This window comes from Psychrobacter sp. 219-2-C, from assembly GCF_049560815.1.
GTDB lineage: Bacteria > Pseudomonadota > Gammaproteobacteria > Pseudomonadales > Moraxellaceae > Psychrobacter > Psychrobacter faecalis.
In genome coordinates this window covers 2710274-2825616 of the sequence record NZ_CP186933.1, presented here as the reverse complement: position 1 = coordinate 2825616, position 115343 = coordinate 2710274, and the positions used below count along the sequence as shown (strand labels likewise).

At 43.6% G+C, this 115343-nt stretch carries 90 protein-coding genes, 5 tRNA genes, 1 other RNA gene and 1 pseudogene (2 of these 97 running past the window's edge); 45 read left to right on the top strand and 52 right to left on the bottom strand.

Going from position 1 to position 115343, the window contains the following annotated elements; genetic code table 11:
* The 5 genes from ACPEGP_RS11640 to ACPEGP_RS11620 form a co-directional block, all read left to right on the top strand.
* Positions 1 to 1482, top strand: the 3' portion of a protein-coding gene (locus tag ACPEGP_RS11640; protein WP_423813516.1) for a DUF294 nucleotidyltransferase-like domain-containing protein. 621 nt of this gene lie to the left of the window's left edge; 1482 of the gene's 2103 nt are visible here — the last part of the coding sequence; its start codon lies beyond the left edge, outside the window; the stop codon is at positions 1480 to 1482.
* A 58-nt stretch (positions 1483 to 1540) separates the two neighbouring features.
* Positions 1541 to 2152: a 3'-5' exonuclease gene (locus tag ACPEGP_RS11635; RefSeq protein WP_423813515.1), complete on the top strand. Its 612-nt coding sequence runs from the start codon at positions 1541 to 1543 to the stop codon at positions 2150 to 2152.
* A 65-nt stretch (positions 2153 to 2217) separates the two neighbouring features.
* Positions 2218 to 4275, top strand: coding sequence for a D-alanyl-D-alanine carboxypeptidase/D-alanyl-D-alanine-endopeptidase (locus tag ACPEGP_RS11630; protein WP_423813514.1), 2058 nt, complete (start codon positions 2218 to 2220; stop codon positions 4273 to 4275).
* Between the two features lie 99 nt (positions 4276 to 4374).
* Positions 4375 to 4899 (top strand): ABZJ_00895 family protein, encoded by a 525-nt coding sequence (locus ACPEGP_RS11625; protein ID WP_423813513.1) that lies wholly within the window; start codon positions 4375 to 4377, stop codon positions 4897 to 4899.
* Positions 4900 to 5067: 168 nt separating this feature from the next.
* Positions 5068 to 5628 (top strand): DUF421 domain-containing protein, encoded by a 561-nt coding sequence (locus ACPEGP_RS11620; protein WP_423813512.1) that lies wholly within the window; start codon positions 5068 to 5070, stop codon positions 5626 to 5628.
* Between the two features lie 166 nt (positions 5629 to 5794).
* Here ACPEGP_RS11620 and ACPEGP_RS11615 read toward each other — a convergent pair whose 3' ends face one another.
* Positions 5795 to 6241: a DUF2147 domain-containing protein gene (locus tag ACPEGP_RS11615; RefSeq protein WP_144296396.1), complete on the bottom strand. Its 447-nt coding sequence runs from the start codon at positions 6239 to 6241 to the stop codon at positions 5795 to 5797.
* A gap of 238 nt (positions 6242 to 6479) precedes the next feature.
* Here ACPEGP_RS11615 and rlmH point away from each other — a divergent pair, with 238 nt between their 5' ends.
* Complete coding sequence (rlmH, locus tag ACPEGP_RS11610) at positions 6480 to 6965, top strand: 23S rRNA (pseudouridine(1915)-N(3))-methyltransferase RlmH (protein ID WP_423813511.1); 486 nt, start codon at positions 6480 to 6482, stop codon at positions 6963 to 6965.
* Positions 6966 to 7081: 116 nt separating this feature from the next.
* Complete coding sequence (locus ACPEGP_RS11605) at positions 7082 to 8002, top strand: DODA-type extradiol aromatic ring-opening family dioxygenase (protein WP_423813510.1); 921 nt, start codon at positions 7082 to 7084, stop codon at positions 8000 to 8002.
* A 92-nt stretch (positions 8003 to 8094) separates the two neighbouring features.
* On the opposite strand, the gene ACPEGP_RS11600 is transcribed toward ACPEGP_RS11605, so the two are convergent.
* Together ACPEGP_RS11600 and ACPEGP_RS11595 are read right to left on the bottom strand one after the other, a co-directional pair.
* On the bottom strand, positions 8095 to 9588 hold the full coding sequence (locus ACPEGP_RS11600) for an amidase (protein ID WP_198328673.1): 1494 nt from the start codon (positions 9586 to 9588) through the stop codon (positions 8095 to 8097).
* A gap of 211 nt (positions 9589 to 9799) precedes the next feature.
* Entirely contained in the window at positions 9800 to 13099 is a 3300-nt protein-coding gene (locus ACPEGP_RS11595; protein WP_423813509.1) for a DNA translocase FtsK, read from the bottom strand.
* A 582-nt stretch (positions 13100 to 13681) separates the two neighbouring features.
* Between ACPEGP_RS11595 and trxB the strand changes: the two genes are divergently transcribed.
* The 3 genes from trxB (at position 13682) to ACPEGP_RS11580 (ending at position 16084) form a co-directional block, all read left to right on the top strand.
* The gene (gene trxB, locus ACPEGP_RS11590) at positions 13682 to 14704 is read left to right on the top strand and encodes a thioredoxin-disulfide reductase (RefSeq protein WP_144298152.1); all 1023 of its coding nucleotides are present in this window, start codon (positions 13682 to 13684) and stop codon (positions 14702 to 14704) included.
* Entirely contained in the window at positions 14705 to 15541 is an 837-nt protein-coding gene (gene aat / locus ACPEGP_RS11585; RefSeq protein ID WP_423813508.1) for a leucyl/phenylalanyl-tRNA--protein transferase, read from the top strand.
* Positions 15542 to 15646: 105 nt separating this feature from the next.
* A complete protein-coding gene (locus ACPEGP_RS11580) occupies positions 15647 to 16084 on the top strand; it encodes a MerR family transcriptional regulator (protein WP_423813507.1) in 438 nt (145 codons plus the stop codon).
* A gap of 27 nt (positions 16085 to 16111) precedes the next feature.
* Here the strand turns inward: ACPEGP_RS11580 and rimI are convergent, their stop codons facing one another.
* The 11 genes from rimI to ACPEGP_RS11525 all read right to left on the bottom strand — a co-directional run bounded on the left by rimI (position 16112) and on the right by ACPEGP_RS11525 (position 25127).
* Positions 16112 to 16597 carry a ribosomal protein S18-alanine N-acetyltransferase gene (rimI, locus tag ACPEGP_RS11575; protein WP_423813506.1) on the bottom strand — a complete coding sequence of 162 codons (486 nt, stop codon included), beginning with the start codon at positions 16595 to 16597 and terminating at the stop codon, positions 16112 to 16114.
* A 291-nt stretch (positions 16598 to 16888) separates the two neighbouring features.
* Entirely contained in the window at positions 16889 to 17416 is a 528-nt protein-coding gene (locus ACPEGP_RS11570; RefSeq protein WP_068404024.1) for a peroxiredoxin, read from the bottom strand.
* A 279-nt stretch (positions 17417 to 17695) separates the two neighbouring features.
* The gene (tuf, locus tag ACPEGP_RS11565; protein ID WP_068404023.1) at positions 17696 to 18886 is read right to left on the bottom strand and encodes an elongation factor Tu; all 1191 of its coding nucleotides are present in this window, start codon (positions 18884 to 18886) and stop codon (positions 17696 to 17698) included.
* 453 nt (positions 18887 to 19339) lie between these two features.
* Positions 19340 to 19414, bottom strand: a tRNA-Thr gene (locus ACPEGP_RS11560).
* A 112-nt stretch (positions 19415 to 19526) separates the two neighbouring features.
* Positions 19527 to 19600: transfer RNA gene (locus ACPEGP_RS11555), tRNA-Gly, on the bottom strand.
* An 85-nt stretch (positions 19601 to 19685) separates the two neighbouring features.
* A tRNA-Tyr gene (locus ACPEGP_RS11550) sits at positions 19686 to 19769 on the bottom strand.
* A gap of 64 nt (positions 19770 to 19833) precedes the next feature.
* A tRNA-Thr gene (locus ACPEGP_RS11545) sits at positions 19834 to 19909 on the bottom strand.
* Between the two features lie 305 nt (positions 19910 to 20214).
* Entirely contained in the window at positions 20215 to 21258 is a 1044-nt protein-coding gene (locus tag ACPEGP_RS11540) for an FHA domain-containing protein (RefSeq protein ID WP_423813505.1), read from the bottom strand.
* 113 nt (positions 21259 to 21371) lie between these two features.
* The gene (locus ACPEGP_RS11535) at positions 21372 to 22226 is read right to left on the bottom strand and encodes an RsiV family protein (RefSeq protein WP_423813504.1); all 855 of its coding nucleotides are present in this window, start codon (positions 22224 to 22226) and stop codon (positions 21372 to 21374) included.
* A 199-nt stretch (positions 22227 to 22425) separates the two neighbouring features.
* Positions 22426 to 24021, bottom strand: a complete 1596-nt coding sequence (locus tag ACPEGP_RS11530; RefSeq protein WP_144298043.1) for a peptide chain release factor 3 — start codon at positions 24019 to 24021, stop codon at positions 22426 to 22428.
* Positions 24022 to 24209: 188 nt separating this feature from the next.
* Positions 24210 to 25127: a hypothetical protein gene (locus ACPEGP_RS11525; RefSeq protein ID WP_423813503.1), complete on the bottom strand. Its 918-nt coding sequence runs from the start codon at positions 25125 to 25127 to the stop codon at positions 24210 to 24212.
* Between the two features lie 304 nt (positions 25128 to 25431).
* Between ACPEGP_RS11525 and ACPEGP_RS11520 the strand changes: the two genes are divergently transcribed.
* The 4 genes from ACPEGP_RS11520 (at position 25432) to ACPEGP_RS11505 (ending at position 30400) form a co-directional block, all read left to right on the top strand.
* A complete protein-coding gene (locus ACPEGP_RS11520) occupies positions 25432 to 25845 on the top strand; it encodes an organic hydroperoxide resistance protein (protein WP_144298045.1) in 414 nt (137 codons plus the stop codon).
* 245 nt (positions 25846 to 26090) lie between these two features.
* Positions 26091 to 29057, top strand: coding sequence for a DNA polymerase I (gene polA, locus ACPEGP_RS11515; protein WP_423813502.1), 2967 nt, complete (start codon positions 26091 to 26093; stop codon positions 29055 to 29057).
* A 290-nt stretch (positions 29058 to 29347) separates the two neighbouring features.
* A complete protein-coding gene (locus ACPEGP_RS11510) occupies positions 29348 to 29812 on the top strand; it encodes a hypothetical protein (RefSeq protein WP_225211629.1) in 465 nt (154 codons plus the stop codon).
* Between the two features lie 246 nt (positions 29813 to 30058).
* Positions 30059 to 30400, top strand: a complete 342-nt coding sequence (locus ACPEGP_RS11505; protein ID WP_068404012.1) for a hypothetical protein — start codon at positions 30059 to 30061, stop codon at positions 30398 to 30400.
* 84 nt (positions 30401 to 30484) lie between these two features.
* On the opposite strand, the gene hemH is transcribed toward ACPEGP_RS11505, so the two are convergent.
* Positions 30485 to 31504 carry a ferrochelatase gene (gene hemH / locus ACPEGP_RS11500; protein WP_423813501.1) on the bottom strand — a complete coding sequence of 340 codons (1020 nt, stop codon included), beginning with the start codon at positions 31502 to 31504 and terminating at the stop codon, positions 30485 to 30487.
* A 554-nt stretch (positions 31505 to 32058) separates the two neighbouring features.
* Here hemH and metX point away from each other — a divergent pair.
* From metX to ACPEGP_RS11480, 4 genes and pseudogenes are all read left to right on the top strand, one after another.
* Positions 32059 to 33378: pseudogene (metX, locus tag ACPEGP_RS11495) on the top strand (homoserine O-acetyltransferase MetX); the annotation flags it as partial.
* A gap of 26 nt (positions 33379 to 33404) precedes the next feature.
* Positions 33405 to 34022, top strand: coding sequence for a methionine biosynthesis protein MetW (metW, locus tag ACPEGP_RS11490; protein ID WP_286797699.1), 618 nt, complete (start codon positions 33405 to 33407; stop codon positions 34020 to 34022).
* Positions 34023 to 34444: 422 nt separating this feature from the next.
* On the top strand, positions 34445 to 35026 hold the full coding sequence (locus ACPEGP_RS11485) for a tetratricopeptide repeat protein (RefSeq protein WP_068404007.1): 582 nt from the start codon (positions 34445 to 34447) through the stop codon (positions 35024 to 35026).
* Between the two features lie 246 nt (positions 35027 to 35272).
* The gene (locus ACPEGP_RS11480) at positions 35273 to 36328 is read left to right on the top strand and encodes a rhodanese-related sulfurtransferase (protein WP_423813500.1); all 1056 of its coding nucleotides are present in this window, start codon (positions 35273 to 35275) and stop codon (positions 36326 to 36328) included.
* A 108-nt stretch (positions 36329 to 36436) separates the two neighbouring features.
* Here ACPEGP_RS11480 and ACPEGP_RS11475 read toward each other — a convergent pair whose 3' ends face one another.
* Positions 36437 to 36970 (bottom strand): DUF488 family protein, encoded by a 534-nt coding sequence (locus ACPEGP_RS11475; protein WP_423813499.1) that lies wholly within the window; start codon positions 36968 to 36970, stop codon positions 36437 to 36439.
* Positions 36971 to 37319: 349 nt separating this feature from the next.
* Positions 37320 to 38546: a phosphoglycerate dehydrogenase gene (gene serA, locus ACPEGP_RS11470; protein WP_423813498.1), complete on the bottom strand. Its 1227-nt coding sequence runs from the start codon at positions 38544 to 38546 to the stop codon at positions 37320 to 37322.
* A 394-nt stretch (positions 38547 to 38940) separates the two neighbouring features.
* Here serA and ACPEGP_RS11465 point away from each other — a divergent pair, with 394 nt between their 5' ends.
* Positions 38941 to 40410: an FAD-binding oxidoreductase gene (locus ACPEGP_RS11465; protein WP_423813497.1), complete on the top strand. Its 1470-nt coding sequence runs from the start codon at positions 38941 to 38943 to the stop codon at positions 40408 to 40410.
* A gap of 105 nt (positions 40411 to 40515) precedes the next feature.
* Here the strand turns inward: ACPEGP_RS11465 and ACPEGP_RS11460 are convergent, their stop codons facing one another.
* Positions 40516 to 41145: a BLUF domain-containing protein gene (locus tag ACPEGP_RS11460; RefSeq protein WP_423813496.1), complete on the bottom strand. Its 630-nt coding sequence runs from the start codon at positions 41143 to 41145 to the stop codon at positions 40516 to 40518.
* 696 nt (positions 41146 to 41841) lie between these two features.
* Here ACPEGP_RS11460 and ACPEGP_RS11455 point away from each other — a divergent pair.
* The 5 genes from ACPEGP_RS11455 to ACPEGP_RS11435 all read left to right on the top strand — a co-directional run bounded on the left by ACPEGP_RS11455 (position 41842) and on the right by ACPEGP_RS11435 (position 49031).
* Positions 41842 to 43479: a carbon-nitrogen hydrolase family protein gene (locus tag ACPEGP_RS11455; RefSeq protein WP_068403999.1), complete on the top strand. Its 1638-nt coding sequence runs from the start codon at positions 41842 to 41844 to the stop codon at positions 43477 to 43479.
* 117 nt (positions 43480 to 43596) lie between these two features.
* Complete coding sequence (locus ACPEGP_RS11450; protein WP_423813495.1) at positions 43597 to 44160, top strand: redoxin domain-containing protein; 564 nt, start codon at positions 43597 to 43599, stop codon at positions 44158 to 44160.
* 591 nt (positions 44161 to 44751) lie between these two features.
* Complete coding sequence (gene ileS / locus ACPEGP_RS11445; protein WP_423813494.1) at positions 44752 to 47610, top strand: isoleucine--tRNA ligase; 2859 nt, start codon at positions 44752 to 44754, stop codon at positions 47608 to 47610.
* A complete protein-coding gene (gene lspA, locus ACPEGP_RS11440; protein WP_423813493.1) occupies positions 47603 to 48220 on the top strand; it encodes a signal peptidase II in 618 nt (205 codons plus the stop codon). The genes ileS and lspA overlap by 8 nt, the downstream gene beginning before the upstream one ends.
* A 169-nt stretch (positions 48221 to 48389) precedes the next feature.
* Positions 48390 to 49031 (top strand): O-acetyl-ADP-ribose deacetylase, encoded by a 642-nt coding sequence (locus tag ACPEGP_RS11435; RefSeq protein WP_423813492.1) that lies wholly within the window; start codon positions 48390 to 48392, stop codon positions 49029 to 49031.
* 32 nt (positions 49032 to 49063) lie between these two features.
* On the opposite strand, the gene ACPEGP_RS11430 is transcribed toward ACPEGP_RS11435, so the two are convergent.
* Entirely contained in the window at positions 49064 to 49735 is a 672-nt protein-coding gene (locus tag ACPEGP_RS11430) for a DUF1294 domain-containing protein (RefSeq protein WP_423813491.1), read from the bottom strand.
* A gap of 155 nt (positions 49736 to 49890) precedes the next feature.
* Between ACPEGP_RS11430 and ACPEGP_RS11425 the strand changes: the two genes are divergently transcribed.
* Positions 49891 to 50388: an FKBP-type peptidyl-prolyl cis-trans isomerase gene (locus ACPEGP_RS11425; protein WP_201590513.1), complete on the top strand. Its 498-nt coding sequence runs from the start codon at positions 49891 to 49893 to the stop codon at positions 50386 to 50388.
* Between the two features lie 56 nt (positions 50389 to 50444).
* Positions 50445 to 51485: an aldo/keto reductase gene (locus ACPEGP_RS11420; protein ID WP_423813490.1), complete on the top strand. Its 1041-nt coding sequence runs from the start codon at positions 50445 to 50447 to the stop codon at positions 51483 to 51485.
* A gap of 168 nt (positions 51486 to 51653) precedes the next feature.
* On the opposite strand, the gene ACPEGP_RS11415 is transcribed toward ACPEGP_RS11420, so the two are convergent.
* Positions 51654 to 52457 carry a lysophospholipid acyltransferase family protein gene (locus ACPEGP_RS11415; protein ID WP_423813489.1) on the bottom strand — a complete coding sequence of 268 codons (804 nt, stop codon included), beginning with the start codon at positions 52455 to 52457 and terminating at the stop codon, positions 51654 to 51656.
* Positions 52458 to 52843: 386 nt separating this feature from the next.
* Here ACPEGP_RS11415 and hflX point away from each other — a divergent pair, with 386 nt between their 5' ends.
* From hflX to ACPEGP_RS11395, 4 genes are all read left to right on the top strand, one after another.
* Positions 52844 to 54283, top strand: coding sequence for a ribosome rescue GTPase HflX (gene hflX / locus ACPEGP_RS11410; protein ID WP_423813488.1), 1440 nt, complete (start codon positions 52844 to 52846; stop codon positions 54281 to 54283).
* A 430-nt stretch (positions 54284 to 54713) separates the two neighbouring features.
* Positions 54714 to 55166, top strand: coding sequence for a CidA/LrgA family protein (locus ACPEGP_RS11405; RefSeq protein ID WP_423813487.1), 453 nt, complete (start codon positions 54714 to 54716; stop codon positions 55164 to 55166).
* A 23-nt stretch (positions 55167 to 55189) separates the two neighbouring features.
* Positions 55190 to 55879, top strand: a complete 690-nt coding sequence (locus tag ACPEGP_RS11400; RefSeq protein ID WP_068403983.1) for an LrgB family protein — start codon at positions 55190 to 55192, stop codon at positions 55877 to 55879.
* Positions 55880 to 56321: 442 nt separating this feature from the next.
* Positions 56322 to 57134, top strand: coding sequence for a lytic transglycosylase domain-containing protein (locus ACPEGP_RS11395; protein WP_144297564.1), 813 nt, complete (start codon positions 56322 to 56324; stop codon positions 57132 to 57134).
* A 169-nt stretch (positions 57135 to 57303) separates the two neighbouring features.
* Here ACPEGP_RS11395 and tsf read toward each other — a convergent pair whose 3' ends face one another.
* From tsf to ACPEGP_RS11360, 7 genes are all read right to left on the bottom strand, one after another.
* Positions 57304 to 58185, bottom strand: coding sequence for a translation elongation factor Ts (gene tsf, locus ACPEGP_RS11390; RefSeq protein ID WP_144297563.1), 882 nt, complete (start codon positions 58183 to 58185; stop codon positions 57304 to 57306).
* A 245-nt stretch (positions 58186 to 58430) separates the two neighbouring features.
* A complete protein-coding gene (gene rpsB / locus ACPEGP_RS11385; protein ID WP_423813486.1) occupies positions 58431 to 59234 on the bottom strand; it encodes a 30S ribosomal protein S2 in 804 nt (267 codons plus the stop codon).
* 388 nt (positions 59235 to 59622) lie between these two features.
* Positions 59623 to 60072 (bottom strand): chemotaxis protein CheX, encoded by a 450-nt coding sequence (locus ACPEGP_RS11380; protein ID WP_423813485.1) that lies wholly within the window; start codon positions 60070 to 60072, stop codon positions 59623 to 59625.
* Between the two features lie 41 nt (positions 60073 to 60113).
* Positions 60114 to 60563: a chemotaxis protein CheX gene (locus ACPEGP_RS11375; RefSeq protein ID WP_423813484.1), complete on the bottom strand. Its 450-nt coding sequence runs from the start codon at positions 60561 to 60563 to the stop codon at positions 60114 to 60116.
* Positions 60564 to 60677: 114 nt separating this feature from the next.
* Positions 60678 to 61040, bottom strand: a complete 363-nt coding sequence (locus ACPEGP_RS11370) for a response regulator (protein WP_201610307.1) — start codon at positions 61038 to 61040, stop codon at positions 60678 to 60680.
* A 19-nt stretch (positions 61041 to 61059) separates the two neighbouring features.
* The gene (locus ACPEGP_RS11365) at positions 61060 to 63267 is read right to left on the bottom strand and encodes an ATP-binding protein (protein ID WP_423813483.1); all 2208 of its coding nucleotides are present in this window, start codon (positions 63265 to 63267) and stop codon (positions 61060 to 61062) included.
* 73 nt (positions 63268 to 63340) lie between these two features.
* Positions 63341 to 64228, bottom strand: a complete 888-nt coding sequence (locus ACPEGP_RS11360) for a substrate-binding periplasmic protein (protein ID WP_423813482.1) — start codon at positions 64226 to 64228, stop codon at positions 63341 to 63343.
* A gap of 463 nt (positions 64229 to 64691) precedes the next feature.
* Here ACPEGP_RS11360 and ACPEGP_RS11355 point away from each other — a divergent pair, with 463 nt between their 5' ends.
* The gene (locus ACPEGP_RS11355) at positions 64692 to 65573 is read left to right on the top strand and encodes an IS982 family transposase (protein ID WP_423813481.1); all 882 of its coding nucleotides are present in this window, start codon (positions 64692 to 64694) and stop codon (positions 65571 to 65573) included.
* Positions 65574 to 65642: 69 nt separating this feature from the next.
* On the opposite strand, the gene ACPEGP_RS11350 is transcribed toward ACPEGP_RS11355, so the two are convergent.
* The 3 genes from ACPEGP_RS11350 to ACPEGP_RS11340 form a co-directional block, all read right to left on the bottom strand.
* Positions 65643 to 66902 carry a multidrug effflux MFS transporter gene (locus tag ACPEGP_RS11350; RefSeq protein ID WP_288726224.1) on the bottom strand — a complete coding sequence of 420 codons (1260 nt, stop codon included), beginning with the start codon at positions 66900 to 66902 and terminating at the stop codon, positions 65643 to 65645.
* Positions 66903 to 67163: 261 nt separating this feature from the next.
* Positions 67164 to 67976 (bottom strand): crotonase/enoyl-CoA hydratase family protein, encoded by an 813-nt coding sequence (locus ACPEGP_RS11345; protein WP_286797680.1) that lies wholly within the window; start codon positions 67974 to 67976, stop codon positions 67164 to 67166.
* 138 nt (positions 67977 to 68114) lie between these two features.
* On the bottom strand, positions 68115 to 71618 hold the full coding sequence (locus tag ACPEGP_RS11340; protein ID WP_423813480.1) for an ATP-binding protein: 3504 nt from the start codon (positions 71616 to 71618) through the stop codon (positions 68115 to 68117).
* A gap of 470 nt (positions 71619 to 72088) precedes the next feature.
* On the opposite strand from ACPEGP_RS11340, the gene cysM reads away from it, so the two are divergent.
* The 6 genes from cysM (at position 72089) to ACPEGP_RS11310 (ending at position 80360) form a co-directional block, all read left to right on the top strand.
* Positions 72089 to 73057 (top strand): cysteine synthase CysM, encoded by a 969-nt coding sequence (cysM, locus tag ACPEGP_RS11335; RefSeq protein WP_286797677.1) that lies wholly within the window; start codon positions 72089 to 72091, stop codon positions 73055 to 73057.
* Positions 73058 to 73081: 24 nt separating this feature from the next.
* Complete coding sequence (locus ACPEGP_RS11330) at positions 73082 to 73900, top strand: 3'-5' exonuclease (RefSeq protein WP_288726222.1); 819 nt, start codon at positions 73082 to 73084, stop codon at positions 73898 to 73900.
* A gap of 86 nt (positions 73901 to 73986) precedes the next feature.
* Complete coding sequence (rlmD, locus tag ACPEGP_RS11325; protein ID WP_423813479.1) at positions 73987 to 75528, top strand: 23S rRNA (uracil(1939)-C(5))-methyltransferase RlmD; 1542 nt, start codon at positions 73987 to 73989, stop codon at positions 75526 to 75528.
* Between the two features lie 469 nt (positions 75529 to 75997).
* Positions 75998 to 78550: a RelA/SpoT family protein gene (locus ACPEGP_RS11320; protein WP_198328495.1), complete on the top strand. Its 2553-nt coding sequence runs from the start codon at positions 75998 to 76000 to the stop codon at positions 78548 to 78550.
* Positions 78551 to 78614: 64 nt separating this feature from the next.
* Positions 78615 to 79550 carry a bifunctional DNA-formamidopyrimidine glycosylase/DNA-(apurinic or apyrimidinic site) lyase gene (gene mutM / locus ACPEGP_RS11315; protein WP_423813478.1) on the top strand — a complete coding sequence of 312 codons (936 nt, stop codon included), beginning with the start codon at positions 78615 to 78617 and terminating at the stop codon, positions 79548 to 79550.
* A gap of 369 nt (positions 79551 to 79919) precedes the next feature.
* A complete protein-coding gene (locus ACPEGP_RS11310; protein ID WP_288726218.1) occupies positions 79920 to 80360 on the top strand; it encodes a hypothetical protein in 441 nt (146 codons plus the stop codon).
* Positions 80361 to 80448: 88 nt separating this feature from the next.
* On the opposite strand, the gene mscL is transcribed toward ACPEGP_RS11310, so the two are convergent.
* From mscL to ACPEGP_RS11295, 3 genes are all read right to left on the bottom strand, one after another.
* A complete protein-coding gene (mscL, locus tag ACPEGP_RS11305) occupies positions 80449 to 80892 on the bottom strand; it encodes a large conductance mechanosensitive channel protein MscL (protein ID WP_144297554.1) in 444 nt (147 codons plus the stop codon).
* A gap of 278 nt (positions 80893 to 81170) precedes the next feature.
* Positions 81171 to 83018, bottom strand: coding sequence for a translational GTPase TypA (typA, locus tag ACPEGP_RS11300; protein ID WP_068403956.1), 1848 nt, complete (start codon positions 83016 to 83018; stop codon positions 81171 to 81173).
* Positions 83019 to 83368: 350 nt separating this feature from the next.
* Positions 83369 to 84568: an OmpA family protein gene (locus ACPEGP_RS11295; protein ID WP_423813477.1), complete on the bottom strand. Its 1200-nt coding sequence runs from the start codon at positions 84566 to 84568 to the stop codon at positions 83369 to 83371.
* A 543-nt stretch (positions 84569 to 85111) separates the two neighbouring features.
* Here ACPEGP_RS11295 and ACPEGP_RS11290 point away from each other — a divergent pair.
* Positions 85112 to 85699 carry a pilus assembly FimT family protein gene (locus ACPEGP_RS11290; protein WP_423813476.1) on the top strand — a complete coding sequence of 196 codons (588 nt, stop codon included), beginning with the start codon at positions 85112 to 85114 and terminating at the stop codon, positions 85697 to 85699.
* A gap of 19 nt (positions 85700 to 85718) precedes the next feature.
* Here ACPEGP_RS11290 and ACPEGP_RS11285 read toward each other — a convergent pair whose 3' ends face one another.
* The 13 genes from ACPEGP_RS11285 to coaD all read right to left on the bottom strand — a co-directional run bounded on the left by ACPEGP_RS11285 (position 85719) and on the right by coaD (position 97024).
* Positions 85719 to 86516 carry a pyridoxine 5'-phosphate synthase gene (locus ACPEGP_RS11285; RefSeq protein WP_423813475.1) on the bottom strand — a complete coding sequence of 266 codons (798 nt, stop codon included), beginning with the start codon at positions 86514 to 86516 and terminating at the stop codon, positions 85719 to 85721.
* 75 nt (positions 86517 to 86591) lie between these two features.
* Positions 86592 to 87368 (bottom strand): DNA repair protein RecO, encoded by a 777-nt coding sequence (recO, locus tag ACPEGP_RS11280; RefSeq protein ID WP_288726212.1) that lies wholly within the window; start codon positions 87366 to 87368, stop codon positions 86592 to 86594.
* Between the two features lie 74 nt (positions 87369 to 87442).
* A complete protein-coding gene (gene era, locus ACPEGP_RS11275) occupies positions 87443 to 88519 on the bottom strand; it encodes a GTPase Era (RefSeq protein WP_423814282.1) in 1077 nt (358 codons plus the stop codon).
* Positions 88520 to 88789: 270 nt separating this feature from the next.
* Positions 88790 to 89587, bottom strand: coding sequence for a ribonuclease III (gene rnc, locus ACPEGP_RS11270; protein ID WP_068405869.1), 798 nt, complete (start codon positions 89585 to 89587; stop codon positions 88790 to 88792).
* A gap of 150 nt (positions 89588 to 89737) precedes the next feature.
* Positions 89738 to 90133 (bottom strand): DUF4845 domain-containing protein, encoded by a 396-nt coding sequence (locus tag ACPEGP_RS11265; RefSeq protein ID WP_191691159.1) that lies wholly within the window; start codon positions 90131 to 90133, stop codon positions 89738 to 89740.
* Between the two features lie 169 nt (positions 90134 to 90302).
* The gene (lepB, locus tag ACPEGP_RS11260) at positions 90303 to 91205 is read right to left on the bottom strand and encodes a signal peptidase I (protein WP_423813474.1); all 903 of its coding nucleotides are present in this window, start codon (positions 91203 to 91205) and stop codon (positions 90303 to 90305) included.
* A gap of 102 nt (positions 91206 to 91307) precedes the next feature.
* Positions 91308 to 93107, bottom strand: coding sequence for a translation elongation factor 4 (gene lepA / locus ACPEGP_RS11255; protein ID WP_068405877.1), 1800 nt, complete (start codon positions 93105 to 93107; stop codon positions 91308 to 91310).
* A gap of 308 nt (positions 93108 to 93415) precedes the next feature.
* Positions 93416 to 93492, bottom strand: a tRNA-Met gene (locus ACPEGP_RS11250).
* 138 nt (positions 93493 to 93630) lie between these two features.
* Positions 93631 to 93997, bottom strand: an RNA gene (gene rnpB, locus ACPEGP_RS11245) — RNase P RNA component class A.
* 89 nt (positions 93998 to 94086) lie between these two features.
* Positions 94087 to 94806: a dethiobiotin synthase gene (gene bioD, locus ACPEGP_RS11240; protein ID WP_423813473.1), complete on the bottom strand. Its 720-nt coding sequence runs from the start codon at positions 94804 to 94806 to the stop codon at positions 94087 to 94089.
* A complete protein-coding gene (gene bioA, locus ACPEGP_RS11235; RefSeq protein ID WP_423813472.1) occupies positions 94803 to 96140 on the bottom strand; it encodes an adenosylmethionine--8-amino-7-oxononanoate transaminase in 1338 nt (445 codons plus the stop codon). The genes bioD and bioA overlap by 4 nt, the downstream gene beginning before the upstream one ends.
* Before the next feature lie 3 nt (positions 96141 to 96143).
* On the bottom strand, positions 96144 to 96392 hold the full coding sequence (locus ACPEGP_RS11230) for a YfhL family 4Fe-4S dicluster ferredoxin (RefSeq protein ID WP_191691164.1): 249 nt from the start codon (positions 96390 to 96392) through the stop codon (positions 96144 to 96146).
* Between the two features lie 122 nt (positions 96393 to 96514).
* Positions 96515 to 97024 carry a pantetheine-phosphate adenylyltransferase gene (gene coaD, locus ACPEGP_RS11225; protein ID WP_201590451.1) on the bottom strand — a complete coding sequence of 170 codons (510 nt, stop codon included), beginning with the start codon at positions 97022 to 97024 and terminating at the stop codon, positions 96515 to 96517.
* A 248-nt stretch (positions 97025 to 97272) separates the two neighbouring features.
* Between coaD and smpB the strand changes: the two genes are divergently transcribed.
* On the top strand, positions 97273 to 97749 hold the full coding sequence (smpB, locus tag ACPEGP_RS11220; protein ID WP_068405891.1) for an SsrA-binding protein SmpB: 477 nt from the start codon (positions 97273 to 97275) through the stop codon (positions 97747 to 97749).
* Positions 97750 to 97866: 117 nt separating this feature from the next.
* Here the strand turns inward: smpB and rarD are convergent, their stop codons facing one another.
* Positions 97867 to 98889, bottom strand: a complete 1023-nt coding sequence (gene rarD, locus ACPEGP_RS11215) for an EamA family transporter RarD (RefSeq protein WP_423813471.1) — start codon at positions 98887 to 98889, stop codon at positions 97867 to 97869.
* A 273-nt stretch (positions 98890 to 99162) separates the two neighbouring features.
* Here rarD and ACPEGP_RS11210 point away from each other — a divergent pair, with 273 nt between their 5' ends.
* From ACPEGP_RS11210 to ACPEGP_RS11190, 5 genes are all read left to right on the top strand, one after another.
* Entirely contained in the window at positions 99163 to 99630 is a 468-nt protein-coding gene (locus ACPEGP_RS11210; RefSeq protein ID WP_289051376.1) for an Lrp/AsnC family transcriptional regulator, read from the top strand.
* Between the two features lie 137 nt (positions 99631 to 99767).
* A complete protein-coding gene (locus ACPEGP_RS11205) occupies positions 99768 to 100529 on the top strand; it encodes a hypothetical protein (RefSeq protein ID WP_288727933.1) in 762 nt (253 codons plus the stop codon).
* Positions 100530 to 100758: 229 nt separating this feature from the next.
* Complete coding sequence (locus ACPEGP_RS11200; protein WP_423813469.1) at positions 100759 to 103227, top strand: YgiQ family radical SAM protein; 2469 nt, start codon at positions 100759 to 100761, stop codon at positions 103225 to 103227.
* A 492-nt stretch (positions 103228 to 103719) separates the two neighbouring features.
* Positions 103720 to 104133, top strand: coding sequence for a hypothetical protein (locus ACPEGP_RS11195; protein WP_423813468.1), 414 nt, complete (start codon positions 103720 to 103722; stop codon positions 104131 to 104133).
* A gap of 233 nt (positions 104134 to 104366) precedes the next feature.
* The gene (locus ACPEGP_RS11190; protein WP_191691504.1) at positions 104367 to 104900 is read left to right on the top strand and encodes a hypothetical protein; all 534 of its coding nucleotides are present in this window, start codon (positions 104367 to 104369) and stop codon (positions 104898 to 104900) included.
* Positions 104901 to 105083: 183 nt separating this feature from the next.
* Here ACPEGP_RS11190 and ACPEGP_RS11185 read toward each other — a convergent pair whose 3' ends face one another.
* The 4 genes from ACPEGP_RS11185 to ACPEGP_RS11170 all read right to left on the bottom strand — a co-directional run bounded on the left by ACPEGP_RS11185 (position 105084) and on the right by ACPEGP_RS11170 (position 113375).
* The gene (locus ACPEGP_RS11185) at positions 105084 to 105599 is read right to left on the bottom strand and encodes a hypothetical protein (protein ID WP_423813467.1); all 516 of its coding nucleotides are present in this window, start codon (positions 105597 to 105599) and stop codon (positions 105084 to 105086) included.
* Positions 105600 to 105849: 250 nt separating this feature from the next.
* Complete coding sequence (gene ligA / locus ACPEGP_RS11180; RefSeq protein WP_423813466.1) at positions 105850 to 107946, bottom strand: NAD-dependent DNA ligase LigA; 2097 nt, start codon at positions 107944 to 107946, stop codon at positions 105850 to 105852.
* Positions 107947 to 108211: 265 nt separating this feature from the next.
* Positions 108212 to 109225, bottom strand: a complete 1014-nt coding sequence (locus ACPEGP_RS11175; protein ID WP_288726402.1) for a cell division protein ZipA C-terminal FtsZ-binding domain-containing protein — start codon at positions 109223 to 109225, stop codon at positions 108212 to 108214.
* Positions 109226 to 109451: 226 nt separating this feature from the next.
* Entirely contained in the window at positions 109452 to 113375 is a 3924-nt protein-coding gene (locus ACPEGP_RS11170; RefSeq protein WP_423813465.1) for an AAA family ATPase, read from the bottom strand.
* Positions 113376 to 113514: 139 nt separating this feature from the next.
* On the opposite strand from ACPEGP_RS11170, the gene ACPEGP_RS11165 reads away from it, so the two are divergent.
* On the top strand, positions 113515 to 113829 hold the full coding sequence (locus tag ACPEGP_RS11165) for a DUF4298 domain-containing protein (protein WP_423813464.1): 315 nt from the start codon (positions 113515 to 113517) through the stop codon (positions 113827 to 113829).
* A 19-nt stretch (positions 113830 to 113848) separates the two neighbouring features.
* Here the strand turns inward: ACPEGP_RS11165 and ACPEGP_RS11160 are convergent, their stop codons facing one another.
* Positions 113849 to 115343, bottom strand: partial view of a hypothetical protein gene (locus ACPEGP_RS11160; RefSeq protein ID WP_423813463.1) — the 3' portion only. Its footprint extends 41 nt past the window's final position; the window shows 1495 of its 1536 coding nt (coding positions 42–1536); its start codon lies beyond the right edge, outside the window — the gene reads right to left on this strand; its stop codon occupies positions 113849 to 113851.

Sequence of the window (115343 nt, the reverse complement as noted above, 5' to 3'; positions counted from 1 at the left end):
GCCACCAGCAGCCTATATGAGGCGGCGCATATCATGACTAAAGCTGGGCTTAAGCATGTATTGGTGCGACCGGTCGACCAATTAAATCCTGCTCAAGCGCAAATATTAAATAGTGATTTAAAAACGGATTTAGACCGAAATTTAGGCAATAACCTAGATAGCAGCTTAGTTACTGATAGCGCCAATACGCAAACTTCCAATAACTATTCTGGTCGTACGTTAGGTATTTTAACCGATACCGATATCTGCCGCGCAGTGAGCGACCAGCAAAACCCTGCAACAACGCATTGCCAGCGCTATGCAAGTTTCAATCTGCGTACCATTGATGCGGACGACGAGATTGGCGATGCGCTATTGACCATGACGCGCTACCGTATCCATAGGCTGCCAGTGATTGATGCCAACGGCGAGGTTGCAGGCGTACTCGGACAAAGTGATATGCTCGCTCATATTGGTCATCATTCGCAGCTGATTAGTCTGCAGATTGAACAGGCAAAAGACTTGCCGAGCTTAGCTACCGCGGTTGAGCTTATCGGGCGCTATATTCGCGCACAGCACCAAAACGGTATCAAAATCGGTAATGTCAGCCGTATGGTACAAACCCTTAACGCGCAAGTTTTTACCAAACTATGGCAACTTATCGTACCTGATGAAGTGATGAAAAATACTTGCGTCATCGTCATGGGCTCAGAGGGTCGCGGCGAGCAAATCATGCGTACAGACCAAGACAATGCGCTGATTATTCGTGATGGTTACAGCCATCCTGACTTAGCTCAGTTCGCTGAAACCTTTAACCATCATTTAGCAACCTTGGGTTATCCACTTTGCGATGGCAATATCATGATGACCAATCCGCTGTGGCGGCAGCCGCTCAAACAGTTCAAAGCGCAGATTAGCTTATGGTTTAGAAATACCGACCCGATACATAGTATTTATTTGTCGGCCATATTTGATGGCGAATATGTCTGCGGCGATGAATCGCTACTGACGAGTGTGCGCGAACATTTAAAAACTGCCCATCGCCAGTCAGATTTGATGTTTGTCCGTCAGTTCGCTCGTGCCGCTTTACAGTTTGGTGATGTCGGACAATGGTGGCAAAAGTTTGTGCCGCTCCTTGGCGGTAAAAAAAGCGCCTACGATATCGATCTTAAAAAAGCTGGTATTTTTCCGCTGGTGCATGGCATTCGTACTTTAGCCTTAGAAAACGATATTTTTGATGCGCCGAGTAGTAAAGGGCGCCTTAAAGCCTTGGTGCAAGTGCGCGCCTTAAACCAACAGCGCGCTGACACTTTGCTTGAAGCATTAGAGTTTTTTATGGCGCAGCGTTTGTCAGTGGCGCTATCAACAGATGATAAGCATGCGCGGCAAGTTGATCCGACCACTTTATCGGCACTCGAGCGAGACTTATTAAATGAGTGCTTGGCCGTGGTCAAAAGCTTTAAGGGTCAATTAAGTCGCCATTATCAGCTAGAGTTTAATTAAAATAAATAAGTCAGTTGATAAGAACGCTGCGCGCAAAAATAAAGGGGAGCAAAATAAGATGCGTTGGCTAAAACAGTTATCGTCTCATTGGCAAAAAAACCATTTGCAGCGCCCTGAGCTGGCATCGATGTTTAATACACCTTTGGCTGATAAATGGGTCGCGATTGACTGTGAGATGACAGGACTCAATCCAAAAAAGCATCACCTGCTATCTATCGCTGCCATTCATATCAACGGCGATAGCATTGATACGGGTAACGGTCTGCATTTGGTTTGTCGGCCGCCAGTGATGCCTGATCGTGATACCATTGTGATTCATGGGCTGCGTACTGCCGATGTTGAGCATGGTATGAGCTACGATGAAATGCTGGCTTTAGTACTGCCTTTTATAGACAATCGACCGCTAGTTGGGTTTTGCCCGCAGATAGACACAGGGTTTTTGAACCCTTTGGTCAAGCGCTATATGGGCACCACGCTACCGAATAAGGTCATTGATATACGGCAATTATACAGTCGGCGGATGGGCGATCGTACGCAGGGTATTCCCAATCAATCACAGCATTTGACCAATATTTTAGCGCATTATGAGATCCCAGAGATTGGCACGCACGATGCTTATAACGACGCCATCATGACAGCCATGGCATTTTTGCACCTACGCCAACGCTGATACTACGTGAAAATAGCAACTCATGTTACCATAGGCTGTTTTTGCCACCTGATAATAGACCGCTCATGCTACTCACTTCTAAAACTGATCACCGCCCTACCGCCTTTGCTAAATTAGCGCCTTTTTCTAAGCAACCATATACGCTACATAAGCCTGCTCACTACCTAGCATCGCTGACCTTATTGGCGAGTGTTTTGCTAACGCCGCTATGTGCGCAAGCGGCTTTGCCAGAAGCGATTCAGACAGCGCTTACGCGCGCAAACTTAAGCGCGACCGATATTAGTATTATCATCACCCCAGTCGGTGATAAAACTGCGAGCCGCTTGCCTGCGCCCATTCAGGTAATTGATAGTCCTAAAGCCGCTAATCTGCCAGAATCGTTAACTACTGGCAATGACACTGCTGAACCTGAAAGCATCCAAAAACAAACGACTCAAAATAATAATACTAATGCTAAAGAAATAACGGTACATCAAAGCGCCTTAGTGACGATTGAAAAACAGACGATTAAGCAACATGCAAGACAGCTGCATGCTTATACCGATGACCCTTATACCTATCAAAGTATAGAGAGCGTGCCACCGCTACTGCCCGATGACGCTTTAAAACCCGCTAAAAGTAGTAATGAAAATGAAAGCAGCAAAAACAATAACGACAAATCGACTGCTCATAATCCCGCTATCAAAATTTCGTTTTCACCGCTATTAAGCCATCAAGCCGATATTGCGCGCACGCCTGCCAGCACCATGAAACTGGTGCCAAGTTTTATCGCCTTAGATACGTTGGGCGCTGACTTCGTTTGGCATACCCGCGTTTATCATACGGGTATTATTATTGGCGATAAGCTGTATGGCGATTTGATTATTCAAGGCAGTGGCGACCCAAAAATGACCCACGAACGCTTACAGCAACTGCTTTATAAAGTGCAAACGGCTGGCATCCGCCATATCAACGGCAATATTATCGTCGATAGTAGTGTCTTTAAAAACGTCACCAAAGACCCTGCCGCCTTTGACAACTCGCCGCTACGTCCTTATAACGCCAGCCCCGATGGTTTTTTGGTCAATTTTAGCAGCATCGGTATTAAAAGCTATCCGCTAGACAATACGCGCGCGCAGCTAACCTACACACCGCAATTGGCAAATTATCAAATGCCAAGCATGATAAATATGCGCTCGGCTGCTTGCGGGCAAGCGCGCTATAGTATTGCGCCGCAGTGGCAACCGGCACAATTAACGCTTAATAGCAATTTGCCAGACAGCTGCGGCGAACATGCTTTTTATGTTGCCTATCCTGATGCCAAAGATTTTGCCGCCCGCGTCATTGCAGCTAAATGGCAAACGCTTGGCAATACCTTAAGCGGCAAAGTCATCGCGCAAGAAACGCCTTATCGTGCCAATAACCCTGCCAATAAACAGACAAAATCGCCACATGGTTTGGCAGCTATTGCCATGTCGCCCTTGCCCATTGTCAGCTATCCTTCTTTAAACCTTACTCAGCAGATTTATGATATCAACCACTTCTCTAATAACGTGATGACCGAACAAGTAGCGCTTTCTATCGGCGCTTATAAAACAGATGTGAATAAAAACGACACGCATCAAGAAAGCGTTAATAAGCAAGGCACTGATACCGATAAAACAATTAACAATCAAGCAACCAGCTTATATCAATTTGGTCAGCCAACCGCGACCGACTATCCGCAAGCGCTGCAATCAATCAATCAGTGGTGGCAAACCAATTTAACTACTACGCCGCCGCATCTGACCAATGGCTCAGGACTCTGCCGCGATTGCAGCATCAGTGCCGCCAACTTAAGCGAGCTGTTGACCTACGCATACAACCAACCAAGCTTTGATGCTTATGTGAGCTCGCTAGGCATTGCTGGCGTCAGTGGCACCATCAGCGCCCATAGTGACCGTTTACCCAAGTCGCAAGCCATCGGTCGCGCTTGGATAAAAACGGGTACCTTAAATAATGTCACCTCGATGGCAGGCTATGTCAAAGGTTTGTCTGGGCAAGACTATGTGGTAGTCGGACTGATTAATACCGATCATGCGCTTAATGCCTATACTGCCCGTACCGTATTAGATAGCATGTTAGATTGGACAGCACAGCATTGACAATATCGACCACACTGATAGAAAGCATTAATAAAAATCAGCGTTCATGCTTAATATGTTTTAACACTCTATGCTTTACCCTTTATAAAGGTTATTTTTATGGCACGCAAACCAATGCAGCTTAGCAAGCGTCTTAGTCCAGCAAAAGATGGTCAAACAGCGGGCAATACTTCTAGCAACCTAAACGTAATGCCGCCTAAAATGGCGCCATATATCGGATTCTTTGCGGTGGGTTATGTTTTGGCCAGCGCCATATTTATGATGGTGCAAACCAAATTTGCCCTAAACTCACAGCTGGTCACTGTCGTATCCATCATCGTCGGCGCTTATATCGCGGTGCATAAATTTATTAAGCATCAACAGCGCGCGCTAGATAAAAAGGAAATCAATCGCTTGATGTTTGGCGGCGTTGCGGTGGTTTGGCTACTTACCATAGTTTATTTCTTAGGTATCTGGTTTTTCTTATTTGATGCCGTAAGCCGTGAGGTATTAACCGAGATGGCTATACAGCGACCGCTACCGCTGCTTTCGGCATTGGTGATGATATTGGTGCTGAGCTTAGTCAGCGCGCGTCTTAGTATCTTGTTGATCAACCGTCTTCTTAATCCTAAGCATAGCCGCTAATCGTCAAGCGCTTTGAGCGCTCGCCATTATTGAGTACCTATAGAGACAAGCCAATACAAATTTTTTGCCCTATTAATGATAAAATTCCGTTACGCTGTTTGTAGCCAAACCATATTTGCTAGCGACAAAACAGCGGACAGTATTTTATGATTAATAGGAGTCCAAAAGATGGACATGTTGCTTTTTGACAATATAGAAAAACTTGGGCGCATTATCTTAACAGCGGTCATGGTTTATGCGTTAATTGTGTTAATTACCAAAGTATCTGGCAAACGCTCAACCTCGCAGCTTAATAACTTCGACTGGATTGTGACGGTGGTGATTGGCTCTTTGAGCGCCAGTACGATTTTACTCGAAGAAATCCCGTTTATCGAAGGCAGCGCCGCTATTGTGACCTTGTATTGTTTACAGTTTTTAGTGACTAAATATGCTTCTGTCTCAGCCAGTTTTAGTCATCTTATTTTATCGGAGCCGCGGATTGTTTTTTATCAAGGGCAATTCTTACCAGATGCCATGCGTAACGAACGCCTTACGCGTCAAGAGCTAGAAAGCGCGATGCGTTCTGGAGGGATGCATCGTTTTGATGATATCGAAGCGATTGTTTTTGAGTCAGATGCGACATTGACGATTATTCCAAAACCTACGCTCTCGGATAGTAAAAACGACGAGCAACAGAGTGATGACGGCGTATCAGAAACCATCAAGCCGCTAATGTCAAATGATGACTAGGAAAGATGCTCTAAGCGCTTTAAGGTGATAGCGTTTTAAAATAAAAGCATTGAGTTAAAATCTAAAATTTAAAACATGAAAAAAGGACAGCACATATCAATCTGCTATCCTTTTTGTTTTACAAGCTTGCTTTATAAATTTGCTTTTATAAGAGCACTGGCAAAAATTACTTAATGCGCTGCCACGTTTGTGAGCGACCAAAGACAGGTGTACCGACATAACCGCGCAGTTTTAAGCTTTGGCCATTATCACTCAAGGTTAGCTTACCAGAGTAAGTTTTTCCTGATTCAGGGTCGACCAGCTTACCGTCACTCCACTGGTTATTACCATCGGCCTTTAAGCCTGACAATATTTGTAGGCCTTCAACCGGTTTGTTTTTTAAGCTGCCAGGGCATTTGGTACAAAGCGCGTCTGCCTTTTCTTTATTCAATACTTTGATGATTTTTCCTGAAACTTTACCACCGCTTTCGGTCAATTGAATAACGGCTTTTTTCTCGCCAGTTTTATCATCAATGGTTTGCCACTGCGTGCCGTTTAAAGAAGCAGCAAACACAGAGGTTGAGAGTAGCGCACCTGCGCTAAGTGCTAATAGGCTTGATATAGTACGGTTCATGAACGACTCCTTTCGTTTAAAAAATGTTGCAAACTATCTTATGCTCTATCAAAAAGACGGTACAGGGTTGCTTACGCTTTCTTTACCATTCAACGATAAGACTATTTAAAAAAGAACAACTGTTGGTCAAATGCTAGTAAAGCATAAAAAAATACTTTGTAAAAGGTCTGTTTGTTACAATACCTTAAGCGCAGAATCTTTTTGTTACATTTAACCCATTATAAAAGTGGTCTATATTATGAAAGTAAGAATATTGAGTGTTGGAAATAAAATGCCCAAATGGGTACAAACCGGTTTTGATGAATATTTTAAGCGTATCCAGCCCATGCTTAATACTGAAATCGTAGAAATTGCCGCCGCTAAACGCGCCAAAAACCCCTCAGACGCCAATTTGGCGCAGTACCGTGAGCAAGAAGGTCAAGCGATATTGGCCGCTCATGCGGCTGGACGCGAGCAATTATGGGTGCTCGACGTAAAAGGTAAAATGCTCTCAACCGAACAGCTGGCTGAAAAACTGGCTGATGGCATGCAGCAAGGCGATGATATTGCGTTGGTCATTGGCGGCGCTGACGGCGTATCGCCAGAGGTATTGGCAAAAGCAGATGTGAAATGGTCGTTATCGGCGCTGACGCTGCCGCATCCTTTAGTGCGCGTGGTATTAATGGAACAGCTGTATCGCGCCATGAGTATCAATCACAACCATCCTTATCATCGCGGTAATTAAAACCTTTATAAAAACAGTCATTTGCTATAAAAATCAACTATGCCCTATCAAAAATAATGGCGACGCGTCATGGTAAAACGGATTGAAATATAGGCGCGCGCCCTAATAAATGCACCATGAAACATCCTAAACCTGCGACACCTAAAGCCATGACCGCTGCCTCGCAACATAAGAGCGAGCGTCAAAATACAACAACATCCAAGCCCGCGCCCATTACCTCAGCGGCTGCTTGGACAGGCACGCCTGCGCTAGCAAGTGCTATAACGCCATCAAAACAGGCTAAACTGCCCGCATTATTTATTTCGCATGGCGCTCCGACACTCGCCATCGAACAATCGGCAACCACCAGTGCGCTGGCACGTATCGGTCAAAACTTGCCCAAACCGCGCGCCATCATCATTATGTCAGCGCACTGGCAGTCGGCTAAGCTTGAAATCAGCAGCAATCCGCGACCAAAGACGTGGCATGATTTTTCTGGCTTTGCGCCCGAACTCTATGAGTTGCAGTATCCAGCAGTCGGCCAGGCAGCGCTTGCGGAGACATTGGCGCAGCAGCTAACGGCGCGTGGTATTACCTGCCGTGTAAACCCTTTACGCGTCAGTGACCACGGGGTTTGGGCGCCGCTTTTACACCTGTATCCTGAGGCTGATATACCCATCGTGCAAATATCCTTGCCACGCCATTATGACAGCATCGCTTGCTATCAGTTGGGCGCGCAGTTGGCGCAATTGCGCGCCGAGCAAATCCTTTTGATTGGCTCGGGCAATATCACCCACAATTTACAGGCATTACGTTGGCAAGCTGAAAGTATCGATGAGACCGCCAAAGACTTTAAAGTTTGGCTATTGCAGCAACTAAAAACGGATATTCCAAGCGCTTTAGATTGGCAGCAATATCCTAATTATCAAAATGTACATCCAAGCGATGAGCACCTATTGCCATTATTTTTTGCTTTAGGTGCCGGTCAACGCGTCTCTGTGGTGCATCAAAGCATGGCGCATCACAGTTTGGGTATGGATATTTATCGCTTTGATTAGTGCTTCGTTTGCATTAAACTTTTAATCAAAGCGTTTTTGCTAATCTCTACTTTTTAATATAGAAGTTATCAAAACTCTTTCATCATATAAAACTATTTCTCAAAAGCCGGTTTGGTAAACATGCCAGCACGCTCCATCTCGCCTGCGATACTAAATAGCGTCGTTTCATCATTCATGCGCCCGATCAGCTGCATCCCAATCGGCAGACCTTTTTTACTCATACCAACAGGTAACGACATTGCTGGTAAGCCGGTGACATTACCCAAGATAGTAAAGCCCATTTTACCAAGTACTGGGGCGCTGAGCTTTTCAATCATACCTGAGCTAAAAGCAAATCTGCCCATGTTAATGCCTTTATTGAGCAGGCCTGCGCTGCGCATCAGTGTTTCATCCATACGGCTTGGCGGTAGTACGCCATGCTTGACCGCAGGCGTTGGAACGGTCGGGCATAAAATCATATCGTAGGTCTCAAGCAGCAAACCTGTTTGGTATTGGCTATCGTGCCAGCCATGCTTAGCGTGGGCTAAATTAACGGCGGATAATGAGCGCCCAAGCATCGCCATATTATAAGTCTGCGGCTCAAGGTTTTGGATATGCTGCGCGCCGTAACAACGCTCGATATTATCAATGGTAAAAGCGGTATGGGCACAGACCACCACTAAAAAATCATGCCAAAATTGCTCAATATTAATATTTGGCTCAGCTGGGACCACACGATGACCCATGGCTTCTAGTTGCTTCGCGGTTTTTTCTAATACAGCAAGTACTTCTTTATCGACCTCAGTATTGGAAACCAATGGCTGTTGATGCAGGGCAATGGTTAATTGCCTTGGCGCGCGCATGGCGGCTTGCAAAAACGTGCCGTCGGGCGGTGCAATGACGTAAGGCGCGCCGATTTCTGCGCCGCTAGTCGCATCAAGCATCGCCGCGCTATCACGCACACTTCGCGTAATTACATGGTCAGCGACCGCCCCTTCCCAGCCCTCGCCAATTTTTGGGCCCATAGGGTTACGGCCTCGACTAGGTTTAAAGCCAAACGCGCCGCACCATGCCGCCGGAAAGCGTATCGAACCACCGCCGTCACCTGCGCCTGCCATTGGCACGATACCACTTGATACCGCTGCGGCACTACCGCCCGATGAACCACCAGAGCTATAGCCTTTTTTAAAGGGATTGTGTGTGACGCCATGAGCTTTGGGCTCAGTAGTGATAATCAAACCAAATTCTGGCGTATTGGTTTTGCCAAAGGTATTGACGCCAGTGGCTCTCATACGCTTAACGATTTCGCTGTCGCTTTCTGATACGATATTGACGCTGCGACTGCCCATGGTAATTGGCTCATCGGCAAAATGAAACGACAGGTCTTTGAGCAGATAAGGGACGCCGTTAAAGACGCCTGTTGGCAAGCCTTTTTCTGCAGCAGCATAAGCACGCTCATCAAAGCGGTGGATAATGGCGTTTAATTTAGGATTGAGCGCATTGGCTTGATTCACGGCGGCATCTAACAATTCTTTGGCACTGACTTCCCCTGCATTCACCAGCGCTGCCAACGCTAATGCATCGTACTGGGTATATTCTTTAAACATAACTGACCGTCCTTGGAGAGTGACAGATTTATACTTTTTTAAATTGATGCTTATTTTTTTATAAACACTCACCAGTTTAGTATAAAAAATGACGATTTATAATCGATATACAAACTCATTGGTCATTCAGACGATGACAGTATTCTTTTCCCATAAAAAAAGACGAGCCACGTTCGTTACTCGTCTTTTTTTATGGGAAATCTATTAATTTTTACATCAACAGCTCGCGCTTACCACTTTTGCCCATAGAGCTGACCAAGCCAGCCTCTTCCATCGAGTCAACGATACGCGCCGCGCGGTTATAGCCGATGCTAAATTTCCGCTGGATACTAGATGCTGATACTTTACGCGTTTCCATTATAAAAGCCACGGCATCATTATATAAATCGTCATCTTCGCCAGAGGCATTTGCGGCACTACCGCCGCCACTGGGACTCGATAGCTCAAAGTTGCCGGCCATATTATCAATATAATCGGGCGCGCCACGTTCACGCCACGCATCACAAACACGGTTGACTTCTTCGTCGCTGACATAAGCACCATGGACGCGGTCGGGCTCAATTTGCCCAGGCCCTAAGAACAGCATATCACCGTTACCAAGCATGTCTTCTGCGCCGCCGCTATCCAAAATCGTCCGCGAATCTACTTTTGAGTTTACTCGGAGCGCGGCACGCACCGGAATATTGGCTTTAATCAAACCCGTGATAACGTCAACTGACGGACGCTGAGTGGCAAGCATTAAATGAATGCCAGCCGCGCGTGATTTTTGTGCCAATCGCGTAATAAGTTCTTCGGCTTGCTTACCGACCTGCATAATCATATCGGCAAACTCATCGGCGACAATAACAATCATCGGTAAGGTTTTAAGCTTTGGCGCTTGGCTAATACTGACGCTGTCATTGGGACGCCATAAGGGGTCAAGCATTGGATTCCCAGATTTTTCGGCGGCGATGACTTTTTTATTAAACTCGTTAAGTTTACGCACTTTTAATAAACTCATCAGCTGATAACGGCGCTCCATCTCTGCCACGCACCATGACAAGGCGCTGGCCGCTTCGGTCATATCAGTGACGACAGGTGTGAGAAGATGCGGAATATCATTATAGTTGGCAAGCTCGAGCTGCTTTGGATCAATCAAAATCATACGCAGCTCATTTGGCGTATATTTGAGTAGCATAGAGAGTAGCATCGAGTTGACCAATACCGATTTACCAGAGCCTGTGGTACCCGCAACGAGCATATGCGGCGCGCGCGCAAGGTCGGTGATAATCGGCTTACCGCCGATATCTTTACCCATCGCCATACTAATTTGCGCCTTGGGGTCTTTAAATTTTTCCGTATTTAGTAGCTCAATCAAACGCACCATTTCGCGCTTTTTATTGGGCACCTCGATACCGATATACGGCTTACCCGGAATGACCTCGACCACCCGCAACGACGCCATCGATAACGAACGTGCCAAATCGCGTGAAATACCCGTCACCTTGCTGGCTTTAACGCCAGGCGCAAGCTCTACTTCAAAGCGCGTCACCACAGGGCCTGGAATAGCATTGACCACGTTTGCTTTGACGTTAAATTCTTGCAGCTTAATCTCTAACAACTCTGACAATTGCTCGAGCTCAGCGATGGTATAGCTTGGCTTACGGTTAGGGTCTGGCTTATCTAAAATCGACAACTCTGGAATCGGTGTCAGGCTACTACGATAAGCGGCTGTTTGCATCGAGCGTGATTTTTGACTAAAAGCGGCATCATCACTAATATGCGGCATCACCGGCAGATTAGTGTCGTCAGCTCGGCTGTCATCTTCTGGCACCATGTCAGTAATATGATTACTGCTATCACCCTCTGGCACCGCAAAGCTTACGGTCGGTTTAGCGGCCGCCGGAGCAATATTGGTCACCGAAGTACCAGTGTCCACCGTTGGTGCTAATTTTGGATTGGCAGGCGGGATATTGGTCGGCGTCATGTCAGTCATTTCGCTGACTTCATCTACTTTATCGATTTCATCACTTAGCGCAGCGTTATCTGTTTGCCAGTCTTTCGTCACTTCATGTTGAGTTGACAGCACCTCATGTTGAGTTAAAGGCTCAGAGTTATCGGTAAACTCAGAGTCTTCGATAGACCAAGCTTCAGAGAAGTCATCCATCGAATCATCAATGTCATTACCGATTAAATCCTCTGCTACTTTTTGCTCCTTGGCGAAAGAGGTCTGCATTACTGGCGCTTCAATGACGGTTTGTTTCTGTTCTACCTTAGACGCTACTGGCACTGCGGCGTGTTCTGCTAACCACGCATCTGCTAAGTTATTAACTTCTAAGCTATCAACTCCTAAATCAACGCTTTCTGTCATTTCATCTTCATCAGCAATATCATTAATGTCATCAAAAGCAACAGACGTAGCAGCAGAATCGTAACCAAACGTCTCTTGCTCAGCCATTGCTTCACGCGCCAACAAGTCCTCAACCGTATCAGCATCGTTCCAAGCAAAACTTGGTTCAACTTTACGTGCAGGAGCGGTAATAGAATTTACAGTAGCTGTTTTTATAGTAGCTGTTGACGCTTGCGGCTGATGAACGGGATTAAAACTGCTTGCATTAGCTGAAGCCGTTTGTAATTGCTCATCTTGCGCTGCGCTATTCGTTGCCGTTTGTGCTACTGCTGCCGCCGCTGACATAGATGCTTTAACGCTAGCACTGAGACCCGACGTCGCTAAGAAATCTTTTAATACGTTGTTAAAGCGCCCACTTTTATCGGCGGTTTGAGCATGATTTGCAGGGTCAGTAGCTGGCAAATCCAGTGGTAACTGCTCAAATGCTTGCGCCGCTTTTTCATCGCTCACACTTTGATCATTTTGCTGTTGCTCAGACGCTGTTGGTGCAGTTTGTCTATTTGCGCGCTTACTCTCATTCCCTTGAGCCGCATTGTCTTGAACCGCAGTATCACGCCATGACCACGTCTTAATTTTCTGATAAATCGCTAACCAATGAATATTAAAAGCAAAAGTAGCAGTAATCACCACAAATACCGTCAAAAATATTACACTACCCCACTGCGATAACAGCTGTGCCAAACGTGCTTGCAGCTCAAGCCCAATAATACCGCCAGCAACGCCTTTAAGCCCTGATGTCATCGGGTCTGCCACTTGCTGTACCAGCGCTACCAATTGCGCAAATAAGGCGCTGGCACTTAACAGCAAAAATACATAAGCCACGACACGTAATAACCAAAACGTTGGTTTATTATCCCACCAAATCAGTACCGACTCATAAACCAAGAACGCCAGCAACCACCAAGCACCAAACCCAAAGAAGCTATAGAGCAAATCTGATAGCCAAGCGCCCATCTCGCCGCCCATGTTATTCACGGTCGTCATGTCACTGCTGATATGCGACCAGCTCGGATCGTTACCCGTATACGTCATCAAAATGACGAACAAATAAACCGCCAGTATTAACCCAAGCAGGGTAAATATGCCCTTTTTTAAATACTCAATAAGTGGTGCTGATATCACGTAAGATCTGCCTTGTTGTCAATACTCGTTGCTAATGCTCGTTAGTGCTCGTTAATAAGATAAATGCTTGTGGCTTATGATTGAAACCAATCATGTGAAATAATTTTTTGCTCTTAAGAGGCAATGTATAAAAGCAGTGTATAAGTCATCGTCTAACTTGCTGCGTTATTCACTGGCTACTACACTTGCATAACTTCTTATAATAACAAATACATAGGCGTAGTGGCGACAGTGTTATCAAGAAAGCGCAGAAGAAAATCAATTATTAAGCCGATGAGCAAAAAATGCAGTCATTAACCGAACATTCGCCACACCTTTCAGTAATAAACCAGTGTGCAATAAAAAAGTATGCTTTCATTTTAAGAGCAGTTTTTAAGCGCTTCGTGCTTTGATTCTAATGATACCCATATTCATTTTAGCAAACTTGCACTTTTTGCCCTCAGCCCTTATGTTATTATCACACAGCAATAAGAAAAACCATATTCATCGCGATTTTAGCGACTATTTTTTATAACATTTATCATTTGTACCACGTATTTTAATTTTTATATTTCTTATTTAGATAGCAAGCAAGGAAATTTTATGGCAACTGATATCACGGCTCCGCGCCACGAAAAACTCATTATTTTAGGCTCAGGCCCTGCCGGTTACGCCGCTGCCGTTTATGCAGCACGCGCCAACCTAAAGCCTGTTATGGTCACGGGCTTAGAGGTTGGCGGGCAGCTAACCACGACTACTGAAGTCGATAACTGGCCAGGCGATGCCCATGATTTGACCGGTCCTGCGCTTATGGATCGTATGAAAGCCCATGCCGAGCGCTTTGGTACCGAACTGGTCTACGACCATATCAATGAAGTCAATTTGAATGAGCGTCCTTTTACGCTAATCGGTAATAACGGTAGCTATACTTGTGATGCCTTGATTATCTCAACGGGTGCTTCTGCGCAGTATTTAGGCTTAGAGTCAGAAAACAAATTCCGTGGCCTTGGCGTATCAGCTTGTGCCACCTGCGATGGTTTCTTTTATAAAAACCAAAAAGTAGCAGTTATTGGTGGTGGTAATACCGCCGTTGAAGAGGCTTTATACTTATCAAACATCGCCTCTGAAGTGACGCTAGTCCATCGCCGCGACAGCTTGCGCTCTGAGAAAATCCTACAAGATAAGCTGTTTGAAAAGGTTAAAAACGGTAACATCAAAATCGAATGGAACCATAAAGTTCGCGAAGTCGTCGGCGATGATATGGGTGTCAATGGGTTGGTCATCGAATCGATGCTTGATGGCAGCACCAAGCAATTAGACGTATTTGGCATGTTTGTCGCCATTGGTCATAAGCCAAATACAGACTTGTTCAAAGGCCAGTTAGAAATGAAAGATGGCTACTTAATCGTTAATAGCGGTCTAAATGGCAATGCCACCCAAACCAGTATCGAGGGCGTATTTGCCGCGGGTGACGTCGCCGACCACGTTTATCGTCAAGCCATTACTTCGGCGGGTACTGGCTGTATGGCAGCGCTTGATGCCGAAAAATATTTGGACGCTATGGGTGAGACAGTCGCTCGTGACCACACTTATGCTTCCACATTGACTGAAGATAAAGAAGCATAAATGAGCGATTTTGCTAAAGATAACGACCGCATTGATATTAATGCGGCTGCTATAGCGCCTGAAAACTTTCGTCAATACATAAAAAGTCTTGGGCGTTATAATTTTCCCGATCCTGCGATGGTGGACCCTGATGGCATCGGTATCGTTGCTGTCGGTGGAGATTTATCACCGGAAACGCTAATTTCAGCTTATGCGCAAGGATTATTTCCATGGTTTAATGAAGATGACCCTATCGCTTGGTGGTGCCCTGAGCCGCGCTGCGTCATGGTGCCAACGGATTATAAGCCGAGTAAATCACTACGTAAACAAGCGGGTCGCGAACGTTGGCAGTTGACCCTCAATCAAGCGTTCGATGATGTTATCCATGCTTGTAGCTTACCGCGTAGCGATGGTTTCAATGCCGCGCTACCCGAGGGTGAACATACTTGGATTCATAGTGAAATGATTGACGCCTATACTGAGCTACACGCGCAAGGCTTTGCGCATAGCATTGAGGTTTGGGATGATAAACAGCATCTAATTGGCGGTTTATATGGCTTAAAAATAGGCGGTATTTATTTTGGCGAATCGATGTTTCATGTTGCTTCAAATGCTTCAAAACTCGCTTTTTGGGGCTTAATGCGTTTATGTGAGCAAAGCCATGTCGAATTGGTAGACTGTCAGCTACCAAACGACCATTTATTAAGTTTGGGAGCTGAAATCTTGCCACGCGCTAAATTTTTGCTAGAGCTAGATACTTTAATTGGCAGCCGTTCAGTCAAATGGCAAAAGGACTCTCATCAATCTTTAGCGGTCTCACTTCTCGATAAACCTCAGCCTTGGCAATTGAAAGTATAAAGTAAACTTAAATAAATCTATTTATAGTTAAACATAGTAACGAATAATGCTTGCTATCATTTTTTACACAATTAGTAATTTAGGTATTTTACTTACGAGGTCAGCATGGCACCCGACACAGCGTTTTTATTGATTGGCACACTAGCGGCGCAGGCCAATACCACCAAAGATACCATTCGTCATTACGACCAATTGGGGTTACTAAAATCTCGCAAACGCCAAGCAGGCTCCCGGCTTTATACCGAATTTCATCCCGAATGCGTCGAGCGTATCGAGCTCATCAAAAGTGCTCAAGCCATTGGTTTTACATTAACTGAAATCAAAGACAGCTTAAATGATTATTACGATGGTCAACTTGATATTGATTTGCAGCTAAGCCTTACGGAGCAGAAATTGGCGCAAGTTAAAAAACAGCAAACGACAATTAATCTGATGATAGAAATGTTGGCTGAACGCATCGAGGTGCTTGAACGCATGAAAACCGATAAAAACTATCTCTCTAATATCGAGATATGCAAAAAGAAAATACAGCCGCAAGCATAATTTAACTATTCTCTAAACAACCCATTGTTAATCGTAAAATCGCTGCATAATCAAGGCATCGATAGCGGGCCGATGCGGCAGTTGATAATAACTCTTTCGCTTATGAATGACGACAAAACCTTGCCGCTCATATAAAGCAAGCGCTGGTGCATTATCTGCGCGCACTTCTAATAATAAGCTCTCTACCTTATTATTTATTAACTCATTATTTAATGTAGCAAAAAGCTGCGAGGCAATACCTTGACGCTGATAATCAGGATGGGTGCCGATACGTAATATCTCTGCTTGCTCAAAAACCACTTGATATAAACAATAACCAACGATCTTATAGCCTGCTTCCTCTTCTGGTTTATACACTATCATTATATGCGTACTATCTTGCGCGAGCATCTCAGTCAATGTCTGCTCAGTCCATGCGTCGTGCGGCTGTACGAGCGTTTCAATATTTGCGACTGCTTGAAGCGCTTGTTGTCGCTCTGAGGTATTGGTTGCTAATTTCTTTATAATAAACACCGCTTTTCCTTTTATTTTTCTTATGCCTTAACGGCTATGTTAGCGTAATTTTTAAACTTATTCATAAATGGCATTCTATATATGTCATAAATACATACCTAAGCTGCCTATATTCAAAGATATCTTAGACGTTTATTTTAATATTACCAAAATTTTGTAGAAAACATAAAAAAACTGCTTAGCCCTTATACTTAAGGATTAAGCAGTTCGACAGTATTTGAGCTTCAGCATTCAAGTATTTATCGACGCCCGATGATACCAGTCGAACGTCAATGCACTTAAGAATTGTGATTAAGCATTACTTTTCAAATATTCTAACATGGTATCTGCATCTGATACTTCAAATGGATCTGTTGGACAATTGTCATCAAAACCCGCTTCTTTAAACACTTTTTTGATTTCTTTGTTATCGACATACATCGAATACCGCCATGAGCGCATACCAAAGCCAAGATTGCTCTTATCAACCAGCATGCCCATTTTACGAGTGAACTCACCATTGCCGTCAGGAAGCAAGAAAACGTTTTCACGGTTTTGCTTCAGGCCCCATTGGTACATGACAAAGGCATCATTGACAGAAATGCAAACGATTTCGTCTACGCCTAATGCCTTAAATTCATCGTAAAGCGCTTCATAACGAGGTAAATGGCTGGTCGAACACGTTGGCGTAAAGGCACCTGGGAGTGAGAAAACCACCACTTTTTTATTGGCAAATAACTCATCTGTGGTTAGGTCATACCATTTGAATGGGTTGTCTCCGCCGATAGATTCATCACGAACACGAGTTTTGAAAGTCACATCAGGTACATGGGTAATCATTATTTACTCCAATTTAGGTTATTGTGTTTTTATTTTTAAAATGCTACCGCTATATAATAAAGGTTATAGTTATCTATAAGCAAATCTTTAATCTACTATATATAAATCAGTCCTTATAATTTATAGCTTTGGAATTTATTTTTTCAAATTAGAGAAAAATCCTATTATTTAACCCCTTATCCGCATTCATACCCCATAAAAAAAGCCACCCTTTATCAGGATGGCTTTTTTCTTACTGCTTAACGCTTAGATAACTGTATAGCGTTAGGGTTTTGATGCTTAGCTAAGAACGTTAGCAACAACACCAGCGCCTACGGTACGGCCGCCTTCACGAATTGCGAAGCGAAGACCTTTGTCCATAGCGATTGGGTGGATAAGCTCTACGCCCATCTCAACGTTGTCACCAGGCATAACCATTTCAGTACCGTCTTGTAATTGGATTGCGCCAGTTACGTCAGTGGTACGGAAGTAGAACTGTGGACGATAGCCGTTTAGGAATGGTGTGTGACGACCACCCTCTTCTTTTGACAGTACGTATACTTCGGCGTCAAATTTAGTATGAGGGGTGATTGAACCTGGCTTGGCTAGTACTTGGCCACGTTGTACGTCTTCACGCTTAGTACCACGTAGTAGTACGCCACAGTTTTCGCCTGCACGACCTTCGTCTAGCAGTTTACGGAACATCTCTACGCCAGTACAGGTGGTTTTTTGGGTGTCACGGATACCGACGATTTCGATTTCGTCACCAACACGTACGATACCTGATTCAACACGACCGGTTACTACGGTACCACGGCCTGAGATTGAGAATACGTCTTCGATTGGCATTAGGAATGCTTTGTCAACGTCACGCTCTGGCTCTGGGATGTAGGTGTCTAGGATGCCTAGTAGTTCTACAACGGCTGGTTGGCCGTATTGACCTTCGTCGCCTTTAAGGGCTTGGGTGGCACTCCCTTTGACGATTGGGGTGTCGTCGCCTGGGAAGTCGTAGTCGTTAAGAAGTTCACGAACTTCCATTTCTACTAGCTCAAGCAATTCTTCGTCGTCAACAAGGTCACATTTGTTCATGAAGACGATGATGTACGGTACGCCAACCTGACGTGATAGCAGGATGTGCTCACGGGTTTGTGGCATAGGGCCGTCAGTTGCTGATACGACTAGGATTGCGCCGTCCATTTGGGCTGCACCGGTGATCATGTTTTTAACATAGTCGGCGTGACCTGGGCAATCAACGTGGGCGTAGTGACGGGTTGGGGTGTCATATTCTACGTGTGAGGTGTTGATGGTGATGCCACGTGCTTTTTCTTCTGGTGCGCTATCAATAGCGGCGTAGTCTTTGGCTTCGCCACCAGAGGTGATTGCGGCTACGGTTGCGATAGCGGCGGTTAATGTTGTTTTACCGTGGTCAACGTGTCCGATGGTACCGACGTTGACGTGTGGCTTGCTGCGTTCAAACTTGGCCTTTGCCATGGGTATTTCCTCTTTATTGATGAATCTTTAACAATCAAAGATCGGTAAATAGCTGTTTGACGGCTCATGATGCGTAATAACCATCAAACCGTTGACGCTATGGTTTAGCTACTAAAATGAATGTATTCAAGATGCTTACTAGCTTAATCACATGTTTATATATGGGCATTATACTTGTTTTTCAATCGCTTGCATATTGTGCTAGTTGCTAGCGCGCATTGACAAAACAGCTTTTTATAGATATTGCTAAAAATTAGATTTATAAACCTACTGACAGCACTAAAAGGCAACACCTTAGTGTCACCTTTAAATGATTAATTGCCACACTCTATTTATAATTTTCAATATTTTATAATTCGATATTGCTACAATATTTTGTAATATACATTGTCTTGTCGAAATGTGATGCTTTATCAAAATAGTAAAGCATATAGACAAGGCTTGAACAATAAATGGAGCTCATATTGAGAATTGAACTCAAGACCTCTCCCTTACCAAGGGAGTGCTCTACCGCTGAGCTATATGAGCATGCTTTTAAAAACTACAGTAGCCAACCTATGGGTTGTACTAAAAAAAATATCACGATACAGCTAATAACCGACTGTCGTGATGTTTGATAGTTGCTGCGAAGGTGCATATATGGAGCGGGTGGCGGGAATCGAACCCGCGTCATTAGCTTGGAAGGCTAAGGTGTTACCATTATACCACACCCGCATTTACTCTTATATTATTTGACTCTAATTAAGAGTCGTACAAGATAAAGAGTATGCTTGGCGCTAGGACATACTTAAAACAAATATGGTGGTGGGAGAAGGATTCGAACCTTCGAAGCTTTCGCGACAGATTTACAGTCTGTTGGGTTTGACCGCTCCCCAATCCCACCTAGATTGCTTGATATAAATCACTTCAATTGAAAGTAAATTCATAAAAAGCGACTTTGAAAGAGATGGTGCCGACTGCCGGGATCGAACTGGCGACCTACTGATTACAAGTCAGTTGCTCTACCAACTGAGCTAAGTCGGCTTGTTCTCTCAAAGTGGTGGCTATTCTATCAAATATTTTTCTAGACGCAAGCCCTTTTTCATTTTTTTTAGCTTTATTTTCATAAAAGCTGTCAAACACTTGATTGTATTGCTATTTTTCCTGATATGAAATTGCAGCTTTTTTCGAAGCTAAATTAACGAGACATCATTTAAAGCATAAACTGCCCGTCTTTATTGCATGGTTTTATAAAAACTGCATAGTTTTTTATGAAATCCATCATCTTTATAAGCGGGCAGCTGCTTTATTTCTTTAAGAATGCCGTTTAGTTTATAAAGATAGAACTCTTACATACTGCCTTTATTAAACAACCATAGCGCGAGGCCAATGATTAAAATAGCAATAAATACCCAGATAAACCAGCCACCACTCGGTCTTTTCTCAGCTTGTCCCGCATTAGCAGGATTATTAAGCGCTTGATCCATGGCATTATTACCTGATGTACCAAGGTCGCGCGGCTGACCCAAATTGGCCGTGCCCGAAAACTGGGCGGTAGCGGCTTGCTTAGCACGTAGGACATCGGGATCCGCCTCTTCTTGCAAGGTGGTCGTCGTGGTCTTATCATGCGCTGCCGCATCGGTATCATATTGAGCCTGACGAACGGCGCTCGCTGCTGGTTCTTCTACAACCGGTGCGCTAGTTGTAGGCGAAGTTGATGGCTCGCTAGTATCAGCTGCGGATAATACTTCATCAATTCCGGTCTCTTTGTTTACTGCTTCTGTGTTTACTGTTTCTTTAATTGTTGGCTCTTTAACTGTTGCTTCTTGAACAATGGGCTCATCAACCCTAGCTTCTTTAATAACTGGCTCTTCGACAACAGTCTTTTTAACATCAGCTTCTTTATCTGCTGCTTCGCTAACGATTGGCGCTACAACGGCAGGTTCGGCCGCGGCTGGTATCGATTCAGTAGACGTATCACTGTTTGCGCTTAATACTGGCTCATTCGACACAACTGGAGCAGCTTGTTCATTATCCAAGGTCGCAGCAACAGGCGCAATTACCTGAAAGTCAAAACTTGCAAAGCCTAGCGTATCATTGGCATTAAGGCGCTGAGATTTGTTGCCCTCAATCCGCTGCTCATTGATAAAAGTGCCGTTCGATGACTCTAAGTCCTTAACGTATAGCTCACCATTTAATACGCTCAAGACCGCGTGATTGCGCGACACTTGCTTGCTACCGAGCACCACGTCATTATCGCTACCGCGTCCAACAGACAGGCTGTCACTGACGCTCAAGGTCAGATCGCCTAAAGCTTCGGTCAGGGCATTAAGTTGCCAAGTTGCACCCTCTGTCGTCACAGGTGTATGTGCAGTTTCTGTATGGTTTGTCATGTTATCACTCCTTATTTTTATAAAATATTCAATGGCTATTTTTATCTAATAACTTTCTATAAATGGCTGTTCTTATACAATTATCTTCATACTGGCTAAAATTATTGTTGACATTATTTAGCTATAAAGCGAGGTTTTATAATACCGCCAAGCTTGTTGTAAGGAATACTCAGTACGGGCATACCGTATGCGTAGGGGCCAATAGCATAATGCTGATAACGAATATCGATCCCTTTATCAGTCAAGGTTACGTTCTCACTTAAGGTAAATGGCCAGTTTTTCTCATAGCTTGCCGCATCTTCATCGACCGTTTTTACCCAATCTTTATAAGCATCGTAAGCAAGCGCTTTAAATTTTGATTTTTTGTTAGGCTGTAGCATATCTGCTAACTGAATTTGTTTCTCAGTTTTTTGGTCAAATATCAAATACTCGCTATATGGCATGCCATGAGCGCCACCAGTGAAGACATAAGAGTTTATTTCAAACAGCTCAAAATCATTCACATGACCCAAGTATTCAGGCGTCACCATTAAGTTATAGACGAAAATGCTGTCTTGCGGTAAGTCGGCAAACTGCGCGCTAACAAAACCGTCGATGGCAGCTTTGACCTCGGCTGGGCTACTTTTCTTGGTGATGGGCGCGGACTCCGTTGGCTTACTATTGACCACTAAATTATCAATACGCGCATTGGCAAGCTTATTTATCCAAGCATGATTGGTCTTAAGGTACTTCACTTCAATATCTGGGCAATTATCACGCGCCGTACATTTTTCCTGTATTTTTTTAGGCAATTCATATTCTAAATATTCGCTATGACTAATCAAGCTACCCGCCTGCGCTGATAGGCTTAAAGCCCCAAGTAATAAGCCACTACTTAGCAACGTAACCAGACGTCCCACGCTGTGCTGAGATGGAAATCGTTTAGTAAATCTTGAGTTATTGTTATGAATGTCAGTTGTAGATTTCATATAGACTCTTTCACTTACAAATAAGGTTTATTGATATTCTACCGTAACTATTACGCCGTATTGTAGGCGCACTGTTTGTGTTTTTGAGTACTTAATGTTGAGGCGGGCACTTATATTTGACTGCGACAAAATTTTTCGTAATAAAAAAGACACGATAGCGTGTCTTTTAAAGGTAAGAATAAGAATTCATAAGCTAATTTTAATGCTCGCGCGTATTGCTAAAAGTAATCTCAGGATAGCGGTCTTGCATCAGCTGCAAGTTCACCCGAGATGGCGCAAGATAGGTCAAATAGCCACCACCATCTATTGATAATTGGTCATGGGCTTTTTTCTTAAACTTCGCCAGCGCCACTTCATCATCACAATGAATCCAGCGTACGGTCGCAATCGATACCGGCTCAAAGATACACTGAACTTTGTATTCTTCTTTTAGACGGTGGGCGACCACTTCAAACTGTAGGACACCGACCGCGCCCAAGATTAAATCGTTATTAATCTGCGGCATAAAGACCTGCGTTGCGCCCTCTTCGCTCAATTGCTGCAAACCTTTTTGCAGCGCTTTTGATTTAAGCGGGTCTTTTAGCACCACACGGCGGAACAATTCAGGAGCAAAGTGCGGAATACCAGTAAAGTTTAATTCTTCGCCTTCGGTAAAGCTGTCGCCAATCGAAATGGTTCCGTGGTTATGTAAGCCAATGATATCACCCGGGTAGGCTTCTTCTAGCGCTTCACGGTCACCTGCTAAAAACGTTAAAGCATCGGCAATACGCACGTCTTTACCCAAGCGCACGTGCTTCATTTTCATGCCTTTTTCATATTTACCAGAGCACACGCGCAAAAAAGCAATGCGGTCACGGTGACGCGGATCCATATTGGCCTGAATCTTAAATACAAAACCGCTAAATTCGGTTTCGGTTGCGGCGACTTCGCGCTCATTGGTCGGATGCGATTTTGGCGGCGGTGCATATTTAATCAAGGTATCAAGTACCATGTTGACGCCAAAGTTACCCAGTGCCGTCCCGAACAATACAGGCGTCATCTCACCTTTTAAAAACGCCTCGACTTCAAAGTCTTCGAGTGCCATTTGTACCAGCTCAAGCGATTCTTCAAAAGAATCAAACATCAGCTTGCCCAAGCGCTCACGGATATCAGGATAATCGTAGCCTTCGCGCGTTTCAGAGACTGTCATCTCACCGCCATGACCCTTTTCATATAGGTAAGTTTTGTTTTCGGTTAGATGATAAACACCAACGAAATCTTGCCCCATACCAATCGGCCACGTGACCGGAATACATTTAATCTTTAATACTGCTTCGATTTCGCTGAGTAGCTCAAGCGGCTCACGAATCTGACGGTCAAGTTTATTGACAAATGAGATGATGGGCGTATCACGCATCCGGCAAACTTCCATCAGCTTGATGGTCCGCTCTTCGACACCTTTTGCGCCATCGACCATCATTAGCGCACTGTCTACCGCGGTCAGAGTACGATACGTATCTTCACTAAAGTCGGCGTGACCCGGGGTGTCTAGCAGGTTGACCATATGGTCTTTATAAGGAAACTGCATGACCGAGGTGGTGATAGAGATACCACGCTCCTGCTCCATACTCATCCAATCAGATGTCGCATGACGGTCAGTTTTGCGGCCTTTTACTTCACCAACCACCTGAATCGCCTGCCCCCATAGCAGTAACTTTTCGGTCATGGTGGTCTTACCCGCATCGGGATGCGAGATAATGGCAAAGGTGCGGCGTTTGGCGACTTCTTTGCTTAATTTCTTTGGATCTACGCTCATAATTTCGGCTTCAACGGTTGTGTGATTTAGAAATCACGCTAAACAAATAAGATAAATAATGGGCGTATTGTAGCGGATTTAGCGTTTGGTTGCAGAATTAGCGCATAAAAAACACTTTCTATTAACTAAGTAGAGAGTGCGGATATTTTTAAATTTCAAAAACCTTTAAGCGTTAGGCGCTCTTAGCTTTAGTAATAACGCTTGATTTCTCGTTCTAAAAAGTCAGCGGCGACATCATTGACAATCGTGCAATCGACCACACCGCGAAAGCTGTTGGTATTTGGATTGCTGTTGCCTTCGGCGATATAATCCGCTTCATAAATATCTTTACTATATTCAACCCCATTGTACTGATAAGCCGGTTGGTCTTTATACTCAAAAAACATCACTTGCGCCGCTTTTTGCTTATTATTGATACCAACGCCAAACCTTGAGGTACTATAATCTCTATCATCATTAAAACGTGCTTCGGCTGCTTCAATCCATTTATCAAGCGACGAGTATCCTGTTTTGTCTCTTTCGTTAAAGGCTAAAAATGCGCGCTCGCTGCTGACAACGGGAATATAGCAAACCGAGCCTGCTGGAAACGCTAAATTGGTTGGCAGCTTAGAATAGTGATTTAAGGCTGTCATAATGCCGCGACTATTGCTTAGCGGAACGCCTGCACGGTAATCATCGGCTTTCACATCTGATAAATCTAAGGTTTTATAAGTGGTTTGATAATTGAACTTGTTATTGCTGTTTTTTTCATAAATAGGCCGTTTGACCGTGCGCCCACTGACTTCAATATTTTTGTGTTCCAATCGTCCTTCGAACTTATCGGCTAGTACCGTTTTGTCTAAAGTATTTAAACTTTGATTACTGTAGTTATTGACAAGATTTCTGGTTTTAATCTCATAATCACCGGTACGGTAGGTTTCGTCGATGCGCGCAATCGCAGTCGCATTGGCTTTACTGTCATAGCTATCGGCAAATCTGTTCAGCGTTATATTATTGCTACTGCCTACGCCAAAAAACACGTCCTCTTCTTCGCAGCCGCTGAGCGCAAGTGCCACTAGAGAGACGATACTTGGTAATAAAATCCATTTATTTAGCGAGGCATTCATTAAACAATGTCCTTATGATTAGACGCTTTTTAGCTAATTTGGTTACTGTAATATGTTAGTAAAATACTTTTTGTGATTAGTTTACATTAATAGTATCGTTATTTACATATCAAAATCCTACTATTGTGGTTTTAGAAAACTCTGATTAGACATTTTAGCAAGTTACCATTTCTAAACTTGCGCGATACGTTCAGCGTTACCCACTGTGCTAATCTAAGGAGTTACTATGTAAAATCGCCTTTTAAGGAAGGTCACATAGTAGATAGATCATTTAATTATAAAAATCAACAACAAAGGATATGTTATGAAAACATTGTATTCTACACAAGCTACCGTTACTGGCGGCCGTACTGGTAATGCGAGTCTAAAAGATAGTGATTTGACCATTAACATGGTTGCACCGGGTTCTGGTAAAGACGGTAACAACCCAGAGCAGTTATTTGCTATGGGTTATGCTGCTTGTTTTGATGGCGCACTGGCAGCGGTCAAAGGCGAAGAAAAAGCAAAATTTGACTCGACTACCGAAGTATCAGTAGATTTAATGAAAGGCGAAGGTTTGGACTTTAAATTGGCAGCAAAAATCCATGTAATCGGTGAAAATACAGAACTATCGGCCGACGAATTTCAAAAACTGGTCGAAAAAGCCAATAAAGTCTGCCCATATTCAAAAGCCACCCATGGCAATATCGATAGTGAAGTGACGTCAGAAGTAAAATAACTCTTAGAAAAAATATTAATTAGTCAGAAGAAAACTGATAAAAGAACTCAGCTGGTCTGGGTTCTTTTTTATTGGCTGGTATTTAGGTTCTTAACTGCTAGTTTTTTACCAACCATTTATTAGTTCGCCATCCATTCGGCAAGAAGGTATTTTATCGTTATAATGAAGCTATCTTTTCATCCAATTCTTTATTCAATATCTGTTTTTACCCAATACTTGCTGCCCAATTTGATAAGTGACTTTCTATGACCGACAACGATCACAACTCGCACTCGCCCATTAATCCCAATACGCTACCAAACTTTGTCACCATGCCAAATGTAGCGACCATGGATACTAGCCATGTCAATAAAGAGCAGCCGCCTTTTATTTTAGTCGACGGTTCTTATTATTTATTTCGCACCTATCATGCCTTGCCAAAGACCATGCAAAACTCTCAAGGGCTGGTCACCAACGCCATACGTGGGACGTTAAATGCGTTATTAAAACTGATGCGCCGTTATCATCCAACCCATATGGCGGTTTGTTTTGATACCAAATCACCGACTTTTCGTCATGCCATGTCAGAAGAATATAAAGCCAATCGACCAAAAATGGATGTGGAGCTTGCCGAGCAGATTCCTTATATTCATAGTTTGGTGGTGGCGCTAGGGATTCCACTATTGCGTATCGAAGGCGCGGAAGCAGACGATATTATTGGCACTCTAGCCCATCGCGCCGTTGCCGAAGGTCATCATGTGGTTATCTCGACCGGTGATAAAGATATGATGCAGCTGATTAATGACTGCGTGATACTAGAAGACAGCTTTACCGGTAAAGTCACTGATAGCGCAGGCGTGGTCGAAAAATTTGGCATTAATCCTAATCAAATGATTGACTTTTTAACGCTGATGGGCGACTCCTCTGATGGTATCAAAGGCGTACCCGGTATCGGTAAAAAAACCGCCAAAGACTTGCTTAACGAATACGGCAACATTGATAACATGCTCAAAAACGTCGCCAATATCAAAGGACGCGCTGGCAAAAATCTGGTCGAATATGCCGACGACATTCCCTTTAATGCGCAATTAGCAACCATCGTCACTGATTTAGAAATTGGTCAAGATTGGCGAGATTTAAAAATCAATACCGACCCGTGCGCTCATATCGATGAGCTACGCGCGCTCTATAGCGAGCTTGAATTTAAAAATGAGCTGGCATCACTCGACCATCCCAATCATCCAGCCAATGCTAATGAGAATGGCGCACAAAGCGTTGCCGACAGTCAAGCAGATGCCGAATCGCAAGCACAAATCGCCAAATCGCTACAATCAAGTATTATCGATAATATCAAAGACAGTAAAACTCATGATAAAGCGTGGCACACGGTTTTAGATGAACCTGCTTTTGATAGCTTGGTTACATTATTAGAATCTGCACCGCATTTTGTCATTGATACCGAAACCACCAGCGTTTATTGGCGTCAGGCTGAATTGGTTGGCTTGTCTTTTGCGGTAAAAGCTCACGAAGCTTATTATGTGCCATTAACTCATAGTCTAGAAGGCGATGAGCTGACTACCAAACAGCTTGACCGCAATATGGTTTTGACGCGCTTAAAACCCATCTTAGAAAATCCAAACATTGGTAAAATCGGTCAACATTTAAAATATGATGCCCATATTCTTAGCTTTTATGATATCGATCTATTAGGCAGTATTCATGCCAAACCTAATAACTGGGCGATGGATACCATGCTTGCCAGCTATGTGATTAACGCAGCCGCTACTCGCCACGGTATGGATGATTTGGCGCGCCATTATTTGCATACGCAGACCATTAGCTTCGAAGATGTCGCTGGTAAAGGCGCAAAGCAAGTAAGTTTTGACCAAGTTGCCATTGATTTGGCCAGCGATTATGCCTGTGAAGATGCCGACATTACCTATCAGCTGTTTGAGTTATTTAGCGAAAAACTGGCGGCAGATGAAAACAATGCCAAGCTGCTACACGAGTTAGAGATTCCAACGGCTGAGATACTCTGCCAAATGGAAGCAAATGGCATTTTAATCAAGCGCCCGTTTTTAAACGAGCTATCCAAACGTTTCGACGAAGAAATCATTGCGCTAGAAAAACGCGCGTATGAAGTCGCTGGCGAAGAGTTTAATCTTGGCTCACCAAAGCAGCTTGGTGAGATGCTGTTTGAAAAGCTTGGCGTGCCGGGTGGTAAAAAAACCAAGTCAGGTCAGTACTCAACTGGAGAAGCGGTATTATCAAAGATTAACCACCCGTTGGTAGAAATTGTCCTTGAATATCGCGGCTTATCAAAGCTTAAAAGCACCTATACCGATGCACTCGATAATGTCGCAGATAGCGAGACTGACCGCGTGCATACCAGCTACCATCAAGCATTGACCAGCACTGGACGCTTATCTTCAACCGATCCTAACTTACAAAACATTCCTATTCGTACCGCGACCGGTCGTCTGATTCGCCAAGCGTTTATTGCCCCAGAAGGTCGAGTGATTTTAGCCGCGGATTACTCACAAATTGAGCTACGTCTGATGGCGCATTTTTCAGGCGATGTCAATTTAACGCGCGCCTTTAACGAAGGCTTAGATATTCACACGGCAACCGCTGCTGAAGTATTGGGCAAAGCCGTTGAAGCGGTCAGCGCCACTGAGCGCCGCAATGCTAAAGCCATTAACTTTGGTCTACTCTACGGCATGAGTGCCTTTGGACTGGCCAAGCAGCTACAGATGAGCCGCGGCGAGGCGCAAGATTATATCGATATGTACTTTGAGCGTTATCCAAGTGTGAAAGACTATATGATTAATACCCGTGCCAGCGCTTATGAAAAAGGTTATGTTGAGACAATATTAGGCCGTAAGCTTTATACGCCTGATATCAATCATAGCAATCGTATGGTCAAGCAAGGCGCTGAACGGGCGGCGATTAACGCCCCACTGCAAGGCTCAGCGGCTGATTTAATCAAGCTTGCGATGATAGCGGTCGATAAAGTCTTGCCAAAAGAGCACGCAAAAATGCTGCTGCAAGTCCATGATGAACTGGTGTTCGAAGTCGATAGCGATAAGGTCGATAGTATTCGTCAGCTGATTACCGACGCTATGCAGGATGTCCTGACCACAACGGCTGTTGCAAAAGGCTGGAATGTGGACTTTGCCGTACCGTTATTGGTTGAAACCGATATTGGTAGCAATTGGGACGAAGCGCATTAATGACTGAAATAAAAGAAAAGTTTAAACGATAGCGTTTATAAATGCTAATAGCCGTAAGCTTTCCTTCGCAGTATAATAAGTCTACGTCAGATGGTTTTTTACCGCTTGGTTTTTACCTGTTAATGTTTTAAATATTGGTGTTTACGCGGTAATTTACGATATAAAGTGAGCCTTCGCGCTCACTTTTTTATTTTTAAAGCTAGGAGCGTTCCATTTTACATTCAGATAGCATCATCGAACTACCAGGTATCATTATGTTATTCGCCTGCATATTCCGCTGTGCTCAATATATGAAACAAAGTCAGCTCAAACTGGGTCAATATTTTTGGTTGGCATCCGTATTAGTATTTTTTGCTGTGATACGTCGTGAATTAAACTACGTGCCTGAACTCTTTATTCCCAGTAATTTTTCATTTTTGAACCATTCTTATGATTGGTGGGAAGACGCTGTACTATTAACGGTCTATCTACTCATTGTGGGTTTTTTGACCTATAGCTGGCGTTATCTATGGGCTGTATTAAAAAAGGTACCACTATCCCTATATCTCACTGTAGTTGCACTGGCATTGTTAGAGTATATGGGTGAAAACGCCATCCTAATCCCTGAAAGCATCGGAGAAATGGTCGAAGAAATTGCAGAAACCAGTGTTTATGCGATTGCCTTGATTTACTTGTGGCGGTTTAAACTTGGCGATTTTGAAAATTATTTTTTACATCAACCAAATCAACACCAACCTTGCAATGCCAATTACTAGGTTAATTGTTCTAAGTTAACTGTCTAAAATAGTTTTTAGAAAAATAATTAACGCTAAAACTTTTTTATGGCTGCCTACTTAACTCGTACTGGCAGCCGCTTTTTATCTATCCTTACATTTTTTGCACATCCTGTGACACCTCACTACTATTAGTTGCAATTATAACGCGGCAAACTGATAAGCATAATTTTGATAATTATAAACAACCCGTTTAATCGTAATTATAACTATAATGAGGACATAACCATGGACAATTCAAAAACCCCATTACCAGAAGAGATGGATCATATCGAAGGCGATAGCAGCATTGATGATAATGAAGACGGTAGCCAAGAGATTGATTTAAACAATCCTATGCTGCACACCTTTGATGACGACGATGTCATCGATAATAGCGCAGGATTTAATAATTCTGAAGTCGGTACGGACGCCACCCAAGGACTGACACCGATACATCGCCAAAATATCGATGAAGCTCGGATTGATGAGGTGTTGGTCGAAGACAATCTAGACGATAAAGATTATCCCGATATTGTCGATATCGCAGACAGAGATGCGGCTAAAGTTTCTAATGATGACAATTTTTAGACATTACACCTGAATAAAACAGCAAATAATTTAGAAAAAAATACCGAACATTATGTCCGGTATTTTTTTGATTTAAGAAAACTATTAAACCCAGCCATCGAGTGTATCAGCCCAGCCTTTAACCAACGGCAAACTCAATGCTTCAAGCAAATCAATATGCGCCTCATCTAGGTTTAATGCTGGAATATAATGATACTCTTGCCCGCCTGCATTTAAGAAATTATCACGGTTTTCGATTGCCAATTCTTCCAATGTTTCTAAGCAATCAGCAGAGAATGCCGGACTAATCACTTGTACCGAACGTACCCCAGACTTACCCCAATCTTCTAATACCACATCGGTATACGGCTTGACCCATTCTTGCTTACCAAAGCGCGACTGAAAGCTGATAATCCACTCGTCATCTTGTAGACCAAGTTCGTGCGCCACTTGCGCGGCAGTACATTTACAACGTTTTGGGTACGGATCGCCTTTATCGGCATAAGGCTGCGGAATCCCGTGAAAACTAAACATCAGCTTTTCAGGCTTGCCATGCTCGGCTTGAAAGCGGCGAATCGAGTTAGCCAATGCTTGAATATACAGCGGATGCGCAAAGTAGTCTTTGACAATGCTATAGTTTGGCAAGTTGCGTTGCTTGAGCGTCCATTTGGTCAAGGCATCATAGACGGCACCGCCAGACGAGGCAGAATACTGCGGAAATAACGGCAAGATAACAAAATGGTCAACGCCCTCGCTTTTTAGTGTATCCATCACGTCAGGCAAACCCGGATTGCCATAGCTCATCGCTGCATGTACAGAAACGCGAAATGGCGCCACGCTATTTGCCAAGCGCGGCTCGAGCAGCTCAACTTGTCTGTTTAATATTTTGCGAATGGGCGAATCGCCTTCCCAAATACTGGCATAGGCTTTTGCTACACGTTTTGGGCGACTTGGTAGGACAAACAGATTTAAAATAATCGCCCACAAGAATTGAGGGATTTCAATCACACGCGGGTCGGACAAAAACTGTTTTAGATAACGACGGACGGCGGGCGCGGTCGGCTCATCTGGCGTACCTAGGTTGACTAATAAGACGGCAATACGGGGCGGCAATTGAGGTTTCATAAGGGCATTATCTATTCTTGAATTATGTTATTGTGAAGTTATAGGCTTTGATCAGCTAAAAGGAATTTCAAAACTCATATATTTTAGCCATTTATTTAGCAATAGTACTATTAAGCCTTAATTAATCACCCTTGGCAATTATCAAAATATACTAAGCAGACGATAGTCAATCACATACCAAATTATGGTTAAATAAAAAGGCTGATACTTATCATCAGTGTAGCATTTTATCTACCAAAAACGCAGGGCAAAACGCTTGCGGTTTAGGATTGCTAGAACACTAATAAGTTAGCAACTGATACTTTGCCTGAAAGACTGCCTATCAAGGTTGTACTCCTAGGCGCATCGCCATACAATAGACAAGCTTATAACAAGAAAGTAGTTGGACCTATTATTGTCGCGATTCTAGGTTTGTTTTATTTATAACCGTTTTTTATCCATGACCATTGTTTTATCCATAACTGTAACTGTTGTTTTGTGAGGTAGCTTTGAGCGCACGTTCTGATAGTACCAGTGAGCATTCCACCAACCATTCTGCTAATGCGACCGATTCTATCGATTCGGTAGGCTCAGTTGGCCTCGTCACGCCGCAGACTTTTCATTTCGCTGAGCCATTGACCTTAGAATGCAATCGCACCCTACCCTCATTCGATTTAATCTTTGAAACTTATGGCACGCTCAATAGCGACAAATCAAACGCCATTTTGATTTGTCATGCCTTATCAGGTAGCCATCATGCGGCAGGCTTCCATAGTGACGACGATAAAAAAGCAGGCTGGTGGGACAATATGATTGGCCCTAATAAAGCCATCGATACCAATCAGTTTTTTGTGGTTTGCGTCAATAATATCGGCAGCTGCTTTGGCTCTACCGGTCCAACGACTATCAATCCAGATAGTCTAAGCGATGAAGGTGAAGCGCAGGTTTATGGCCCTGACTTCCCCCTTGTCACCATTAAAGATTGGGTAAAAACCCAAGCCATGCTCTCAGACCGCTTGGGTATTGAGGTTTGGCATGCCATTGTCGGTGGCTCAATGGGCGGCATGCAAGCCATGCAATGGTCGGTCGATTATCCAGAACGCTTAAAACGCTGCGTGGTCATAGCCAGTACGCCAAAGCTTTCTGCGCAAAACATTGCCTTTAATGAAGTCGCGCGCCAGTCGATATTATCCGACCCTGATTTTAAAGACGGGCGTTACTTACAGGCGGGTACTTATCCTCGGCGCGGGCTTATTCTTGCACGCATGGTCGGTCATATCACCTACTTAACCGATGATGCGATGAAAGCGAAATTTGGCCGTGATTTAAAATCTGGCAAGTTTATGTATGGCTATGATGTCGAGTTTCAAGTCGAGAGCTATTTGCGCTATCAAGGCGAACGCTTTAGCGAAAACTTCGATGCCAATACTTATTTGCTCATGACCAAAGCGTTAGATTATTTTGACCCGACGCGTGATTATCCTTCAGCAGCAGACTCATCAATACAATCCTCGGCAGAGCTAGAAACCTCCCTCGCCGCCGCAGTAAAAGCCGATTCTACCGAAAATGAGCTTGATAAAACGCTAAATAATAGCGCCACTATTGATAATACTGACAACGCTGATAACGTCAATGTAGTCAATGCAAAAGAGCTGAACGCGCTAAAAGCTGCCTTTGCTCATACGCAGTGTCAGTATTTGGTGGTGTCATTTACCACCGACTGGCGTTTTGCGCCCGAGCGCTCACAAGAGATTGTCGATGCGCTGATGGCAACAGGCAAACCAGTCAGCTATATCAATGTCGACGCCCCGCACGGTCATGATTCGTTTTTATTCGATATTCCACGTTATATGGGTGCAGTTAAAGGCTTTTTGACCGCGCCATTTATTGCTAATCGCTTGAAAGCCAAAGGAGCACGCTCATGAGAATGGATCATCAATTGGCTGAGCGTTGGATAGCGCCGCACTCGCATGTGCTGGATTTAGGCTGCGGTAATGGCGAGCTGCTCGCGCATTTACAGCAAAATCTAGGCGTCACCGGTTACGGACTTGAGATTGACGAAGATAAAATCAATGAAGCCATCACTAGAGGCTTATCTATCGTCGAGCAAGATCTCAATGATGGCTTAAGTCGTTTTGCCGATAATAGCTTCGATACCGTGGTTATGGCGCGCGCCCTGCAAGCGGTAAAAGCGCCTGATATATTGCTGCTCGATATGCTACGCGTTGCCCGTGAAGCCGTGATTACCTTTCCTAACTTTGCCCATTGGCAAAACCGCCTGCATTTAGGCTTAAAGGGTCTGATGCCAGTTTCAGAAGCCCTGCCTTATGAGTGGTATAACACTCCAAACATTCACTTGTGTACTTTTAAAGACTTTGAACAGCTGTGCGCGCAGCATGATATTCATATCATTAATCGCTTTGCGGTCAGTGATTCTGAAAAAGGGCATACACCGCTGATGACCGCATTAATTAGGCAAGCGCCCAATCTGCTCGCAGACGTCGCTATTTATCGGGTCACCAAACAAAAACCTGCTTAATAGTGAGGTTTATACGCTTATTATTAACGAAAATTTAAGTAAAAAGGTAATAATGTTAACCTTAATAGAATGTTAATTTATTCTTACGCTTAAGTAACTCTATGATTTTATTGAGGACCGCGAGGTATAAGTAGGCATTAAATCGTGTAATTAGTATTTGAGTTTCGTAAGTTTGGGTGTTAAGCTAGCGAAATAGTGTCAGTCATACCCCATATACGACCGTTTATCGGATTTTTTAACCGTCTATCGGCTCTATTTGAGGCAAGACCCACTAAATATATAAATGTTATTGCTAATGATTAGGTAAGAAGGTAGCGCAAAATTTCACCTAATTGTTATCGCCGCCTAACTGTCTCAAGCGAGACCATTTTAGCGGTGCAACTTTTTCTTTTGCTTATTAACTGCCTAATTTTGGAGCTGCTATGAAATTATTAAAAGCTGCGTTGTTTACTGCCTTGTTTTCTTGTGCGGGCCTTGCCAACGCTGAGTTAATATCAAACGTGCCACTTGATACCTCACGTTTCGAGCTAATGCCTATCAGTGAGCTGTCTGCCAGCGCTGCCCAAGGTAATAACCACGCCCAGTTTTACTTAGCCAAGCGTTTGCAAAAAGGTGAAGGCGTCGCCCAAAACACCCAGCAAGCTATCCAGTGGTATACCAAGGCCGCTCAGCAAGGCGTTGCCCCTGCTCAGTTGAATCTTGCCATCATGTACTTGCGCGGTGAAGGCGTTCAACCTAACTTGCAACAAGCGCGTCTATGGTTAGAAAAAGCCGCGATGCGTGGCGATAACCGTGCCAGCTATACGCTTGCCCTGCTCGATGAAAAGCAAAAAAATCTGGTCGATGCTTATAAATGGTATGACTTAGCTGCTCGTGATGGCATGCTGGATGAAAAAGTCCGCAATAAAGCACGCGGTAAAATCGGTCAATTGGCATTGAACTTATCAAGTGCTGATATCGCTAGCGCGCGTAGCAAAGCCGATACTTGGTTCCAAAGTAAGTAAACTCTAATTTAGACTTTACACAGTAAATATAAAAAAGCTCAGTATCATACTGGGCTTTTTTATTTGCCATTTTTATGATCTATCATATTTCGATGAAATTATAGAAGGATAAAACCTCCAAAACCTTTTTAAAATTTGTTAAACTACGCCCGCATTAGTCAATTCCACAATTGCGCTAGTGTTATAGCTAATCTACATACTTAAACCAATGCACTAGGTTTGCGACCTAGCCAGCAGGAGAAACACATGAGTACCTCACAAACGACTGACGTACAAGCGTCAACCCACGCCACCGAATACGATAGCGTCATCAACAATATCGTGGTTGCCGCCCTTTATAAGTTCACCCGCTTTGCCGATTTTGAGCAATATCGTGAACCAATCTTAAACACCATGCTAGAGAATGACGTCAAAGGCACGTTATTAATCGCCAGCGAAGGTATTAACGGCACGATTTCTGGTAACCGCCAAGGTATTGATAACGTCTTAGATTATTTGCGCAGTATCGAAGCCATCGGCAGCTTTACTTTTAAAGAGTCGTATACCGATGCCCAGCCTTTTTATCGCACTAAAGTGAAGCTAAAAAAAGAAATCGTCACTATGGGCGTGGAGAATATCGACCCATTACAATCGGTTGGTCGCTACGTAAAGCCAAGCGAATGGAATGCGCTTATCTCAGACCCTGACGTTATTTTGATTGATACCCGTAACGATTACGAAGTACAAATCGGTACTTTTCAAAACGCGGTCAATCCAAATACTGAAACTTTCCGTGAGTTTCCAGAGTATGTGGCAAAAGAACTTGACCCAGCGAAACATAAAAAAGTCGCTATGTTCTGTACTGGCGGCATCCGCTGTGAGAAATCGACAGCATTTATGCGCGAGCAAGGCTTTGAAGAGGTGTATCATTTAGAAGGCGGTATCTTAAAATATTTAGAAGAAATTCCAGCCAGCGAGTCCATGTGGCAAGGTGATTGCTTCGTCTTTGATAACCGCGTGTCGGTCAATCATAACCTAGAAAAAGGCAACTATGAGCAATGTTTTGCTTGCCGCATGCCAATTACTCAAGATGATATGCAAAGCGCCGCCTATGTCAAAGGCGAATCGTGCCCGCATTGTATCGATAAAGCAACCGAAGAGCAAAAAGCGCGTTTTCGTGAGCGCGAGCATCAAATGCAGCTGGCGAAAAAACGTGGTGAGGCGCATATCGGTAGCGATGTGATCGATGTGATTGAAAAGCGCAAAGCAGCTAAGATTGAAGCTCGCCGTCAAGCGGAAGCCGCCAATAAAGCCAAAGCTTAATAAGATAAAACAACCAAAGCTTAACGGCATTAAGGTTTATTAAATAAGGCTTGTTAAATAAGAGTTATAAAAAAAGAGACCAACAGCGTCTCTTTTTTTGACCCTTTTTTATACCGCTGGATAAATTACTTGGTCTTGACTATTTAGCTCAGCCCCAGGTGTTGGCTTAGCAGGATCTAAGCGGCCAACGCCCATAATATGCTCTACCCTATAGCCTCTAAGCAGTAAATAATCGGTAATGATACGCCGATGGCAACGCCACCATACTGCTTCAGAACACATAAGGGTAAGGCGCTGTTTTTTCCCGAGTTGAATGAGTTGATCGAGGGCGGCTTGAAAAGTATCACTTAACGCATAATCCGCGTAGTTATGAAAAGCTTGCACACGCCACAGATCATTGATATTTTCATCAACTTGCTTTTGTTTCGGGCGTCGCCCGCCAAGGTCGGCGCAGTGCTGATAACTGATGCCAACTTGACTGAGCGCTTTTGGAAAAGTATCGATATTAAAAACAGGGTTGCTGCGAGAACGCGGAAAGCTGCGCACATCAACGAGCAGTTCGATATCGGCTGCTTGAAGCATCTCAGTCAGCTCATCAAGGCTACGGGTCGAATGTCCAATCGTATAAAATGTGGTGGTCATGGGTTAAGCCGTTATAAAGTTGTCGTTTTAATATTTATTGTTGTCGTCTTATTTTGCATGGTCTTGTTTTGAATGGTTCAGTGGTTTTTCTCATTTAATATTAACCAGCCTCAACCTGCTCACTCATTAGGACTTTTGTAGGACAATCGTGGGCAAAGGTCGCTAACGCAGCAAAATCAAGCAAAGCAAACTAAAAAACTCTACATCTCTATATCTCTACTACTTATAACGATACCCAACATAAAAAAATAGCAGACAACCACCAAGGTCATCTGCTATTTCATTTAACTTACTTTAAGACGTTAAACGTATCTTTATACCGTCAGTCTGAAACGTTATGAATAATCTATTAAAATAAGATACGTACGCGAATGGTTTCTTCAACGTCTTTTAGTTGATCGAGCGCGGCTGTTGAATCGTTATAATCAACATCCATCACCAGATAACCCACATCACCTTCCGTCATTAAGCTCTGCGCTAAAATGTTGATATGCGCTTCGGCAAACAGACGGTTAATCTGTGATAGTACGCCTGGAACGTTTCTATGTATATGTAGCAAACGATGCGAGCCTTCTTTAAACGGCACAGAAACTTCGGGGAAGTTCACAGCGGTTGCAGTATCACCTTGGTCAGAGTAACGAACAAACTTATCGGCAACTTCAAGACCGATATTTGCTTGGGCTTCTTGGGTTGAACCACCGATATGCGGCGTCAAGATAACGTTGTCAAATTTACGCAGTGGTGACTCAAACTCTTCATCTGCTGATTTTGGCTCTTTTGGAAACACGTCAATCGCTGCGCCCAAGATTTTACCAGACTCAAGAACTGCTGCCAAATCATCAATCTCAACACAGGTACCGCGAGCGGCGTTGATAAAGTAGCTGCCATCTTTCATATGGGCAAACTGCTCAGCTTTCATCATATAGCGCGTGCTTGGAACATCAGGCACATGCAAGGTAACGATATCAGCGGTTGATAATAACTCTTCTAAGCTACCAACTTGGACGGCGTTACCGAGTGGCAATTTGGTCACGACATCATGATAGATGACTTTCATGCCAAAGCTTTCAGCCAATACCGACAATTGCGAGCCAATCGAGCCGTAACCGACGATACCGATCGTCTTACCACGTACTTCATGGGAGTTGGTCGCAGATTTGCCCCAACCACCGCGATGGACAGTGGCATTTTTTTCAGGGATACCGCGATATAGCATGATGGCTTCGGCAAGCACCAACTCAGCGACCGAACGAGTATTCGAATATGGGGCGTTAAAGACAGGAATACCCAAATCACGAGCGGCGTCCAAGTCGACTTGGTTGGTACCGATACAAAAACAGCCAATACCGATCAGCTTGTGGGCGTGCTCAAGGACTTCACGCGTCAGCTGCGTGCGCGAGCGGATACCGATGAAGTGAGCATCTTTAATCTTTTCGATCAGCTCATCTTGATCTAGGGCGTGACTGATATTCTCGATGTTATGGTAACCAGCCCCTTCCAATACTTTTAACGCATTGTCATGTAGACCTTCAAGCAATAAAAACCGGATCTTGTCTTTTTGTAGTGATAACGCCATGTGAGAACTGTCCTATAATTGTCTTATAAAAATCATCAGTGGGATAAGTCTGATGGATGAAACGAAAACAGTCTGGATATCTTACACAAAATTTGGCAGCGATGTTAGCAGATTAGATGAATTATTGCTTATCAAGCCTGAAAACTTTTTATGCTATAGTGAATCATGGTATATAAAACTTATAACCAAACCTTATTAAACTGTTTTTAACGATTTAGGCGAGACAGATAGGCGTATGACAGCATCTCTATCTATCATTGCGCTACGCGCTCGCTTATACTTATCTAAACCTACTTATTTATATAAACACAGTTAGCACCGCTGGGTTATATCCATTTAGCGATATAATAATCCCTTTTATGCATAGCGCTTGCGTTTCTACCGAGATTTGAACATGACTTCTTTAGCTAGCCAAAGCAATATTACCGCTCAAAATGATTCTCAAACCACTACCAGCCATACTGCTGCTGTCCAAAGCATCTTAAGCAGCTTGCTTGATGTCCATCAGTTTGACCCCAGCCAAATCAAAACCGATAGCGAGAGCTTAGAGCACTGGGGCAAAGACTGGACCAAACATTTCGCGCCTGCTGCTGCCGCTATAGTCTTTCCAAAGACCACCGAGCAAGTACAAGCGATTGTCCTCCTTGCCAATGAGCACAACGTGGTTTTAACCCCAAGTGGCGGTCGTACCGGTCTGTCTGCTGGAGCGGTAGCCGCCAATGGTGAGATTGTCGTCAGTATGGATAAGATGAATCATATTGGACAGTTTTATCCTGCTGACCGTATGGTTGAGATTGAAGCCGGCGTGGTCACTGAGCAGCTGCAACAGTTTGCCGAATCAAAAGATTTATACTATCCCGTCGACTTTGCTTCAGCAGGTTCCAGTCAAATAGGTGGCAATATTGGCACCAATGCTGGTGGTATTAAAGTGATTCGCTATGGCATGACCCGTCAATGGATTATGGGGCTGACTGTGGTTACTGGTAAAGGTGATATCTTGCAATTGAACCGCGGTATGGTAAAAAACGCCACCGGTTATGATTTACGCCAATTATTTATCGGTAGCGAAGGTACGCTTGGTCTAGTCACTCATGCACAAATCAAGCTTGAGCGTCAGCCACAAGACTTAAACGTCATGGTCTTAGGCATGGACAACTTTAATGATGTCATGAATGTGCTATCTGCCTTTCAAGCGAAAATTGATTTGACGGCGTTTGAGTTCTTTGACGATGTGGCGATTGATAAGCTGATGGTGCACGGCCAAGTGCAAGAGCCATTTGAGTCGCGTACCAAGTTTTATACCCTGCTAGAGTTTGAGGCGCCGTATGAGCCGATCATGGACAAAGCCATGGCAATATTCGAGGAGTGCATGGAACAAGGTTGGGTCGTCGATGGGGTGATGAGTCAGAGTCTAGCGCAAGCAGAAGAGCTGTGGAAGCTGCGCGAGTATATTTCTGAAACCATCTCTGTATTTACCCCTTATAAGAACGATGTTTCGGTATTAATCAGTTACGTACCTGAATTTATCGCTGAGATTGATCACATCGTCAGCAGCAACTACCCTGACTTTGAGGTCTGTTGGTTCGGTCATATCGGTGATGGTAACTTGCATCTGAATATCTTAAAGCCTGCAAACATGAGCAAAGATGATTTCTTTAGCGAGTGTCAAATCGTCAATAAATACGTGTTTGAAACGGTACAAAAATACGGCGGTTCGGTCTCTGCAGAACATGGCGTTGGTATGACTAAAAAACCCTATCTGAATTATAGCCGTAGCGAGACTGAGATTGAGTACTTACGCGCAGTGAAAAAAGTATTTGACCCCAATAATATTATGAACCGTGGTAAGATTTTCGATATGTAATTGCTTCAATTTATTATTATCACGATAAGTTTGATGACATCAAAAAGACGCTAAACATTAAGTCTAGCGTCTTTTTTATATTATTGTTTATCACAATAGCAAAGCTTATAAATATAACAGTACCAAACCAACGATTAATAGCACACTTAAAAACCCTTGCACGACTAAAAACGCTTGATGCGGGGCGGCGATGTGGCGCACCATATTGCCAAGCGCGTTATAGGTAATGCCGGCTGCTTTGATATGTGGCGGGGTGTCAAAGGTTTTGATAATTTGCAAAAACTGTTCGGTACGCTCAGCTGACCAGCCGTGCGGCGCAAAGGGTAGATATGGCGACAATTGCGCTGCCTGTTTTTTGGTGGCAGGCGACCAAAGCCAACGCTCCAAAAACAGCAAACGCATGCGCCAGTCTGAAAAATCACGCTGCGTAATCACTTGTAATACGAGCACTTGCACGTCTTTATGGCGCTTATCGGCAAAAATGCGCTGCGTCAACGCCGCCACTTTGGCTTTTTCACCTTCCATACATTGCAAAAAATGCCCATTGCCATAACATAACGTCCCTGTGATGCCGTGCTGCTCGTTATAATCACGCGCATGAGCTTCTACCTCATCAAATATTGCTGCATTTAACCGTGAAGCAAGCGTCAAGCTGCTGACATACACCAACTGTATCAATGCAGTATCTGCTATTTCATCTAATTTGCTAAAGGCATTAGCATGAGTTAGGGGCATAATAAAAATCCTAAAAGGTCACCATTGAAGGCAACCGAAAAAATACGCCATCTAAAATGACGTGTAAAAAAACAAGAATATTACGGATAGTAAAGATGGCGCTTCACGAAAACTGAGTAATAAAATATGGTAATAAGACCTAGTAATAAAATCGGGCAACAAAAACCTAGCAAATAATTACGCCGCTTGTCTGTGATTGTTTATGGGAGTTGCTATCATAACCAGCGCAAAGAGAAACGTGATAATAAGCGTCATTTGTGCCATAAAGGGCTAAAAATTAAGTTACCTGCAGAAAGTATTTAAAATAAAGACAAAAGACGGTGGAAGAATGAGCACTTGTAAACTTGCTAAATCGCCTTATTAAAACAAATAATGACAAAGGCAGGATTTATTATTTTTGCGTATAACTCATTGTAAATCCAAAGATAAATGATTGTAACGTTTAAATAAGCCTATTGATATGCTTTTATCGACATTGTGATCTAAAAAGTCGTAGAAAAATCTGGGCGCTGGCGTTTACTTTTAGCAATTGCATCTATGCGAAAACGCCTTTTACGTGCTTTTCTTACGATTTTTAATAGCCATTTTTTTATAAAAATCCTATTTATAGCTGCCCTTTCTAGCAAGATTTTTAGCACAAAAATATTAATATCGATTTATTAAGACCGATTTACAGAGACGACAGACAGGAACATTATGAGCAAAATTGAAAAACTAGACGACTTTCACCTAACGATTGCTGAAATTAAGAAAAAAGACTACCCGCAGCTTAAAGCCTTGATGGATCGCGTTTATGTCAACTTGGGCGGTGCATGGTCAAAAAACACCATTCATGCTTTGATTGATGCCTTTCCCGAAGGGCAGATTGCGCTATTTGACCACGATGAGCTGATTGGCATCGTGCTCTCTATGCGCGTCGATTATAACAAGTTCTCTAACCCGCATACTTATGATGATTTAATTGGTCATAAAGAAATTATTAGAGACAACCCTGAAGGCGACGCGATTTATGGGCTTGATGCATTAATCGACCCTGAGTATCGTGGGTATCGTTTGGGGCGTAGGCTTTATGATGCGCGTAAAGAGCTGTGCCGTCAGTTAAACTTCCGCGCTATTTTAGCTGGTGGTCGTATTCCCAATTATCATAATCATCAAGATTTGACCCCTGGCGAATATATTGAGGCTGTAGAAGCGCGTGAGATTCATGACCCAGCGCTGTCGTTCCAGTTATCAAATGGCTTTATTGTGAAACGTATTTTGACCGCGTATTTGCCAGATGATGCGCAGTCAAAAGGCTTTGCCACGCTACTTGAATGGGCGAATATTTATTATGAGCCGCAAGATTATAAGCCAAATACCCGTAAATCTGAGGTGCGTATCGGCGGTATTCAATGGCAAATGCGTGAGGTGGAGTCACCTGAAGAGCTGCTGCAACAAGTTGAGTTCTTCGTCGATATCATGGCCGACTACAACTCTGACTTTGCTTGTTTGCCAGAATTCTTTAACGCGCCCTTAATGGGACTGTGTGAATCGACCGATCAAAACGTTGCGATTCGCTTTTTGGCCGGTTATACCGAATGGTTTAAAAACGAGATTTCGCATCTAGCAGTCAGTTATAACGTCAACGTCATTACCGGCTCTATGCCGTTTTTGGACGACGATGATACTTTATATAACGTCAGTTATTTGTGCCGCCGTGACGGTACGGTCGAAGAGCAGCGCAAAATCCACATTACTCCGCATGAGCGTAGCGCGTGGGTGATTGAAGGTGGCGATGAGGTCAAAGTATTTGACACCGATGCTGGTCGTATCGGTATCTTGGTTTGCTATGATATTGAGTTCCCAGAGCTTGCGCGTTTGATGGCACTTGATGACATGGATATTTTGTTTGTCCCATTTTGGACAGATACCCAAAACGGCTACCTGCGCGTACGTCACTGTGCGCAAGCGCGGGCGATTGAAAACGAATGTTATGTGATGATTTGCGGCTCGGTTGGTAACTTGCCGCAGGTTGAAAGCTTGGACATTCAATATGCGCAGTCGTCTATTTTCTCGCCATCAGATTTTGCGTTCCCGCACGATGCGATTATGGCAGAAACAACGGCCAATACTGAGATGGTATTTTTCTCTGACGTGAACTTAGACAAGCTTATTCACGTTCGTAATGAAGGCTCGGTACATAATTTACTTGACCGCCGCGATGATTTGTTTAGCTTGAAGTGGAAAAGAAAAGCCAAAGTGCCAGCGAGTAAATTATCAGATGCTGAGCGCCGTGAAAACTCTGGTAGCGTGCTTATCGGTGACCCATTGCAAGACCGCGCGAAAAAACCTTAAGCGCTTATATTAAAAGACAAGCATTAAAAATAACAATCTAGAAATTACAATAAGACGGCTGACCATTCAGCCGTTTATTTTTATCTATTAACATTTAAGCGCAAAAAAGCAGCCATTATGACCACTGATTCTAATCTTAATATTACAAAAACCCCTGAGATATCAAAAAAAACACCCAAGCAAAAGCTATTGTCGGTTGCTAAAAGCTTGCTTATATACGGCTTAGCATTTGCGATCATTTATATGGCAATTAACTGGTGGCGCCAACCGGTCATGCCAGCCAATCCGCAATTGCAATTGACCGACTATCAAGGTCAAAGCGTTGATTTGGCAGCCATGAGTCGGGATAAGCCAACGTTGGTTTACTTTTGGGGAACGTGGTGTCCGGTTTGTCGGGTGACCTCGCCGACGATAGATAAGCTTGCCGCAGCGAATAATTATCCTGTGGTAACGATTGCGATTAAATCCGGTTCTGACCAAGAGTTGCATAGCTACCTTGCCGAGCACAATTACCGCTTTACCACTATTAATGACCAAGAAGGTGAGATATTTGCTGATTGGCAAGGCCAAGTAACGCCGTCTTATGTGGTTTTGAAAAATGGCGAGATGACGCAAGGCTTGACCGGTATTCAGCCGCTTTGGTCACTCAAATTGCGTTTATGGTTATCAGAAGTTTTTTAACCCGTGGTCAACGGTATAAAATCTAACAAATAGACGATTAAACGTACCAGACCTATGGTTTAATAGATGGCGCATTACTGCTAATCAATCATTGCTTTTGGCTAAAAATAGGACGATACCGGCCAGCTCTTTTTACCCTACCCATTTTGTCATATAATAGCTGCCGTTACCCTATTCCCTTTTCTAAGTATTCTGCTAAAAATATTTTTTGTTGCAATCGTCTGATTAGTATTTATGATGGACGTGTCCATTTACAATCAAGTGATAAGCAACTTATTTTGTGCCATGTTTCTTAAGCAAATTTTTTTAAGTAATAAGTAAAAGACTAGGGCGTGTCCTCATTTTAAAAATGGTGTTAAAAATGAGATAAATTGCCGTCAAACGAGGAAAATAGCGCAAATAATATCGAGATATTAATCAGCTATTTGACGATGTTTGACAAAATTTAGCCATTTTTAGCCCATTTAGATACAAGCGCTTGAATTGAGGACACGCCCTAGCATCGATTATCAAAGATTTGACCCCATATATCTTTAATCTTACGCCTAAATTTAAACGCTATTTCTAACCACCATTGATAAGACGCCTTCTATGACTAATAAAAGTAACGACACCCCAAGCCACGATTACAAAGACACCCTAAACCTTGCGGATACGCCCTTTGCGATGCGTGCCAACCTTGCTAAACGTGAGCCAGACTGGCTGGCGGCTTGGGAAGCAGACGACGTGTACGGCAAAATTCGTCAGGCGCGGGCGGGCGCGACCAAATACATTTTGCACGACGGCCCTCCATACGCCAACGGTCAGATTCATTTGGGTCATGCGGTCAATAAAGTATTAAAAGACATTATCGTCAAATCAAAAACCTTGTCGGGTTTTGATGCGCCTTATGTGCCGGGTTGGGATTGTCACGGTCTGCCTATCGAGCAAAAGGTCGAAGCCAAAGTTGGTAAAGTCGGTCAAAAAGTCTCGGCAACTGAATTCCGTGGTCTATGCCGCGAGTATGCAAGTACCCAGATTGAGCTACAAAAGGCAGACTTTAAACGTCTGGGCGTGTTTGGTGATTGGGACAATCCTTATTTGACAATGAACTTCCATCAAGAAGCTAATATCGTACGCGCGCTTGCTAAAATTTATGACAACGGCCACGTCACCCGCGGCATGAAGCCAGTCAACTGGTGCTTGGATTGTAGCTCTGCGCTAGCAGAAGCTGAAGTGGAATACCAAGATAAAGTCTCAGACGCTATTTATGTGAGCTTTGATGTGCTTGATACCGACAAGGTTGCAGCATTAAGCGGCATTGAAGGTAATATCGCCGCGATTATCTGGACGACGACCCCTTGGACGTTACCAGCAAACCAAGCCATCTCAGTACACCCTGAGCATGACTACAGCGTGGTCGCGACTGCCAAAGGTAACTTCTTATTAGCCACTGACTTGGTTGAAAGCGCATTAAGCGAGTTTAAACTGACTAACGATGGCATCTTAGCTACCGTTTCAGGACGTGAGCTTGAAGGCCTGCGCGCCCAGCATCCATTGATTGCGGATCGTCAAGTGCCGCTTATCCTAGGTGAACACGTAACCACGGATAGCGGTACTGGCCTCGTCCATACCGCACCGGGGCATGGTCTTGACGATTATATCGTTGGCCTGAAATATAACTTGCCGGTTGAAAACCCAGTCAGTGGAACGGGCGTTTATCTAGACAGCGCGGCGGTATTTGCAGGTGAGCATATCTATAAAGCCAATCCGCAAATCATCGCAGCACTGCATGATAACGGCCATTTAATCAACCATACCAAAATCGAGCACAGCTATCCGCATTGCTGGCGTCATAAGTCGCCGATTATTTTCCGCGCCACGCCGCAGTGGTTTATCAGTATGGAAACCAAAGGCTTACGTGAGCGTGCGCTTGCTGATATTCCTTCTGTCAATTGGACGCCAGCTTGGGGTCAAAACCGCATTGAAGCGATGATGACCGGTCGCCCAGATTGGTGTATCTCACGCCAGCGTACGTGGGGCGTGCCGATTACCTTTTTTACTCATAAAGAAACCGGCGAACTGCATCCAAATACGCTAGAGCTGATGGAAGTGGCGGCGCAAAAAATCGCTGCAGGCGGCGTTGAAGCTTGGTTTGATGCCAGCTGTGAAGACTTTTTAGGGGCGGAAGCGGCAGACTATGATAAAGCAACTGATACGCTAGACGTTTGGTTTGACTCAGGAACGACGCATTTTGCCGTCCTTGAGCAGCGCGATGAATTAACTAATCCTGCCGATATGTATCTCGAAGGTTCGGATCAGCATCGCGGTTGGTTCCAGACCTCATTGCTTACATCTGAGGCAATGTACCAGCGTCCACCGTTTAAACAAGTATTGACCCATGGTTTTGTCGTTGATGAAAATGGTCGCAAGATGAGTAAATCACTTGGCAACATCATCACGCCGCAAGACGAGATCAATAAAACCGGCGCCGATATGCTGCGTTTGTGGATTGCCTCGAGCGACTATCGTTATGAGATGAGCGCGGGTAAAACGGTGTTTAAAGGCGCCATCGACATGTATCGCCGTATCCGTAATACCTTACGCTTCTTGCTGGCCAATACCGACGACTTTAATCCTGCGACCAACAGCGTTGATATTAATGAGCTGGTCAGCCTTGATAAATTTATTATTGAGCGTGCGCAAACGGTACAAGCGCAAATCATCAGTGCTTATGATGCGATGGACTTTCACCAAGTCACCCAGCATATCACCGCGTTTTGCTCGCAAGACTTGGGTAGCTTTTATCTCGATATTATCAAAGACCGTCAGTACACCACCCAAACTGATGGACAGCCGCGTCGCTCTGCGCAAACGGCAATTTATCATATCGCCCATGCCTTGATTCGCTGGATTACGCCGATTTTGTCATTCACCGCCCAAGAAGCGTGGGAAGTATTGCAAGGTAAAAACAGCACTGACGCAGGCTACGTATTTACCGAAGCATGGTATGAGTTCCCAGCATTTGAGCTTAGCGCCATCAGTAGCGACGACTGGCAACGTATCATGCAAGCAAAAGATAGCGTTAATAAACATATCGAAACCGCGCGCGGTGAGAAAATTATCAATGCCAACCTCTCGGCTGGCGTAGATTTATATGCTGACGGTGCGATGTATGAAAGCTTAGCCAAGCTTGGCGAAGAGCTACGTTTTGTCCTGATTACCAGTAGCGCAACGTTAAAACCAATGAGCGCCGCGCCTGCTGATAAAGCTAACGCAAAAGCCGATAGCAATGAAAATGAAGACGCATCGGGTGATTTAGTGGTTAACGTCAGCGCTGCGACGGGCACAAAATGCGTACGCTGCTGGCATATCCGTGATGATATCGGTACAGACGCGACGCATCCTGAACTATGCGCGCGCTGCGTGACCAACGTCGCAGGCGACGGCGAGGTGCGCCATTATGCCTAACTCACCTGAAAATAAGCAGCCGCAGGTTGAGGTCGATAACTCGCCTACGCCTGCGCATGCGACTACGGGTAGCTCAACCACGCCTAAAGGTCGTCTGAAGAAGACGCCAAAAATGGTCGCTAATGGCAGTCGCGCCTTTATATGGTACTTGCTGGCGCTTGCTGTGCTTATCATTGACCAGTGGACGAAATGGTTGGCTGAAACCAATCTAAACTTCCTCAAGCCCATACCTGTAATTGAGCCGTTTTTAAATTGGACGCTTGCTTATAATTATGGCGCGGCGTTTAGCTTCTTGGCAGACCAAGCAGGTTGGCAAAAATGGTTTTTTGCCGGACTGGCACTCTTAATGTCACTGTTTTTAATCGGCTATTTGATTAAAGCACCGCGTAAAGCCAAGCTATTATCTTTTGGTTTGGCTCTGGTACTTGGCGGCGCTCTGGGCAACTTGATTGACCGCTTGCTCCATGGTCACGTGATTGACTTTATTCACGTGCATTACGCCGACGTTTGGCATTATCCCATCTTTAATATTGCCGATATTGGTATTTGTATTGGTGTGGCGCTGATTGTGATTGATATGCTGTTTTTAGAAAAGAAACGTGATGCTTAAATGATATAAATACAATGACTTTGCAAATAGGCTACCACTTAGATAGCCTATTTTTTTGCGCCTTTATTAAGATTTAGCGTACTAAAGCTTAGCGATAACGTAAGCCCTATAGTCGATTTTCGATAAAAACGCTAAAGTATATTAAGTTCAATATAAAAAGGGTGCTGCCATGTCTGATAATCAAAGGTCTAATAATCATATAAAACCTATCGCTCAAAAGCAACTCTCAGTTTTTGATGACACGAATGCTAAAAACAATAGTGGTAGAAATAATAATGGTCATAGCGTGGCTTTATCGGTGTTACAAGCTGATATTACCACCTTAAAAGTTGATGCTATTGTCAATGCCGCCAATTCAAGCTTACTTGGTGGCGGCGGCGTTGATGGCGCAATTCATCGGGCAGCTGGACATGAGTTATTGGCGTATTGTCGTACCTTGAATGGTTGTCAGACAGGTGATGCTAAAATCAGTCCAGCGTTTAAGCTACCCTGTCAGTATGTGATTCATACAGTCGGCCCTGTTTGGCATGGTGGCAATCGTCACGAGCCAGAGCTACTTGCCAGCTGTTATCAAAACTCACTGGACTTAGCAGTTCAAAATAATCTAAGCAGCATTGCTTTTCCGTCTATCAGTACCGGCGTATATGGCTATCCAATCGACAAAGCAGCACAAATTGCTGTGGGTACGGTGCAAGATTATCTACAGAATAGCTTAAGCGAAACGTCTGAGCTTTCAATTCGCGAAGTGATTTTTTGCTGCTTTTCAGCCAGCGATGCAGCGGTTTATAAGAGCATATTAGAGCACAGTTAAGGGTAAAACGCGCTTCAGAGTAAAAAACACGCTTATAGCAATGCTTTTAAAGCGTCTAGACCACCACCCGCTAGTATAAATAACAACCCTGCCAAATTAATAATGACGGTCAAATAATAAACGATACGAAATTCCGGCTTTTGTGACTTATGACGTAAATAGGTTTGTGCGATCAGCGCCCCAACCCAACCGCCAAGCGTACTTAACAGATGCAGCGTTGACTCAGGCGTACGCCAGTCGCCATTTTGGGCAGCGGCTTTGTCTTTGGCATACATGCCATAGGTAATGACGCCTAAGATCACGTACCAAGCAATCACTAGCCAGCTTAGCTTATTCATGACCGCCAATAAAATTACAACCCCATAAAAACCAATACCAAGGAACAAGCGTTTCTTTTGCCCTGCTTCAAATTCTGCTTGGGCGCTGCGTTTGTGGTTTCGCTGACGGATTTTCTGATTCTTTTGCGCCATTTTTTGTTGTACAAAGCTGAGTTCTTGCACGTCCTTTGCTTGCAGGCGTCCCTGATTGTCTTGCCCTACTGTAAAAACCACTTGCTCGCCAACCTCAGGGCGACGCTGGGCTCTAAACGCGCTAATATGAAAAAATACCGACTCGCCCGCCGCGGTTTCGATAAAACCAAAACCTTTATCGTCTTGCCATTTTTTGATATGGCCTTGTTGTTTATGTGCCATCGGTTTTGCCATAAATACGTCGCTCTCTCTTAGATTCATCAAATATATTACACTATTTGCGTTACACTATTTAGGCTTACATCTTTTATGAGATGACTTATCATTTCTGACATTATTTTTATCCACATTTTTAATTATTTTATAACTCGCGATAGGTGGCTTTTATTATGACCGACTCCCAATTTATCACTCCCAACGAAGACATTCGCATCACCCACGGCAGCCTTGTGAAGCTGCATTTTGAAGTATCGCTCGAAAACGGTACGGTGATTGATTCAACCTTTAACCGCGACGAGCCAGTGACGCTGACCGTTGGCGATGAGAGCTTTTTACCGGGTTTTGAGCAAGTGCTGATGAACCTACGCGCTGGCGATACACGCACCGCCCACCTTGAGCCTGAGCAAGCATTTGGTGAGTGGAACCCTGATAACATCCAGCATTTTAGCCGCACCCAATTTGCCTTAGTCGCTGACAATCCTGAAATCGGAATGTTGGTCGAGTTTGAAGATAAAGGCAAAAACACCCTGCCCGGTACCATTAGCGCCATTGATGACGACGAAGTCGAAGTCGACTTTAACCATCCGCTTGCTGGTCAATCGGTACTGTTTAAAGTAAAAATATTCCAAGTCACCCCGCCGGGCGTCACAGGTATCAAGCTGATGTAGTATAAAAAACGGCTTTAGAATAAAACCTTATTGAGAATAAAAACAGGGATAAACAGATGCAATATCAAACACTGCCGCAACTGAATGAAAAAGTCTCAAAAATCTGCTTAGGGACGATGACCTGGGGGCAGCAGAATAGCGAAAGCGACGCGCATGCCCAGATGGACATGGCGCTTAGTGCAGGCGTGAATTTTTGGGATACCGCCGAGATGTATCCGTCGCCGCCTGATAAAGACAAGCAAGGCGATACCGAACGCTTTATGGGCACGTGGTTTAATAAAACCAAACAGCGCGACAAGGTCATTCTTGCTAGCAAAATGTCACCGATGGATTTTTTACGCGATGGTCAGACGCGTTATACCGCTGCGCAAATCAGTAGTGCTATCGATGGCAATCTTGAGCGTTTGCAAACCGATTATATTGATATTTATCAGTTGCATTGGCCTGAACGTCAAGCGAACTTTTTTAGCCAGCGCGGTTATAGTGAAGAGATGGCAGCGCAGTCGCTGGATGATTTGACGCCTTTTTTAGAAACCATACAGGCATTAAATGACGAGATCAAAAAAGGTCGTATTCGTGCTTATGGCTTATCAAACGATACCGCTTGGGGGCTGATGCGTTATCTGTGGGAAGCGGATAAAAATGGTTTAATCGCGCCTATCACGGTGCAAAATCCTTATAGTTTGCTCAATCGCCTATATGAAGTTGGCATGGCAGAGATTGCCCATCGTGAAAATGTCGGTCTACTTGCTTACTCGCCGCTCGGCTTTGGGGTTTTATCTGGCAAATACCTTGACGGTAAACGTCCTACTGGCGCGCGCCTGACGATGTATGACCGCTTTGCTCGTTATACCAATGACGAAGCAAAAGCCGCCACCGCCCAATACGCCAAAATCGCTGCCGATGCCGGCTTGGATATGGCGCAAATGGCATTGGCCTTTGTCAATTCGCGCGCGTTTGTCACTAGTAATATCGTTGGCGCAACCACCACTGAGCAGCTGCAATCAAATATCGATAGTATCAATGTCACCTTAAGCGCAGATGTGCTAAAAGCGATTGAAGCGGTACATACCCAGCACCCTAATCCGTCGCCGTAATTTTCCAACATGAGATTCTGATATTGCTCAGCTTTTAATAAGCCGACGTTCAAATATTTGTTTAACAAAAAAAGGCGCCAATCATTAGTATTGATGACTAAGATTGGCGCCTTTTTTATGACTACTTTTCTATTAAAGCAGCTCTATTTTAAACAGTTCTGTACTTGCTTAAGGTTTATTAGCAGCTTTCGTTAAAACCCGCGAATGCAGTTCAGCCAAGCCTTCTTGCATATGCGCTTGTAACAAATCGGTTAGCTGACTTTTGCTCAACCCTTTAGGATCTATCGGCTCAAGCGGTAAGACAAAAGCCGTCACATCTTTACTATCGAGCACCTTTTTTAGGCTATCTTTCATCGTCATTTTGCCATAATAAGGCAGCGCCTCACTTAACGTGCCATCTTTATTGACATATGCAATCACTAGCGGGCGTACTGGGACGTCAGCATCTATCGCCGCTTGCAGCAAAGTGCCGTGGATACGTTTGATTTTTTTACCATCGGTGGTGGTCGCTTCTGGGAAAAAGATAACCGAAAAACCTTTGGTTAAAAAATTGGCAATTTGAGTAGCAACCGTGCCCGCATCACCGGAACCGCGCTCAATAAACACCGTCCCTGCGGCATGAGCGAGCTTACCAAAGATTGGCCAATCGCCAATTTCTGCCTTTGATAGGAAAAAAGCCGGACTTAGCGTCCCCACTACCGGAATATCCATCCACGATACATGATTGGATACCCATAGACCGTGATGCTGCTCTACGCGCTCGACTGCCACGACCTGCACGCCAAACGAGCCTGCCATTTTACGGCAAAACGCTTGAATATAGCGCGGTAGCTTTTCGCGCGGTGGCTGTTTAAAGGCACCTATACGCTGGGCGGCGCGCAATCCGCCAGCGATGGTGGTGGTCATGCCAGCGATCTGTTTGCCGCGACCTAATTGCTGTTTGAGTGAAAAGCCTGACTTAGATTGGCTCATCTGTGTCCCTCATGGTTAAAAACTTATGGGTTAAAAATGCTTTATTACATCTTAGTGCTAAAAAAGCTTAATGCTTAAAAGAGTGCTGCTTAAAAAACGTATGATTATATCTCGTAAACAAGGGCAATGAGTATAACAAAATTTATTTACTCAGTGATGACTTGTACACTGAATTATGAGTGGCTTTTGTTAATAGTCTCAGCTTAAAATCTTTATTGATAAAAATATGTACCCTTAAACGCTGTAACATAAAGACGTAGCTAATTGCGTACATACGCTTTAATATCAAATGATAAGACCACATATAGAGGGTCATATGAACGCTATATCGATACTCATAGAAGCGGTCATAGCGATTTATCTACTTTAATAATAGGTGATACTCTTTGGAATATTTTGAAAGACATGAAGGTGGCGAGCGCGCCATTATCGTCCATTTAGACATCCGCCAAATTCAAGATCCCGACGATCTAAATGAATTTGAGCTACTTGCAGACTCAGCGGGCGCTGACCGTTTGGCGTTGGTTACAGGCTCGCGTGCGCGTCCTGATGCCAAATACTTCGTTGGTAGCGGTAAAGCACAAGAAATAGCCGAATTGGTCCGCGAATACGACGCTGATATCGTGCTTTTTAACCATAACTTGTCGCCGTCACAAGAGCGTAATATCGAAGCCTTGGTACAATGCCGCGTGCTTGACCGCACCGGCTTAATTTTGGATATTTTTGCCCAGCGCGCCCGTACTTACGAAGGTAAGCTACAGGTTGAGCTTGCGCAGTTAAACCACCTATCAACGCGATTGGTGCGTGGTTGGACGCATTTGGAGCGCCAAAAAGGGGGTATTGGTCTACGTGGACCCGGTGAAACTCAGCTAGAAACGGATCGCCGCTTATTACAAGTGCGTGTCAATCAGTTGAAAAATAAACTGGAAAAAGTACGCCAAACCCGTGCCCAAGGTCGAGCGCGTCGGCAAAAATCAGACGTCCCGACCATCTCGCTCGTCGGTTATACTAACGCTGGTAAATCTACCCTATTTAATCGCTTGGTCGATGAAAATATTTATGCCGCCGACCAATTATTTGCCACCCTTGACCCGACCTTGCGCCGTCTTGACTGGCAAGGGGTTGGTCGCGTGGTTTTGGTCGATACCGTTGGTTTCGTGCGCCATTTGCCGCACGAGTTGGTCGAGTCGTTTCACGCAACCTTAGAAGAGACATTGGAAGCCGACTTACTACTGCATGTCATCGACTCGTCTAGTGAAGACATGCACGAGCAGATTCAAGCGGTGAAAAACGTCCTTGCTGAGATTGACAACGATGTGCCTGTACTGAATGTTTATAATAAAATTGACTTAACCGATGAGCCGGCGCACATTGGTTATGCGAAAGAAGGTCAGCCTAATCGGGTGTATGTTTCTTCACGCCAAAACCTAGGCATGGAAGAGTTGTCGCTTGCTGTACAGCAATTATTGACGGGCAACTTAACTACTTTTGATTTGACCCTACCGTATAATGCCGGTCAATTTAAAAATACCTTGTACGAGCTTGGCGTCATTTTGGAAGAAAGCTATGACGATAATGGTCATGAGCGCCTAACCATTCGCTTGCCAAGTGATAGGCTCAAACAGCTATTGGGACAAGCCAATTTAAAGCCGTTAGATGTATTGCCGTTAGCGCAAGCGACACTACTAATGCCGATACTTGAAGAGTTTGAGCAAAAAGATGAGAGTATTGATGAAGCTGCGTCTTTAACGGCAGAGGAAGAAGATGCTTTTGCTGAATTTGAAGCGTTAAACTCTGCTACAGAAGCATCCGATTCGCAAAGTTAAACAACCTCGTTGCCAGTTATTTAATCTGGGTGAAGTTAAAAAGGACGTTATCAAATGATGGCGTCCTTTTTTATATTTGTAGCATATAAGGGGTAATGGACATTTATGATATAGTCAAAATATCCTAAAAACGCTACGGTATTGATGATATCAATTTTTTGTAGCCTCTATCTGCGCAGCCACAGCAAGCAAGAAAAATTGATATCAGCAGTGCGTGATTTATTGATATTACTTTTCACTCACTATACGAGACATTTAACAACAGCTTAATAGCAGCAATCTGCGCTTAGGCTTTATTAGTATGGCTACTGCCTATATAATCAGCTTTTGCTGAAATGCTTTTATTGACATGCTTTTGTTAACACATTGGCATTAAACTCTCTTTTTTAGCATATTTCCCTTTTTATACCCGACTTGGCTAGGATTGCTTATGAGCTCTACCTCTACTTCTAACACGCCTTTATGGATGGGGCTAATATTGACGCTGATTATGGTCGTGGTGGTTCGTGAGTTAGCAGTCGTTGTCTGCCAATGGGCGGGCATTGAAAAAGCAGCCAATATCGTCGGGCTGTTAACGATGTTTGTTATTTTAATTGTTTGGCGAGTGATAAAAGGGCTACCGCATTGGCTAACCCAAGCAAGCAACACCTTACTGGTCGATAGTGGTTTTGCTTTTTTGCCCGTTTCTGCCGGTGCAGGTTTGCTGCTATTTGGGCTAGGTGATGAGTTTTGGGGCGTGATGCTGACCATGATTGTCAGCACCCTTATTCCGCTTTGGGGACTGGCTATCCTTGCCAATCGCTCGCTTAATAATAGCGATAATACAGATGGCAGTCATGATGACAGTATGAATATGACCAAAAAGCACAAGGGACAGCATTAAGCTCTGTTAAATAAGGCAACGTTATGAGTTTTGATAGTGTGTTTAGCGCAACCCTTGCTGCGATAGCATTAACCTTGGCCGCCCACGTTATTGCCCGTGTCCTTGCGCGCAAGCTGTCATGGTTGCCGATGGTCATCACCGCTTTGGTCTTAGTACTGCTATTTTTGTTTATTTTGCAATGGGATTACAATCATTATTACAGCGTGGCAAAACCGGTATTTGATCATTTATTAGGCTATGTGACAGTATTATTGGCCGTGCCATTGGCGGCGATGAACTTTAAGGGTTTGCCAGTTAAAAAGCTGACCATGATTGTGGCACTGGCGAGCGTGGTTGGCGCCTTACTACCCATGTCACTGGCCTATTTATTTTCGCTTAGCCATGAGACCATTTTGGCATTTGCGACGCGCTCGGTGACCACACCAATTGGTCTGAGCGTCGCCGATTTGATTAAAGCACCGCTGGCATTAGCAAACTTAATCATTATCGTTTCAGGTCTAATCGGTGGGACCTTAGCGCGCTTTTTATTTCGCGGTATTGATGACGACCGCGCCAAAGGTCTCGCGCTTGGCTTAGCAGCACATGCTTTTGGTACTGTAGAAGCATGGCAAATCAGCCACACTGCCGGACGCTATGCCGCCTTTGGCCTAGCGGTTAATGGCTTAGTTACCGCTGTCTGGGTACCTATTTTTATCAGTGCCTTATCGGTTTAAAATATTTTACCTTCCGTTTAAAACTCCTAAAGCCCATCCTTCTTGCTGGGCTTTTTCGCCTATATGAATTGTATTTGATAGTATTTTTAACGTGGTTCGCTAATTCCCTTCATAGCAAAAATCAAGTCTTAAGCCTTGCTGTTATATACCAATTAATCATCTTTATTTTATTACTATCTTGATTTCATTCAGCTTTTTTACAAAATAAATGGGCTTTTGACCGCGCGTGCACGCATTCAGATGTGGCAAAAACTTATTTTGTGTTATAGTAAGCAACTATTATTTTTTGTATCTATTGCAAGTGGTTTTGTTAGACGTGAATTTGTAGGTAGCCTATTTGAGCGCTATAAGATCCTACAGACGCGATAACCGCTTTGATGCGCAACCTTACGCGCTTATAGGCAAAGCAATTTGCTCTTACTTAATAAAAAGTGATAAACCTATGATAACTATTGCCCCTTTACTGACGCGCTGCTTGTCACCCCTTTTACTCTCTGCCATTGCTTTATCTAGCCTACCTATCGCCGCTCAAGCGGGAAACATGTATATTTATAAAGACAAGAGCGGCCAAGTTCTGCTTACCAACGTCAATCCTAGCGGTAATTTTGATAAATTTAATAAAAAAGTAAAAACCACCTACTATAAAGATTCAAGCGCCTACAATGCGGGCAGCAGCTATAGCAATGATTACGGTAGCAGCACGGCGAGTAGTAGCGGCAGCCGTAACTCTTACGACAGTTATATCCGCGCCTCGGCTGCCCGTCATGGTATCGATCCTGGCCTTATGAAAGCCATGATGCATACGGAATCGGCGTTTAATCCCAATGCACGCTCACCTGTTGGCGCCCAAGGCTTGATGCAGCTGATGCCAGCAACGGCGCGCCGCTTTAATGTCAGTAATCCGTGGAATCCTGCTGATAATATCGAAGGATCAGCGAAATATATCGCTTGGCTGATGAAACGTTTTAATAATAACGTCGAGTTTGCAGTGGCAGGTTATAATGCTGGTGAAGGGAACGTCGATAAATACAATGGCATACCCCCGTTTAAAGAAACGCGCAACTATGTCAAAAGCGTCATGAGCCGCTATCATAGCTTATATAAGAACGACTCAGCGCTATCGGGTAATACCATGAATGCCAATAACGCTACGGGCACTACCAATGGCGGCGGCGTGCAAAACGTCAGTTACGGTACCAGTAGTAATGGCAACAGCGCCAGCTATGCCAATTCCGCTTATTTAGCGTTACGTTAATATTGACGTTTAAGCTGGTAGTTGCAGGTAACCTGAGAATAAGTAGCCTAAAAATAAATAAATGAACCTTTAAAATACTTAGCTTTTAAAAGTTACAGACACAAAAAAGCCCGTTAATATATAACGGGCTTTTTAATATCTATACGATGTGCTTTATACGATTTAAAGCTTACTTGTTCGCCGCTTGCGTGGCAGCAACTTCAGCAGCAAAGTCTTCTTGCTTCTTCTCGATGCCTTCACCAACTTCTAAACGTTTGAAACCAAGGACTTTTACGCCTTCAGATTTTAATACGTCACCAACTTTTTTCTCATTGTCCATAACATATGGTTGACGTAGTAAGGTTACTTCGTCTAGGTATTTGCGCAAACCGCCTTCGATCATTTTTTCAACAATATTGTCAGGCTTGCCAGATTCTTTCGCTTTGGCTTCGATGATGTCTTTTTCGCGTGCTAGTACATCAGCATCTACGCTTTCGTCATCTACTGCAACTGGGTTGAACGCTGCAATGTGCATGGCAAGGTTTTTACCAGTTTCTTCGCTGCCGCCTTCATAAGATACGACCACACCGATACGTAGGCCGTGACGGTACGCAGCGATATTTGCGCCTTCTAGTACTTCAACGCGGCGAATTTGAATGTTTTCACCGATTTTCTGTACTAAAGATACACGCGCTTCTTCAACGGTTTGATCATCGCTATAAGACAATTCAGAGATAGCAGCAACGTCAGTGACATTGTTTTCTAGGGCAAGATTGGCCACTTTTTCTGCAAATGCAGTGAAGTTTTCATCTTTTGCAACGAAGTCAGTTTGGCAGTTTACTTCTAGCAAGAATGCTTTGTTGTCACCTTGAGCGATGATGATAGCGCCGTCAGCTGCGATGTTACCTGCTTTTTTAGCCGCTTTCGCTTGACCAGATTTACGTAGGTTATCAATGGCAACTTCGACATCGCCGTTTGCTTCTTCTAACGCTTTTTTACATTCCATCATGCCAAGACCAGTACGGTCACGCAATTCTTTTACCATTTTGGCAGATATTTTTACTTCTGACATAAGAGTTACCTTTTATGATGTAGGTGAGTATTGTTATGTAAGGGAGTGCACGATATCTAAACGCGCTGACATTCTGTGCAATAAGTCAGTAATGCTCGGCGCGTTAATAATAAGGCATGACGAGTAAAACTACATCATGCCTATTATAGATTTCCATAAACTTTATGCGATTAATAACCTTATATGGCTGCTAATAGCTAAACTATCAAGGCATCCTTACAAAGTTAAACCTTATCGCTTAGCAATTACTCTGCTGGAGTCGCTGCTTCTTCAGTTTTCGCATCAGCTGCAGTAACAGGAGCTTGCTCAGCGTCTTGTGCTTGGTCAGCTTTACCGCCTGCTTGAGTTTGCGCATATTCTTTACCAGCGATAATCGCATCAGCAATAGAAGTTACATACAAAGTCACAGCACGGATAGCGTCATCGTTAGCTGGAATGATGTAATCAACGTTATCTGGGTTTGAGTTGGTATCAACGATACCGATAACTGGGATACCTAGATTTTTAGCTTCTTTGATAGCGATTGCTTCATGGTCTACGTCGACGACGAAGATTGCGTCAGGTAGGCCGCCCATGTCTTTGATACCGCCCAATGAACGCTCAAGTTTTTCCATATCACGAGTACGCTCTAATGCTTCACGCTTAGTCAGCTTAGCAAAAGTACCGTCTTCAGATTGTTTTTCAAGTTCTTTTAGGCGATTGATTGACTGGCGTAGGGTTTTCCAGTTAGTCAACATACCACCTAACCAGCGATGGTCAACGTATGGCATGCCAGCGCGTTGTGCTTGCTCGCGGATAACGCCGCTTGCTGCGCGTTTAGTACCGACGAATAATACTTTGTTTTTCTTAGCAGCTAGGCCGTTTACGTAAGTCAATGCTTCGTTAAACGCTTTTACGGTGTGCTCTAAGTTGATGATATGAATCTTGTTACGGGCGCCAAAGATGTATGGACCCATTTTTGGATTCCAAAAACGTGTTTGGTGACCAAAGTGAGCGCCGGCTTGTAATAAGTCGCGCATTTCGATCTTGGTTGGATTGTTTGAAGCCATGTGAAATTCCTATTGGTTGGGTTATGCCTCCACATCACAAAAACTGCCTATCTAGCGACACGCATTTGCTAACGGTTAATGTTTAACGTTTATTGAAACGGCACTAACTTTTTGCAAATTAATCAAGTCGCCAAACACCCAGCAATTTTTTGCCATGATGTGTGTGTCATTGTTTGATGGGTTGATTTAAAAATAGAGCTATGATTTGAAAGTTCAGGATAATACTGAATGATAAAAATAGCTGGGCTGTATTTTACCATATAACGCTTAGCGACTGCTAGCGCTATTATGCAGCTCCAACGGATTATTGCCCATAAAAAAACGACGTATAAACGTCGTTTTTCTTTACCTTATTATTCACTCTTATCCTTGTGTGCTCAATTTAAAACTAAGCGATAGAGATACCGATGACTGCCTTGTAGCCGCGCCATGTAAAAGGCGTGATATAGCTTTGGCGGTCTTTTGGTAAGTAAGGAATACTCGGTATGCCTTCAATGATTTTGGGCGGTGAAATAATAAAATCGGCACCAAACTCAGTACGCGCGTTACCTGAAATGGTGTTTGCCATCTCACCCAACAAGTCTTTCATCATCGTAATAGAGGAGTCAGGCTCGCCCATTACTTTAATCACTTCACGTAAAAGAATGCTTGGGGCGCTGACGTAAACGCACCCTTCAAGCGGTCCGGAGATTTTAATCATACCGCTATAATCATAACCCACGGCATTTTTATTACTGTTCAAATACGGCGTATCAATCACTACTGACTCATCATCAATCTGTGCAAAAAACGCACTGATTGAGCTTAAAAAGACGCCTAACTTATCTACATTAACCATAATCGTTTGTCGTCCGTATTAATCATTATTAGGGGCTGTGTTTAGTCTTGTAGACAAACCACAATCTCACCAATTTGACCGCGCCAACTGACTGGAATGATAAAAGAACGCCCATCTTTAGGTAGGATAATGCTTTGCGGCGAGCCTTTAAACACCAGTGGTACAGAGATATGAAACTCTGAGCCAAATTCGTTGCGCGCATTACCCGATATGGTATTGGCAACCTCACCCGCAAGATCAACCAAATTATCTTCGCTTTTATCGGTTTCGCCCATACTATCGAGGATACTATCCAATAATGAGCTGGTGGCAGAAAAATAAACCACGCCTTTTTGTACCCCTGAGATACCGATGACACCAGTGTAGTCATGGACTTTTGGCTGTTGATTTTCTAGTAAATAAGGAGTATCAACAACAAGCTCTTCATTGCCAAACTGATTAAAATAATTGGTAATGATACTCACAAAAATTTGTAACTTTTGCTCTTTCATAATATGTGTTCTTTAATAATATATTTACTAAATTGATTAGGGCGCGTCCTCATTTAAAGATAGCCGTAAAAACAAGCTAAGCTTATAAATTAAATGGAGGATACGCCCTAAATGCTAGTCTTGTACAAGCTCATACAAAGACTCTACCAGCTCTTCTTCTGAAAAAGGCTTACACAAGAATCCGCTCGCGCCCAGTGATAAAGCTTCAATACCCGTCGATTTATCAGACAACGCCGACACTACCAAAATCCGTACTTCGGGGTCTATCGCAATGATTTTTGCAATGCATTCAAGCCCATCCATTTGTGGCATGGTCAAATCCATGGTAATCACATCCGGACGATGAATATTAAATTTCTCAATCGCTTGCACACCACTGGTCGCCGTCGCCACTAGCATGAACTTACCTGAATCATAAGCACGCTGAATACGGTTTCGAATGATATTTGAATCATCAACAATCATTAATTTGTACATAATATCTTTTTATCCTTAATTACGCAGTCGGTAAGGTGATGACAAAACGGGTCATTTTGCCAAGCTCACTGTTTACATTAAGCTTACCGTCATACTCTTTTACTAAAGCCTTAATGACATCTAAGCCCACGCCGCGTCCACCATCTTCGTCCGCATGCTCTTTGGTCGAAAAGCCAGAAGTAAACAACGTTTTAAGCAACTCACCTTCCGTAAGCGTGCTTGCCTCTTCACTGTTATAGCGACCATCGGCAATTAATTTATTACGGATGCCTTCGTAGTTGATGCCTTGACCGTCATCTTGTAATACGATGATTAAGTTTTGCGCATCACGCTGCATCTCTAAATCAATACTACCGATGGCAGACTTACCAGCAGCCTGACGCGCTTCAGGAGACTCGATACCGTGTACCACCGCATTGCGTAACAACTGAATACTGATTTCCCTAACCGGTTTTTTCAGACGTTCAGGGATGGTAACGTGCGCTAAGTTATGACCATTTAGCTGTACTTGTTTGCCTTGTCTAACCGCGATATCTTGCGCAAAATCTTGATAGTAAGCTAACTGCTCATCAGCGACATCGTCATTCAAATCAATGTCATTGCCGCTGACAAAAGACGCAGTGGCAACTGATTGATTTGCTACTGACGCATGGTTGGCACTTGATAAACTGGCGGACACAGCTGCTTTTTTCATCGGCTGAGCGCTTGCATGACTCTTTGGCGCGGCTTGGTTGATACGCTCACCCAATGTCTCAATGGTGTTTGATAGGCTGAGTAAGTCATCCAAATGGACAGCCAGTGGTAAGAAGTTATTACCTGATAGCTTGCCCTGATTTTGCAGCGCATCAAGTTTGTCTTCTGCATCTGCAGCAATTTTGGTAAAGCTGTGCAGTTTAAGAGCCGATGCTTCACCTTTTAAGCTGTGCATTTCGCGATAAATCGCATTCAGTTTACCTTCAAGCTCAAATTGCGAGCTACCAGGATTTTTCAAGATATTGTTCATCTTATCGATATGAGCTTTGGTATTGCTAATAAACTCATTAATGATTTTTGGATTGACGTTTAAGATGGTGGTCAACATCTCAATTTGCATGTCGTTTTGTGAACGCTCTTTTTCTAAGCGCTGCTCCAAATAAACCGCATCTGAGACGTCATTAACGTTGACCAAAATGCGCGCAATGTCTTTGTCTTCATAAACGCGTGAAAATTTAAAGTCGAGGTAACGATTTGTTGCGCTCTCTTCACCAGAAGTATTGTGCAGCATGACTTTGTTCAACGGATTGAGTGAATCAACCAATTTTTCTTTAACACGTGGGTTATATAACTGCTCGATAAACTGACGCGTGGTTTTCAAATCCTTGTCTGAAATACGGCCACGTAGTACATCAGCAAAGTTTTCACCTGACAATCTGTCTTCACCAATAATGCCGTTTAGGGCGCGTGAATGCTGCTGACCAATGTTCAAATCTTTATCTAACAAGAATAGACCCGTATTTACGGTTTCCATGATTTCTTGCGTTTCGCGACGAGCCGCCAATGCTTCAGCATCAGTATCACGCAAACGACGTACAAAGAAGAATACGAAGATTAGGAAGTACGCAAAAATAGCCGCAACACCCAATATCTGAATCAGACGAATGGTATTTGCTTGGCGTTCAGTTTCCTTATAAACCTCACTAGTTAGTTTATCTAAAGCATCATTCATACGTAGACTAGACGTTTTAGCTTGTTCATAAGCCAATGCCAACTCATCCGAAGAATCTACTCGAATGTCACTAGCACCTTTAAGATAAGCTGTGATAAGCGGTTTTAATTTATTCCAGTCTTGCTGCGCTTCTTCTAAAGCAGCCACCTCACTCGCTGTTGTGATATCGGGAATTTTGTAAGAGTTACCGGCCTCATCATTGTATTCTGAACCCTCTCTCATACTGATTAACAATCGATCAATATCTTGCGTATTATCCTCTAATCTTTCTCGTACTCGCTTTTGATGAGGAGAATTAATATGCTCACCCACACTACTTCTTAGATCAAACAAATCTTTAATAATTGCTTGAGCGTTATTTGCAGTTTTATTAGAAATATTTACAAGCGTAGTATTGCGTTCAAGAACACTTGAGGTATAAAAAGTAAAGGCAAGCAATACCCCAATCAATGCCAAGAAGGCAGCAATCGACAGAATCAAACCGCGATAACGAGAGTTAACGCTTTGAGTTGATACAGTCATAGCACATTCCTTTTAATATATAGATAAATTCATATTTACTGTTTGTTTAAGCTGAAATAATGCCTTCTATAAACTATTCTAGAGCCGACTTTTGAAGCATTTGCTCTTGCTGTAAAGAGGTCTTGGTCAAATCCGTGCCAAACCATTTAGTCGTCAGCTTTGCATAGGTACCATCTGTTTTTAACTCTTTTAACCCTTTATTCACTTTTTTCAGTAAATCAGGCTGATTTTTATCAATAAGGAATACCTTTCGAGCACCATCAGCTCTAATACTCTCGTAGTCAAAATATCGTGGCTGTAGACTTGGCAAGTCATTAAGTGTATAGCGAAGTACACCTGAATCATCTACCACAGCGTCGACTTTATCTTGCGCCATTGCTTCCACTGCTGCAAATGTTGTGGGATATGGCTCTAAAGCACCAACTTTATAGTTACCTTGTAGAAAATATTCATAAGGTTCAGAATTGTTTAATACACCAATGCGCAGGTTACTCAAATCATTCAATGATTTAATATTTAACGAATCATCTAAATAAACAAGACTAGTAGGAAGTGGTGCGTAGGCATCAGACAATAGATATTTATTAGCACGGTCGCTACTATAAGTAAGACCAGCTGCTACTATATCTCGACTTTTACTATCTAAATTATCGAACAGACCTTCCCAAGGATCATTGTAAACTTCAACTTTGAATCCTTGGTTTTCACCAATATATTGCATCAGCTCTATATCAAAGCCAGTTACATTCCCATATTCATCTTTAAACTCATAAGGCGCATAGTTGGCTTCAGTGCCTACCTTAACAGTTGGCGCTGTATCAGGTAATTTGCTAACAAATTTTTCTTTATTTTCTACCTCTGCTTTATTAGCCAAACTAGTATCGCTTTGATTAGATGGATTTCCACACCCAAATAAACCCACACTCAGTATAATCGGTAAGATTTTATATAACTGTTTCATATCCTATCCTTAAGCCTTAACGTTATCCTACAAATAAGTGAAAAAAAATTCTGTAGAATTAGATATCATTTCACAATGTTTATTTACATAAAGTTACGTTGGATGATAGTTTAGCAAAACTCCTATTGCAACATTTATCTTCGGTTATAGCGTACAGACTTTTATATATGGCAATAAACGCATATACAATAGGAGGTAGAAACAATATTTTGACTAGGTTAACAAACAAATAAATGTTGGTTACAAAATCTCGATTTAGAGAAATCATTGGAAAAACGCGGTTTATTTGAGAAAACAACAGACATAAAAAAAGCATTCAGGCATTTGCAACGCTCTGAATACTTTTTTATGAAAGCTAATTTAACCCCAGTTCGGGATAAGGGCTCAAAAAAAGGTAAAAAAAGAAGTCCGAAGTTGCTAAAGTGAGTTTACCAAGACAAACTTCACAACAAGGACTTCTTACATGGACAACCTAACCGAACTATACTGCCATATTGACGACTTTTATCAGCAATTCAAACCTGAGTTTGACGCTCATTTAATCGCAACGGGACACCAAAGGTTAAGAGCATGCCAGATAAGTGTAGCAGAGATTATGACCATCTTGGTACTGTTTCATCAACTGCGGTATCGACAGTTTAAGGCGTTTTACTACCACCATATGCATGGCATGATGAAACGGGAGTTTCCAAATCTGCCGAGCTACTCGCGATTTATAGAGCTTGTGCCGCGCAGTATCATGCCACTGTGCAGCTACTTGCAAAGCATGATGGGCGACTGTACGGGTATCAGCTATATTGATTCAACCAAGATAGCAGTTTGTCATAACAAACGTATCTACCGTCATAAAGTCTTTAAGGGACTTGCAACCCGAGGCAAAAGCAGCATGGGCTGGTTCTATGGCTTTAAGCTGCACGCCATTATCAATCATAAGGGCGAGCTTGTATCTGTTAAAGTCACTGCGGGTAATACGGATGACAGAGTGCCTGTTAAGGATATGGCAACGCCTGTGTTTGGCAAGGTGTTTGGGGATAGAGGCTATATCAGTAAAGCCCTAAACGAGTGGCTCACAAAACACAGTGATACCACGTTGATAACCAAACTTCGGCGTAATATGAAACCCCAATTACTTGAGCCGATGGATGAGGCACTACTCAATCATCGCTCTTTGATTGAAACGGTGTTTGGAGAGCTTAAAAACTTGTGCCAAATCGAACACTCACGCCATCGTAGTGTCACGGGGTTTATCACAAACTTGCTGTCGGGTTTGATTGCTTATTGCTGGTTTCCCTATAAGCCCACCATCAAAAACATGCCTCAGCAGGGACAGGTAGCCACATTGTAAATAGTATCAATGAGTTACAATGTGGCTTATCCCGAACTGGGGTTAATTTACATGAAATTTATCGGTTAATCACTCCGCAGTATCTAAATCCAAATCACGGTCTATCTGCCAAATTAAATACGCACCAAGGCTCATGAGTACAAAGAGTGCAATACCGATTTTTAACACTGGATTGAGAGGAAATAAGTTTAATAATAAACCACCAAAAATACCGACCGAAAACATCAATGAGCCTTGCAAAGCACTGGCCATACCCGCACGGCGTTTTTGAAAGGCAAGCGCAATCGCCGAGGCGTTTGGCTGCGTCAGACCTAAACCGGCAATACAAAAGAAAATACAAGATAAAACCAGCGGTAACCATGCATCCGTACCAAAAATAATACCGGTTACAAACAGTGCCGCAGCTGAGATGACTTGCATCATCGCGCCAAAACGTAAGATACTTAAGATACGAAAACGATTGGTCAGCCATTGATTCAGCTGCGTCAAACCTACAAACCCTGCCGCATTCATCCCAAATAACCAACCAAAATGGGTGGCTGAAACGCCATAAGTATCCATGATTAATTCAGAAGCTGAGCTGATATAGACAAACATCGCGCCCATTAATAAGCCGCCACCAATCGCGGGATAGTTAAAGGTTGGGTCTTTTAACAAATCCCAATACTGACTGAGCACTTCTCTGGCAGGGCGGACGTTACGGTTTTCTTCAGTCAAGGTTTCAAAGAAGAAAAACTTGGTCAGTAATAAATTTAACGCCCCAAAGGCCGCTAAAAACCAAAAGATAGAATGCCAATTAAAGAACTTTAAAAATAAAGCTCCAAGAGATGGCGCTAAGATCGGCGCTAAACCCATGACCAATATCATAATCGAAAAGGCTTTGGCGGTTTGTTTGGCTGTCAGGCGATCACGTATTGCTGCACGCGTCACAACCGCTCCCACGCACGCGCCGAGCGCCTGAAAGGTTCGGCCGATAAACAATACGTATTCATTATCGGTCGTCGCACAGACAATCGAGGCAATCACATATAAAATCATGCCCATATATAAAGGTTTGACGCGACCGACGCGATCACTAAAAGGACCATAAAATAGCTGACCAAAAACCAGACCTAAAAAATAGGCTGGCACAGAGTTGGCCATAAAGGCGGTCGATACGCCAAAATCCTCTGCCATCGACGGCAATGCTGGCAAATACATATCAATCGATAATGGCCCGACTGCCACGATAAGCCCAAGCATCATAATCCATGCAACGGGCAAATCCGCAGAGCGCACTCGGTCAGCAGCATTGGGTTTATTGGGCAGGGAGGGTTTTGGAGCAGACATAATGAGACCATATGATAGAGGAAGGATTATTTTATTATTGATACGTGGTTTGTTGGGTAATTTTAATCGACTTTTATTACAGAACAAGCCTTTTAAAAAATACCGTCTACAAACAAGCAGCAACGCAAACACAGCAACGTAAACAGATAAAAAAAACAGATAGTGCTATATTGCACTATCTGCTTGTAATTCAATAGATGCTTGATGTGAATAAAATAAACCTATCTCACTCAAATACAGTTGCAAAATATGGCTGATTTTTTAACGGAATTGACGTTTGCCAAAAGCGGTACTGGCTTGCTTAGCTTTTCTAAGTGCCAGTTTACGGTTGCGACCAAACATCATTTTTAGTTGCCAAAATTTTTCTTTATATAGCGTGGTAGCTGGCTGGTCAAACATGGCATTGATAACGCGTTTGCTTGCTAGCACCGCATCGGGTGAGCGCTCAGCAAACTCGGCGGCAAGCTTTTGCGCTCGCTCAAGTGGCGTTTCACTACAATGGCTGACCAAGCCAAGCGCTTTGCCTTCCTCGGCATTGAAGGTACGCGCGGTCATTGCCAGCTCCTTTAAGACATCAGCGCGTACAACACCAAACCCTGATTGCGTTATGCCCATGTCAGGAACTAGGCCCCACTTGGCTTCCATAATCGACAATTTACACTCAGGATGGCTAATACGCACATCACAAGCCAGCGCCAGTTGTAAGCCTGCGCCAATACAGTAACCTTCTAAAACCGCAATCACTGGCACAGGCACATCACGCCAAACCAAACAGACGCGTTGAAAGAGACTTTGCCAAGGTTTAATAAGTTCCCATAGCGCAAACGCTTGATTCTTAGGATGGTTTAAATCGCCCAAATCGATACCAGCACAAAACGTGCCCTCTGCGCCATTAAGAATCACCGCACGTACCGTTTTATCTTTACTGATTCGACCGGCGACCGCGATTAACTCTTGCACCACTTTAAAACTCATAGCGTTCTTTTTTTCCGGTCGATTGATGGTCACCGTTATTATATTGTCAGTGGCGCTGACTTGTAATGTCTCATACTGATACGTGGCAATAGCGTGCATAATCATCCTTAATAATAAATAAAACACTTAGAGAGTTTGTTAATCCGTTTAATATTAACAGCCTTGCACTCTCCCTTCCTTATCAATAACTGACTGCTAGGGTATCGTTTAGTCTCAGCGGTTTTATGATTATCAGCTTTAAATCATTTTCCACGTCATATCATTTTCACTTAGACGATGATAATTAAGCTGCGGATACGCCGATAAATCGAGGGTTTGTAGATTGTTTAACGCCGTCAATAACGCTTCATAATAAGGCTCTAACATCGCAAATTGAGCCGGCGTGGTATGTTGAATATTTAATAAGCATTTATCTTCTAAGTCTTGGCTGGCTTGACGTAGCTGCGGCACGCCGGTATAACGGCTGCCACCTAAGATACGATGGGCAATTTGCGCCAGCGCACTGCGGTTACGGCTCTCCCAAGCCTGCATCAACGCTTGCTTTTCATCATTGATGGTATCGAGCATCATGATGATGAGCTTGGCAGCCAAATCGGGTTTATTGGCTGAGCGCGTCAACGCATCTTGCCAATTTAAAATCTCCGAGGTATCAAGGGTATTTGCGCCCATATCCGTATTATTTTTCCCGTGTGCGGTATTTACTGCTTGTTCATCTTTAGCATGCTCTAACATTTGATAAGGCGGATAAGCCAATGGTACTTGCCCCTGCCCTTGATAATGCAGATTCTCATAGTGTGGCTTTTCATAGCGTGGCTTCTCGTAACGTGGTTGGGTTTCGCGCGGCGTCTCGCGTCTATATTCTTCACGCGGCTGACTGTCACGCAAATAGTCATCGCGGATTTTCTTTAATGATAAGGGTCGGGTAATTTTTGCCGGACTCTTCACTTTAGCAACAGCACTGGCATTGGCGATACGACTATCCTCGTTATCTTTGAGCAAAGGATAAGTTGGGGTTGTCACATCTGCATAAGACGTCAAGGCGTTTTGATTCACCTCACTTTGTAGGTCAGAGCTAGGCAAATTAGAGCTATGCAAGTCAGAGCTGTATAAGTTATCGCTATGAATGGTGGTTAATGGCGGCACTGAGTCGGTACGGCCAAGCCATTTTTGCAGCACTTGTAGCAACTGTGGCTGGCTAATGGGTTTGCCAACATAGTCGTTGATGCCGCTTGCAATCAGCTTATCGCGCTCATCGGCTAAACCATGGGCCGTTAAGGCGATAATCGGAATATGATGATCAGATGTTTCGATATTACGGATTTGCCGCGCTGCTTCATGCCCTGACATACGTGGCATTTGAATATCCATAAATATCAAATCGATACTGTTTTTGTGCGCCGTACTACCTTTATCATCTGTTGTAGTATCGTCAAGATGTAATGGATTAACCGCCGATTTACTAGCATCATCACGCGCTTCGGCTTTAGATATTTGAGTTTTTTTCGACAGACTTTGGCTGTCAGCTTTAGTAGTTTTGATATGCTTAGTTTGCTGTTTACTGATGATTTCTATCGCATCAAAACCGCTGCTGGCGGTAATGACATGGATGCCAAGTTCACTTAGTAGCGCATCAAGCACCAGTAAGTTCGGCAGATGGTCATCGACAGCCAAGACGGTCACGCCCTTCCATCGCGGCTCTTGAACGCCACTCGGGGCGTTGCGTTTTTGCGTATCAAGCATGGCATAGAGCTGTCTTTTATCTAATGGTTCATACAAAATATTGGCATGATAACGATTGAGCAGTGCTTGGTCGGCGGCAACTTGATAGCCAAATACTGCAAGCTTTCCCTGATAATGCAGACGAATCTGTTTGAGCAGCGCCATCATATCGTCTTGGGTATCATCATCAACGATAACCCAATCCCAATAATTGCCGCGCTCCTTGAGCGACTCAAGTACGCCCGGTAAAGAGTTTGCTTGAGTCAGGGTAATCGGTAAATGTTGCAGGCTGGCTTTGAGCACCTGTATCGACGCGGTATGATTGATCCAAACCAGCACATTAAACTCGTCCGTATCGCTGGCAAGTGGCGCGAGCACGGGCAACTCAATCGTTTGCCCAGTTGCCGCTTCCAAGACATCTACATGCGCTGGCATTCGAAACCAAAACGTCGCTCCTTGATTAGAGATGTTTTCTTGCACATTGTCATAAAAGCCAATGTCGCCGCCCATCAGCCGCGTCAATTGCTTGGAGATGACCAGACCCAAACCGGTACCGCCATATTGCCGCGTAATCGATGGGTCGCCTTGGCTAAAGCTTTGAAAGAGCATTTTTTGGTCAGATAATGAAATGCCTTTACCGCTATCTTGCACGCTAATCATCAAATAATTATCACGATGATCGTCTAAGCTCACGCGCACGACTACATCGCCGCTATCGGTAAACTTAATGGCATTACCGACGATATTGGTCAGTACTTGCTTGAGGCGCAACGCATCGCCGTTGATACGCATCGGCACGTCGTTATAAAACAGCACCGCCATGCGCAGACCTTTTTCGGCAGCAACCGGCGATAGCATATCGACCACGTCATAAATGGTGTCATAAAGGTCAAACTCATGACGATCAAGGACCAATTTACCCGCTTCAATCTTAGAAAAATCCAAGACATCATTCACTAGCGCCAATAGATGGGCCGATGATTTACGGATGGTTTGCACGTACAAATCTTGTTCGGGATTGAGCTCGCCATGTCGCGCCAGCAAATTAATAAAACCATCGATACTGTTTAATGGTGTACGCAATTCATGGCTGATATTGGCCAAAAACGCCGATTTTGCTTGGCTGGTTGAAATCGCCGCATCGCGCGCATTACGGATAGAGATATTCTGCATTTCCATCTCATCAAATGCCAAGCGCAAATCATCTTCGGTCTGTTCGGCATGATCTTTTAAATCTTGGAAGCTGGCATGGAGACGACGTAACGTCCTGACCAGATCTTGCTGCAATAAATTCAGCTCGCCATTCGATTCAACCGGAATAGGCTGATAAAGATTGTCGACATGGGTACGTTGTAATTGCAGGCGCAGCTCATAAATCGGCGCAATCCAACGTTTTGAATAAATATTTAAGCTCAATAGCAAAATTAAAATCGTAAATAAACCCGTAATCGCGAGCGCCATGGCGATACGATAACGGGCGATATAGAGCGGCTCATTATCCATATCAATCATGAGCCACAATTGCTGCCCGTCAAACTCTCCCAAGCTACTGCCGTAAGCGGTACCAATGGGCGTTGTTTGTTGCGATAAAAAGCGCTCTGCAGATTCTATCAGCGGCCAAGCTTCCTCAGTGCCATAACCGACGCTTGCTAACACTTCATTGTTTTGATTGATAATTGCAATACGCTGGACATGCTGCTCGGACTGCATACGCCCGAGCCTATCTTGAATACCTTCTAAGGCTGTTATCGCCGCTTGCGGGTTGTCCGCTGCCTTATTTTTATCATCGCTATTCTCTACCTGTTCTTGCTCTAATAACTCAGGAACCAACTCCGCAATCGTTGGCGTATAACGAATCAGTACCGCCTCTGCTAACGCCTCTTGCTCTGAATTACTGGCACGCATGGTTTCGTAAAATACCAAAATGCCACCGACCGCTGCCAATAAACAAATCGGCAAAAACACCAATATAATCAGCTGACCATAAGCACTACTGGTATCAAAACGTTTTTTGTAAGCCATGCTGGGTTTATTCTCCACTGATTTTGGCGCTAAATGCTATTGCTGATGAATGCTACTACTGACAAATCTTGTACGGTGCGCTTGGATATTCATAACTTATTAAGCATTAAAAATAAGCCATCAAATATGACTTGCGATTATCTTAGCAGGATTCTAACGAAGGCGGTTAACCATTCCTTGGCAAACTTTTATTGCCTCACTTTTTTCTCGCTTCACTTACTCATGCACTTTCATGGCAACAAAGTTATCGTAAGCAGTCCGCTTTTAGTATTTTTTTATGCCTATTTGTTTATGCAGATAAGTACACTGCTTATCCTCAATAAAAATTTATGCATTAAGCGCAGGCGAAAACAAAATGATATAATGACGCAACTTTTTATTGACCACAATCAATCCATAACGGTCATCAAGTACTGACCTGCTATTTAAACAGCGCCTATTAAAAAACTAATAATCGATAAGGATACCTTATGTCCGCTACGGCCCAGTCAAACGCCAATTTTATTACGCAAATCACTGACCTTGCCGATTGCGTAGGTAAGACGCCTTTGGTCAAATTGAATCGCCTGCCTGAGCAAGAGCAGATTGCCAATGGCGCGGTATTGCTCGCCAAACTCGAAGGCAATAACCCTGCTGGCTCGGTAAAAGACCGTCCGGCCTTTAATATGATTTATCAAGCTGAGCAGCGCGGTGATATTAAACCTGGCGATATGCTCATTGAAGCGACCAGCGGCAATACGGGCATTGCTTTGGCGATGGTGGCGGCGATGCGTGGCTATCCAATCACCCTATTTATGCCAACCAACTCGACCCAAGAGCGTAAAGATGCGATGGCCGCTTATGGTGCGACGCTTATCGAGGTGGACGAAGGCATAGAAGCTTCGCGTGATATGGCGCTGCAAATGCAAGCCGACGGTAAAGGTATTGTACTCGATCAGTTTAACAATCCTGATAATAAACAAGCGCACTATTTGACCACCGGCCCTGAGCTATGGGCGCAAACGGACGGTAAAATCACCCATTTTATTAGCTCGATGGGCACCACAGGTACTATCACTGGCGTTGCGCAATATCTTAAAGAGCAAAACCCTGATATTAAAGTCATCGGTCTACAACCTGACGAAGAAGCATCTATCGCTGGCATCCGCCGCTGGCCTGCCGCTTATATGCCCGGTATTTTTGAAGCAGATTTGGTTGATGACATCATGGATGTTGATCAGCGGGTCGCCGAAGTTTATATGCGTAAATTGGCGAAAACTGAAGGCATTTTTGCTGGTGTGTCATCAGGTGCAGCGGCATGGGCCGCTACCGAAGTCGCAAAAGCAAATCCTGATGCCGTGATTGCTTTTATCGTTTGCGACCGCGGTGATCGTTATTTATCGACGGGCCTATATAGTGTGAATGACGCTGACGATAGCACGGATAACGCCACCCCATAAGCTTATAAATAGGCAGAATTATTTATGTCAAACGCCCTCTCGTCCAAACCTATCTTGGTCTTTGATATTGAAACGGTTGCCGATACCGAGGCTGCCCGCCGTATCTATCCGCAGTTGGCTGAGCTAAACGATGCCGATGCTTTGAGCGCATTGACAGCGCTGCGACTCCAAGAAGCAGGTCACGATTTTATGCGTTTGCCCTTGCAGCGTATTGTCTGTATTTCTGCCCTTTATATTAAAGACGGCAAATTTTCCCTGTTTTCTTTGACCGCCGATAAGTTTAGCGAAAAAGACATACTGAGCAAGTTTTTTCGCGCGTTCAGTGACCTTGAAAAGCTGCCACAGCTGATTAGTTGGAACGGCTCAGGCTTTGATATTCCGGTGCTTATTTATCGTGCCATGCAGTATGACTTATCAGCGTCGTGGTTATTTGAAGAAGGCGAGCGCATCAAAAACATGCGCTTTGATAATTACGTTAATCGCTTCCACAGTCGCCATCTTGATTTGATGGACAGATTTAGCCAATACGGTGCCAGCCGCCGCGAAGCCATGGATATCGTCGCCAGTCTTTATGGTTTGCCCGGTAAAACCGATGTCGATGGCAGTATGGTTGGCGAGTTGGTCAGCAATGGTGATTGGCAAACGTTGTCAATATATTGCGAATCTGATGTGATGAATACTTGGCTGATTTATTTGCGCTGGCTGCGATTGACAGGGCAATTGTCCTCACCAGATTTTGAGCGGTGGCAGCAGCAAAGCCGTGACTATTTGGCCCAATATACCCAAGCAGATGGCAGTCCTCGCCATCATGAGTTTATTGCTGATTGGTCGTCTGCCCCATAGCCACACTAGACATCTTAACGACAACGGCTTCCTTATTTTTAGTTATTTATCCTTTATTGCTTATTATTTATTATTAAGGCAGGTTTATGCAGCCCACCGACTCAAAAGACTTTACTACTCTAAACGTCAACCAACAGCCTAACGAGGCTCAGACTATTACTATGCCGCCAAGTAAGAAAAAATCTAAGCCTTCGTCAAAAACACGTCGCCGTTTAAAAGATGCTGAGCCATTACCCTTTAAAATAGATGGCTTGTCGCATGACGGTCGCGGCGTTGCTATTTATGGCAATGGTTTCGGTGAAGCCGACGGTCATATCGAAGACAAACATGGCAAAAAGATTTTTGTCAGCTTTGCATTGCCGGGCGAAAGCGCCTTAGTCAAAATCACCAATAGCCGTAGCAGTTTTGAAGAAGGCGATGCGGTGAGCGTTACTGCCAATCCAAACCCTGAGCGCGCTGTAGCACCTTGCCCGCATTTCGGTGTTTGCGGTGGCTGTAGCTTGCAACATTGGCAGCCCGATGGTCAGATCAACTTTAAGCAATCGGTGCTTGCTGAATTGCTTATGCATCAAGCCAATGTTGAACCAGAGCATTGGCTCGCGCCCGTGGTTGGCGATCGCTTAGGTTACCGTACCAAAGCGCGACTCGGCGTGCGTTATGTCGCCAAAAAAGAAACTGCCTTGGTTGGTTTCCGTGAGCGCTCAAGTAACTTCTTAGCGGAATTAAATGAGTGCCATATCTTAGACCCGCGTATTGGCTTTGAGATTGAAAATCTAAAAGCGCTTATCAGCACGCTTGAGAGTCGTGACAAGATTGCTCAGCTTGAATTAGCCATGGGCGAAGCGCTACCAGAGCTACCTGATGGTAATCAGCCGGTTGCACTGATTGTACGTAACTTGGCACCATTATCAGATGCGGATATTGAAAAATTAAAAAGCTTCTTTGCAGCGCGTAATTGGCAGCTCTATTTACAATCAAAAGGCGCCGATAGCATTCAGCGTATTGCCTTAACTGAGCATGACGATATGACTGAGCAGTTTGGGCGCTTATATTATCAATTACCTGAGTATGATTTGACCTTTGAATTTATCCCAACCGACTTTACTCAAGTTAATTTATCGGTCAATCGTCAAATGACCAAGCTTGCTTGTGATTTGTTAGACTTAAAAGCGGGTGAGCGGGTGCTCGATTTATTCAGTGGTTTGGGTAACTTTAGCTTACCACTCGCGCGTTTGGTCGGCGAAACTGGTGCGGTGGTCGGCGTTGAAGGCAGTGAAGCCATGACTGCCCGCGCGGCCGATAACGCACGCCGCAATGGCATTACTAATACGGAATTTTATAGCCAAGACTTAACACAAGATTGCACCGATAAACCTTGGGCCAATCAAGGCTTTGATGCATTACTCATCGACCCACCGCGTTCGGGCGCGTGGGAGATTATGCAGTATCTGCCAAAGTTCAATGCCGAGCGTATTGTCTATGTCTCTTGTAACCCTGCTACCCTTGCCCGCGATACCAAAGCTTTGTTAGAGCAAGGCTATCGTTTGACGCATGCAGGCGTGATGGATATGTTCTGTCATACCGGCCACGTCGAATCAATCGCACGCTTTGAGAAAGTGTCCGCTTAGCATCAATTTTAATGATGTTTAAAGTAAGGTGTTTCAAAAGACTTTATTTTAGGGCAGCGTGTTTTAATACACGCTGTTCTAAAACACCAAAATAACGTATGACAGATATAAATAAAGACGACCTTTTTTAACCTATTAATTTAAGCAAAAATGGCCTGAACGATAGGGATAAAAAGGCGTTATGTTATCGAAAGCGACATTATCATTACAGAGCCTTGCTTGATTTGTCATTGTGACATGAGATAATAACAGCCAATGTATTTAGGCTTTCTTCAACAAGATATCGTGAGTATCCTTTATCCTTACTCAGCGCTTTATATATTATTTATGTCTGTCATTTTATAGCTGCTAAAAATGGATTTTTTAGCGGCTGAATTGATTTATAGCTGACACTTTACCTATGGAAACCTAAAAGTGTGGTTGGTAAATGGGCTTTTAATCAATTTAGAATAGCTAAGAGGAGTGGGCTATGGTAAAAATTCGTGAAGGGCTACCGCTGGTAGATGGACAAACCACGCAAGCCGATAGCGCAACATTGGCCGCACAACTGGTCGCGAGCCAACGCTCTCATCAGTCTGCCAATAGCTATGCCCAAATTCCACACGACATCAAATATCAGCTGTCTACTCATAAACTGCATACTACCTTTGATCGCTCTGCTCAGTATGCTTACCACAGCCATGACCCTAACCTTGAAGATGAATATTTAAACAATCAATTGCTTAATGATGCCAATGCGCTTTCGGCACAAGAACTAGAAGCCATTGATTTAGATCAGATAAATATCGACGTCCCTACTTGGCTGGATAATGTTGCCAAGCGTATCGGGCAAGAGTCTGTGCCCAATCTTGCTAGCGCTTGCGAATTTATCCGCAGTCATATGAATACCAGTGAATCTGAACGTTCAGGCGCATATGTCACCGGTATTGCCATGACCGATATCTTGACTTACCTTTATCAAGATGAAAATGCGCTTGTCGCCGCGATGCTTTATCGTAGCGCCCGCAAATCGATTATTAGCCTCGCGGAAATTGAAAAAAAATTCGGTGCCGATATCTCAACCTTGGTCAAAGATACCTTGGCGATGGGAAAACTGTCCGAAATCATCGAAAGCAATAAGCGCTTAGAAGACCATTTCGTTAATAATCAGCGTGATCAGCTCTCCAACATTTATAGTATGCTCATCTCTGTGACCAACGATGTCCGCGTGGTGCTGATTAAACTGGCTGAACGTACCTTTGCCATGCGCGAACTGACTTTTTCTGGTGAAGAACGACAATATCGGGTCGCGCGTGAGGTTATGACCATTTATGCGCCACTGGCTCACAGGCTGGGCATTGCCCAATTAAAATGGGAGCTTGAAGATTTAGCCTTTCGCTATCTGGCGCCTGAGCGTTATAAAGAGATTGCCAAACTTTTATCAGAAAAACGCAGCGAACGTGAGTCTTATATTCAGCGCGTACAAGATAAGCTCAATGAAGCGTTGGCGGAAGCGGGTATCGAAGGCGAGGTTTCAGGCCGCGTCAAGCATATTTATTCTATTTACCGAAAAATGAAGCTCAAAGGTTTATCCTTTGATCAGCTATATGACATTCGCGCGCTACGGGTCTTGGTCAATAATCCTTCAGATTGCTATCACGTGTTGGGCTTGGTACACGGTTTATGGCGCTATATCCCTGAGCAATTCGACGACTATATTACCAATCCAAAATCAAATGGTTATCGCTCGCTTCATACCGCCGTTATTGCCGAAAATAAATCGCTAGAAGTACAAATTCGTACTCAAGAAATGCACTTCGAGGCCGAGCTTGGCATGTGCGCACACGTCAATTACAAAGAAGGCCTGAAAAATAAAAAGGACAATTACCTTAACCAAAGAATCAGCTCATTACGTCAGCTCTTATCGATTAATAACGAAACGCGCAATCAGCCGCGCTCAGCATTACTGACTGGCGAAGAATTAGAAGAAATCGAGTTCGACGATGATGAGCAGTTGGTTGATTTCGATGAGCTCGAGCGTATTTATATCTTTAGTCGTGATGGCGATATTACCGAGCTGCCAAAAGGCGCCACTGTACTGGACTTCGCTTATTATGTACACACGCAAGTCGGTAACCGAGCGCAAGCGGCGCGCGTCAATCAGCGCTATGTGCCGCTGACTTACCAGTTAAAAACGGGCGAACAAGTTGAGATTATTACCAAAGCCTCGCGTGAACCCAATCGCGATTGGCTAGTCGCCTCGCTCGGTTATATTCATACCAATCGCGCGCGCTCAAAACTGCGTCAATGGTTTAATAAGCAAGACCGCGATAAAAATATCGAGATAGGTCGCCAAATGCTCAGTAAAGAGCTTGAGCGCTTGTCGGTGCACCCAAACAGTATTGATTTAAACGATTATATCCAGCATTTTAACGTCAATAATACCGATGATATCGTGGTTGGTTTGGTCACGGGTGATATCAGTCTTAATCAATTGACCAGTCATATTTCACGCCAGTTAGATTTAGAGCCTGAAAAACCTGAAGAAGATTTCACCCCAAGTATCGATACGAGAAACGCGGGGAAACTTGATGCTTATAAAATCCGTATCGATGGTTTGGATAATATCGAGATTAACCTAGCCGGCTGCTGCCATCCTGTCCACGGTGAACCTATCGCAGGCTATATTACCTTATCGCGCGGCGTCAGCGTACATAACCGTGGCTGCCCCGAATACCTGCGCTTGATTGAACGGGATCCTGAGCGTGAAATTGAAGCCGCTTGGACAGTTAAAGCTGGTCGTTATCAGCCGGTAGATATCCATGTCGAAGCCTATGACAGGCGCGGGTTACTGCGTGATTTGACCCAAATTATTGATAAAGAAAATGTCAATATTCGTCAGGTTGAGACGCTCAGTAACGATGACAATATCGCCTTTTTAAAGTTTCATATTGAAGTTTCAGGGCTCGCGCATTTGTCTAAGTTACTTGCCAAGCTCGAGCAGCAGCATGGTATTTTGCATGCTCGCCGTGCTGTTGTTTGATAGCTTAAACTTTAAAATCTTTGAAAATAACCTTTATATATAATAGAGTCTGATAAGAAATACTATGCCTGAGTTGCCGGAAGTAGAAACCACCAAAACCAGCCTGACACCTTTATTAGGTCAACAAGTGGTCGATGTCAAAGTTTTTCAACCAAAATTACGCTGGTCGATGCCCGATGATTTAAACCAACTGGTTGATTATACTTTGGACAGTGTCGAGCGCCGAGCGAAGTATTTAATCCTAAATTTTATACCGCTCACTTCTGTTAATACCAACGCTTCTATTCAGCCAAATAGCTTAGCACCGCGTCAACTTTTGATTCACCTTGGTATGTCGGGTAGCTTACAGCAACATAGCTATGGCACCGATAAGCGTAAACATGACCATTTAGTAGTGACATTTAGCGGCGCTGATAATAGCCAAACACAGCTACATTATTATGATCCGAGGCGATTTGGCTCAGTGCTATGGTTTAAAGATTACGGTCATAAGCTTTTGGATCATTTGGGTCCCGAGCCATTATCAGCAGATTTTACCGCTGATTATTTATATCATTTAATACAGCGCTCGGACAATCCAAATCAAACCTTGGATAACAACATAGCTAACAAAACCAATAGCAAGCAGCCTATCAAGCGCGCGATTAAATCAGTAATTATGGAGCAGCAAGTCGTTGTTGGCGTTGGTAATATTTATGCAACTGAAAGCCTTTATTTATCAGGTATTCATCCGGCAACACCAGCCAATGAAGTATCTCATGAGCAAATAGTTATCTTGGTTGAGCATATCAAAGCCATTTTAAAAAAGGCCATCACGCTAGGTGGTTCCACATTACGCGATTTTGCCGTTGCCAGCGGTCAAACCGGCTACTTCCAGCAAACTTTAAATGTTTATGGTAGACAGGGCGAAACCTGTCCGCATTGCGATACGCTATTAGAAAATATTAAGTTAAATGGGCGTGCCAGTGTCTTCTGCCCTAACTGTCAGCCTACTAAATAATCCATTTCTAAACTCCCTCACAGCTGAAGATTTAAAAAGTCTGCAAAGCTATAAAGCACTGAATTGCCACAATGAATACTTTTTATGGAAATCTGATTTAACGCTATTAAAAACTCCATTCAAACTTATTCGTTTTAAGAAACATCTTTCATATAAATATATCCTGCGCATTTTTGTTGCTTATTGACTTAAATCTTGCTTTAATAGTGCCAATATTTACATAAATAGTGCAAAGCGTTTATTTATCTGTAATATTAAAACTATTTATCAATGCCTATCGTTGTCGCATTATTTCTATAGGGAAGTTGTCTCTGTATGGAAATAGCAGCAGCTATGAATCATACTTCTTATGAGTTTTAGGATATCATTATGAGCGCTCCAGCTAAAATGAAACGCACAGCTAAATATAAACTACTGACCATGATGGCAAGCATAAGCTTGATTTTTGCTAGCATGCAGCCCGTTCTAGCAGCGATAGAAATCGATGAAACGGATTTTGGCCCCTCTTATGAGACCATGGCAGTTGATACTATTGTTGGTAAACCATTACAGTTAGTGACCGCTGTGGCAGGCACCGCCGCTTATCTTGTTAGTCTGCCCTTCTCGCTTATCGGCGGTAACGCCGACCAAGCACAGCAGAAATTATTCGTTGAACCTTGGGATGCCATGGGACGCTGCCTAGGCTGTACGGTTGCCGAAGACAATTATTATAAGTCACAAGTCGTTGATAATAACGTGGTCCGTATTGTCGTCGATCAACCCTCAGAAATTCTGATTAATACCAATGACTATGTGGTAGTTAAACCTTAATTAAAAAACTTCGAGCTTATCAATCGACAATAAAAAAGGCTAACTTATCGTTAGCCTTTTTTGATTTTGGTAAGCGAATTATATGATTTTATTTTGTAAGGTGAGTATTACTCAGCTTAGCGCTAATCTCACGCAGTAATTGCACCTCTTCTGACGGCTCTGCAACCGCTTCTTCTACCTCATCTGCACGGCGTAATCTATTAACCATTTTTACCATCATAAATATGATAAACGCCAAAATTAGGAAGTTAATCAACACTGTGATAAAGCTACCATAAGCCAACACCGGTACGCCTGCTGCCTTAAGTGCATCATAAGTCATTGCCACACCTTCAGGCGCATCTCCTAGTATAAAAAACATATTTTTAAAGTTGATTTCGCCGCCCGCAATAAAAGCAACGATAGGCATAATAATATCTTCAACTAAAGAAGTCGTGATGGTCGCAAAAGCGCCACCAATGATGACACCGACCGCTAGGTCCATCACGTTACCTTTTAAAGCAAATTCCTTAAACTCAGATACCATACTCATAATGTCACTCCTTGAAAGTTTAATTAATTATTATATAGATGATGAACTAGATTTTCTAATGTCGAGTCTTTAAACCTTTCTAAATAGATAGCACTTATTGATTAGATCATTTTTATTATATATGAAAACCAAGCACACAAAAAAGCAATATAAAGTGAACTTTATTTTGCTCACCTTATACTGCTAATTTTCGATGTCAAAGCTAATCATGAAAAATTAGCTTTGAGTACTTTTCTAAAATTGAAAATATAAATTACCAAGTAATTTACGTATCGATATTAAGCATTTTTCTTGCGTCCATGACGCTTACGCTCATTTTCAGTCAAATAACGCTTACGCAGACGTATGGCTTTTGGCGTTACTTCTACTAACTCATCATCTTGAATGAATTCAAGCGCTTGCTCAAGGGTAAACTTAACCGCTGGCGTCAGCGTCAACGCTTCATCAGTACCACTGGCACGGACGTTGGTTAATTGTTTAGCAGTCGTTGGATTGACAACCATATCATCGTTACGAGAGTTTAGACCAACAATCATACCTTCATAAACTTCAAGCTGTGGCTCAGCAAATAATTTACCACGTTTTTGTAGGTTAAATAGGGCGAAACCTAAGCAAACACCATTGGCCATAGAAACCAATACACCGTTTGAGCGACCACCAACATCACCGATCTTTTGTGGACCGTAATGTGAGAAGCTTGAAGTCATGATACCGGTGCCCGAGGTCAGGGTTAAAAACTCTGAACGGAAACCAATCAAACCACGCGCAGGCATAGTCGCTTCAATACGCATACGACCTTTACCATCAAGCTCCATATTGGTCATCTCGCCTTTACGCAAGCCGACTTGTTCCATAATTGGACCTTGATGCGCGTCTTCAATATCAAAGACAACATTTTCATACGGTTCTTGTAGCTTGCCATCTACTTCTTTAACAATAACTTCTGGACCTGATACGCCAAGCTCAAAACCTTCGCGGCGCATGTTTTCGATCAATACTGATAAATGTAGCTCACCACGACCTGATACTTTAAATTTATCTGGAGACTCGGTGTCTTCTACACGTAGCGCCACGTTGTGAATCAATTCACGCTCAAGACGCTCACGAATATTACGTGATGTCACAAATTTACCTTCACGACCGGCAAATGGTGAATTGTTTACTTGGAAGTTCATCGATACCGTTGGTTCATCAACAGTCAATGCTGGTAACGCTTCAACATGGTTAGGGTCACAAATGGTGTCTGAAATATTTAGCGCATCAATACCGGTAATACAAACGATATCGCCCGCTTGCGCATCGTCTACTTCAATACGCTCAAGACCGTGATAACCCATGATTTTTAGGATACGACCGTTACGCGTTTTACCATTCTTATCAATGACAGTCACAGGCGTATTGGTTTTAACTTTACCGCGTTGAATACGGCCAATACCGATAACGCCAACGAAGCTGTTATAGTCAAGGCTAGAAATTTGCATGCGGAAAGGTGCATCTGCATCGACTTGCGGTGGCTGTACCACATCAACGATTGTTTTGAACAACGGCGTCATGTCATCCGCCAAGTTATCTGCTTCCAAACCAGCAATACCGTTTAAGGCAGATGCATAAACCACTGGGAAATCTAATTGCTCGTCAGTAGCACCCAAATTATCAAATAGATCAAAGATTTGATCCATTACCCAATCAGGACGTGAACCAGGACGGTCAATTTTATTGATAACCACAATCGGCTTTAGGCCTTGCTCGAACGCCTTTTGAGTTACGAAACGGGTTTGCGGCATTGGGCCATCAACACCGTCAACAACCAACAATACGCAGTCAACCATTGACATAACGCGTTCGACTTCGCCACCAAAGTCGGCGTGACCTGGGGTGTCGACAATATTAATACGGTATTCAGTGCCATCAGTGTCATCTGTCCAGCGGATGGCCGTATTTTTCGCCAAAATAGTAATGCCACGCTCTTGCTCAATATCACCTGAATCCATTGCGCGTTCCGCAATGTTTGCACGGTCGCCAAAAGTACCAGATTGATGTAATAACTTATCAACCAAAGTGGTTTTACCGTGGTCAACGTGGGCAATAATTGCAATGTTACGCAGGTGTTTGATATCGTTCGCCATATAAAATGCTCGTTTCGTCTTAAAAAATGCAGTAGCAGTAAGCACCGCTGGATAAACTGTTAACATCAACCAGATAGACATGATTGGCTTAGGATTAAATAATTGCACAATACGTACAGCAATTTAATATTAACGAAATCAAATACCTATGCTGATAAATCCATCGTACAGATAGCTATGCTAATGTACACTTTGTCAGTTTACAAAGTGTTTGGGTCGCTAGTATAACATTATTGCGCTATCAATTTATGCAATAACTTACTTTTCTGAGTGTATAAATAAAAAAAAGCCACCCAAAGGATGACTTTTTTTGTAACTAATTAAGTTAATACATAATTAGTAGCGTCTACTTACTGAACAACCATATCTTTAGTTTGTTCAACAGTCATGGTTTTGTCACCAGTAATGATGGCATATACACGACGGTTCATAGCGCGACCTTCTTCAGTGTTGTTATCAGCGATTGGTTGGTCATAACCATAGCCAACTGTTGATAGACGGTTTGGCTCGATACCAAATTCGTTGGTCAACATAGATTTCACAGCAACTGCACGGGCTTCAGATAAACGTTGGTTATAACGTGCTGAAGGACCTGTTTTAGAAGCGTGACCTTCAACGCGAGCGGTAGAGTTAGGATACTCACGCATCTTCTCTGCTACTTTAGCGATTTCAGGTTTGTATTGGTTTTTGATAGTTGATTTGTCGTTATCAAAGAACACACGTAGTTCCATTTTTAGTTCATCAGTAATATCTACTGGTACTGGGCAACCGCGCTCATCAACCACTACGTTCATTGGAGTGCCTGGGCATGCATCGATGCTATCAGGTACGCCATCACCGTCAGAGTCAAGATCAGACTCAACGACTACTACTGGAGCAGTATCAACTAGTGGCTCTTGCATTGGCGGTACAGCAACAGTAGGTGCTAAATGACCACCTAGTACGACTTCTAGACCGGCCAAAGCCATGCCTTCCCACCAGTTTTGGTCAAAGTTATGAATCGCACGAGCTTCACCACGTAGGCTTAGTGCATCATTGATACGATACATAGCACCTAGACCTAGGTTACCGATGGTATCTTTAGTACTTGTAACTTCGTTACCAGAAGCATCTTCGATTTCGATTTTAGATTGACCAGCACCAACTAATGCATATGGTTTAAATGCGTTATCAGTGTAGCCACTGAATTCTTCAAAACCGATCAAGAAGTTACCAGAAATCATTTCTTGTTCAGTATCATAAGAGCCTGAAAGAGGATTGCCAGAGCTATCTGCACCAATAGCATCAGTATTTGATACACCATACTCAACTTGGAACTGAGTAGAAGGCGTTAGTTCAATACCGAGTGCTGCACCAGTATATAAACCATTTTCTTTATAAAAGTTTTCGCCGCTTCCATTATAGTTTTCTAATAGCTCACGTTGCTCATCATCAGCGCCTTCACTGTAATGATAACCAAGTAATAATGGGCTAATAGTAACACCCGCGTTTGCTGCTAGTGGAGCCGCTGTAATGGCAAATAATGCCAAAGCAATTTTATTTAATTTCATGAACTTCCTCCAAAGGATAATTTTAGTAATGCGTCAAGCAAAACCGCATCTTAAGATGCCCAAAAGCAGACATCATTTACGAATTTGAAATTACAAAGCAAAACCAATTAAGAAGTAGCTTAGCGATTATCAATTCAATTTACAACTTTTTTCGTTAACCAGCTACACATTATTACACGATAATGTCATAACTAAAACACATTAGCCAGCTTAACTTACTGACGACTAACACACTTTACACTCTTTATCTTTTGTGTGTGAGGTCGCAATAGATGATGAAACGAATCCTATCTATTGTTTCAAGATATTTTAATACAAATCGTTAATTTTCTCTATCCTTAAAACTCCTTATTCACGAATTGAAACATTCTTTGACAGTAGACATATATTTGGTTTATATTCGGATAATTGAACTTTTTTTTACTAATAGCTGATAGTATAAAACTTACGCAAATTTTATAGTTACTTGAAATTCGGGCGCAATATTCAGGTTAGTCGATTATTAATGTATAGCCGTACCTCTTGTATAGGTAGCAGTCTCTCATGATTGAATTATATAAAGTATCGTCAAGAAAGCAGACGCATTTTCAAGCACATAATAAATATGGCTTTACCTTGATAGAGCTGATTGTTACTGTCGCTGTGCTGACTATTATAGTAATGATTGCGACGCCCTATATTCTAGAGCAATTAGCAAGCATGGAAGCAAAACGTATCGAGAGCCAAATTAAAAATACGCTAAAGTTAGCGAAAGCTGAAAGCCACATTAGAAGACAAAACTTGTTGGTTTGTCTTTCTAATGACGGCGCTACATGTCATAGAGACAGCTATAAGAAGCTATTATTATTTTTAGATGCAAATAATAATAAAAACTTCGACTTAGGAGTTGATGACCTGCTAGAAGAACAGGCTTTAGAACCTAAATACAGCACCTTGTATTTACGGGTAGGAAATAATCGCCATTACACTAAATTCTGGGGCGATAGCGGTAAACCTCGCGGCCATTTCGGACATATTAAGTACTGTCCAACCTCAACTTATAATCATGCCATGTATCAAATCTCATTCAACCAAGGCGGAGGCATTACTTATAAGCCTAATGCAAGCCACCCTACTGATTGTGGACAATAGAAATTACGACATTAAGTGTTTAAACATTTTGACGCATAGCAGACTTCATCATAACAACCGCTTGCTCTAACCCCACAAAAACAGCATCAGCAATAAGAGCGTGTCCGATATTTAGCTCATATATACCATCAATTTGCGCAATAGCGTGGACATTATCACGCGTCAAACCATGACCCGCATTAACCAAAAGCTTGGGATCAGCATGTTGCGCGGTTTGCACAGCTTGCTTAATTCGAGTAAGCTCATCATTCTTTTTAGCGATATTACCTGCTAAACCCGCTTCCGCATAGGCACCAGTATGCAATTCAATTGCATCTGCCCCACAGCTTACCGCTGCCGCAATCTGCTTGTCTTCTGGATCAATAAATAAAGAAACCTTGACACCTACTGCTTGTAATTTACTAACATAATCTGTTAGCCAAGCTACCTGCCCTGCAACGTCAAGTCCGCCTTCGGTAGTCAATTCGGCACGTTTTTCAGGTACTAGACATACCCAATACGGCTTAACTTGACGAGCAATCTCTAGCATCTCAGCCGTTGCTGCTATCTCCAAGTTCATTCTGGTGGTTAGCTGCTCAGCTATCTCATAAACGTCAGCGTCTTGAATGTGTCGGCGGTCTTCACGCAAATGAATGGTGATACCATCAGCTCCAGCTTGCTCACATAGCAGAGCAGCCGCCAAGGGGCTAGGGTAACTGACACCGCGAGCCTGACGTAAGGTCGCTACATGGTCAATATTTACCCCTAACAGAGGCCTTTTTAAGGCTTTTTGTGAAGTTTGTGCTAAGTTGGAAGTCTTTACTGTTGCATTAATCATAAAAAAATCCTTTTATACATATTGAAGTAATTTACTAAAAAATAGTTTATAGAATATTGGTATCTTACGCTTAAGTTAAGATTGATAGCGCTGTTGCTGCTGCCAAAGTAAGCGACTTTGTAAAGGCTGATAATCGAGCAAATGATCAATCAATTGTCGATGCAAACGTGACCATGCATTGAGATTTGAGGTAGATAAACCTTGCTCTGCCATCGATAAAATCTCATTACCTTTAAAAATGTTTTGTGTAACAGCTATATCATCATTATGAATAATTGGCACTAAGCCCACATCAGGTAGGAAACGGTACCAGGTGTCGAGCTCGATAGCTTGATCTAAACTGTCATGTTTTAAGGTTAAAGCAAAGCCTAATTCGTTGAACAAATACGCTTCAAACTGACGCAAACACAGACGCAGCCCGTCCGCAGTTAAAGGCTGCTTAAGCTGCTGTAGGCTATTTTGGTAGTGTTGCCATAATATTGGCATGGGATCTTCGGTGGGTAATAGTCGCCACAGTATTTCATTTAAATACAAGGCTGCATACTGATGTTGTCCGCTGATATTTTCATGATGCAGCGTCTGGGCTAGATTTACGTTACTGTCTTTTAGTGCTAAAGAATTTTGGGCTACTGAATCTTGAATCGAGCTTAATGGCGCGATATTAATCTGCGTGAATGTTTTTAAATCGCGTTTACCACTGGCAAAAAGTTGCAGGGGCATAAAAAGCGGCGCGCCTTTTTTGCCAACGCCATGGATGACACCATGTTGCTGAGAAAACAGATAGTATAAGGCGCGCTTTTCTTGGTAGGGGCGCTGATGTAATAAATAACCGATTAACGCTTCATTACGCATGGATTATTACCTCAGCCGTGGTGATATAGAGACATGGCGATAAACATCTACTCACCATGCTTTTTTAATCGTGCTTAATATCCTAAACTGGTCAAAGCGCGCTCATCATCAGACCAGCCGCGTTTCACTTTCACCCACAGTGTTAACATGATTTTTTTATCAAACAGCTGTTCCATGTCTTTACGCGCATCCATGCCGACCTGTTTGATACGCTGACCCTTATCACCAATGACAATCGCTTTTTGTCCGCTACGCTCAACATAAATGGTCGCATCGATAAAAGTGACCGCTTTACGCGGACGGCCAGTTTTGGGGTCAATATGCGCCGCTTCGTCTTTAAAACCATCAATCTGTACTGTCAAATCGTAAGGTACTTCATCACCGGCACTACGCATGATTTTTTCGCGAATAATTTCACTGGCTAAGAAGCGCTCTGAGCGATCGGTAATCTGCTCGCTATCATAGATAGGGTCGGCGATTGGCAAATGCGAGGCTATCACTTCTTGCAAGCGGTCTAGGTTTTGATTTTTTAAAGCAGAAACAGGAACGATATCAGCGAAATCAAAACTTTCATTAAACGTTTCGATCAGTGGTAACACGCTACCTTTATCTTTTAGCGTATCGGCTTTATTAATCACCAATACTACGGTCAGATTGGTATCGCCAAGCTTTTGTAGGGTCAACAAATCGTCATCACGCCACTGATCTGAATCAACGACAAATAAGACCAAATCAACATCAACCAATGCAGAGACGGCTGCTTTATTCATACGCTCATTGATAGCGCGTACCTCATTGCGATGAATACCTGGGGTATCAACAAACACCGCTTGCATCTCGTCATTGGACAAAATGCCGTGAATACGGTGACGGGTGGTTTGCGGTTTACGCGATGTGATAGACAGCTTTTGACCCAATAAATGGTTCATCAAGGTTGATTTACCCACATTTGGGCGACCAACAATCGCCACATAACCGGCTTTAAAATCTTCAGCGACATGGGCATTGTTATTTGATGAAAAGAACTCTTCTATCGTCGCATCGTTATCTAACGTCGTATCTTCGGTGTTATTAACTTTTAGATTGGTATCGTTTAATCTGACGTTGTTTTTCTGCGCGTCATCTTGTACAACGTCATTTTCTTCAGCCATATTTTGGTTTGAACTCATATCTGGGTTTTCGGTCATATCTCTGGCATTATCTTCATTATTTAATGGCAAATCACGGTGATTGCTCATGGGTTAATCCTATGGAGGTTGTCATCAGTTATGCCACTTATTAATTGTTTAAAGAAAAGCGACATAAGATTGATCATGTTAAAAAGATTGAAAATTTCAAAAAACAATTCCTTGAAATTATTTATTAAAATCATCGAATTTAGTATTAGAGAAAATGGTTTTTAAAAAATGAGCTTTAAAAAACTAGGTACGTCTTTTTGGCTGTCCTGGCAGTTTATGTAGCTGATTAATCATTAATTCTGCTGCTTTTTGCTCAGCGATACGGCGACTTTCACCAGATTCGGTAATATCAGGACAATTATTTATATTAACTTGACAACGCACCACAAAGATTTGGTGCGGAGCGTTACCACGGGTTTCCATCAGCTCATAATGTGGCAAATCAAACTGCTTAGATTGCAGCCATTCTTGTAAACGGCTCTTGGCGTCTTTTAGCGCTTTTTGGTCACTGACATTGTCTATGAGATCACCATACCACGATAGCACGCACGCACGGGTAATATCCATATCTTGACTGTCTAAATAAATAGCGCCTATTAATGACTCTACCGCATCTGCCAAGATAGAAGCACGATTGCGCCCGCCGCCTTTTCGCTCACCCACGCCCAATATCAAATGATTAGACAGCTCTAGGTTTTGCGCAATAATTACTAGCGATTCCTGCCGTACCAAAGTTGCCCGCATGCGCGTCAGACGGCCTTCATTTTGCGTAGGATAGCGGTGATATAAGGCCTCACCAACGATCATCCCTAATAAAGCGTCGCCCAAAAACTCTAAGCGCTCATAGTTTTTCTTACTATCAAAGGAACGATGGGTAAGCGCCAGCTTAGGCAAGCTTAAATCATTAAACACATAGCCCAACTTGCGCGACAAGATCGCTAACCGTTGAATAAATTCTGCGCTAATAATAAGCGTGTCATCAGACACGCTATTTTTATGGGGATTGGGAACCGCTTGAGGAGACTGCGAAGTTGGTTTCATGCGTGGTCTGTGTGTATCCCTTTTTTTCAGTGGTAAATATAATGCAATACCAGTGTTTTAGAAATTGGTTAGAAAATTAAAAATAACAAAGTACTTTATTACTTTGATTTTAACGCTTTAAGTTTTGATATATAAGCTTTAATAGTTAAATTACTCAGCAGTAGTAGCATCAATGTCGCCTTCAAAGCGATTAACGATATCGATATTACCAAAAAAATTATTGGTGGTTTCATACTTCTTATGAATAGCCAATTGACCTGGTTTCTTATCAGTAAAAGTAAACACTTCTTCTGCTTTGGTATCATAATCGGCGTTAATAGACAGCTGCTTATTCACGCGCTCTACAAACTGCTTGGCCGTTTCTTTATTGGCATTGGACTCTTTAAGCTGCGCACTTAAGGTTTTTGTCAATTGGTAATCGCCAATTTGCGCTGGAGCAATAGCGACGAGCAATTTAGCAGCCACGCCCAAAACGATAATAATAAAAACGACACTCGTTACACTAGCACCGCGCTGCGAAGACAACCCAGATAACTGCTGCACCATAAGACCTCTCAAGGGGTAAGTTGCTATAGGTAAACTGCCATATTTAGAAAACTGTCTTGTTAACAACCTTTAATATGATGGTTTTTATTAAACAACCATCATATTAGCACAAACTATTATCGGTACATTATTCTTTAGCACAGCATTATTCTTTAATGCAGCAATAATATTAATCAATACTACCATTGCGCTTAAAGGTTGGTAAGTTAAGACCGGGCGGTTTATGCATCCAAATATAGACCGCTTTACCCGCTAAATTATCATCGGGCACAAAACCCCAAAAACGTCCATCAGCACTACGGTCGCGGTTGTCACCCATTACAAAATAATGACCTTCTGGCACTTTGATACGCCATTCTGTGCCTTCAGAGCTGACCACTTCCGGCGATTCTTGCTGTAAAAACGGCGCGTACTGCGAGCTATTCATATCCGCTAAATAGCGAACCAAGTGTTTGTTGTCGCCTTGAATCTCTTCAAAGTACTTTGCCTCACTTTCTTCTTGCTGCCCCATTCGTATGGCATTGTCTTCAGTCAAGACCTGTCCAGGTGCCACTTGTCCGGCTGGATATAGCTGTGAGGTCAGCTCAGCATCGGCGTCAAAATTGACCGCTTTGGTAGGAACTGGCGTATCATTAATTGCCAGCGTCCCTTGATTATAACTGACGGTATCGCCCGGCAAGCCGATCACGCGCTTAATATAGTAAATACTTGGGTTTTCTGGGTAGCGGAAAACGGCCACATCGCCATGCTCAGGCGCGCCTGTATCAAGCACTTTATTATAAGTCAGCGGCAGACGTACGCCATACGCGTATTTATTGACCGCGATAAAATCACCCGTATACAAGGTTGGCACCATCGACGATGAAGGAATATTAAACGGCTCAATCAAGAATGAGCGCACTATCAAGACCACCGCTAACACTGGGAAAAAATCATATGCCCAACGGACCAGTAAGCTTTCTTTACCGCGACCGCGGGTTTTACGCTGTTTGAGCGTCAGCTTCTCTAATAGCCAAATAATACCTAGGCCAATGGTTAATGGCACTAAAATTAAATTAAAATCAAAATCCATACGAATTTGCCTATTAACGAGCTGAAAATCAAACTACGGTTGCAGTAAAGCTGTCTATGCCAAATATTGCTGTGTTTTTATCTTTTAAAATATAATGAACGTTTAATTATCGACCTGCAAGACGGCTAAGAAGGCTTCTTGTGGAATCTCGACGTTACCCACTTGCTTCATACGTTTTTTACCCGCTTTTTGCTTAGACAGTAGTTTTTTCTTACGTGAGACGTCACCGCCATAACACTTCGCTAGGACGTCTTTACGCATGGCTTTGACGGTACTACGACCGATAATTTGACTGCCAATTGCCGCTTGAATCGCCACATCAAACATCTGACGTGGAATCAGCTCTTTCATCTTAGTAACCAGCTGATTGCCACGGAAACGTGCTTGATCTTGGTGTACAATCATCGCTAAGGCATCGACTTTATCGCCATTGATGAGGACGTCAACTTTGACCAATTTATCAGCTTGATAGCGCTCGAAATTATAATCGAGCGACGCAAATCCGCGTGACACTGATTTTAGGCGGTCAAAGAAGTCCATGACCACCTCGCCCATCGGAATATCAAAAATCAACTGCACTTGACGACCCATAAAACGCATATCGACTTGGACGCCGCGGCGCTCAATACATAGTGTCATAACGTTACCCAAGTAATCTTGCGGCACTAAAATCTGACAGCGGGCAATTGGCTCACGGAACTCTTCGATATTATTTGGTTCAGGCAATCTTGACGGGTTATCTACGTAAATGACTTCGCCATTTTTCTTTTCAATCTCATAAATAACCGACGGCGCGGTGGTGATTAAATCCAAGTCATATTCACGCTCTAAACGCTCTTGGATAATCTCCATGTGCAGCATACCTAAGAAGCCACAGCGAAAACCAAAGCCGAGCGCGTCGGAGGTATCAGGCTCAAAGTATAGCGACGCATCGTTAATCTGAAGTTTTTGCAGCGCTTCACGGAATTTTTCAAAATCACTAGAATCTACTGGGAACATACCAGAATAAACTTGCGGCGTGATTTGCTTAAATCCAGGAATACGCTCAACATCAGGCGTACTGGCATGGGTAATCGTATCGCCAACAGGTGCACCAGCAATATCTTTGATTCCTGCGATAACAAAGCCTACTTCGCCCGCTTGTAAAATACCTGTGTCTACAGGTTTCGGGGTAAAGACACCAATTGAGCCCACTAAGTGCGCCTCTTTGGTCGACTTAATATACAGCTTATCGCCTTTTTTAATCGTTCCTTCACGCACACGTACTAAAGAAACCACGCCCAGATAGTTATCAAACCATGAGTCGATAATCAATGCCTGTAGCGGTGCATCACGGTCGCCCGTTGGCGCAGGAATAAATTCAACCAAGGCTTCTAGCAGTTTATCGACACCAAGACCGGATTTTGCTGAGACGCGCGGCGCATCAACAGCATCAATACCGATAATGTCTTCAATCTCTTGAATCACGCGCTCAGGCTCAACTTGCGGCAAGTCAATTTTATTTAAAACCGCCATCACCTCTAAGCCTTGGTCAACAGCGGTATAACAGTTGGCAACCGACTGTGCTTCAACGCCTTGTGCGGCATCAACGACCAATAGCGCGCCTTCGCAAGCCGCTAATGAGCGTGAGACCTCATAAGAGAAATCGACGTGACCGGGCGTATCAATGAAGTTTAGCTGATAACGCTCACCGTTAGGATGATCATAAAACAAGGTCACAGACTGGGCTTTAATAGTGATGCCGCGCTCACGCTCAATGTCCATAGAATCAAGAACTTGCGCCTGCATCTCACGATCTTGCAAGGCACCACACATTTGAATAAAACGGTCAGCAAGGGTCGACTTGCCGTGATCAATGTGGGCAATAATAGAAAAGTTACGAATATTGGCTAATGCAGTCACAAAGCGCCTACTAAATAATGGAGGATTGAATAACGGATATACATAGTGTCAGATGGCAACCGTCGAATACATACTTATAGCTCATACTGGCCAATACGCCAAAAGAGACAGATTAAGTACCTACTGTATTGCCGCAATTGAAATGCCCACAGCGCAAATGACTAACTTTTATGACGCGCAGGCATACGAAGGTATTCTAGCAGTTTTCCGCTATAAAGTAAGTTGATTTTGTCAGCAAGCAAAAATCAGGCAAAAAAAAACCAATCATAAGATGATTGGCATTTTATTACTGCTGGTCTTACTAAATATGGTGGCGATGAAGAGACTTGAACTCTTGACCTCACGATTATGAGTCGTGCGCTCTAACCAGCTGAGCTACATCGCCATTTAAGGCTCGGTATAATACCGATAGAGAGGACTGGCGTCAACCCCTAATTAGCATTTTTTGCGAAAAATACGCATTTCATCCAAATTAACGGTAAATATGCATAATACTAACGATAAAAACGAACCGCAAAACAAAAAAGTTGGTAGACCGATAAGCCGGGTTCTGTCGTGGACGATCATTCCTCTAGGCGTATCATCGCTGATACGCTCAAGCAACCTACCCGCATCGAACGCGGGCCGCGCCATATCGATGCCTATTTGGTCTTGCTACGCGTGGAGTTTACCCTGCCGTGAGATGTTGCCATTCACGCGGTGCGCTCTTACCGCACCCTTTCACCCTTACCGATAATGTCTTGCGACACCAAAGGCGGTCTGCTCTCTGCTGCACTTGTCGTCAAGTTACCCTGCCCAGCCGTTAGCTGGCACGCTGCCCTATGTAGCCCGGACTTTCCTCCCCTGCGCATCTGTTGCCAGTGTGCAGCGGCGATCGCCTAGTCTACCAAGCGCGCTAGTATAGCAAAATTAGTATCAGGTGTGGAAAGTGTTTTGCGCTTATTTATTTGTTGCTATAAAACTATTTAAATAAAAGCGTTTAAATAAAATCTGGCGGTAAAGCTAAATTATCATTACCTATAGTGCTATTTGTCTGTTGCGCCATTTGTAACCAATAGCTGTTTGGATAATGGCGCGCTAGATAGTTTTTCAAATACTCAATCGTACTATTGGCAATCTCATCATCTGTCTGAGCGGCACTATCATGAATATGGTTATAAATCACGCTATGCAGCGTTAAACCGCGCGCCTTGATTACCTCCAAACTCAGCAAGGTATGATTGATACTACCAAGCCGCCCTGAGGTTACCAAAACAACTGGATAGCCCTGCTCAGCGATATAATCTAAGGTTAATAGTTGTTCAGTGATTGGTACCAGTAACCCGCCTGCGCCTTCTAATAGTACCGCGTCGTAGCTTTGTTGCAATTGCTGCGTAGTTTTAGTGATAACTTTGGGGTCTAGAACGTCGTTAGCAAGCTTGACAGATAAATGCGGCGACGCGGGTTTTTCATAACGATACAGACAAGTGGTAAAGTCTAAATCACAAGGCTGCAATGGAATTCCCATTAATTGACGATGAGTGACAATATCATCTGCAATATTCATTTTACCACTAGCTGAATCGATACTAACGCCTGTTTGTACCAGCTTTTGAGTGATGACGCTAATGCCTTGCTGCATCAGCGCTTTCGCCATCATACCTGTGGCATAAGTCTTGCCAATATCGGTATCAATGCCGGATATAAATAGCACACTCATAGCGAAACTCTGTTGGTCGTAGACATTTGACCCAAATAAATAGTGACGACGGTTAGTAGCGCTTGGCACAACGTCACCAGTTCGTCATCGCTAATGACATAAGGCGGCATAATATAGACCAATTTGCCAAAGGGTCTGACCCAAATGCCATTGTCAATCAGCAAAGATTGAAAAACTGGCATATCAACCGCCTCATCTAGCTCAATCACAGCGACCGCGCCTAAACAACGAACATCCGCAACGCCATTTAAATTTGCCGCTGTGGCTAGCTGCTCATCCATGATAGTTTGCATATTTGTGGTACGCGATTCGATATCATAAGATAAGATTAAATCAATCGACGCACAAGCAACAGCACAGGCCAGCGGATTGCCCATAAAGGTCGGACCATGCATCAGGGCTGGATAGTCGCTTTGGCTAATGGTTTCGGCAACCTCACGGGTACAGAGGGTCGCTGCAAAGGTCATATAGCCGCCTGTTAGCGCCTTGCCAATGGTCATAATATCAGGACTAATATTGGCATGTTCGCAAGCAAATAGCTTGCCGCTACGCCCAAACCCAGTGGCGATTTCATCTGCAATGAGCAGTACGTCATTTTCATCACACAATTGGCGTAATAGTTGTAGATATTCCGGACTATAAAAGCGCATACCTCCTGCGCCTTGAATAATTGGCTCAATAATAAATCCGGCAAGCTGATGGCTATGTTTAGCAAAAAATGTGGTTAATTCATCACGCTCACTTTGTGTGAGCGGACGCTCAAATCCTAATGGCGGTGCAGGGACAAAATGCTGCAAAGGTAACTGTTTGCCATACAAGCTATGCATGCCGCCGACTGGGTCACAGACACTCATCGCGTGCCAGGTATCGCCATAGTAGCCGGAATGGGTCGAGGCAAATTGGTTTTTTTCAGTACGTCCAACCGCGATTTGATACTGCAGCGCCATTTTTAGCGCCACTTCGACTGCAATGCTGCCGCTATCGGCATAAAATATCGCATCAAGACCATCAGGGACAATGGATAATAATTTTTTGCCTAAATCTATCGCTGGCTGATGGGTCAAGCCGCCAAACATCACATGCGCCATTTTGCCCAGTTGTGCAATCATCGCTGCATTTAACTTGGGGTGATGATAGCCATGCACACTTGCCCACCATGACGACATACCGTCAATCAGGCGCGTGCCATCGTTAGTGACAATATAAATACCTTCAGCATGGTCGATGACGATATTAGGATAGGTGGGTGGTAAGCTGGCATAAGGATGCCAAAGGTGCTGTTGGTCGAAATCGTTGGTTGAGAGGTTGTTTGTTAAGGGGTCAGATCTCTTCATTTTTTATTTGCCAGTAATGCGTTTGTATTTTGCCAATAAATCGCTTTGGGTTTCGACGTGGTCTGGGTCATGCGGGATACAGTCGACAGGACAGATGACCACGCATTGCGGCTCATCAAAATGACCAACACACTCTGTACATAAATCAGGGTCGATGACATAAATATCATCGCCCTCTGAGATGGCTTCATTTGGGCAAGCAGGCTCGCAGACATCACAATTGATGCATTCATCGGTAATTAATAACGCCATAAACTGCTCCTTATTTGCTAGCAGTTGATAATAAATGGATACGTCCGTGGCTTACGATTATGCTTAATATTAAACCACCAACTCATCCTTAAAGCTTAACTTAGTAAGTGCTTCACTAAATGTTAGCTGCTGAGTTTTTTTATAAAAGCTTCTGAGACGCAAGGTGGCACAAATTTCGTCACATCGCCGCCAAGTTTGGCAATTTCACGAATCATAGTCGATGAGATAAACGAGTAATTTTGCGACGGCGTTAAAAATACCGCTTCAAAATTCTCATCAAGCTCGCGATTCATATTGGCTAGCTGAAACTCATATTCAAAGTCTGACATCGCGCGCAGACCACGCAAGACCGCCGTGGCGTTTTTTTCGCGCATAAAATCGACCAGCAAGCCTTCAAAACCAATCACCGACACTTGCGGCAAATCCGTAAATACCGTCTCGACCAAATGCACGCGCTCCTCAAAATCGAACAATGGTTTTTTATGATGACCAGAGGCCACGGCGATGACGACCTCATCGAACAATTTAGCCGCGCGTTTAACCAAGTCGACATGACCGTTGGTAATCGGGTCAAAGGTACCAGGGTATAAAATTTTGGTATGCAATTTTGAAGAAGTAGCAGAAGGGCTCATAACAGGGCTAATATAGTTAATGATAATGACCCATATGCTAGCAAATTTTGCTCAAACTTCCTACTTATCTGCTACATTTGTCCTAACAGCCGATTCACCTTTTCGCCGTGCGCTTTGCTACAATAGTCGGTTCGACTCATCGCTCTTAATAGGTAAAAAAATATCTACATTTAAGGGTTAGAATGAGGAACAGTTAGACAAGGACAGTTTATACAAACTATGTATGTAAAAGTCCTTATGGAGAAATTATGTCAAAAAAATCAAAAAAACCTGACAATCAAATCTGTGCCAATAAAAAAGCTCGTCACGAGTATTTTATTGAAGAAACCTTTGAAGCAGGTCTATCGTTACAAGGCTGGGAAGTGAAGGCCATTCGCGCTGGTAAAATGACGATTACCGAAGCGTATATTATCTTTCGTAATAATGAGGCGTTCTTGTTTGGCGCCCATATTCAGCCGCTGCTTTCAAGCTCAACACACGTCAGCCCTGACAGCATCCGCACCCGTAAGCTGCTGCTCAATCGCCGCGAAATCGAAAAACTCATGGGCGCGGTCAATCAAAAAGGCTATGCGTGCGTACCCTTATCTTGCTACTGGAAAAATTCCTTAGTGAAATGCCAGATTGCGCTTGCCGTCGGTAAAAAGCAGCACGACAAACGTAAAACGCTCAAAGACCGCGACTGGGAACGTGATAAGCAGCGCGGCTTTAAGCAACATTTGGATTAAAAAACGTTGTAAGTGATACATTTTAATCTAACGCAAAAAGGACGATTCAGCATATTGTTGAATCGTCCTTTTCTATGACATTGTTAAGGTAAACTTGTTAATTTAACGAAGCAAATTTTAGACCGTTTGCGCTATTCTATTAAGCTGCGACTCTTTATGAGCGCGGCGTAATTGACGGATACCGTGCGCGATTAAGCAAGCGATTCCGAGCCAAATTAAGCCATAACTATAAATCATCGCTGATTCAAAAGGATTGCCCAAGACAGTGATGGCTAAGATAAATAATAACGCCGGCTCGATATAGCTCATCATACCGTAAACGTTGACGGGTAACATTTGACTGGCATCAACATTGGTTTTCATTGCCAGCACGCTAAGCATGCCAAGCCCTGCCAACATCATGATAAAAAAGCTAGAGCTGCCAACCAATCCTAAACTGCTCGGCGCAACAAATAATAAATAGGCGACGGCAAACGGTGCAAAGATGGTTAAATCCACCAGCAAACCTGTAATCGCGCCGATACCTTGTAGGCGGCGTAAAATATAATAAACAGGATAGCTGCCGCAGACCCAAAGCGTCGCCCAAGAAACACTTTGGGTACGTACAATCTCACTACCGACGCCGACAGCGGCAAAGCCAACCGCCAACCATTGCAGACGGCTCAATTTTTCGCCAAATAGGACGCAACCAAACACCACCATCATCAGTGGAAAGAGAAAATAACCCATCGCGGTTTGCACGCCCTGCCCATTAACTGGCGCCCACATAAACAGCCAAAACTGGCTAAGAAATATCGGCGTTGGCAATAATAACCAAGCCCAATGCTTTACCGTGCGCAGCGCCTTTAATTTATCAAGATGCAAACCCAAACGCCCACTAATCAGCAAATACCCTATTAGCGCTGCCCACATCGCTAGCATGCGCCAGATAAAAACTTGCGTACCTGACAATGGCGCCAAAAAACTGCTATAGGCATAAAGCACACCAAATAACAGGTTTGATAATATCGCCAGCGCCACGCCCATTATCAATGTACGCTGCTGCGCACTACCTGCTGTCCAAACAGCAGGCAACGGCAAGCGTGAAACGGTAGCTGTGAGCATATTAGTAGAGACATTAGAGGGCGTTAGGTTCGACATAATAAGCACCGTAAATATAGATAGACGTTAGAAGGCTTAGCGATTGTTTTTATTTTGCTTACTCAATTATTCACAAGCTTTGATTGCTAAGCTTTGATTAATAGCGTCTATTTTACTAAGGTGCTATGAGATATTATTTCTATATAATAGATTATATGAATAAATTTATCTAAAATATCGTCAATAACTATTTATTTTCTTGTGTTTGAATTAATAACAATAATATTTATAATAAAAATCTTAATATTTGTGATTTTCTAGGGAAGAGCTACTGTGAGCCATATTTTAGACGATACCGATAAAACTATTTTAAATTTGCTACAGGACGATACGACTTTGCCGTTAAAAACGGTGGCAGAACGCGTGCATGTCTCAATCGCTACCGCCCAGCGCCGTATTCAAGCATTAATAGATAGCGGTGTGATTACCAAACAAGTCGCTATCGTTGATCCAAATAAGGTCGGTTACGGACTGACGGCGGTGGTCATGATAGAGATGTCGCGCTCCAATACCTCGATGCAACATCGATTTGAGCGCTTAATGCATGACCAACCGCGAGTAATGAGCTGCTATGAAGTTTCAGGAGATGCGGATTTTATGTTGATGGTCAATGCCAAAAACATGAACGATTATCATGAATTTACCCGTAATTTGCTGACTTACGAGAACAATGTGCGCAGCTTTAAAAGTCAGTTTGTGATGAATTTCACGAAGAGTGGGACAAAGATTTTACTCGATTAATAACAGCTACAAAGCCCATGCAATTTTTATCATCAATAAGAGTGGATAAGCCATCGCTAAAAAAGGTACGATAGCAACGAATGTTTGGCATTAAATGCTAGATAAATTATCAACCGTATAGCAGACAAGGAAGCCTAATGATGAGTAAAAAGATACCGCCTAACGATACCAATAAGAATGCTCAGACCCTATCGAAGTTATTCAATCCAAAAACCTTATTAACAGGCGCATCACTTGCGGCATTGCTTGCCAGCTCAGGCTGCGCCACCAGCTCTTTATTAGAAAGTGACAATCACGTCAGCAGCAAAACTAGCAAGCAAGTCTTGTCTGAAGACCAAATTGTCGCTTTTGGTCGCCCTGCAAAGGCATTACCAAAAACGCCCAATGCCACCATGGTCATTGTCGGTGAAAAAAATAGCTATGTGCTGACCCAAGGCGGCACGGAAATGATTGGCTTATTAAGCAATCTGACACCAAAGAACATCCACGTCGATAACGACATGAGTTTTTATGTGCCCAACAATGATGGCTATTTTCAGGGCGAAATGAAATTGTCGTATGCCAAGTTAAAAGATGAATTCCAGCGCTCAGACTATCAATTCTTTTTGCAAAATAATGGCCGCGACTGTACTTCAGTCAGCGACCAACGCATCAATGCTCAGCGCTTTTGCTTTAGTGTGCCTGTTAAAGGCGCTATCTATCCGCAAGTGAGTAATTTAAGCTTAATTCAATCTAATTACCGCGCTTTAAGCAAACCTTATACGGTCAGTTTTTATACCCAAAGTCAGCAACAACAAGTCTCTCGCAGTGGTGCTAATACCGCGCAAAAGCTGGTGTTATTGCCCTTTGCCCTTGCTTTTGATGTCGTTACCTTTCCCTTCCAGCTTTTAGATCAATAAATTTTTCAGTTTAACTCATACATAAACAAAGAAGGGTTGTTAACGTTTAATAACCCTTCTTAGCAAAAGATTATCCCAAACTATCAATAACTTACCTTGCTATTATAAAATCTCTTTTTTACATAATGAAAGCAATTCATGTTAAAATGAGCGCTTTTAAATGAGCCGTTGTTAATGAATAACGATAACGGCTTTTTTAGTGCCATTTTTCTAATGAACAGGTCCGCTCATGTCTGCCGATACCATCGCCCGCACCGCCTTTAAACAAGGCACCAAACCTCTTTACGACTACGACAAACATTGGGCGAGCTGCTACGAGCCTGCGCCTTATTTGCCGATGAGCCGTAAAGAAATGGATGAGCTTGGCTGGGATGCCTGTGATGTCATCATCATCTCAGGCGATGCTTATGTCGACCACCCAAGCTTTGGCATGGCGATTATCGGTCGTTTATTAGAAGCGCAAGGCTTTCGCGTCGGTATCATTGCCCAGCCAGATTGGAAAAGCAAAGATGCCTTTATGGAGCTTGGTAAACCGGTTTACGCGTATGGCGTGACCGCTGGCAACATGGATAGCATGATTAACCGCTATACCGCTGACCGTAAAATCCGTAGCGATGATGCCTATTCGCCCGGTAACGTGGCTGACAAGCGTCCTGACCGCGCCGCGATCGTTTATAGCCAACGTTGCCGCGAAGCTTATCCTGATGTGCCGATTATTTTGGGCGGCATTGAAGGCAGCTTACGCCGTATCGCTCATTATGATTATTGGTCGGATAAAGTCCGCCGCAGTATCTTGATGGATGCGCGCGCTGATGTCTTGTTATATGGAAATGCTGAGCGCGCCATCGTCGATGTAGTACATGGCTTATCAAAAGGTTACACCTTTGAGCAAATGAGCAGTTTGCGCGGTACGGCGTATTTATTGACCCCGACCCGTCGCCATTGGCAAGCAGGTATGACCGAGGTTGCCAGTAATGATGTCGATACCGTTGGCCGTGTCGATCCGATTATCAACCCGTATGTGATGACGGAAGACGTCGATCAGTGTTCGATCGAGCAAGATAAGACTAGCGCCTCACCCGTTGGACAAGCTACGTCAGCAATGACAGGTATGTCAGCCCAATATGCGAAACAGTATCAAGGCTTTGTCGCCGAACCCGTGACCAATAAAGTCTTAAATGCTGACCAAGTCGATGAAGACACGCAAGTAGTACAATTGCGCGGCTTTGATAAACCACAAACCGCACGTAAACATAAACTTAAAATGCCGCCGCGTGAGCAAACGGTCATTCGCCTGCCTGATTATGAGCACGTCAAAGCTGACCCAGTGTTGTACGCGCATGCCAACCGTATCTTGCACCTTGAAACCAATCCGGGTAACGCGCGTGCCTTGGTGCAGCGTCATAGTAGCGGCGCTGGTAACTCGCATACCTCGATTGACGTTTGGCTCAATCCGCCACCGATTCCGCTCTCAACCGAAGAGATGGATTACGTCTTTGATTTGCCGTACGCGCGTTTGCCGCATCCAAGCTATGGTGATGCACGCATCCCTGCTTATGACATGATTAAATTCTCGGTCAATATCATGCGCGGCTGTTTTGGCGGTTGTACGTTTTGCTCAATCACCGAGCATGAAGGCCGTATTATCCAAAATCGTTCAGAAGAGTCTATCTTGCGTGAAGTCGAAGCGATTCGTGATACGGCGCCAAACTTTACTGGCGTTATCTCTGACCTTGGTGGGCCGACCGCCAATATGTATCGCCTCAACTGTAAAGACGAGACGATAGAGAAGAACTGCCGTAAGCCGTCTTGTGTCTATCCTGATGTCTGCGATAACTTGATTACCGATCACAGTAATTTAACCCAGCTATACCGTAAAGCCCGTGATATCAAAGGCGTGAAAAAGATTCTTATCGCCTCAGGTTTGCGTTATGACTTGGCGATTAAAGACCCTGAATACGTCAAAGAATTGGTCAGCCATCATGTTGGCGGTTATCTAAAGATTGCCCCTGAGCACTCTGAAGAAGCGGTACTGTCAAAAATGATGAAACCGGGCATGGGCAACTACGATAAATTCAAAGCCATGTTTGAGCAGTACAGCCAAGAGGCCGGCAAAGAGCAATATCTGATTCCGTACTTTATCGCCGCTCACCCCGGCACTAGAGACGAGGATATGATGAACCTTGCGCTGTGGCTAAAAAGTCATGGCTACCGCGCTGACCAAGTACAGGCGTTTTATCCGAGTCCGATGGCGACCGCGACTACCATGTACCATACGCATAAAGACCCACTGCATAAAGTGAGTCGTAGTGAGGGCGATATGGATATCGTCAAGTCTGGCAAGCAGCGTAAACTGCATAAAGCTTTCTTGCGCTATCACGACCCAAAAAACTGGGTCATGCTGCGTAAAGCGCTGCAAGATATGGGACGTGGGGATTTGATCGGTAAAGGTCGCGGCTGCTTAATTCCGCCATTTAACGCCAGTTTAGAAGGTCGTGATGCCGCGCAAGACAGCTATCAATCGGCGCGTAAAAAGAATAGCCGCTTGGGCAATGACTCAGTGAAACGCAGTAATAATAGTCCTAACGCTGCAAAAAACACCTCGGGTAAAAGCACATCGAGCAAAAATCACAAAAAAGTCAGTAAAGGCAACTTCCAAACACAGCATACAGGTCTGCCACCGCGCAAAACTAAATAGTTCCATACGAAATAATTAAGCAGCTGTTAACGTTTTTTTTCTTAACCATGCCCAAATTAAAGCGCCTATCGGCTCAGCAGTCGATAGGCGCTTTTTTATGTTTTGCCCATTAAATACATTGGCTTTTTTGAATAACTGTTTAAGCTTATAGTCAAAATATCCTAAAAACGCGATGGTATTACTGATATCAATTTTTTGTAGCTTCTGTCTGCGCAGGCACCGCAAGCAAGAAAAATTGATATCAGCAGTGCGTGATGCATCGATATTATTTTTCATCCACTATAGTTATTTTACAGAAGCTATTAAGGTCAGCGTTACATTAACCAGTGTTTAAGTAACTTAACGAACATGTAACAAACAATTTCTAACATTATCTAGAAAGGCTTTTCGTTAACATAGGCGCTATATGCATAAGGCGCCGTTAAAAAGCGCACGATTAGAAAAAGCATAGTCAAAAAATACCTGCTAGTTTTTACATTTTTGGAGAATGCCATGAATACCCTAACCAAAGTTGCTGTTGCCCTACCTACTCTAGCGCTACTTAGTGCCTGTGCGACCACCGCACCTACTACGCCAAACAAAACCCCTGCGTCAGAAAGCGTGACCGATGTCGCCTATGACCGTATGGCGCCAGCCCCTTACACCTGTACCGATGACAGCAAAATCTTGGCAAAACAGTCTATCAATAAAAAACAAGTTATGCTAAATGCGACTTTACCTAAAGTAAACTGGGCCGACCAACCTATCATTTTAAATGGCGGCGTCCAAGGTGATACGGCAAGCTATGTAAATGAGTCAAACCCAGAAGTAGTCTATGCTTGGCACATGAAAGAAGACAAAGGTATCCTTGCAATGAAATGGGCAAACGGTAAAGAATATCAAGTAAACTGCCAAATAGGCAGATAATGATTTTGGTTTAATTGCTCATTGATAATGATAAACCCATCATTGTTAAACCCATAACTATTAAACCTAGCACTATATAAACAGTCATCGAATGATGGCTGTTTTTTTATGGTCGCAAATTTAAAAGCGTACTCGCTAATGCTTTATTTTATTATGCTAGAGAAGCAACGCGAAAACTGGCAAAATAGCGCTGATAATAACTGTATGTTAATCAATAATAAAAGGATACTTCGATGGTTAAGCGCCTCATAAGTATGATGATAATGGCTAGCATAGGCTTGGCGGCACTAACGAGCTGCGATAATAGCGCCAACGATTCTAATGGCACTGCTACATCTTCTGCTGCGCAAACAGCTGACGCAGCAGACGTGCATACTATCGATTGGTCACTGGTCGCAAGCGGCGAAAAAGCTGTTGACCCTGCCACTTATGAGTATCCGTTTGCGCTTGATAGCCAAAATGTGCGCGATTATGCGAAGTATTTCGGTGTAGATAATACCACCGCGCAGCATAATCTGACGATAAGTATGGCAAGCAATGAAGCGCTGTCAAAGCTGCTCGATCAGCTTAGCGAAACCTATACTTCGCATGAGCTAACCGACGACAAAGAGATGAAACTTATTATTCATACCACGCCTGATGTTGCTGCCAGTAGCTATGATTATGTACTGTCAGACGACTTTGCGAAAGGATTGGTATTACCTATCGTGATTCAGCCGGATAGTAAGAAAGGTGAGGTTAAGGCGCATGGAGAGGTGGCGAAATAGAATACTAGATGCTTCTTGAAGATTGCTACCATAGACTATAGTTTAACCGAATTTATTAGAGTAATTTATTTTATCTAGTGCGCCTAGCGCATCCTATATCCATTACCTGCCCACTTAAAATGTTTTTGGAAAATACCCAAAAATGGTGCTGATTATAATATGCCTTGATCATATATTATTTAATTATATTGAAAAACCCTTTGCTAGATCTAGCATTTGTATTGAAAGCATACTTTTAGTTTTAGACATTTTAGCTATGTCATTTTCTATATCTTTCAACCATTCTTTAACCGCATTTAAAACGTCTTTTCCAAACTGATCAACTTGCAACTGCAAGGTATTGTTCAACATATTGTTATGTATATGAATACCTTGATGCAAAGGTTGGACAAATTTAAACTTTTCTAACACTTCTCTAGCTCTCTGAGTAGAAATATCGTCCTGACCTTCATGCAGTAATGCACATCTTAAAGCATAAAAATCTGCACCACTTAGAAAAACTCTATCTGAGCCACAGGATGTTATTGTATAACTGGGTTCTATATATTTCTTAAACCAATTGATAGTACGTTGTTTTGAGCCTGCATCAGGGTAGTCAACCTTACCGCAGGTATCTGGCAAAGTTAGGCAGAGAAACAATACTGAATACCAGTTTTTAGAAATTAAAGATAGTTCTAGTGCTTTAACGAAACTTTCCATATCATCAATCCTATAAGTAAATTTTATTACTATACTCGCTCTTGCGTGAGGGACAAGCGCCGAATAAACCATTAAAGAAAGACAGTTCATGACCCGCATATTTGCCCACTATTAAAGCAAGCGATGCTGAGGCCAGGCTTTTTTATTTTGCTATTGCACTAGAGACGAACGAGTTATTAAAGAATAACTTACCCAGAAAATTCCCTTTAAGGAATTTTCTCTTGCGAACCTAACAAAGCAGTGCTTTGTTTTAACGGTTCTCACCAACCATCGCCAAAAACTCATCCTCACCCACTATCTTAACGCCCAATTTTTCCGCTTTGGTGAGCTTCGAGCCAGCTTTATCACCTGCCAATAGCGCGGTGGTTTTTGCCGAAATACTACCTGACACTTTTGCACCCAGCGCTTGTAGCTTAGCTTTGGCTTCATCGCGTGCCATGCTATCGAGCGCACCCGTGATGACCCACGTTTGCCCATCGAGCGGCAATTCCTCTGATGCTACTTGCTCGACTTTATCCCAATGCACGCCCGCTTCGCGCAGGGCGGTGATGACTTCGATATTGTGCGGGGCGCGGAAAAACTCATGGATAAGCTCAGCGGTGATTGCGCCAACATCAGGCGTTTGTAAGAGCTTATCAATATCTGCTGCCATCAGGGCATCAAGGTCGCCAAATTGCTGCGCCAAATTCTGTGCTGTTGTCTCACCGACGCCGCGAATACCGAGCGCATAAATAAAACGTGCCAGCGTCGTCTGCTTACTGGCTTCGATAGCATTAACGATGTTTTGTACCGATTTCTCCCCTAGTTTTTCAAGCGCAATCAGCTCGTCTTGATGTTTATGCAACTGATAGATATCGGCGACGGTCTTGACCAAACCGTGCTCAAAAAAGCTAATCAGCCAACTTGCGCCTAAGCCATCGATATCCATCGCCCGACGTGAGACAAAGTGAATGAGCGCTTCTTGCTGCTGCGCGGGACAAAACAATCCGCCCGTACAACGTGCCAACGCTTCACCTTCGGGCAATACCACAGGCGAGTCGCAGACAGGACAGGTCGCTGGCAATTTAACCGGTTCTGAATCTGCTGGACGCTGATCTGTCCAAACGCGGGTGACTTTAGGGATGACATCACCTGCACGGTGCACGCTGACCATATCACCTGCGCGCACATCCAAGCGTTGAATTTCACCAAAGTTATGCAAGGTGACATTGCTGACGGTGACGCCGCCGACTTTGACAGGTTCAAGCTTACCAACTGGGGTGATTTGTCCGGTGCGTCCGACTTGCCATTCGATATCGTTTAGACGCGTCATCACCGTTTCGGCAGGGAATTTATAGGCGGTTGCCCAGCGCGGCTCACGCGATAAAAAGCCAAGCTGTTGCTGCAATGCTAAGTTATTAACCTTGATAACCATGCCATCAATCTCAAACGGCAGCTGACTGCGGGTTCCAATCATCGACTCATAATAGGCCTGTGCTTCGCGTGGGTTTTTTACCACTCTCACCACGCTGACGCTAAAACCTATGTCACCAAGCCAAGCCAATGCGGCTGATTGAGTAACGATGCTCTCAGGTAGACCTTGATTGACAGAATAACAATAAAAAGCCAGCGGACGACTGGCAGCGATAGCGGGATCTAGCTGACGTAAACTACCAGCGGCGGCATTACGTGGATTGGCAAAGGTTTTATCGCCTTTTTCTTCTGCTAAGCGATTGAGACGCTCAAAACCAGCTTTTGGCATCAGCACTTCGCCGCGTACTTCTAATAATGGAATCTCGCTTGCAGCAGTAAGCCAAAGCGGCAGATTGCGAATGGTTTTGGCATTTTGAGTAATATCCTCGCCCGTTTGCCCATCACCGCGCGTCACCGCTTGCACAAATTGACCATATTCGTATTTGAGCGATACCGCCAAGCCATCAAGCTTCAGCTCCATCTCATATTCAGGATTTTTCTGCGCGTCATTAAGCCGATCATTGACGCGGCGCATAAAGCCATGCAGCTCGTCATAATCAAAGACATTGCCAAGCGATAGCATGGGCACGTCGTGTCTGACTTGGGTAAAGGCGGACAGCGGCGTGTCGCCAACTTGATTGATTGGACTGTCCGGCTGTATTAAATCAGGATACGCTTCTTCAAGCTCCAATAAAGAACGCCGCAGCTGATCGTATTCGCTGTCTTCTAAAATCGTATTATCAAGCACATAATAGGCATAATTATGCGTTTTTAAATTATCAATGAGCGTGCGCATTTGAGCAACGATGGTAGCAGCATTGTCTGCAGATTGGGTATCAGCAGTATTTTTAGAAGCAGCATTTTTAGAAGCAGTCGGTACAATAGGATCAGTCATAGTCGGCGTCTTTTTTTTGCAATTCAAGATGCCGATATGATAACAAGTTTGCAGGTTAGTCGGATATGATTTTGTTGAAAACTCATCCTGTACAGAGCCGCTTCTGTAGAGAACTAGGTATATAGACAGCTAAATTTATAGAACATCAGGCGAATGAAACGCTCTGCAATCAAAGCTTAAAAATTAAAAAAGGCAAATAACGTCAAGCGCTATTTGCCTTTTACAATACTTTAGGAATAATTTTAACCGTTTATCTATTCAGATTTTACCCTTCATAATCGCGAACTTGGTTACGCAATTGCTGTTTATATTCTGGGGTAATGGGGTCATTGTCTTCGTCAAGCATCACGGCGTCCAAATCGCTTGCCATCATATAGGCAATACTCATCATACTGTCAAAGCTGCGTAGCGCTTGCGGATGCGGCAACGATAAAAACAGCACCACGCCATTGTAAGTATTGGTCGCCACGCTATGCGGGTCAAAAGGCGCGATACCACTATCCGTAATGCCCATCATGCTAAACCACAGCATGCCGGTGCCGTCTTTTTGCTCATAGCGATGGAACATATTCATCGCGCCATAACGCAAACCATATTTATCCACTAACGCCAGCAAATCACGCCCACGAATTACTGCTGCTGGGCGGTCGCGATACTGATGCGGCAAGATAGTGATATTGATATTGTCTTTGGCATTAATTAACGGACCATTTTGCGCTTCATCAACTGGCTCTGAGAGATGCTGATCGAGTATCGGGCTATTATTATCAAAGCTTGGCTCGTCAGCGGTATCAATGACTGGCATCAAGCTGTCAGTCGCTGACATGAGGCTGGAAAACGCGTCCGGCTCTTGCTCGATATGCATCTGCTCAGCCGCTTCGGTGAACTCGCTGTTGTCCGCTCGCTGCTGCTCCTCTTGCCAGCGCGCATAGTCGGCGTCATCTACCACGCCATTATCCTCATTACTATCATGGCGATCAGCGGTTAGCTGGGCATTGACATTGCTATGAGATTGGGTCAATGGCGCATCTTCAACCACGGCATTGAGATAACTGCGATCAGGGGCGATGCTGGTTTCGCCTGCGACCGTATCGTCCAAGTCTGGCTGCTCGACGATATTGCGCTCATGACGCGGAATAATGGGAATACCGTTTTTATCATAATTGACCGCGGCAGCCTCAGCAGTTTTGCGCCGTTTAAAGCTGCGAATGACCATAAATAGCCCTGCAAGCACGATAAATGCGGCAATGGCGATCAAGATAAACTGGATAGCGGTCATGAGAAATACATCCTAATATATGACAAAAGGGAGAGTACAAGTGCGAAGAAATGGCAATAGTCTAGCATGGCTAATGCATATCGTCACCATATAGTCAGCGTTTATCATTGGCTCTGAAGCCTTCACTGACTAATTTTCCGACTACTCGCCTGACTTTAAATGCTAGCCCTAACTATACCACTGACAAGCGCTTGCCGTTATTAATTATTTTGCTACTCGGCTGCTCTTAATCAGAAAGGTAGCTTGCTGCCTCATCAAGCGACACACTGACCAAGGTAGAAATCCCCGCGCTTGGCATGGTGACGCCTTTTAACTCATCAGCAATCTGCATCGTCAGCTTATTATGACTGATAAAAATAAACTGCAAATCATCTGCCAACTCATTTATCAAGCTGGTAAAACGGGCGACGTTGGCATCGTCAAGCGGCGCGTCGACTTCATCAAGCACGCAAAATGGTGCCGGATGCTGCTTAAATATGGCAAAAATTAAGCTCAGCGCGGTCAATGTTTTTTCGCCGCCTGACAGTACCGCAAGACGACTATTGCGCTTACCTTTTGGCTGTGCCATTAAGGTCAACCCTGCCCGCCACTGTTCTGACTTTGGCGCATTGGCAGGCATCTCGTCTGTATTAAGCGTTAAGCTTGCTTGCCCGCCGCCAAAGACTTTGGCAAATAAATTGGCAAGCTCGTTATTGACCGCATCGAGTGTCTGCATAAACAGGGTTTTGGTGGTTTCATCAATCGAGGCAATCGCTTCCGTCAAGGTCTGCATACTGGCAGCAATATCTGCTGTTTGCTGCGCGAGTGGCTCTAAGCGCTCATTAACTTCTGCAAGCTCTGCTACTGCGGCGAGATTGACCGCGCCAATTTTACTTAATTGCTGCTCAAGCTTCGCACGCTCAGACTCTAATTCTGCGATTTTATCTGGGCGGACGCGGCGATCATGGGCGATAAAATCCGCCAATAAATTTGAGACGCTCATTACTTGTTGTTGCGGCTGCGGCATCTCCGATGGCACTTTATGTTTATGGCCGACCTTGTAATAAGCCTCTAGCGCTTCTTGGGTATGGCTACTGGCATCCTCTAATTTTGCAGCGCTTAATGCTAGCTCAGTGGCAAGACCGGCAAGCTCAGATTGCTGCATTTGCAAGGTATTTTGTAGCGTATCTAGTTCGGTCTGCTGCTGACTGTACTCCTCTTTAAGCGCTGTTAATGCCGTTTCGCGTGTGGTTAATACTGCCTGCTGCTCATCGCGCGCTTTCTGTGCGCTCTGCAATACTGATTGCAAGGTTGGCATTTTATTTTGCTGCTGCTCATAACGAGTTTTTAGACTGTGCTCGTTTTGCAGCGACTTTTCATGCTGCGTAGTTGCCCGAGCAAGACTACTAACGCTATGCTCTAAGCGCATCTCGCTCTGCTGAATACGCAGCTGCATTGCTTGCCAAGCGTCATCATCCGCCTGCCGCGTGCGATTTAGCTCACTGCGCTCGGCCTGCAATTGCTGACTTAATAAACACGCATCTGCTATTTGCGGCGTCAGCGCTGCTATCTCGCTTTGGATATGCTGCTGTTCTTGATTCAGCGTTTGTTGCTCTTGCTCTAATTCTTGCTGTTCCTGCTCAAGGGCAACTTTATCAGCATTTAGGCGCTGACTGTCCGCTTGTAGTCGTTCCGCATTGGCGCGCTTGGTGGTCAGCTTTTGCTGGTGTTGGTGTTTATCGCGGATTAATTGCTCAGCTTGCGCGCGCGTTTCTTCTAAGCTGACCGTTAGGGCATCATAGTTGCGTTGATTATTAGCAATCGCCTTTTGCTGCTCTTGTATTTTAGTCTCGAACTCATCAAGTAAATCTTCTAACGCTTGTAAACGGCTACGTTGCTGCAAACGCTGGCTTAAAAACCGATTATTGCTATCGTTTTGACCATTTTGCGCGCCAGCAAATTTGCTCAAATTAATCGTACCCTGACGACTGATAAGCCAGCCGTCCGAGGTTAGTAAAATGGCTGATGCTGGCAATACTTTTAAAGTAACAGCCAAATCTTCTAACGTTTGCTGATTATTAATTTCATGTTGCGCGCTATATAAATAGCAGTGCTGCCACAACGCTAAATTTGGTGCAGTAATCAGCGCTGATAATGACAATACTTTATCCGTTAAGTGATTTGGCAAAGCACTGATAAATGATTTTGCGCCTTTATCATTTGTCTGAGCAGGTAGCCATAGACTATGACCAGTTTCTAGCTGCGATTTATTCTTTGAATTGTCGTTCTCGTTTTGCGTGGTTTGATAAGTAAATACAGCTGTTAAATCCTGCTCGAGCGCTTGCCATAAACTATCAGCTTTTTGAGAATTGCCATTAATATTTTTATCGCTTGACTGCTTAGAAATCAGCACATGGCTATCCAGCCATAACGCCAACACACTATCGAGTAGCTCTGCGTGCTGCTGCCCTTTGGCGCTTAACTCAATCTGCGCACGTAAGGTGGTAATGGCCAATTCGTTATAATCCTTGGCTATATCACTTTCTAAAGCAGTTTTTACGTTAGCAAGCTGTTGCGGTTTTGCTGTCGGTTTCGGATGCAATATTTGATGCAGGGTATCGTACTCGCCTGCCAATACCGCATGACATTTTTCATCCTCGTTCAACTCGCGCCGTTGAGTATTTAAGCGTTGCTGTAATTCATGCGCTTGCGGTTGTAGCTCAGATAGGCGCTCATCGATACTGTCTTGTTGGCGCTCAATCTGCTGCAGCTGTTTATTGAGCTCAGTCACTTGCGTATCTAACGTCTGCTGTAAATTGCTCGAATTACCTTTCTCACTTACATCAACAATATCAATAGGTGCTAGCGACCGTTGTAGCTGCTGCCAGAGATTTTGCCAGTTCTGCTGGCGGCGTTGCCATTTATCATGGTTTTGCTGCTGGCGTTTTTGCGCTTGATTATTAATCGCTTGCTGCTGCTCAAGCGCTCGATTATTATCTTGCAGGCGTGATAGCTGATTTTGCGCATCATGGTAAGCGCGCTGTAAGGGCTGCTCGTTGCGTTTATGCCTGTCGCGTTTATCGTTAAGCTCGCTAAGCTGTGGGCGCAACTCTTCTAATATATTTTGCTGCTCAGCTTGCTCAGTTTTTAAGCGTTCAATCTCGCTTACCGCTTGCTGACGCTGCTGCTCTAAACTGGTAAGCTGCTGTGCAATTACATTTAATTGTGATTTTGCGTCACTAAGCTCATGCTCTGCTTGTTGATAGCTTAGCTGCTGCTGATAGTGGTTGCTTTGCGCATCGTCTTTTAGCCACTGCTCTTGATTGATATGAGCCGCAAGCTTATCTTGCTTCGCTTTTAGAGTCTCATAACTGGCTTGTAAAACGGCAACTTCACTAGCGCTGCGCTCATGAGCGATTTTTTGCTGCTGCTGATGATGCTTTGCTTGATAAAGCTGTTGAATGGCAAGTTGCTGCTTGATATCGGCAAGCGCTAACGCTAACTCTTCATAACGCTCGGCACTGGCCGCTTGTTTAGATAAGCGCTTTTGTTGGCTGACTAGCTCGCTTTGCATATCGTGCAGACGGGCTAAATTATCCTGCGTCTTCTCAAGTTTCTTTTGCGTCTCTTCACGGCGCGCTTGATAACGAGAAACGCCAGCAGCCTCTTCGATAAACTCACGCAGCTGCAGCGGGCTAGACTCAACAATACGCCCAATCATGCCCTGCTCGATGACCGCATAACTACGCGCGCCAAGCCCTGTGCCCAAGAACACATCGACCACATCACGACGGCGACAGCGCGTGCCATTGATAAAATAGTCTGAGCGTCCCTCTAAATTTACCTGACGGCGGACAGACAGCTCATGGTACAGATTAAACTCATGGCGAATACCCGTCTGCTCATCTTGGGTATGCTCAAAGGTCAGCTCAACACTGGCAACGCTTTTGGCCGCTTTATCTTGCGTGCCGGCAAAGATGACATCACTCATCGCCCCGCCGCGTAATTGCTTGGCAGAGGTTTCACCCAACACCCAGCGAATGGCATCAATGACGTTGGATTTGCCGCAGCCGTTTGGCCCGACGATAGCGGTGATACCATGACGGAAGGTAAAAGTGGTTGGATTGGCAAAGGATTTAAAGCCTGCCAGCTTGAGAGATTTTAGGCGCATGAAATATCGATAAACTTAGCAAAAACAGGCGGCTATTCTACCGCAAATTGTGACGAGTTTTTAGAGTTTATGAGGGATGCTATAATAGTGCTGAGAATCTACATAATTCATCTAAAAAATAAAAATTAAGGCGATGACAATGACTGAAGACAATTTTGAAAAATATAATCCGCAAGAATTACAGCAAAAATATGAAGAATGGTGTGAGCTGCATCGTCAGCAGCTTGAAGCGCAGCAGCAGTTTTTGCGCGCTGAAGCCTTGCAAAACGAGTTGAAAAAGTACTATCTCAACCCGCAATGGATGACAGACCGTGAAGCGGATCTGCCGATTGAGCACTCGGGTCAAGCGCACTCAATCTTTAGTGAAGATGCGCTATGGAGTATGCTCAGCGACCATGATGAGCTAGCCAGAAAGTGGATGCGTTTGGGGCTTAATGCGATTGATAAGGAGTGAAAGTCATTTTTGAACTATATTAGAGAAAATAGCTAAAACTCTTAAGCGTACTAATTATCTGATCTTTAAGGTTATCCTTTAATGACCCATAACCATTGAACTCAAACCTTAAATCTAAACCATAATCAGATTTAGCTTCTTCTTTTTTCTCATTTTTGTTTAGTAAAAGTACGCAAGGTTTATCTCTACCCTTAGCATAACCGTACTCATATAGCACATTTGCATTATTATTTGTAATATCAGCTATGAAAATTTCACAACTATCAATCTTTTCGAAAATATCAACTACTATATTATGGGTTGGAGAGTCATTAGTCATAATCCTGTAGTTTGATAGGTTTATATGTGGATGAATAGTCTTAATTTCTTCAACTACTGTGTCCAGTGCGTCATTATAATCCCTTACTGAAGACGGATTATAATAAGGCATAGCCATGAAAATTTTCACTTCCTTATCGTGTAACTTGTTATAAATTTTTACAATTTCACGGGGATGTTCTAAGACTACATTACACATATGATTATTAATCAACCAATTTATAAAAGCCTTAACTACTTTGATATTAGTACTGTATAAACGTTCAGGATGTTCGTTAAATTCTCGGTATACATAGTAAAAAACAGCTATAAAAATAGTCTTATTATCACTAAGATCTAAATTATCACCATATAATTGATTAGCATAGGAAGTACATTTATTAAATAACTCTGAGTTTTCCTGATCAACTTCAACAAGCTTTTCTTCATTTAAGAACTTAACAAGTTCAACCAAAGTACTTCTTTCTTTTGACTCGAAAACCTTTTTAATGTCTTGTAAGTGGTCAAAGCTTAAGTTATTGTGGATTTTTCTAGCAAAAACATATTCCCAGCCCATATCTGCCTTCAAGTCATCGTCTTCATACCTTGAAGCATCAAAGATCCCTTTTAAAGCTTCTTCCGATGTTAGTGATCTACCTTTCGAATTAATATTATGGAAGATAATACTTTGCTGTACTTTCTCTATACTTTGAATATTGCTATCTAGGTTTAAATCATCTGAACTATTATCGTAACTAAATAATATAATGCAAAAAGGGCACATCTTATTAAGATTAGATTCATTAGAGTCTTCAGCTGCCTGTAACCTATGATTGCCGTCAATCCTAACAAATGGTTTGTTTTGCAATAAAAAATCAGTGTTCAGACGCAGAGCAACATTCCTTAATACTTTAGGGTTGTCGGTAGTTTGATCCATAGGCTTTGATTGGTTTGCATTTAACTCTATCATTGCCCCTTTTATCTCTGGGTTTTTTACTAAGATATCCTGAGACATGGAGTCATGGGTAAAATTAACGTTACCATTATTTATATTTAAAGCTAGAATAATTTCACTGAAAAAGACGTTTTTTCCCACTTCGTAAAAACTTGTAATAGCTTCTTTATGTTCAGGAATTATATCTCTTTGAAAACTCTCGTCAGTTTTAGATATTTTAGCCAAATCGCCCAAGGTTGCATAACCTCTTATACAGGGGTAA

Bases quoted from the DNA above. Each gene is read 5' to 3' on its own strand.
- metW (WP_286797699.1), top strand. From the start codon at position 33,405: ATGAGAATGGATCATCAATTGGCTGAGCGTTGGATAGCGCCGCACTCG.
- ACPEGP_RS11465 (WP_423813497.1), top strand. From the start codon at position 38,941: ATGACTTCTTTAGCTAGCCAAAGCAATATTACCGCTCAAAATGATTCT.
- ACPEGP_RS11525 (WP_423813503.1), bottom strand. From the start codon at position 25,127: ATGAATGCCTCGCTAAATAAATGGATTTTATTACCAAGTATCGTCTCT.
- ACPEGP_RS11480 (WP_423813500.1), top strand. From the start codon at position 35,273: ATGAGTACCTCACAAACGACTGACGTACAAGCGTCAACCCACGCCACC.
- ACPEGP_RS11355 (WP_423813481.1), top strand. From the start codon at position 64,692: ATGGACAACCTAACCGAACTATACTGCCATATTGACGACTTTTATCAG.
- ACPEGP_RS11520 (WP_144298045.1), top strand. From the start codon at position 25,432: ATGAAAACATTGTATTCTACACAAGCTACCGTTACTGGCGGCCGTACT.
- ACPEGP_RS11430 (WP_423813491.1), bottom strand. From the start codon at position 49,735: ATGGCAAAACCGATGGCACATAAACAACAAGGCCATATCAAAAAATGG.
- trxB (WP_144298152.1), top strand. From the start codon at position 13,682: ATGGCAACTGATATCACGGCTCCGCGCCACGAAAAACTCATTATTTTA.
- ACPEGP_RS11400 (WP_068403983.1), top strand. From the start codon at position 55,190: ATGAGTTTTGATAGTGTGTTTAGCGCAACCCTTGCTGCGATAGCATTA.
- rpsB (WP_423813486.1), bottom strand. From the start codon at position 59,234: ATGGCTTCAAACAATCCAACCAAGATCGAAATGCGCGACTTATTACAA.
- ACPEGP_RS11165 (WP_423813464.1), top strand. From the start codon at position 113,515: ATGACTGAAGACAATTTTGAAAAATATAATCCGCAAGAATTACAGCAA.
- lspA (WP_423813493.1), top strand. From the start codon at position 47,603: ATGCCTAACTCACCTGAAAATAAGCAGCCGCAGGTTGAGGTCGATAAC.
- ACPEGP_RS11340 (WP_423813480.1), bottom strand. From the start codon at position 71,618: ATGGCTTACAAAAAACGTTTTGATACCAGTAGTGCTTATGGTCAGCTG.
- ACPEGP_RS11205 (WP_288727933.1), top strand. From the start codon at position 99,768: ATGATGAGTAAAAAGATACCGCCTAACGATACCAATAAGAATGCTCAG.
- ACPEGP_RS11295 (WP_423813477.1), bottom strand. From the start codon at position 84,568: ATGAAATTAAATAAAATTGCTTTGGCATTATTTGCCATTACAGCGGCT.
- ACPEGP_RS11265 (WP_191691159.1), bottom strand. From the start codon at position 90,133: ATGGTGCAGCAGTTATCTGGGTTGTCTTCGCAGCGCGGTGCTAGTGTA.
- ACPEGP_RS11375 (WP_423813484.1), bottom strand. From the start codon at position 60,563: ATGAAAGAGCAAAAGTTACAAATTTTTGTGAGTATCATTACCAATTAT.
- typA (WP_068403956.1), bottom strand. From the start codon at position 83,018: ATGGCGAACGATATCAAACACCTGCGTAACATTGCAATTATTGCCCAC.
- ACPEGP_RS11395 (WP_144297564.1), top strand. From the start codon at position 56,322: ATGATAACTATTGCCCCTTTACTGACGCGCTGCTTGTCACCCCTTTTA.
- ACPEGP_RS11230 (WP_191691164.1), bottom strand. From the start codon at position 96,392: ATGGCGTTATTAATTACCGATGAATGCATCAATTGTGATGTCTGCGAG.
- ACPEGP_RS11460 (WP_423813496.1), bottom strand. From the start codon at position 41,145: ATGCCCCTAACTCATGCTAATGCCTTTAGCAAATTAGATGAAATAGCA.
- ACPEGP_RS11330 (WP_288726222.1), top strand. From the start codon at position 73,082: ATGTCAAACGCCCTCTCGTCCAAACCTATCTTGGTCTTTGATATTGAA.
- rlmH (WP_423813511.1), top strand. From the start codon at position 6,480: ATGAAAGTAAGAATATTGAGTGTTGGAAATAAAATGCCCAAATGGGTA.
- mutM (WP_423813478.1), top strand. From the start codon at position 78,615: ATGCCTGAGTTGCCGGAAGTAGAAACCACCAAAACCAGCCTGACACCT.
- mscL (WP_144297554.1), bottom strand. From the start codon at position 80,892: ATGAGTATGGTATCTGAGTTTAAGGAATTTGCTTTAAAAGGTAACGTG.
- ileS (WP_423813494.1), top strand. From the start codon at position 44,752: ATGACTAATAAAAGTAACGACACCCCAAGCCACGATTACAAAGACACC.
- ACPEGP_RS11615 (WP_144296396.1), bottom strand. From the start codon at position 6,241: ATGAACCGTACTATATCAAGCCTATTAGCACTTAGCGCAGGTGCGCTA.
- rnc (WP_068405869.1), bottom strand. From the start codon at position 89,587: ATGAAACCAACTTCGCAGTCTCCTCAAGCGGTTCCCAATCCCCATAAA.
- smpB (WP_068405891.1), top strand. From the start codon at position 97,273: ATGTCAAAAAAATCAAAAAAACCTGACAATCAAATCTGTGCCAATAAA.
- ACPEGP_RS11370 (WP_201610307.1), bottom strand. From the start codon at position 61,040: ATGTACAAATTAATGATTGTTGATGATTCAAATATCATTCGAAACCGT.
- ACPEGP_RS11360 (WP_423813482.1), bottom strand. From the start codon at position 64,228: ATGAAACAGTTATATAAAATCTTACCGATTATACTGAGTGTGGGTTTA.
- ACPEGP_RS11405 (WP_423813487.1), top strand. From the start codon at position 54,714: ATGAGCTCTACCTCTACTTCTAACACGCCTTTATGGATGGGGCTAATA.
- ACPEGP_RS11600 (WP_198328673.1), bottom strand. From the start codon at position 9,588: ATGTTTAAAGAATATACCCAGTACGATGCATTAGCGTTGGCAGCGCTG.
- rlmD (WP_423813479.1), top strand. From the start codon at position 73,987: ATGCAGCCCACCGACTCAAAAGACTTTACTACTCTAAACGTCAACCAA.
- ACPEGP_RS11380 (WP_423813485.1), bottom strand. From the start codon at position 60,072: ATGGTTAATGTAGATAAGTTAGGCGTCTTTTTAAGCTCAATCAGTGCG.
- ACPEGP_RS11170 (WP_423813465.1), bottom strand. From the start codon at position 113,375: ATGCGCCTAAAATCTCTCAAGCTGGCAGGCTTTAAATCCTTTGCCAAT.
- ACPEGP_RS11420 (WP_423813490.1), top strand. From the start codon at position 50,445: ATGCAATATCAAACACTGCCGCAACTGAATGAAAAAGTCTCAAAAATC.
- recO (WP_288726212.1), bottom strand. From the start codon at position 87,368: ATGCGTAATGAAGCGTTAATCGGTTATTTATTACATCAGCGCCCCTAC.
- ACPEGP_RS11365 (WP_423813483.1), bottom strand. From the start codon at position 63,267: ATGACTGTATCAACTCAAAGCGTTAACTCTCGTTATCGCGGTTTGATT.
- coaD (WP_201590451.1), bottom strand. From the start codon at position 97,024: ATGAGCCCTTCTGCTACTTCTTCAAAATTGCATACCAAAATTTTATAC.
- ligA (WP_423813466.1), bottom strand. From the start codon at position 107,946: ATGACTGATCCTATTGTACCGACTGCTTCTAAAAATGCTGCTTCTAAA.
- ACPEGP_RS11580 (WP_423813507.1), top strand. From the start codon at position 15,647: ATGGCACCCGACACAGCGTTTTTATTGATTGGCACACTAGCGGCGCAG.
- ACPEGP_RS11620 (WP_423813512.1), top strand. From the start codon at position 5,068: ATGGACATGTTGCTTTTTGACAATATAGAAAAACTTGGGCGCATTATC.
- lepB (WP_423813474.1), bottom strand. From the start codon at position 91,205: ATGGATTTTGATTTTAATTTAATTTTAGTGCCATTAACCATTGGCCTA.
- ACPEGP_RS11605 (WP_423813510.1), top strand. From the start codon at position 7,082: ATGAAACATCCTAAACCTGCGACACCTAAAGCCATGACCGCTGCCTCG.
- ACPEGP_RS11635 (WP_423813515.1), top strand. From the start codon at position 1,541: ATGCGTTGGCTAAAACAGTTATCGTCTCATTGGCAAAAAAACCATTTG.
- aat (WP_423813508.1), top strand. From the start codon at position 14,705: ATGAGCGATTTTGCTAAAGATAACGACCGCATTGATATTAATGCGGCT.
- ACPEGP_RS11505 (WP_068404012.1), top strand. From the start codon at position 30,059: ATGGACAATTCAAAAACCCCATTACCAGAAGAGATGGATCATATCGAA.
- era (WP_423814282.1), bottom strand. From the start codon at position 88,519: ATGGCTGAAGAAAATGACGTTGTACAAGATGACGCGCAGAAAAACAAC.
- ACPEGP_RS11510 (WP_225211629.1), top strand. From the start codon at position 29,348: ATGAAACAAAGTCAGCTCAAACTGGGTCAATATTTTTGGTTGGCATCC.
- ACPEGP_RS11290 (WP_423813476.1), top strand. From the start codon at position 85,112: ATGATTGAATTATATAAAGTATCGTCAAGAAAGCAGACGCATTTTCAA.
- hemH (WP_423813501.1), bottom strand. From the start codon at position 31,504: ATGAAACCTCAATTGCCGCCCCGTATTGCCGTCTTATTAGTCAACCTA.
- ACPEGP_RS11195 (WP_423813468.1), top strand. From the start codon at position 103,720: ATGAATACCCTAACCAAAGTTGCTGTTGCCCTACCTACTCTAGCGCTA.
- ACPEGP_RS11535 (WP_423813504.1), bottom strand. From the start codon at position 22,226: ATGAAATCTACAACTGACATTCATAACAATAACTCAAGATTTACTAAA.
- ACPEGP_RS11185 (WP_423813467.1), bottom strand. From the start codon at position 105,599: ATGGAAAGTTTCGTTAAAGCACTAGAACTATCTTTAATTTCTAAAAAC.
- ACPEGP_RS11530 (WP_144298043.1), bottom strand. From the start codon at position 24,021: ATGAGCGTAGATCCAAAGAAATTAAGCAAAGAAGTCGCCAAACGCCGC.
- rarD (WP_423813471.1), bottom strand. From the start codon at position 98,889: ATGTCGAACCTAACGCCCTCTAATGTCTCTACTAATATGCTCACAGCT.
- ACPEGP_RS11435 (WP_423813492.1), top strand. From the start codon at position 48,390: ATGTCTGATAATCAAAGGTCTAATAATCATATAAAACCTATCGCTCAA.
- ACPEGP_RS11415 (WP_423813489.1), bottom strand. From the start codon at position 52,457: ATGAGCCAATCTAAGTCAGGCTTTTCACTCAAACAGCAATTAGGTCGC.
- ACPEGP_RS11570 (WP_068404024.1), bottom strand. From the start codon at position 17,416: ATGATTACCCATGTACCTGATGTGACTTTCAAAACTCGTGTTCGTGAT.
- tsf (WP_144297563.1), bottom strand. From the start codon at position 58,185: ATGTCAGAAGTAAAAATATCTGCCAAAATGGTAAAAGAATTGCGTGAC.
- cysM (WP_286797677.1), top strand. From the start codon at position 72,089: ATGTCCGCTACGGCCCAGTCAAACGCCAATTTTATTACGCAAATCACT.
- ACPEGP_RS11175 (WP_288726402.1), bottom strand. From the start codon at position 109,225: ATGACCGCTATCCAGTTTATCTTGATCGCCATTGCCGCATTTATCGTG.
- bioA (WP_423813472.1), bottom strand. From the start codon at position 96,140: ATGAAGAGATCTGACCCCTTAACAAACAACCTCTCAACCAACGATTTC.
- ACPEGP_RS11425 (WP_201590513.1), top strand. From the start codon at position 49,891: ATGACCGACTCCCAATTTATCACTCCCAACGAAGACATTCGCATCACC.
- polA (WP_423813502.1), top strand. From the start codon at position 26,091: ATGACCGACAACGATCACAACTCGCACTCGCCCATTAATCCCAATACG.
- ACPEGP_RS11345 (WP_286797680.1), bottom strand. From the start codon at position 67,976: ATGCACGCTATTGCCACGTATCAGTATGAGACATTACAAGTCAGCGCC.
- bioD (WP_423813473.1), bottom strand. From the start codon at position 94,806: ATGAGTGTGCTATTTATATCCGGCATTGATACCGATATTGGCAAGACT.
- ACPEGP_RS11190 (WP_191691504.1), top strand. From the start codon at position 104,367: ATGGTTAAGCGCCTCATAAGTATGATGATAATGGCTAGCATAGGCTTG.
- tuf (WP_068404023.1), bottom strand. From the start codon at position 18,886: ATGGCAAAGGCCAAGTTTGAACGCAGCAAGCCACACGTCAACGTCGGT.
- ACPEGP_RS11310 (WP_288726218.1), top strand. From the start codon at position 79,920: ATGAGCGCTCCAGCTAAAATGAAACGCACAGCTAAATATAAACTACTG.
- ACPEGP_RS11450 (WP_423813495.1), top strand. From the start codon at position 43,597: ATGACCACTGATTCTAATCTTAATATTACAAAAACCCCTGAGATATCA.
- ACPEGP_RS11485 (WP_068404007.1), top strand. From the start codon at position 34,445: ATGAAATTATTAAAAGCTGCGTTGTTTACTGCCTTGTTTTCTTGTGCG.
- ACPEGP_RS11350 (WP_288726224.1), bottom strand. From the start codon at position 66,902: ATGTCTGCTCCAAAACCCTCCCTGCCCAATAAACCCAATGCTGCTGAC.
- ACPEGP_RS11320 (WP_198328495.1), top strand. From the start codon at position 75,998: ATGGTAAAAATTCGTGAAGGGCTACCGCTGGTAGATGGACAAACCACG.
- ACPEGP_RS11200 (WP_423813469.1), top strand. From the start codon at position 100,759: ATGTCTGCCGATACCATCGCCCGCACCGCCTTTAAACAAGGCACCAAA.
- ACPEGP_RS11475 (WP_423813499.1), bottom strand. From the start codon at position 36,970: ATGACCACCACATTTTATACGATTGGACATTCGACCCGTAGCCTTGAT.
- ACPEGP_RS11630 (WP_423813514.1), top strand. From the start codon at position 2,218: ATGCTACTCACTTCTAAAACTGATCACCGCCCTACCGCCTTTGCTAAA.
- ACPEGP_RS11285 (WP_423813475.1), bottom strand. From the start codon at position 86,516: ATGATTAATGCAACAGTAAAGACTTCCAACTTAGCACAAACTTCACAA.
- ACPEGP_RS11540 (WP_423813505.1), bottom strand. From the start codon at position 21,258: ATGACAAACCATACAGAAACTGCACATACACCTGTGACGACAGAGGGT.
- ACPEGP_RS11455 (WP_068403999.1), top strand. From the start codon at position 41,842: ATGAGCAAAATTGAAAAACTAGACGACTTTCACCTAACGATTGCTGAA.
- serA (WP_423813498.1), bottom strand. From the start codon at position 38,546: ATGGCGTTATCACTACAAAAAGACAAGATCCGGTTTTTATTGCTTGAA.
- ACPEGP_RS11625 (WP_423813513.1), top strand. From the start codon at position 4,375: ATGGCACGCAAACCAATGCAGCTTAGCAAGCGTCTTAGTCCAGCAAAA.